Below are 111,233 nucleotides of genomic sequence, written 5' to 3' on the forward strand. Positions count from 1 at the left end.
ACCAGCACGATCGGCACGCCGGGCAGTGGCAGGCCCATCGAGCCGGGCTTGACCGGCATTCCGGGTACGTTTCCGACGGCGAGGGGTAGTTCTGTCTGTCCGTATCCGTCGCGGATGGTCAGGCCCCAGGCGGCCTCGACCTGGCCCATGACCTCCGGGTTGAGCGGTTCGCCCGCCGAGAGCAGTTCCCGCAGCGCGCCTTTCCCGCCGGACAGGTCGGCCTTGATCAGCATCCGCCACACCGTCGGCGGGGCGCAGAACGTGTTCACCCCGGCGCGGCGGATCTGTTCGAGCAAGGCCGCGGCGTCGAAGCGGGCGTAGTTGTACACGAAGATCGTGGCTTCGGCGATCCACGGCGCGAAGAAGCAGCTCCACGCGTGTTTGGCCCATCCTGGCGAGGAGATGTTGAGGTGCACGTCCCCGGGCTTGGCCGCCACCCAGAACGAGGTGGCGAGATGCCCCACGGGGTAGGAGACCTGGGTGTGCTCGACGAGCTTGGGCCGGCTCGTGGTGCCGGAGGTGAAGTAGAGCAGTTGCGGGTCCGACGGCGCGGTGCCCGGGTGCGGCGCCGGAGGGACCTGTTTGGCGTAGGCGTCCCGGAACGCCACCGAGCCCGGCTGCGCGTCGCCGATGACGAACCGGGTGCAGTTCCCGGCGATGCCGTCGAACTTGCCGGCGTCGGAGTGGTTGACGATGATGTGCCGCGCGCCGCCGCGCTCGATCCGGTCCACCAGTTCGGTGGGGCCCAGCGCGGTGGTGGTCGGCAGGATCACCCCGCCGAGTTTCATCACCGCGAGCATGGAGTCCCACAGTTCGACCTGGTTGTTCAGCATCAGCAGGACGCGGTCCCCGCGCTGCACGCCGTGCGCCGCCAGGTGCGCGGCCACCTGGTCGGATCGGCGGGCCATCTCGTCGAAGGAGTACTTCGCCTCGGAGCCGTCCTCCTCCACGATCCACAGCGCGGGCCGGTCCACGCCCCGGGCGATGGCGTCGAACCAGTCGACCGCCCAGTTGAAACGGTCGCCGAAGTCCGGCCATGTGAACTTCGCCACGGCAGTGCTGTAGTCATCGGAGAGGTCCTGCAGCAGGTCACGGGCCTCGCGGTAACGTTCGGTCGTGCTCGTCATTGTGCACTCCAACAGGGTCAGTGGTGCTGCCACGATGGCGGGTGCAGACCACGTCGAGGGTCGGTACAGCTCAGCCTCCCCGCATCCGGCCGCTGCTCACTACCCCCTTCTGGAGGTAGCGTGATTCCATCGTGAACGACGACAGCACGCCGACCCGCACGGTCGAACACCTCATCGGCCGGCGCCTGCGCCAGCTCCAGCAGGTGACCGGTCTGCCCGCCGTGTTCGGGGGTGCGGCAGCCGCCGCGCCGGACGGCCGGCGGGAACTGCGGATCTCGCATTTGCGCGGCACGCTCGGCAAGTCGTTGCTCGACCTACGGGTGGGGACGGGCCGCGGCCTTGGCGGGTCGGCGCTCGCGACGAGGGCGTTGCGGACCGTGCGCGACTACGCTTCGACCCCGGCGATCACCCATGACTTCGACGGGATCGTCGTACAGCAGGAACGGCTCAGCTCGATTTTCGCGCTACCGGTGAAAGCGGGCGGCGCCGTCGTCGGCGTCCTCTATGGCGCGGTGCGCGGGCCGCACCGTATCGGCGACGTCGTGCTGGAACGGGCGTCGGCGTTCGGAAGTACGATCGAGCGCGAGCTGGCGGTGTTGCTGGCGCCCGCTACCCCTCCTGCTCCCGCGGCCGGGCTCCGGCACGCCCGCGCGGCCGTCGCCGAGCTCGCCCAGCTGGCCGCGACCACGGACGACCTCGCCCTGCGCGGCAGGCTCGACCACCTGATCGCCGACCTGCGCGACGTCGTGGGCGCCGCTCCCGTCGCGGCGAACACCGCCCCCGCACCCCGGCTGGCTCCGCGCGAGGTCGAGGTCCTCGAACAGGTCGCCCTGGGCCTGCGGAACGCCCAGGTGGCCGAAGTCCTGGGCCTGAGCATCGAGACGGTCCGCGCCTACCTGCGCAGCGCCATGCGGAAACTCGGCACCGGCAACCGCACCGCCGCCGTCCACGCCGCCCGCACCCTGGGCCTGCTCTGAGCCTGCCCACCCGAGTGTCCACAATGGATTCGGGAGACCTGGATCACTCTTCTCCTTAACGACCGTTCAGTATTCTGTCCCGAACTGTCGGCGACGGAGAGGGACGTGAGCAATGGTGCGCACGCGGTTCTGTGACGTGTTCGGGGTCGAGCACCCGATCGTGCAAGGCGGGATGCAGTGGGTCGGCCGCGCCGGGCTCGTTTCCGCCGTGGCCAATGCGGGTGGGCTCGGTTTCATCACCGCGCTGACCCAGCCCACGCCCGAGGATCTCGCCAGGGAAATCGCGCGCTGCCGCGAGCTGACGGACAAGCCGTTCGGGGTGAACCTGACGATCCTGCCGTCGATCAATCCGCCGCCCTACACGGAATACCGCGATGTGATCGTGGATTCCGGGATCCCGGTGGTGGAGACGGCGGGGTTCAACCCGGCCGAGCATCTGCCGGCGTTCCGCGCGGGCGGGGTGAAGGTGCTGCACAAGTGCACCAGCGTGCGCCATGCGGTCAAGGCGCAAAGCCTTGGCGTGGACGGGATTTCCATCGACGGCTTCGAATGCGCGGGGCATCCGGGTGAGGATGACGTCCCCGGCCTGGTGCTCATTCCCGCGGCGGCGGAGAAGATCACGATCCCGATGGTCGCCTCGGGCGGTTTCGGGGACGCGCGCGGTCTGGTCGCGGCGCTGGCGCTGGGGGCGGACGGGATCAATATGGGCACCCGGTTCCTGGCCACGGTCGAAGCGCCGGTGCACGACATGGTCAAGCAGCGCCTCGTCGAAGCCACCGAGCGCGACACCGACCTCATCTTCCGGCCGTTGCGCAACACCGCGCGCGTGGCACGCAACTCGGTGTCCACGGAGGTCGTGTCCATTTTGGACAAAGGTGGCAAGTTCGAGGACGTGCGCGAGCTCGTCGCCGGAGCGCGCGGCCGCAAGGTCTTCGAGACCGGTGACCTCGATCTGGGTATCTGGACCGCCGGTCTGGTGCAGGGCCTCATCCACGACATCCCCACCGTGGCCGAGCTGATCGAGCGCATCGTGGGTGAAGCACGGGAACTCATCTCGGGCCGGCTGACCGGACTGCTCGACTGAGCGGAACGAACGCCGCCTGGGTGGAACGAGCGCCGCCTGGGTGGAACGAGCACGGCCTGGGTGGAACGAGCGCCGCCTGGGTGGAACGAGCACGGCCTGGGCGGAACGAGCGCCGCCTGGGTGGAACGAGCACGGCCTGGGCGGAAACGAACGCCGCCTGAGCCCCCGTGCGAGGTCCGGCCGTCCAGGTGGCCTATTGCAACGTGTGCAAACCCGCAGTACCGTTCTTGCGAACGATGGCAAAGTGGCCTGCGGTGAACACCACGAGCAACGACCTTCTTCGGTGCACGGCGGGAACGGCGGACGGCCCGGGTGCCGCCGCCGTGCTCGACCCTGCCTGATGCTGCTCGGACGGGCTCAGCGGGACGGCGATCGAGCCGTCCGCGGCTGCGGCGTCATCCCGTCCGAGGAGTGAGGTCCATGGCCCCTGATCCCCTGGCTTTCCACCACCATTCCGGCCCACGGCGGCGCGTCGCGGTGCTCGCCGCCGCGGTGCTGACCGCCGCCGTCGCGGCCGCGGTTCCGGCGGCAACTGCTACCGCGGCGACAACCTCGGGCGGGGTCCTCTACAGCCCGAGCACCGCGAGCGGGTCCACAGAGGACGCGAGCTACCCACGGGTGATCCGCCTCGAACACAGCGGCAGCGCGAACGGCACGGTGCTGTCCACGTTCTCCCATTCCGGTACAGGCGTGACGAAGGCGAACTTCCCGATCTACCGCTCCACCGACAACGGCGTCACGTGGACGTCCTCGCCGATCGGCACGGTGACCGACACCCAGCACGGCTGGGATCTCGACGGCCCGACGCTGTACGAACTCCCGCGCGCCGAAGGCTCACTGCCGGCAGGCACACTGCTCGCAGCCGGCACGGCATGGAACCACGGCGACTACACGCAGCAGGCCGTCGAGGTGTTCGTCTCAACCGACCAGGGCGCGCACTGGACCTACCGCAGCTCCTGCGCCGCCGAGTCCGGGATGGCCAACACGACCGGGCACGGCATCTGGGAACCGGAATTCACGACCACCGATCACGGGCTCATCTGCTACTACTCCGACGAACGCCCCTCGGTGAACAACTACGCCCAGGTTCTCGCGCACACCGTGTCCACCGACGGCGGCCTGACCTGGGGCAGCGAGGTCTACGACGTCGCCGTGCAGAACGGCGTCGAACGGCCCGGCATGACCACGGTCGTCGCGCTGCCCAACGGTACTTACGCGATGACGTACGAGGACTGCAAAGCAGGCTTCGACCCGGATCAGGCCTGCGACGTCTACCTCAAAACCTCGGCCGACGCCGAATCGTGGAACCCAGGGAGCCTCGGCACCCGCATCGAGACCGCCGACCACCGCTTCCTGCTGCACACTCCTTACCTGGCTTGGTCTTCCGCGGGTGGTGCCAACGGCACACTCATCGCCTCCGGGCAGCGGGTGGTCGCGGGCACCGACGGTTCGCTCGCGGTGCAGCCGGAGGATGGTCACGTGCTGTTCGTGAACCGGAGCCTCGGATCCGGTGCCTGGCAGGAGATCACCACGCCGGTCACCACGGCCCCGACAGGCGGCTACGACGCGGGGGAGACCTCCTGCGCCGGGTACAGCTCACCGCTGCTCGCGGCCGCTTCCGGCGGCACCTTCCTCATGCTCGCGGGCACGCACGTGTCCACCGGCAAATGCGCGACGACCTTCGGCACGGCCACGCTGCCGAACGCACAGGGTCAGATCACCGGCCCCGGCGACACCGGCAAATGCGTCGACGTGAACACCAACACGTCGGTCAACGGCAACGCGGTGCAGCTCTACACCTGCGGTATCGCGACGGGTCAGCAGTGGTCGCTCGAAACCGACGGCACGATCCGCGCCTACGACAAATGCCTGAACATCGTCAACAACGGCACCGCCAATTCGTCCAAAGTGGAGCTTCGTGACTGCCTGGGCACGGCCGCCCAGCAGTGGCAGGCCCGCGCCGACGGCTCGATCTACAACCCGCAGTCGGGCCGCTGCCTCGACGATCCGGCCGCGCAGACGACGGACGGTACGCAGCTGCAGATCTACGACTGCAACGGCCTGTTCACCCAGGTTTGGCACATCCCCGCCTGAGTCCCTATGACAAAAGGAAGGCCGGTCCACAGTGGACCGGCCTCCCTTCTTGCTTCGCTCAGGCGCGACCGCCGCGCCGGTTCGGCTCCTCCACCACCGCCGCGTCGACGAACGTCCGTGCCAGCACGTTGTCTTCGGCCACCAGCCACAGGTGCAGCCGCGCCGGCCCGCCGGGCGCCGGGACGGTCAGCGGGACACCGGCGCTGAGCCGGAACGGCTCTGCCTCGACCGAGCGGGAATCCGTTGCCGCGCTTGGAATGCTTCGTGATCCCGAAGCGCCCCACGCCGCGTGCAGGGTGCCGGTGACCGGCGCCCGGCCAGTGTGCGAGACGTGCACGTCGAGGGTCAGCGGGCCGTCCGGGACCGGGATGTCGGCGCCGGCATGCGCGGGCACGAGATCCACCACCAGCGTGGTCGGCGCGAACGCATCGGCCGGGTCCAGCCCGCCCCAGTCCTTGCGCCCGCGGCGCGCGTCCAGCAGGCCGGCCATCTCGTGCTCGACGTCGGTCAGTTCGGTGTAGATGTAGCCCGCGAAGCGGTCGTGCCGGCGGATTTCCTGTGTCTGCCAGCGCACGTGCCACGCCCGCTCCAGGCTGGTGAAGCCCGCGCCGAACTCACTGTTCAGCACCGGCACGCCGGAGCGCGGGAAGCCGGGTGAACCGTAGAACGACTTGTCGACGACGAAGTCCGGCGAGAGCTTGACCTCGAACGTCTCCTGCTCACCGGACGCCAGCTTCGCGAGATTTTCCACCCAGGCGCGCGGGTTTTCGTCGTAGTAGTGCCAGTCGACCAGGTCGGTCCGCACGTGCGCCCAGCCGGAGTTCTCCACGATCGGCCGGGTGTCGTCCAGCGAGCGCATCGCCTCGTACGCGTGCTCCGCGGCTGCAGCGCGCTCGGGGCTGCCCGGAATGTCCCAGTCCAGGCCCCATTCTTCGTTGTACAGCCCCCAGATCACGATCGACGGGTGGTTGCCGTCGCGGCGGACGAGGTCGGGCAGCTGCGCCTCGAACGCCGCCGCCCCGGCCGGGCTGAACCGGCTCGGGCAGGGCGGTTCGGCCCAGACCAGCATCCCCATCCGGTCGGCGTGGTCCAGCCAGCGCGGCTCCTCGAACTTGAGATGCTTGCGCACCAGGGAAAACCCGAGCTCACGCGCCAGTTCGAGGTCTCGCACCAGCGCTTCGTCGTCCGGTGCGGTGAGGCCGGTCTCCGGCCAGTATCCCTGATCCAGCACGCCACGCACGTAAAGCCGTTCGCCGTTGAGGTACAGCTCCTCGCCGCGGGTTTCGATCCGCCGCAACCCACCGGTCACGGTGAGGTGATCGGCTTGCTCTCCTTCGCCGACGCGCAGCGCGACGCGGTAGAGATGGGGCGACTCCGGGCTCCACAGCTTCGGTGATTCGACCTCCAGCCGGCCCTCGAACCGGCCGCCGGTCACCGGGAGCACGGTCTCCCGGCCGTCCAGCAGGGCCACGACAGCGCCGGTATCCGCAGTGTCTCCGGCGAGCACGCCGGTGATGTCGAACCCCGTGAGGGAATCCCCGCGCAGCGCGACTTCCTCGACGTAGGTGCCCCCGCGCGCCTCCAGCCACACGCTCTGCCAGATCCCCGACGTGGGCGTGAACGAGACGCCGTCGTAGTCGTCGCGGGGGATCGAGCGCTGTTTTCCGTGCGGGATCCCGCGTTTGTCCGCCGGCGCGTCCACCTCGACGGTCAGCTCCGCGGGGCGTCCCGGCTCGAGCACGCCGGTGACATCGAACTCGAACGAACTGTGCCCGCCGACGTGGGAGCCGACCGGCACGCCGTCGACCGAGACCGTCGCCCGGTGGTGTACGGCGCCGAAGCACAGCACCACCCGCCGGCCCGACCACTCGGGCGGCACGGTCACCGTACGTGCGTACACCGCGTGCTCCAGCCAGGTTCGCTGGACCCCGGAAGCCGTTGTCTCCCAAGCGAACGGGACGGTGATCGACCCGGGTGCCCCGTCGCCGGCGGTGAACTTCCAGCGCCCGTTGAGGTTCAGCCAGCGGGCCGAGCGGTCCCGGTCGGGCCGCGGGTATTCCGGCCGGGGCACCGCCTCCGCGACGAACGGTTCGACGGCGTTCTCGGCAATCGTCATGTGTTTCAGCCCTTTACGCTTCCGGCGAGGATGCCGTTGATGAAGTGCTTCTGCAGCACGATGAACAGGATCAGCAGGGGCAGCAGCGCGACCGTCGCGGCGGCGAGCAGCTCGCCGGTGATGGTCGCGTAGTCGGCCCCCACCCGGTTGCCCGAGATGTTCTGGGCGAGGGTCGTGAGGACCACCTGAAGGGTGGCCATCCGGCTCGAACTGGCCGCCACCACGGGCCAGACGACGTCGTTGTAGATGTTCATGATCGTGAGCACGCCGAGCCCGGCCAGTCCCGGCCGGATCGCGGGCACGACCACGCGCCAGAAGATGCCGAACTCGCCGCAGCCGTCGACGCGGGCGGCGTCGAGCAGCTCGTCCGGCACCGCCGCGATCACCTGGCGCATCCAGAAGATCGCGAAGGCGTCCACCGAGCCGGGCAGGATCAGCGCCTGGTAGGTGTTGACCCAGCCGAGCTCCTTCATCTCCAGCAGCAACGGGATGATCAGCACGATCGTCGGGAGCATCAGCGTGAGCAGCACGGTGCCGAAGATCAGGTTCTGGCCGCGGAAGCGGTACTTCGCGAACGCGTAGGCCGCCAGCGGGGCGAAGAACATCGTGATCGCGCCCTTGGCGAGCAGCACCACGCCGGTGTTGAGGAAACCGCTGCCGATCGGCACGTCCTGGAACATCCCGCGGAAGTTGGCGAGCGTGAAGTCCGCCGGGTCGAAACCGAGCGGGTCCCGGATGATCTCGCCGGCGGGCTTGAACGAGGACAGCACCGCCCACACCACCGGAGCGAGCAGCGCCACGGTCAGCACCAGCAGGAACAGGTGCGAACCGAGCAGTGGGCGGCCGCGCCGGCCGCGGAGGTCGAGGGTGGTCATGGTCAGTCCTCCGCTCGGAGCAGCCGGACGAACAGCAGCGAAACCGCCATCACGATGATCACCAGGAGGAACGAGTTCGCCGCCCCGGTGCCGAGATCCGCGCGGTTGATGTGGTCGAACAGGAAGAGCCCGGCCGTGGTGGTCGAGTTGTAGGGCCCGCCCTTGGTCACCACGTACGGTTCGGTGAAGATCTGGAACACGGCCAGCGTCTGCAGCACCACGCAGAACATCAGGGAACGGCGCAGCAACGGCACGGTGATGCTCCACAGCTGCCGCACCCGGCCGGCGCCGTCGAGCGACGCCGCCTCATACAGGTCGGGCTCCACCTGCTGGAGTCCGGAAAGGACGATCAGGACGACGAAACCCGTTGTCTTCCAGAGAAACAGCAACGCCAGCGTCGGCTTCGCCCAGGCGCTGGTGACGAGCCAGCCGACCGGGGGCAGCCCGACCGCGCCGAGCACGGCGTTCACCGCGCCGTAGTTCTGGTCGAACAGCACGATCCAGATCTGGGCGATCGCGACGAGCGGCATCACGAACGGTACGACGAACGCGACCCGGTAGAAGCCCCGCAGCCGTTTGATGGTGTTGAGCAGGACCGCGACGATCACCGACAGCACCAGCTGCACCGGCACGACCAGCAGCCACAGCACGGCGGAGTTGCCCAGCGACGACCAGAAGGCGCTGTTGGCCAGCAGGTAGCGGTAGTTCCCGAAGCCGATCCAATGCGCCGCGCCGGCCCCGTGCCAGTCGGTGAAGCTCAGGCGCAGCGTGAAGAACAGCGGGTAGATGCTGAAAGCCAGGAAGACCGCCACGAACGGCAGCACGAACGCGTAAGGAGCGAGACGGCGGCGCCAGGCGAACTTGCGCTTTCGTTGTGGCGCCGCCGTTTCCGCCGGGCGGTGCGCCGGGCCTCGTCGCCCTTCCCGGAACACCGTCGCCGCGGCGGGCCGGGTCATTTGCGGTCGATCAGGTTGGTCTGGATGTCCTTGCCCGCTTGGTCGATGACCTGCTGCGGGGTCATGCTGCCGTCCAGCATCTTCTGCAGGTCGGTGCCGAGGTAGTCGACCGCGCCGTCCCACCAGACCGGGATCGGCGCACCGCCGGGGATCTCCTGGCCCGCTTCGACCGCGGTCTGCCACAGGTCCTGGCCGCCCATCGCGTCGATCGGCTGGAACAGCGGCTTCGCGGGGTCCGCGGCAGGCTGGTAGGCGGGGATGGAGGTGTTCGTGCCGCCGGGGTAGACCTCGTTCGGGCCGTAGACGGCGGTGTAGCCGGCCTGGTCGAAGGTCAGGAACTGGTACAGCAGCCAGGACAGCTGCGGGTTCTTGGCGTCCTTGGGGATCACGAACGACGAGCCGCCCATCGCGCCGCTGCGCGCGCCGCCGTCGGACCAGGACGGCAGTGCCATCGCCCGCCAGTCGCCCTTCGTCGCGGTCAGCTGCTGCTGCGGCGCGTAGTCGAACCACATCGCCCACGGGTAGAAGACCTCGTCACCGGAGTCCAGCGCGCCGACGTCGCTGGGCTTGAGGTACTCCGCGCGGGTGCCGAGACCGTCCTTCCGCACGGTGTCGAGCCAGGTCAGGATCTGTTGGTACGGCGCGGAATCCAGCCGCAGCTGCCCGTCGGCGCCGGCGAGGCTGGTGCCGAACTGGCTTGCGTACATCTCCAGCTGGAGCTGGCTGTTGAACGCGTCCTGTTCCAGGTGGATGGGCTTGGCGCCGGGCTTGTACTGCTGGTACTTCTTCGCCGCCGCAAGGAGATCGTCGTAGGTCTTGATCCCGTTCGGGTCGATGCCGGCCGCGCTCAGCGCTTTCGCGTTGTAGAACAGCAGGCCGGGGTCGAGGTCGAACGGCACGCCGTAGATACCGCCGTTGACGGTGTTGACGTCGACCTTCTGCTTCGCGATGTCCTTGGTGTAGGGCGCGAGCACGTCCTTGAGGTTGTACAGGTGGTCGACGTAGCCGCCGACCTTCGCGTCGTCGAGGAAGACGCCGTCGGGCACGTCGGTGCCGGTGATCAGCGTGTTCTGCAGCTTGGAGTCGATGTCGACGGCTTCGTGGTGGACCGTGATCCCGGGATACTTCTCGGTGAACTTCTTGATCGCGGCGTCGAAGACCTTGAACAGGTCGCCGGAGCGGTCCCAGATGGTGATCTCGCCTTTCGGCGCGGTGTCCGCCGGGACTTCGAGTGTCGCGCCGCCGGCACCCGGACCGCTGTCCGAACCGATGTCCGGACCGCAGGCGCTCAGCCCGGCGGCGAGCGCGGCCGCGGCGGCGATGGCGGTGCCGCGACGGGCGAAGAAGCGGGCGCTCCGTCCGCTCCGGCCAAGAGTGGGATTCATGGCACTCCTTTGTGCGGGGACAGCGGCAGGACGGCGCGCGGGGAGGTCGGCACGCCGCCGATTTGCCAACGTGGGCAAACTGTACGACATGCTTGCACACGTTGCAAACGCTAGGATGGCGCTTCGGCCGAAGGGAGCGTGATGGCGGCGACGTTGCGGGACGTGGCGGATCGGGCGCAGGTCTCCGTGCGCACGGTTTCGAACGTCGTCAGCGGTTACGAGCACGTCAGCGAGAAGATGCGGCAGCGCGTGCTGCGGGCGATCGACGAGCTGGGCTACATCCCGAACCCGGTGGCGCGCACCCTGCGCACCGGGAAGACGGGCCTGCTTTCGCTGGTGGTGCCGGAGATCGACGTGCCGTACTTCAGCCAGCTCGCCCGCGAGGTCATCGACGCGGCCGGCCATCTCGGGTTCCAGGTCATGATCGACCAGACCGGCCACGACCACGAGCGGGAGCGGCAGCTGCTGCGCGGCGGCGGCCGGCGCAACCTGTTCGACGGCATGTTGTTCGCGCCACTGGCCACCCGCGAAGAGCTGCGCGACGTGAACCCGGCCAGGTCCTCGCCGCTGATCCTGTTGGGGGAGCACGTTTTCGACCACCGCTTCGACCACGTCGCGATCGACAACGTCGTCGCGGCCCACGACGCGACCTCGCACCTGCTCGACCGCGGCCGCACCCGGATCGCGGCGATCGGCGCGCAGCCGAAGGAGTCGTACGCGACGCCGCTGCAGCGCACGGAGGGGTTCCGGAAAGCGTTGCGGGAGCACGGTCTGGAACCGGTGAACGCCTTGCAGCGCACGGCCGCACACTACGGCCGCGCCGACGGCTACGCCGCCGCCGCGTCCCTGCTGCGCAAATCGCCACGGCCGGACGCGATGTTCTGCTATTCGGACCTGCTGGCGATGGGCGCGATCCGCGCGGTGTTCGACGCCGGCCTGCGCGTCCCGGAAGACGTGGCGATCATCGGCATCGACGACATCGAGGAGGGCCGGTACTCGCGGCCGTCACTGAGCACGGTTTCGCTGGACACTCCGTTCATCGCCCGCACCGCCGTTTCCCGCCTCGCCGCGCGCATCGAGGACCCGTCGCTGGTGGCGGAGGAGTTCATCGCCCCGCACACGCTGATCGCGCGGGAGAGCACGGAGAATCGCTGAAGGCGTCCACAAAGGACGGGTTCAGTCGGAGACGGCCGCCGGTCGGGCTGCTTCGGCTTCGGAGGTCTCGTAGAGGTTGCGGCGGAAACGTTCCTTGATGGTCACCACGGCGACGAAGGTGATGACCGCGGTGCCGACGATGTAGAGCGCGATCGACCAGGAACTGTGGGTGGCGGCGAGCAGGGCGGTCATGATGAACGGCGCAAGACCGCCGGCGAAGACCGAGGCGAACTGGTAACCCAGCGAGGCGCCCGAGTAACGGACATCGGCGGGGAACATTTCCGCGTACAGGGCGGCCTGCGGGCCGTACATCGTGGCGTGGATCGTGAACGCGATCAGCAGCCCGAGGAACACCAGCGGCACCGAACCGGTGTCCACCAGCCAGAACAGCGGGAAGGCGAACAGTCCCATCAGTACCGTGCCGGTCAGATAGAGCTTCCGCCGCGAGCCCAGCCGGTCGGTCAGCCCGCCGAAGAACGGCATGGTCACGACCTGGGTGAGCCCGGCGATCATCGCGCACCAGAGGATCGCGTTGCGCGACATTCCGACGTGCGACACGGCGTAGCTGAGCATTCCGCTGATCAGGATGTAGAAAACGGCGTTGACCACGAAGAACGCGCCGGTCGCCTGCAGGATCTGCCGCCAGTGGAGCCGGACGGCTTCCAGCAGCGGGGCTTTGCGCACGCCCGCGTCGCGTCGTGAGTCGGCGGATTTGCGCTGCAGCTCGCGGAAGACCGGGGTGTCCTCGACCTTCAGCTGGATGTAGCCACCGATCAGCACCAGGATGAACCCGGAAAGGAACGGGATGCGCCAGCCCCAGCTGGTGAACTGCGCGTCGCTGAGGAACGTGTTCAGCACGACGAAGAACAGGTTTCCGGCAACGGCCCCGAGAATCGCACCGGTCTGGACCAGGCTGCCGTAGAAGCCGCGCCGTTCGACAGGCGCGTGCTCGGTGAGCAGCAGCGCGGCCCCGCCCCATTGGGCGCCCACGCCGAGCCCCTGCACCATGCGGATCACCACCAGCAGGATCGGGGCCCAGGCGCCGATGGTGGCGTAGCCGGGCAGGATCCCGATGGCGAAGGTCGCCACGCCCATCAGGATCATGGCCGCCACCAGCGGTGGTTTGCGGCCCAGCCGGTCGCCGACGTGTCCGGCGATGATGCCGCCGAGCGGGCGCGCCACGAACCCGACCGCGAACGTCGCGAACGAGGCGAGCGTGCCGGCCATGGGGCTGGCGGAGGGAAAGAACTGGTGCCCGAACACCAGTGCCGCCGCGGTGGCGTAGATGAGGAAGTCGAACCACTCGAGCGTCGTGGAGAAGACCGCCGCCACGGCGAGCCTGCCCATTTTCGCTGGGGGAACGTGCTGGGTCATCGCGAGTCCACCTCCGGGCCGCTGCGGTGCGGCCGTGACGTGCCGGTAGCACGGTACGAACGATCGTTCGCAAACGTAGCCAGCGCGTCCTGGATTCGCAAGGGGGTTCTCGTCGGCGGGTCAGTGCGGGAGCGCGGTTTCGACGAGTGCCAGCGCGTATCGGGCGTACTGCTCGGCCAACTGGCCTCGGCTCAACGGCCCGTCCGGGCGGTACCACGCGGCGATCGCGCCGACCGCGCTCAGCACGGCTCGTGCCGCGTCGTTCGCGTAGGGGGTGCGGAAGCTGCCGTCCGCGGCGCCCTGCTCGACGATGCGCTCGAAGGTCGCTTGTGTGGCGTCGCGATCCGCGACCAATGCCGATCTGTCGTCCGGCGCGAGGTAGCGCACTTCGTTGGTGGCGACCAAGGTGGCGATCTGGTGGTCGACGACGAAACCCACGTGCGCGCGAACCGCCTCGCGCAACCGGGACGGCGCGTCGTCGCCGGCTTCCTGTACCGCCTTCGTCACTCGCCGCTGGAGTTCGTCGTTCGCGTGGCGCAGTGTCGCGGCGAGCAGCTTGGACTTGGAAGGGAAGTAGTTGTAGAGGTTCGACAGGCTGGTCTCGGCCCCCTTCGCGACCTCGCGCATCGAGGCACCGTTGAAGCCCTTCGTGCCGAAAGCGAGCAGAGCGGCGTTCAGGATCGCCGCTTCGTTCCGGCGGCCGGTGGCGGGAACGAGCTTCGCGGAACGAACGTTCATCTGCGCCACGATAGCCGACCGCCGGGCGGCCCCGGTCTTGACGACGCGCCACGACGGTGCCTACGTTGTCCTTGAGAGAACGTTCGTTCGTGTTGCTGCTCCGCGGCGGGCGAGCAGAGAGGATCATCGATGACGACCAGCGTCTCGCAGGACGCGCTTGATGCGAAGGCGCCGGGTCCGCCGCCCTCGCCGTATTTCGAGGACTTCGCGGTCGGTCAGGTGTTCACCGGTCCGGCCAGGGCCTTCCCGGCCGAGGTCGTCGCCCGGTTCGCCGAGGTCAGTGGCGACAGGGCGGCCCTGCACACCGACCCCGCCCAGTCCGCGGACGGCAGGCCGCTGGTGCACGGCCCGCTCGGGCTCGCCGGTTTCTTCGGCTGGCACCACGATCTCGGACTCTCGGGTCATGTCGAGGCGGCGCTCGACACGCACTGGGACTATGTGGCGCCGATCCGGGTGGGGGATTCGGTCACCTACGAGATGACCGTGACCCGCACCCGCCGGACTTCGGCCCTGCGCAACGGGATCGTCGGGCGGCATGTCGTGGTCCGCAACCAGCACGGCGCTACTGTCCAGATAGGGCAGACGGCCGCGCTGGTCACCGCCCGTGAGGGCGTCGACGACCGCGAGGCGCGCCGCGGCCAGGCTTTCCCCACGGTGGAATGGGCCAGGGCGCTCGCGGCCCGGCTCGCGGACTCGACGGCGTTCGCCCGCGCCACCGGCACCTGGGACGGGACCATCGGGCTGCGCTTCGGCGCGGACCCGGTGCTCTTCCGGGTCTATCGCGGGCGCGTGCTCGAGGCCGGAACCCGGACCCCGGACGGCCCGACGTTCGTCGTGGCTGCTCCCGATGTCGTCTGGGCGCGGCTGTTCACCGGGCCGGTCAACGACTTCACCAAGCGCACGATGCGCGACGAGTTCACGGTGGAGGGCAGCGCCTACGAGTACCTGCGCCTGACCGCGGCGATCGTCGCGCTGGTCGACGAGGCACGAGCATTCGCGGAGGGCCGATCATGAAAGCCGAGTACGTCGAGGTGGCCGGGACGCGCTCGTTCGTCTTGACAGAAGGCGCCGGGCAACCGGTGCTGTGCCTGCACACCGCGGGCCAGAACGGCGTGCAGTGGCGGGATGCCCAGTCGCGGCTGGCCGCGCTCGGGTACCGGGTCGTGGTGCCGGATCTGCCCGGACACGGACGTTCGGAGCCGGCCGTTGGCGGCCCGGTGCGCGACCTCGCGGTGTACGCGCAATGGTGCGAGGAGCTGATCGACCGGCTGGAACTGGTGCGGCCCTTCGTGGTCGGCTGCTCCATTGGGGGCGCGATCACGCTGCAGCTCGCCGTACGCCGTGGCGAACGGCTGGCGGGTGCCGTCGCGATGGCGGCGCACGGCGGAACGGATTCGGCCATGCTCACGGTGCGCGGGCTCGAACGGGAACTGGTCGATTCCGCGGCGCCGAGCCGGTCCGATCGCACCTACTTCGGCACCCTGGCCGTGGTCGGGTCGCGGGTGCCGGCGGAGCGGGCGGAGCTGATCGCCCGGATGCACCGCCGCGAGGATCCCGAGATCTCGAACAGTGACCTGATCGGCTGGGCGACGCACGACGTGCTCGCGAAACTCGACGGCGTGGCCTGCCCCGTCCATCTCGTCGTGGGGGAAGACGACCTGTGGGTGGATCCGGCGGACGTCCGGCGAGCGGCGGAACTGATCCCGGATTCCCGCTACACCCTGCTCGAAGGCGTCGGGCACTACCCGATGGAGGAGCTCGAAGGCTTCGCCGACACGTTGCACGGCTGGCTGTCCGAGCTCGACCGGAACCGGAGTGTGGCATGACCCTGATGGACCTGCTCGCCGACACCGTGGCCGCCGGCCCGTCTAGCGTCGCCGTGATCGACGGCGGCCCCGAGCCGATCCGCGTGACGCGGGCCGAGCTGGGCGCGCGCGTGCTCGCGATGCACGACGACCTGCGCGACCACGGCGTCGGAAAGGGCGACTGCGTGGGCGTGTGGCTGCCCAACTGGTCCGACGCGCTGGTCCTCCAGTTCGCGGCCGCCGCGCTCGGCGCGCACGTCATCGGGATCAACACCCGCTACGGCATCGCCGACGTCGCGCACGTGCTCGACCGTGCCCGCCCCAAGGTTGTGGCGATCGCCCACGACTTCCTCGGGTTGGATCTGCGCTCGCGGCTGCACGCCGCCGTCGCCGAGGCGAACGCTCCGGTGCCCGCGGTCGCGGTGGTGACCGGGCCCGGACGGCCGGCCGCTTCCCCGGAAGCCGCGGCGGCCTACGACGTCGGCGCCGGAGTCTGGATTCCCGCGCCGCACAAGGGAAACTCGGATCTCGACGCGCTGCGCGGCGTCCCGGACGCCATCGCGGTGGCCTTCACGACCTCCGGTTCGACGGGGATGCCGAAGCTCGCCGCGCACCTGGGCAGCGCCGTCGCGAAGCATGCCCGCAACGTGGCCGCCGCGGGTGGCTGGGACGAGTCGTCGGTGAGCCTCGTGGTGCTCCCGCTGTCCGGGGTGTTCGGGTTCGTGCCGGCGATGACGGCGATCGGCGCGGGCGGGGCGGCGCTGCTGGAGCCCACCTTCGACGACGACCTGGTCGTGCGGCACATGACCGAGTTCGGCGTGACCCACCTGGCCGGCGCCGACGACATCGCGGGTCGCCTGATGGACAGCGTGCGCGCCCGCGGCGGCAGCCTGCCGAGCTGGCAGCGGATGCTCATCGCGGACTTCTACGGCAAGTCCGTCCAGGTTGCCGAGTGGGCCGAGCAGGAAATGGGCACCACGACTTTGGGCGTCTACGGCTCGAGTGAACTGTTCGCCCTGACGTCCTTCTGGCGGGAGCACGACCCGGCCCCCGCGCGCTGGCGAGGGGGCGGCCGCCCGGTGTCCGACGACATCGAGGTGCGCGCCGCCGATCCGGTGACCGGTGGGCCACCGGCCGACGGGGAGCCGGGGGAGCTGCAGTTCCGCGGCTACCACGTGGTCGACGCCTACCTCGGTGACGACGACGGCGCCATCCGAGCCAGGTCGTTCACCGAGGACGGCTGGTTCCGTTCGGGAGATCTGGGCACCGTCCTGGCCGACGGCGGCTTCCAGTACGCGGGCCGGATGGGCGACTCGATCCGCCTGCGGGGGTTCCTCGTCGAACCCGCCGAGATCGAGATCCGGCTCGCCGAGCACCCGGGCGTCGCCCGCGCGAAGGTCGTCGGCTTGACCGTGGACGGTGACACCAGGGCGATCGCGTTCGTCGAACCGGTGGCGGAGACCAAGCCCGATCCCGTCGAGTTGCGGGCTTGGTGCGCGGAGACCCTGGCCAGGTTCAAGGTGCCAGACACCGTCCACGTGATCGATCGGATGCCGACCACCGTCGGCACCAACGGTGCCAAGATCAAGGCCGCGGCGCTGCGCGAACTCGCCAGGGAGCTGTCGGAGTGAACATGACAGCACCGGCCCCCTTCCTCACCGACGACCGCCTCGCGATCCAGGCGATGGCGCGCGAGTTCGCGATGAAGGAAGTACTGCCCGTCGCGAACGAACTCGACCCCGGCCACGGCGAAATCCCGATGGAACTGCGGGAAAAGATGGCCGGACTCGGTTTTTTCGGGATTCTCATCCCCGAGGAGTACGGCGGGCTGGGCCTCGGGCTCAGCGAGTACGCGATCATCGTGGAGGAGCTGGCGCGCGGCTGGATGAGCGTGGCCAGCCTGATCGCCCGCGGCCAGCAGTTCACCGCCGGTTTCGACGCGGAGCAGCGGAAGCGTTATCTGCCGGCGATGGCGCGCGGGGAGTTCCTCAGCGCGTTCGCGCTGTCCGAGGCCGAAGCGGGTTCCGACGTCGCCAACCTCCGCTGCCGCGCGACCCCGGATGGCGACGGCTGGCGCATCACCGGGCAGAAGATGTGGTGCACCTTCGCCGACGGGTCCGACTACCTGCAGGTCTTCGCGCGCACCGAGCCCGTCGACCCGGCACACCGCTCTCGCGGGGTGACCTGCTTCCTCATGCCCAAGGAGCGGGGCACCCTCCCCGAGGGCGTGACCGGGACTCCCGTCCGCAAAATCGGTTACCACGGCTGGAAAACCTGGGAGCTCGCCTTCGAGGACGCCTATGCCGAGGAGGTCGTCGGCGAGCCCGGCCAGGGATTCCGGATCGCGATGGGGGACCTCGACACCGCCCGCATCCACACCGCGGCGCGCGCGATCGGGCTCGCCCGCGGCGCGCTGGAGGACGCCGTCGCCTACGCCGGCGAGCGGGTCCAGTTCGGCCGCCCCATCGGCGCCAACCAGGGCCTTCGGTTCAAGATCGCCGGCATGGCGGCGCAGGTCGAGGCGGCTCGCGCCCTGATGTACCAGGTCTGCACGAACGTCGACGCCGGTCAGCGCAGCCCGGTGCAGGCGTCCATGGTCAAGCTGGTCGCCTCCGAGATGGCCGAGCGGGTCACCAGCGAGGGCCTGCAGATCCACGGCGGAGCCGGCTACACCACCGATTTCCCCGCCGAACGGTACTGGCGGGACGCCCGGCTGACCAAGATCTTCGAAGGGACGTCCGAGATCCAGCTGCGGATCATCTCCGACGCGTTGCTGGGCAGGGACGACCGTCGCTGAGAACCGGGCCGGAAAAGTCCGGCCGGGGTGTCGATCCCCGGAGTGGCCCGTTCGACCTTGGGGTGGAAGGGTCCGGCAGGGGCCCGCGACACAGGGAGACACGGCCATGAAGTACATGCTGATCATGCGCGCGACCGACGAGGCCTTCGCCGGGATGGCGGACATCGACTTCGACAAAATGCTGGAGACCGTCGGCCGGTACAACGACGAGCTGATCCGGGCCGGGGTGCTGATCGCGGCGGAGGGGCTGGCCGACCCGGCCGAAGGGGTGGTCGTGGACTACTCCGCCGAGACACCCGTGGTCACCGACGGGCCGTACGGGGAGACCAAGGAGCTGTTCAACGGCTTCTACATCCTCAACGTCGCCTCCAAGGAGGAGGCGATCGAATGGGCCAAGCGGCAGCCGCTCACCGGCCCGGGGTTCAAGACCGAGATCCGCCGGGTGCCAACGATCGACGAGTTCCCGCAGGACAACGAGTGGGTCGCCAAGGAGCGCGCGTGGCGCGAGGCCACCGGCCAGCTCTGAGCGATGGCCGACCCGACCGGGCGCGAGGCGGTGGCCGCCGTGTGGCGGATCGAGTCGGCGCGGATCGTCGGTGCGCTCGCGCGCTACACCGGCGACTTCGCGCTGGCTGAGGATCTTGCCCAGGAGGCGCTGGCCGAGGCATTGGTGACCTGGCCGCGTGCCGGGGTGCCGCGCAGCCCCGCGGGGTGGCTGCTCACCGTCGGCCGCCGCCGGGCGATCGATCTGTTCCGCCGGCGTTCGGCCCTCGGCGACAGGTACGCCGCTCTCGCGCGTCATCTCGGCGAGGGCGGCGTCGCCGCGGGTGGCGCGCCCGGAAACCCGGGGCAGGACACCGAGGAAGTGCTGTGGGACCCGGACCAGATCGACGACGACGTGCTCGCGTTGATGTTCGTTTCCTGCCATCCGGTGCTGTCCAGGGAGGCGAGGGTGGCGCTGACCTTGCGGGTGGTCGGCGGCCTGACCAGCGACGAGATCGCGAAGGCGTTTCTGGTCCCCACTGCCACCGTGCAGGCGCGGATCACCAGGGCGAAGAAGACCCTCGCCGAGGCCGGGGTGCCCTTCGCGGTGCCTCCGGCAGCGGAACGCGCCGCGCGGCTGGGCTCGGTGCTCAACGTCGTCTACGTGATCTTCACCGAAGGCTCCTCGGCCAGTTCCGGCCGCGAGCTGATCCGGCTGGACCTGGCCGGCGAGGCGCAGCGCCTGGCGCGGGTGCTGGCCCGGCTGGTGCCCGACGAGCCCGAGGCGCACGGCCTGCTGGCGTTGCTCGAACTGACCGCGGCGCGATTCCCCGCCCGCACCGGCCCGGACGGCGAACCGGTATTGCTGGAGCACCAGGACCGCCGCCGCTGGGACCGGGCCGCGATCGGCCGCGGCCGGGCCGCCCTGGCCCGTGCCGAACAGGCCGGGCGAGGCTTGGGCGCTTACGGCCTGCAGGCGGCGATCGCCGAGTGCCACGCCGTCGCGCCCTCGGTGGAAGCGACGGACTGGCACCGCATCGTGCTCCTCTACGAGGCATTGGGCCGGCTGGCGCCGTCGCCCGTGGTCGAGCTCAACCGGGCTGTCGCTGTCGCGATGGCCGAAGGACCGGCCGCCGCACTGTCCATTGTGGATGAACTGGCGGCCGGCGGCGCGCTGGTGAACTCCTACCTGCTGCCCAGTGTGCGCGGCGAGCTGCTGATCCGGCTGGGACGCGCCGCCGAGGCCCGTGCCGAGCTGGAGCGTGCCGTCGCCCTGTGCGGGAATGAGCGCGAACGTGCTGTCCTGGAAGGGAAACTCGCGAACCTCGGTGACTAGGAGCGCGCGTCGCCGTGGGAGACCTTGCGCACGAACGTGCCCGAGGAAGTCAGCGCGCGGCCGGTGGAGTCGACCACTTCGAGCCGCCGCAGCGGGCGTTCGTGCTCGGTGTCGAGCAGGACGGAATGGGGTTCCTGGTCCTCGAACAGGTACTCCTCGCCCCACTGCCTGATCGCGACGATGAGGCTGAACAGCTCGCGGCCCTTTTCGGTGAGCGTGTACTTGCGGTACGCGCTGCCCTCCGCCGCCGGTACGGCTTCGAGAATGCCCGCGGCGGTCAGATCGCGTAACCGGGACGCGAGGATGTTCTTGGCCAGCCCGAGGTTGCGCTGGAAGTCGCTGAACCGCGTGATCCCGTCGAAGGCGTCGCGCACGATCAGCAGCGACCAGCGGTCACCGATGACGTCGACAGCCCTTGCCACCGGGCATTCCGCCCGCTCGTGCGTCACGCCTCGCGCCATGTCCGACCCCCTTGTGTCCGGTCCAAGTTTCTCATAGCAACTGGTTGCAAGTCAAAACCAGTGGATGCTACGGTCCTCGCACCGGTTGCAAATTGAAACCAGATGGAGGCGTGAGCATGACGGAGCAGGTCGACCGCAGGGTCAGCCCGGTACGCGTGGCGGTGGTGCAGTTCGAACCCCGCGTCGGAGTGGAGAACCTGAAGTCCAACGAGATCGCGGTGGAGGAGCGGTTGACGGCCGCCGCGGACAACGGCGCGGGCCTCATCGTCCTTCCCGAACTGGCGACGACGGGCTACGTGTTCGAGACCCGCGAGGAGGCGTACGCGCACTCCGAGCCGGTGCCCAACGGTCGCAGCGTCGAGATGTTCGCCCGGATCGCGGCCGAGCGGGATCTCTACATCGTGGGCTGCGTCGTCGAGCAGGCGGATGGAAAGCTTTACGACACAGCGGTTCTGGCCGGGCCGGACGGGTACATCGGCCGCTACCGCAAGACGCACCTGTGGAACACCGAGAAGCTGTGGTTCACCCCCGGCGACGAAGGTTTCCGGGTGTTCGACACACGGATCGGCCGGATCGGGCTACTGGTCTGCTGGGACATCTGGTTCCCCGAGACCGCGCGGATCGTCACGCAGCTGGGCGCGGACATCATCTGCATCCCCACCGGCTGGGTGTGGACCCCGCCGCCGCTCTACGACGCGAGCGGCACCTGCATGGCCGCGCACCTCACCATCACGGCCGCGCACGCCAACAACGTCTTCATCGCCACCGCCGACCGGATCGGCCAGGAGCGCGGCGCCGGATTCATGGGCAACTCGCTGATCGCGGGCACCAACGGCTGGCCCATCGACCGGATCGCCGGCCCGGACGAGGACACCATCCTCTACGCCGACGTCGACCTGGTGCAGTCGCGCACCGCGCCGATCTGGAACCAGCTCAACGACCTGCACCGCGACCGCCGCACGGATCTCTACGACCAGCTCCTCGGCTACCGCGGTTCGCAACCGCTGCCGCGCTAGGACGGGCGACATGGGATCAGTGCGGATCACCAGTCGCGGCCGATGGCTCGCCGCATCCGGAGTCGTCATGGTGGCAGCAGTCATTGTGCTGCTGTCACAGCAAGTTCTGCGCACTTACGTGCCTTGGAACGGGAACCTCGCCGCGCTGACTTCGTTCGCGGCCTGGTTCCTCAGCGCCACCACCGAACCCAACTTCTACACCAGCGCGCCGGCGGGGCTAGGCATGCTGATCGGCGGCGCGTTCGCGCACCGGCACCGCAAGGGTTTCGTGCTCGCCTGTGGCTCCGGGCTGTGGCCCGCGGTCGTCACCAGCGCGCTGCTCGGGGTTCTGGTCAGCAACCTGGTGTGGGGCTGGACCCTCGCGGGCGGGACGTGGCAGCCGACGTTCGTCCCGTTCGTGTCGGTCTCGCCCGCGATCGTGCTCGTTTTCGGTCCGGGATGGCGGAACATCGTCACCGGCGCGGTGCTCGGCGGTGTCGTCACCACGCCGTTTTCCTTGCTGGGCACGGATTATGTGTGTGCGCCGCTCGGCCTGCCACCCGTCATCGGCGTGACGGGCGGGATGGCGGTGGGTGGACTGGTGGCCTTCGCCCTGTGTCGGTTCCTGCCCTGGCTGCACCCACAGGTGGCTGTCGACACCCCACCTCCGTCGAAGAGTCGAATGTGGACAGTTCGCCGTGTGCTCGCCGACTTCTCCGAGGCCCAGTTCTTCGGCAACGAGTGGGCCAGCGCGGGGCTGATCCTCGGAGCGGTCGTCGCGTACTTGCTCAACCCGACGTCGCCCGTGTACGGCAGCGGCCTGTTCCCGCAAGTGCTGCTGGCGCAGTTCGTCACCGCGGCCGTGGGGATGGCCTTGTGGCGCAACAGATGGCTGCCCTTCTATCCGACCTTCGTCCCGATCGTTTCCGTTGCGCCGGCGGCTGTCCTCGCCTACGGCGGAACGCTGCAGGCCATTCTCGTCGGTGGCGTGCTGGGTGCCGCGGTGGCGCCGCCGCTGGCCCATTTCCTCGCAAGACACTTGCCCGCTCACTTTCATCCCTTCATAGGCAACGTGGCATCGATGTCGCTGAGTACCGCACTGATCGTGCCCGCGTTGGGGCTGCTGCCCGGGTTCACCACGTGAATACATTGGCCAACGGCTATTTCGCGACGCACGACCTCGCCCGGCTCGGCCGGATGCTGCGCACGGGCGAGGTGACCGCGACGGAACTCGTCGAACAGTCGATCAAGACGATCGAGGAGATGAACCCGACGCTCAACGCGTTCGTCAGCATCGATGCCGAAGCGCGGCGCGCCGCTCAGCGCGCCCACGCCGAGCTGGCCGAAGGCGTCGATCGGGGGCCGCTGCACGGCATTCCGGTCGGGGTCAAGGATCTCGTCGACATCGAAGGACTGCCGACCACGGCCGGGTCCGCCTCCTCTTTCGGCGCCACCGCGACCGAAGATGCCGAAGTCGTCAGGCGGCTGCGCGAGGCCGGGGCCGTCATCGTCGGCAAGACCACACTGCACGAGTTCGCCTATGGCGCGACCGGCGACCGCTCCGTGCACGGTGCCTCCCGCAATCCCGCCGATCCCAGCCGGATGTCCGGAGGTAGCAGCGGCGGGAGCGCCGTCGCCGTTGCGGCGGGCATGGTGCCGCTGGCGATCGGGACCGACACCGCGGGCTCGGTCCGGGTGCCCGCGGCGCTGTGCGGAATCGTCGGCCTCAAGCCCACTTATGACGCGATTTCCAGCAAGGGCGTGTCTCCGCTGGCGCCCAGTCTCGATCACGTTGGCCTGTTCGCCACCACCGTGGCGGGTGTCCGAATCGGCTACGAGGCGCTGACCGAGCGGCCGATGGACGGGCGTGGGAGCGGGTTCGAGGTCGGATGGATTCCGCCAGGGGACATCGCGGTGACCGATCCGCGCATCGAAAGGCTGACTCGCGGTCTCCTCGACCGCTCCGGGCTCGCCGTCGAAGTGGTGCACGGGTTCTCGCGAACGCAGTCCTGGTTCGAGGTTTTCTCGGCGCTGCAAGGCTTTGAGGCTTTCCGCGTGCACGAGCACCACCTGGATCGCGATCGTGACGTCATCGATCCCGAGGTACTGGCGCGACTCGACGCCGGGCGGCAGGTCTCGGCCGCGCGTCACGCCGAAGCCGAAGAGGCTCGGCGGGAATTGCGCGCGATGGTCGGCGAACTGTTGCGGGTATACGACGTTCTGGTGCTTCCGACGGTGCCGATCGTCGCGCCGGCTGTGGGCGAGCGCAATGTGCGGGTCGCCGGCCACGATCTCGAAGTGCGGTCGGCGCTGCTTTCACTGACCAGCCCGTGGAACCTGACCGGGCTGCCGGCGGTGAGTGTGCCCGCGGGCCACGTCGACAACCTCCCCGTGGGGATCCAGCTTCTGGCAGCGAGCGAGCGCACGTTGTTCGCGGCCGCGATGGCATTGTGAAAGGAAAATCATGCCCTCCATCCAGATCGATCTGCCGATCACCGTCGACCGGGCCGCGAAACAGGCCCTCGCCCAGCGCGTCGGTGTCATCTACGGCGAAACCATGCAGGTGGCGATGGACCTGCTCACGGTGTCCGTGCACGACCTGGGAGAAGGGGGCGTGTGGCGGTGTCACGAATCCGGGCCGCCGACGCCATCGGCACTCATCATGTGCGACGTCCGCGAGGGGCGGCCGGTCGAGACCCGGGCGGAGCTGGCGCAGCGGCTGATCGACCTGTGCGTGGAAATGTTCGAGCTGGACCGGTTGTGGTTGAAGGTCGAGTTCACCCAGCACGCCGGGGACGAGATGTATCACCCGCACCTCAAGGGTTTCAACACCGACTGGCGTGGTGACGAGCGTTAGCCGCGGCCGAGCCCGGGCCGCGGCACGCCTTGCGGGTTGTACTCGCGTTCGGCCGTTGCGTCGCCGCGCGCCCAGTCGTCGCCGGTGAGCATCCGCCGTGCGGCAGCACACCATCGTCGTGACGGCTCCAGGGCGTGGACGTTGTCCGGCTGGACGCCGTGGCAGTGACCGAGAATCGGAGCCGAACCCGGCCGGCGTGCCGGGATCCTCCGACAACGCAGGGGAAGTGCCCTCTCCCTCGCACCCGCGAGCGAGAGGGCACCACCGGTCAGTCGACCGTCCAGGTGACCGGCAGCTCGTGCACCCCGTAGATGTTCATGTCCGTCCGGAGTTTCACCTCGGCGGCCGGGATGGCGAGTTCGAGCGTCGGGAAGCGGCGCAGCAGCCCCTCGAAACCCGCGCGCATTTCGATGCGGGCCAGTTGCTGGCCGAGGCACTGGTGCACCCCGTGGCCGAAGGACATGTGCCCGCGCGCCTTGCGGTGGATGTCGAGGGTGTCGGCGTTCTCGAAGCGCCCGGAGTCGTGGTTGGCCGCCAGCAGCGAGACGACGACGGTGGAGCCCTTGCCGATCGTCACCCCGCCCAGCTCGATGTCTTCCGTGGCATAGCGGTAAAAGACGTCGGCGACGGCCAGGTAGCGCAGCAGCTCCTCGACGGCGTCGGGCAGTAGATCCAGGTCGGCGCGCAGCTCGGCCAGCTGCCCGGGGTGTTCCAGTAGCGCGAAAGTGCCCAGTGCCAGCATGTTCGCGGTGGTCTCGTGCCCGGCGAGCAGCAGCAGGAAGGCGACGCCGGTCAGCTCCTCGATGCTGAGGTCGTCCTGGCGGGCCAGGTCGGACAGGATGTCCTCGCCCGGCTCGGCCCGTTTTTGCGTCACCAGCTCGGAAAGGTAGGTGTTCAGCGCGACGTAGGCGCCCATTTTCTGTTCAAGCGACTGGTCCTTGACCATGAACTGAGCCGAGTTGGCCTGAAACGACGCCCGGTCCGCGTAGGGGACGCCGAGCAGTTCGCAGATCACCAGCGAAGGCACCGGCAGCGCGAACTCCTTGACCAGGTCCACCGGCGGGGTCAGCCGGGCCAGTTCGTCGAGCTGCCGTTCGGCGATCTCGACGATGTGTTCCTCCAGCTGCTTCATCCGCTTGACGGTGAAGGCGCCGGTGAGCCGTTTCCGCAGCCGGGTGTGGTCCGGCGGGTCCATCGCGATGAACATGCCCGGCAGCTGCGGGGACGGCTCGGTGGCGAAGGGCATACCGGGCGTCTCGTAGGGCACGTGGACGACGTCGATGTCCAGCCGCGAGCTGAACCGGGTGTCGGCCATGAGCTGCCGGACCGCGTCGTAGCCGGTGACGAGCCAGCCTTCGTGGCCGTCGGGGAAGACCAGCGGGCTGACCGGCCGTGTCTCGCGCAGTCGCGTGATCTCACGGGGCGGGTCGAAGGGGCCGGCGTCGCGCTCCATCGGGAGGCCGTGCGGGATGTCGACCTTCTGGTTCATCGGATGTCCTTCCGTGGCTGGTGTGCTCACCACGATCGCCGAGGGTCCTGACACGCGACCGCCACGGCTCTGACACCACCCGTGTCAGAGCCGCGTCAGGAGCGTGGCGGCGGCGGCCTCGATGGTTGTCCCATGACAACTTCGGCGATCGCGGTCTCGGGACTGCGGAAGACATACGGGGACAAGGTCGTGCTCGGCGGCATCGATTTCGATGTGCCGGCGGGCTCGGTGTTCTCCCTGCTCGGCCCCAACGGGGCAGGCAAGACGACGACGGTGAACGTGCTGACCACGCTGCTACAGGCCGACGGCGGGACGGCACGGGTCGCCGGGCACGACATCACGACCGAGGCCAGGAAGGTGCGCTCGGCGATCGGGGTCACCGGCCAGTTCGCGGCAGTGGACGAGCTGCTGACCGGGCAAGAGAACCTCCAGCTGATGGTGGACCTGCAGGGCAAGGGCAAGCAGGTCGTGCCGGAGCTGCTGGAGCGGTTCGAGCTGGTGGAGTCGGCGCGCAAGCCGGTCTCGACCTACTCCGGCGGGATGCGCCGCAAGCTGGATCTGGCGATGACGCTGGTCGGCGGCCCGCGGATCATCTTCCTGGACGAGCCGACGACGGGCCTGGACCCGCGCAGCCGCCGCACCATGTGGACGATCGTCCGCGAGCTGGTCGCCGACGGGGTGACGATCTTCCTCACCACCCAGTATCTCGACGAGGCCGACCAGCTCGCCGACCGGATCGCGGTGCTCGACCAGGGCCGCCTGGTCGCCGAGGGCACCCCGGAAGACCTCAAACGCCGGCTGTCCGGCACGCACGTCCGGCTCCGGTTCACGACCGCCGCGGAACTCGACGCGGCCGGGCGCGTGTTCCCCGGCGCCACGCGGGACGACGACGCAATGGCGCTGCGGGTGCCCAGCGACGGCGGCACGAAATCGCTGCGGGCCGTGCTCGACATGCTCGACGAGTACTCCCTGGGCGCCGAGGAGTTTTCCGTGCACACACCCGATCTCGACGACGTTTTCCTCGCCCTGACGGGCCGTACGACGGAGGTGGCCGCGAAATGAGTGCCCAAGCCCATTCCCTCGTCATGCTGCGCCGCAACTTCAAGCATCTCGCGCGGAACCCGACCTCGGTATTCAACGCGGTCCTGATGCCGGTCGTGGTCATGCTGATGTTCGTGTACATGCTCGGCGACGCGTTCGATGTCGGCGTCAACTACGTCGACTACGCGACACCGGGTCTGATGCTCCTGGCCGTCTGTTACGGCCTCGGCGCCACCGCGACGGCGGTGAGCTCGGACATGACCAAGGGCATCATCAACCGGTTCAAGGTCATGGACGTCTCCCGCGGCGCGGTGCTGACCGGGCACGTCGTCGCGAGCCTGCTCACCAATCTGGTCGCCATCGCGGCGATCATCGGGGTGGCTTTCCTACTGGGCTTCGACCCGTCGGCCGGTTTCCTCGACTGGCTCGGCGTGCTCGGCATGGTCGTGCTGCTCGGGTTCGCGGCAGGCTGGCTGACCGTCGCGCTGGGACTGGCGGCGAAATCCGTGGAGACGGCGGGACTGGCCGCGGTGCCGCTGATCATGCTGCCGTTCTTCAGCAGCGCGATCGCCCCGGCGGAGAAGATGGGCCCCGGTCTCCGGCAGTTCGCGGAGTACCAGCCCTTCACGCCCGTCATCGAAACCCTGCGCGGACTGCTCGAAGGCGCGCCGTCGGCCGGTACCGCGATCATCGCCATCGCGTGGTGCGTCGGGATCGCGCTCGTCGGCTACCTGTGGGCGCGGTCCACGTTCAAGAAGCGAGCGTGACGGCGACCAGTTCGGTCCAGCTCGCTTCCGCACCTTCCCGCGCCGCCTCGGCGAACTCCCCTTCGCCGAGGCGGTTTCGCGCATCCTGCTCTATCCGCGCGATGTCCAGGTGCGACCGGTCCGGCAGCCCGCGCACCCCGGCGCTCGCGGCGAGCAGCCGCGCCGCCTGCGCGGGTTTGTCCTGTCGCAGCGCCAAATCCGCGACCCCGACGAGCACCTGCGCGATCACTGGCGCGTGCCCCGCCTCGACGGCCGCCTGGCAGGCCGCTTCGCGGTACTTACGGGCTTCGCTGAGGTCTTCGGCGAGGTAGCCGAGCTGGTCGAGGGTGCCGGCGCGGATGTTCGCCCGCTCCGCCTCCGCTCCCAGCATGGCCGTCGCGGTGTCGAGCTGACGGCGTGCTTCGCCGGCGTCGCCGCGCAGGCGGGCGAGCTGTGCCTTCGACAGCGCCAGCATCGCCAGCGCATCCGGCCAGGTGACCCGTTCCGCGTGCCGCTCCGCCTCCGCGATCGCGGCCGCGCTGGCGTCCTTGTCGCCGAGCAGCCAGTACAGCTGTGCCTGCCGTGCCTGCATCCGGATCACGTCCTCCACGGCACCGGCCTCGGTCACGACCGCGATGGCCTGTTCGTGGTACTCGCACGCTTCGGCGAACTCGCCACGCGTGGCGATCCGGTCCGCCAACTCGGTCAGGGCGAACGAAATCCCGAACCGCTCGCCGATCGCCCGGAACTCGGCGAGCGCGGTTTCGAGATAGGCGTCCGCGTCCCGGCCGCCCTGGCCGAGCACGATCCGCATCTTGCCCAGATGCAGCCGCGCCAGCGCGCAGACCCAGGGATCCGCGTCGTCCAGCAACGGTTCCCACGCGGACAGGAACTCGTTCGGCGCCTGCAGCATCCGTTCCAGGGGCACCACCAGCACCAGCGACGGGTGGTGGTGCCGGGCCTGCCTGCCGAATCGGTACGCCTTGTGGATCCACTCCGCCGCAGCGTGTTCGTCGGCCGGGCCGGAGTTGACGAACATCGACATCAAGGCGTAGACCACGGCCCGGATCTCGTCGGCCACCTCGCCGTGCGTGTCGGTGGCCGCGGTGATCAGCTCCATGCCTTCGGCCTTGTGCCCGCCGAGCCACCAGTACCAGCCGGCCGCCGCCGCGAGCCGCATCGCCGCGGCTCCGTCGCCGGCCGCGAGCGCGCCCCGCATCGCGGAATTGATGTTGTCGTGCTCGGCTTCGAGCGTGGCGAGCCAGACCAGTTGTTCGGCGCGGCGCAGCCGCGGCTCCGCCGTCTCGGCGAGTTCGGTGAAGTACGCGAGATGCGCCTGGCGCGCCAGGCCTGTTTCCCCCGCGTCCGCGAGACGATGCTCGGCGTACTCCTTGATCGTGCCGAGCATCCGGTAGCGCGGTGCGCTTTCGCCTTCGGCGACCAGCAACGATTTCTCGGCCAGCGCGGTGAGCAGTTCGAGCACCTCGTCCTGCTCGACCGCGTCTCCGGCGCAGACCCGCTCGGCCGCCTCCAGGCTCGCCCCGCCGGCGAACACCGAGAGTCTGCGCAGGACCGCGCGTTCGGCGTCGGTGAGCAGTTCCCAGCTCCAGTCGACCACCGCGCGCAGCGTCCGGTGCCGCGGTAACGCGGTGCGGCTGCCGCCGGTCAGCAGGCGGAACCGGTCGTCGAGCCGGTGGGCGAGCTGTTCCAGGGACATGGTGCGCAGCCTGGCGGCGGCCAGCTCGATCGCCAGCGGCATCCCGTCCAGCGCCCGGCAGACGCGTGCCATCGTCGACGTGCCGGCGTCGAGATCCTTGCGCACCGCGCTCGCCCTGTCCCGCAGCAACCGGACCGCGGGCGAAGACTCGATTTCCTCCGGGCCGGCGTGCTTGTCCGGTAACGCCAGCGGTACGACCTGCCACAGCGCCTCGCCGGTGATGCCCAGCGGTTCCCGGCTCGTCGCCAGAATCCGCAGCCGGCGGCATTCCCCGAGCACGCGATGCGCGAACGCCGCCGCCGACTCGATCACGTGCTCGCAGTTGTCCAGTACCAGCAACGTGTCCCGCTCGCGGATCGCGGCGATGAGCCGGTCGGCCGGCTCCCCGTTCGACGCCTCGCCGAGGAGCGCGTCGCGCAGGCCGAGCGCGGCGAGTGCCGCCTGGGCGACACTGTTCCCGCTGTCGTCACCGTCCGCGCCGATGGCCGCGAGCTCCACCAGCCAGCCACCGTCCGGCAGTTCGCCGAGCAGGGTGCGCGCGGTTTCGGTCGCCAGCCGCGTTTTCCCGCAGCCGCCCGGGCCGATCAGGGTGGTGAGCCGATGCCCGGCGACGAGTTCGCGGACCGCGGCGACATCGGCGTCCTTGCCGACGAAACTGGTCAGCTCTTCGCGCAGGTTGGTCCTGCGGGTTTCCTCACGGCGCCCGCCCAGCTCGCCCCGCAGCAGCGCGACGTGCAAGGCCGACAGCTCCGGCGAGGGATCGACACCCAGCGAGTCGGCCAGTGCTTCTCGCGTGCGCTGGTACACGAGCATCGCTTCGGTGTCGCGCCCCGTCGCGACGAGCGCGCGCATCAACGCGGCCACCAGCCGTTCCCGCACCGGGTGCGCGGCCACCAGATCGGTCAGTTCCGTGACGACCTCCGCGTCATGGCCGGCCTCCGCGTCGAACCGGTCCTCCAGTGCGGTCAGGCGCAGGGCCTCGAGCCGGGTGACCGCCGCGTCGAACGCCGCGCTCTCCTGGAGACCGATGTCCTGCATGGCGGCACCACGCCACAAGGCGAGCGCGTCACGCAGCAGCCGCGGGTCCTGCTGGTTGCGGGCCTGGCTGCTGAGACGCTCGAACCGCACCGCGTCGACCGCGTCGGGTCCGACCCGCAACCGGTACCCGTCCGGCTGCCCGTCGACGACCCCTTCCGGCAGCACCTTCCGGAGCCGGGAAACCAAGCGCTGCAAGGCATTCGTCGCGTCGGCCGGTGGCCGCTCACCCCAGATCCAGTCGACGAGCGCCGCCTTCGAGACGACGCGACCCGGCTGCAACGCGAGGGCGATCAGCAGCCCGCGCAACCGCGCGCCCGGCACGTCGGCGAGAGCGCCGTCGTCCGTGTGAACCTCGAATGGTCCCAGCACCCTGATCTGCACCGGGCCGATTTTGCCACGGGCGGGTCCCGTTCAGCCGAAGAAAAAGATCCGGCCGGGGCTGTCGAGTTATGGTCGAGTCGTTCGTCGTCCTCATTGACGAAACCACGCGGGTTGGAGGACACGTGCTGTACATGCTGCTGATCTACAACTGCGAACGCCCGGAGCCCGGGGATCCCGGGTTCCCCGAGGCGCTGGCCAGGGTGAACGCGTTCGCCGACGAGTGCCGCCGTCGTGGCGCGTTCGTCGCCGGGCATCCGCTGCAGGGCGAGCACACCGCGACCACCGTCAGCGTCCGTGAGGGACGGACGATGATCACCGACGGGCCGTTCCTGGAGACCCACGAACACCTCGGCGGCACGTACGTGCTCGACTGCCGTGATCTCGACGAAGCACTCGAACTGGCCGCGCTGTGCCCGATGGCCCAGCAGGGCACGATCGAGGTCCGCCCGATCGTCGTGGTGCCCGATCTCGATCACCGGACCACCACCGGCGCATGACAGCCGCGCCCGTCCTGCTGGAGGCCTACCGCGAGCACCGGGCCCGGATGCTGGCCGCGCTGATCCGGGTGCTGGGCGACTTCGAGCTGGCCGAGGAAGCGCTGCAGGACGCGTGCGCGCTCGCCCTGCGCAAGTGGGGGGACAGGGTGCCGGACGACCCGGTGGCGTGGCTGCTCACCGCGGCCCGCAACAGCGCCATCGACCGGCTCCGGCGGGCGCGGCGCGGGCAGGAGAAGCTCACGCTGCTGGGTGGCCGGGAGGAGGCGACGACGGTGGATTTCGGTGCGGACAGCCTGCTCGCCATCGGCGACGAGCGGCTCAGCCTCATCTTCACCTGCTGCCACCCCGCGCTGGCCGAGGAAGCCCGCGTCGCCCTGACGCTGCAGGCGGTGGCGGGCCTGACGGCCGCGCAGATCGCCCGCACGTTCCTCGTCAGCGAGGCCACCCTCGCGCAACGGCTGGTGCGGGCCAAACGCAAGATCCGCGACGCCGGAATCAGCCTCGAAGTGCCCGCCGATCACCTGCTGCCCGAGCGTCTTTCCGGGGTTCTGGCGGTGATCTACCTGATCTTCACCCAGGGCTACACCAGTGACGGAGACGGCGAGCTGCAGCAGGAGGCGATCCGGCTGGCGAAGCTCGTCGCGGCGCTCATGCCCGACGAACCGGAAGCGCTCGGCCTGCTCGCACTGCAGCTCCTGCACGACGCGCGAGCCGAGGCCCGCTACACCTCGTCCGGCGAAGTCGTCCTGTTGGCGGATCAGGACCGGAAACGGTGGAACCAAGCCGAAATCGCCGAGGCCGTCGGGCTGCTGGACCGGGCACTGCGCCTCGGTTCGCCGGGGCCGTACCAGTTGCAGGCCGCCATCGCCGTCCTGCACACCCAGGCGCCGACGGACTGGGCCGGCATCGTCGCGCTGTACGAACAGCTGCTCGTGGCGACGCCGTCTCCGGTGGTGGCGCTGAACCATGCCGTCGCCGTTGCCATGGCCACCGAACCGGCCGAAGGACTGGCGCTCATCGATCGGATCGAAGGTCTGGACCACTATCATCTGCTGCACGCCGCCCGGGCCGACCTGTTGTGCCGCCTCGGTCGCACGGACGAAGCAGCCGCCGCATACCGGCGCGCGCACGAGCTCGCCACCAACCCCGCGGACCGGCGTTTCCTCGCCGGACGCCTCGAAATCCCGGAGTCACGATGAGACTGTCCATACTCGACCATGGCCACCGCCGCCGTGCCAAGCTCTTCCTCGCGGCGACCTCGAAGACGTCACGGGTGCCGAGCCCGGACATCGTGAAGATGTTGTTGTACCGCCCCGGATTCCTCACCCGGCCGCTGCTGGATCTCACCGCCGGAACGATGCGCGGGCCCTCCTACTGGACGGCCGGGGAACGCGAGTACCTCGCCATGTCCACCGCGCAGCTGCACCAATGCCCGTTCTGCGTCGTGACCCATGCCGAGCTCACCCGCATCGCCGGGCACGGCGAGATCGACCCGGACGACCCCTCTTCGGCGCGCCCCGAACTGGCGGCCGTTCGCACGTTTCTCGTTGCTGTCACACAGGATCCCGAGCACGCGACCGCCCCGCCGGAGCTGCCGGAGCACGCTGTCGTCGAAGCGCTGCGGGTGAACCTGGTGTTCAACATCATCAACCGCCTGGCGAACGCGTTCGGCTTCGTCCTGCTCGACGGCCAGCTGCACAGCGGAACCCAAGCGCTGCACCGCTTCGGCTATCGCTTCCCCGCCTTCCTGCTCGCCGAAGGTCCCAAGTCCGACCTGCGGAACTCGGTGCTGACCGCGCCCGCGACGACGGACCCGGCGCTCCGCGCGGCCGCCGCGGACGGCGAAGGTCTCGCCGAGCCGCTGCAGTCCTATGTCGACAAAGTCCGCGAAGCGTCGTACCAGATCACGGACGCCGACATCGCCGGGCTCAAGTCGGCCGGGCACAGTGAGGACGAGATCTTCGAGCTCACCGTGGCCGCCGCGCTCGGTGCCGCCCTGCGCAGTTTCGAGGCAGGCCAACGGGTGCTCGCACACTGACCTTGTCCGGCGGGCCCGGGTGGCTGACGGTTCGGGCTGAGTTCGATCAGCGGGAATTCCGCGCGCGCCGGAGGCCGCCCGGCCTGCGGGATCCACGCCTCACCGGTGCTGCCCTTCTCGACCCACTCGACGCCTTCGGCGATCTCGGCGGGACGGGCGAGATCCCGCCGATGCTGGAGGTTGCCACGATGGCGCCACAGCCGCGCGCGGTCAGTGCGGGCACCGCCACGGGCGAAATGCCTGGCCATGGCGGCACCGATCCCGTTCACCAGCACCACTTTCGTCATTTCAGGTACTCCTGCCCGGATTCGGCTTCGACCGCCGCCGCCACGCTCTTGCGGCGGGCGAGCAGCCTCGTGGTCACTTCGAGGACGAGGTACACGCCCAGGTACTGCAGCCCGCTGATCAACGGCACCCGGCTGACGGGCAGGGCGTACGCCAGCAGCCCCCGGACCCCGGCGTCGAGGATGAGCACGACGCCCCACATCGTGGTGATGACCCGGATGACGTGGCGGTACGTGGGCGAATCGCGCCAGTTGATCTCCGCGCGTTCCCGCGCGGCCTTGGGCAGGAGCGTGCGCACGATCTGGAAGATGAACGGCGTCCGCGCGAGCGTGATCAGCATCCAGATCCCGGCCGCCGCGGTCAGCCAGCCGTCCTTGGCCAGCAGGAACCTCGGGCTGCCGGTGAGGAAGGACATCGCGACGCTGAGCACCAGGATGCTGAGCGTGAACACGGCGAGCGTGTCGATCCGCCGCCGCGTGACGATCGTCTGCACGGCGCGGATACCCGGGGGACGATCCCCAGCATCAGCGCGAGCCACTGGCTGATGTCCAGCGCGAGCAGGCCGTAGAACAGCGCGACCGGTGCGACCATGTTGACCCCGACGTTGATCGCCAGCTCGCGGCGCACCTGGGCCCGCGGACTGCGGTCCGGGCGGTAGGTCGTGGGCCCGACGAGTGCCCCGGCCTGCGTTTCGGTTTCCATTTCGCTCCCTTTTCCGTTGTCCGGCGTGGTTTTCACGCTAGGAAGCCGGCGGGTGCGGAGGTATCCGTCTGGACGTAGGGCTGGGTGGGGCTGGACCCACACCGGCGCGTGCTGCGCCAGGTTGCCGGTGCCGGCAGGGATACTGAGGGTATGGGTGAGCCGATCGCGTTGTTCCCGGTGCCGGAACTGGATCCAGCCGCCTTCGCCGCGGCACAGCACGAGGTCTTCCGCGGCCGCAAGCTGCGGATCGGCCGGTCCGGCACCGTGCACGCGGTGGGGGAGACCGAGTGGATCAACGGGCTGACCCTGCCCGCGCCCGCCTGTCACCAGGGCTGGTCGGGGCTCGGCGCCGCCGGGGATCTCGTGCCGACGGACCACGAGGCGACCTGCCGTAAGTGCCGTCGCCTGCGTGGCCTGCCGTCACTGGAGGAGGCGTCCGGGCAGGGCACCCTCTTCACGCTCGGCTGAGTCTCACGCGCTCCGGTTGAACATTTTCTTCGACCAGAGGTAGCCGCCGAGCGCGATGACCACGCACCAGCCGAGCGCCAGGTAGGCGTTGTCGCCGATCGGGGTGCCGAACAGCAGGCCGCGCATCGTCTCGATGATCGGCGTGAACGGCTGGTACTGGGCGAACCAGCGCAGCCCGGCGGGCATCGAGTCGGTGGGCACGAACCCGCTGCCGAGGAAAGGCAGCAGGATCAACGGCATCGGCAGGTTGCTGGCGGTCTCCACGCTCTTGCTGACCTGGCCCAGCGCCACCGCCAGCCACACCAGCGCGAACGTCACGAGGACCAGGAAGCCCGCGGTGGCAAGCCATTCGCCGAAACCGGCGGTGGGCCGGAAACCGACCAGCAGCGCCACGCCGATCACGATCGCGAGGGTGAACATCGCCTGGATGACGCTGCCGAGCACGTGGCCGGTGAGCACCGAAACCCGCGCGATGGCCATGGTGCGGAAGCGGGCGATGATGCCTTCGGTCAGGTCCGTGGCGACCGAGATCGCGGTGCCCTGCACGGTGGAGGCGATGGTCATCAGGATGATCGCGGGCGTCACGTAGTTGACGTAGGCCGCGCGGCCGCCCCCGCCGGGGCCGAGCCCGTTGCCGAGCGTGCCGCCGAAGACGTAGACGAACAGCAGCAGGAAGATGACCGGCATCCCGACGAGCAGCACGGTCATCGACGGATACCGCTGGACGTGTTTGAGGTTGCGGCGCAACATCGTCGCCGAGTCGCGCAGCGCGTAGGTCTGGGTGCTCATCTGGCGGCCGCCTTTTCCGTTTCGGTGAAGGTGAGGAAGACGTCGTCGAGATCCGGGGTGTGCACGGACAGGTCGCCGACCTCGATGGCGGCCTGGTCGAGCCGGTCGAGCAGCGCCTTGAGGGACCGGACGCTGCCGTCGCCGGGCACGCGCACGGTGAGCGTTTCGGGGTCCGGCGTCACCGGCCCGAGGACGCGGACGGCGGACTCGAAGCTGGGCACGTCGGGGAACCGCAGGCTGACGTGGCCGCCGGGGATCTGGCGTTTGAGCTCGTCCGGGGTGCCCTCGGCGACGAGCCGTCCGTGGTCGAGCACGGCGATCCGGTCGGCCAGTTCGTCGGCCTCGTCGAGGTACTGCGTGGTGAGCAGGATGGTGACGCCGCCGGCGACGAGATCGCGGACGATCTGCCACATGTCGCGGCGGCTGCGCGGGTCGAGCCCGGTGGTCGGCTCGTCGAGGAAGATCACTTTCGGGTCGCCGATGAGCGTCATCGCGAGGTCGAGGCGCCGCCGCATTCCGCCGGAATAGGTCGAGGCCGGTTTCGTGGCCGCCTCGGTCAGGCCGAACCGGTGGAGCAGTTCGGTGGCGCGCCGACGGCCGGTCGCGCGGTCGAGGTGGTGCAGATCGGCCATCAGCTTCAGGTTTTCCGCCCCGGTGAGCAGGTTGTCCACCGCGGAGAACTGGCCGGTGACGCCGATCGCGGCGCGCACCCCGTCGGGGTCGGCTGCCAGGTCGTGCCCGTCGACCAGCGCGGTACCCGCGTCGGGCCGGAGCAGGGTGGACAGGATGTTGACCGTCGTGGTCTTCCCGGCGCCGTTGGGGCCGAGCAGGGCGAAGATCGTGCCGCGGTCGACGGTCAGGTCGATGCCGTCGAGCACCACCTTGTCGCCGAAGGACTTGCGCAGCCCGGTTGCGGTGATCGTCATGTCGGTTTTCCCTTCAGGCCCGGCGGATCTGGATGTCGCCGAACGAGGTGTTGGCACGCACCTCGACCCGGTCGGCGGCCGGCTCCGGTTCGGTGGTCTTCTGTTCGAGCGTGTTCCGCAGGCGGCCGTAGGTGGTGTGCACGTCGAGCCAGGCGGCGGTGCCTTCGGCGATGCCGACCGTGATGTCGCCGTTGGCGGTCTTGAGCCCGACCGAGCCGCGGACGGCTTCGCGGATGGTGAGACTTCCGTTGGAGGTCTTGGCATCCACGTTCGCGACGGTCCGCTCGATGGTGATGTCCCCGTTGGCGCAGCGGGCCTTCGTGTCCCCGGCGACCGAGCCGAGGTCGGTGTTCCCGTTGGAGTTCTTGATGTCCGCGGTGCCGTGGATCTCGCCGACGCGGACTTTTCCGGTACCGGTGGAGATCTCGGCGTTGCCCGCCACCAGGCCGACGGTGACGTGCCCGGCGGCGGTGTGCAGCCGCGCCGGGCCGGTGCGGTCGAGCTGGACGTGCCCGGTGCTGGTCTTGAACGCGCACTCCGCGAGCTCACCCGTGACGTGCAGGTCGCCCATCTGGACGTTGCCGTCCAGCCGGGAACCTGCCGGCAGTTCGATCGACACGGTGGCCGACCGGGTCTTGCGGGAGAGCCCGAACGGCTTGATCCGCGGGCCGCTGACCAGCAGCACGCCGTTGCCGTACTCGACGCGGATCTGGTTGGCCGCCTTGACATCCGACTCGTCGGAGTCGTCGGTCGGGCGCACCTCCACGGCGGTGTCGGCGCGGTCGCTCGCGGTGATCCGGAGGTTGCCGACGCCGAGTTCGACGGTGACGGCGATCGGTTGCGGTGTTTGGAAAATGGGCATAGTGGTCCCCTGAAATCGGTTCGATGGAAAGTTCGGGCAGGTGGTGGCGGGTCAGCCCACCCAGCCAGTGAAACGCTGTCCGCCGGGCTTGCCGATGACGGGCTGCTCCCGTTCGCGTTGCTGCAGCGCCGTCGAGGCGAGGTGCACCAGCCAGGCGTTGACCGAACGGCCTTCCTTGGCCGCGGCGTCCTCGATCGCGGTCTTGAGCGACTCCGGCAGCCGGAAGTTGATTCGCGCCGTGGCGCTGTCTTCGCTGGCGGGCAAGGCTTCCGGCCGGTTCTCGGGCGGCGCGGCCCCGGTCTGCTCCGGCGGCGGAGGTGTGACGACGAAGTCCGGTTCACGCCCGCGCAGGCGGAGCTCGACCGAGCCGGGGGCGAGTTCGCGGGTGATCTCGTCCGCGGCGGCCGACAGTGCTTCCAGGAGCGTGAGGCGCATGGCCGATTCCAGTGACCCGGCGAGCCGCCCGATCTGCTCCTGGACCTCCGGGCCGCCGGTCTCGGCGAGCGCCGAGAACTCGCGGCCGAGACCATCCACAAACGTCGTCAGGTTCATGACGTCACTATGGCACCTTTATGGCGCCATCGCAAGCCAGAATGGCGCAGAGATGGCGTTTTTGCTGGTCGAGCGCGGTGCCAGGCGGTGCCACGCTGCGGCTGTTCTAAACTCCGGGTATGTCAGCGGTCACGCCCCGGCTCGAGTTCACGGTGCTCGGCCCGGTCCGGGGCAGCTACGGCGGCCGGCCGCTGAACCTCGGTCCGGTGCTGCGGCAGTCCGTGCTGATGGCGTTGCTGCTGCGGCCCGACGTGACGGTCGGCCGGCGGGACCTGGTCGAGCGGGTGTGGGGCGCGCATCCGCCGGACAGCGACGGCGTGCCCGGCTACGTCTACCAGCTGCGAAAATCGCTCAACGCCGCCGGGATCGACGCGAAATCGGTGGTACGCACCGATCCCGGCGGTTATCGCTTCGTCGGCGCCGGGGTCGAGGTGGATTCGCTACGGCTGGACGTGCTCGCCCGCCAGGCCGCCGAGGCCGGGCACCCGGCGGCCGCGGTCGAGGAGTACGACCGCGCGCTCGCCCTGTTCGAGGGCGAGCCGCTGGCCGGGCTGCCGGGGCCGTTCGCGGAACGTGAGCGGCGGCGGCTCGTCGAGCGCCGGATCGGTCTGGTGCAGGGCAGAGCGGACGCGTTGATCAGGCTCGGCCGGTACGACGGGGCGATCGAGGGGCTGTCCGCGTCGATCGCGGAGTTCCCGGCCAGCGAACCGCTCACGGGGCTGCTGATGCGGGCGTTGTACGGCGCGGGAAGGCAGCGCGACGCGCTGGACACCTGGCGCGAGTTCCGGGCCAGGCTGATCGAGGAGCTGGGCCTGGAACCCGGCGAAGAGCTGCGGCGCCTGCACGAATCGGTGCTGCGAGGCGACGACGGCGCGCTGGGCATCGCGCCGAGGCGCGCGCCGGCCCGCAGGATCAGGGACGAGCTGCCGAACGACATCGGCGAACTGGCCGGCCGCGAGAGCGAACTCGCCCTGCTCACCGCGCCGGTCACCACGGCAGGGGTCTCTGTGTCGGCCGTGGACGGGGTGCCGGGCGCTGGGAAGACGGCGCTCGTGGTGCGTGCGGCTCAGCTCCTGCGCGAGGAGTGCTCGGACGGCTGCCTGTTCGTGGATCTGCACGGGCATCGTGCGGGCCAGTCGGCGATGACGCCGGAGCGGGCGTTGCGCCGGTTGCTGCGCTCCGTCGGCGTGGACGACAAGAACCTGCCGGACGACCTCGACGAACTGTCCGCGAACTGGCGTGCCGCGACGGCCGGGCTGCGGCTGTCGCTGGTGCTCGACGACGCCACCAGCGCCGAGCAGGTGAGCCCGTTGCTGCCCGGCGGTGCGGGCAGCAGGGTGCTGGTCACGAGCAGGCGCAGGCTGACCGGACTGGACGTGGAGCGCCGGATTTCGTTGGGCCCCTTGGCATCCGACGCGGCGGCCGGTCTGCTGAGCCGGCTCGTCGGCCCGGCCCGGGCGCGCGGCGAGCAGGAGGCGGTGCGCGAGCTGGCGAGACTGTGCGGCCGGTTGCCCCTCGCGTTGCGCATCGCCGGCGCGCGGCTGCAGAACCGTCCGATGTGGACATTCCGCGACCTGGTCGACAGGCTCGCGGACGACGCGGACAGGCTCGGTGAGCTGACCGCGGAAACCCGGAGCGTGGAGGCCGCTTTCCGGCTCTCCTACGAACAGTTGCCGGCCGCGGAGCAGCGGGCGTTCCGCGCGCTCGGCCTGGCGCCGACGCCGGAGCTGGACAGGCTACTGCTCGCCGAGATGCTGGACTGCCGGCCGCGGGAAGCCGGACAGCTGCTGGAAAACCTGGTCGACGCGAACCTGGTGCAGGCGCCGTCGGCCGGTCGCTACCGGTTGCACGATCTGGTCGCCGTGTACGCCCGGCGGCTCGCGGAGCAGGAGCCGGGCGAGGTGATCACGGCGGGACTGCGCCTGTTCGTGACGGCCTGCCGGGCTGCGAGCGAGTGGAGCTACCCCGGTTGCGCGGCCGGGCCGGAGCCGGGGATGGTGCGGTTCAAGGGGATCGTGGACGCGTCCGCCTGGCTCGACGAGGCCGGTGACCTCTCGGAGGTGGTCGGGTACGCGCTCGCCGTCGGCCACCCGGAGTACGCGTGCTGGATAGCCGAGAGCGCGGTCGACTACCTGATGCGGCGCGGGCAATTCCACGAATGCCTGGTGGCACTGGAACTCGCACTGTCCCAAGTGGACGATGTGCCGGACAGGCGGATGGTCACCTCGGTGCGCTACGGGCTCGGCTGGATGCGGCTCGCGCTGGGCGACGGTGCGCGGGCACGGATGTGGATGGCCGACGGGCTGCGGATCAGCAGACAGACAGGGGACCGGCGGGAGGTGGCGCGGGGGCTGTGCGGGCTCGGCACGGTGGCGATGACCACCGGCCCCCACGACGAGGCGATGCGGCTGCTCGCCGAGGCGGCGGCGATGGCCGCGGAGGTGGAGGACGACTGGCTCGCCGAACGGGCGGTCTCGGCGATCGGTTATATCCACCACAGGCAGGGCAGGCATGAGCGGTCGCTGGAGTGCTTCGCGCAGTCCCGGATGCTCGCGGACAAGGTCGGCAGCCCGGCCATGCTGGGCCGCGCCCAGTGCTACATCGGCAGCGTCCGGCTGCACCTCGGCCAGTACGCCGAAGCGGCCGAAGCGCTGCGCGAGGCCGCCGAGCTGGGCGCCGAGGTCGACGACACGATGCTGAGCATCGGCTCCCTGACCAGGCTCGGCACGGCGGAACAGGAACTGGGCAACCTGGATGTGGCACTCGAACTCCAGCAGCGGGCGCTGGCCGAGCTGTCCGAGCAGACCGCCGGGCTGATGGAGGTCGAGGTGCGCAACCGGCTCGGCTTCTGCCTGCTCGCCCGCGGGCAGCACGAGCCGGCGCGGGAGGAGTTCGAGCGCGTGCTGGCGCTGGCCGAGGGCGGTGTGCTGCCGGAGGAACGCGCCCGCGCGCAAGACGGTGTGACGGCCGCCGGCAAGGCGTGATCCCGTTTCATCAGGAATTCATCGGCCGGGGCTACTGTCGGCAGCCGAGGCCGTTGCCCGGCGGAGCGTCGCCGCGCAGGGGGTGGTCGCGTTCCGCGGGTACCGGCATCGGCAGGTTCACGCGGCCGCCTTCGTCCAAAGTGGACGAAGCGGGTGCTATCCGAGTGCGGCCGCCAGCCGCCGCCACTCGTCGCGCGGGAAGGCCTGCGGGTCCGCGGTCAGCACCTGCACGCACACGTGATCGGCGCCCGCGGCCCGGTGCTCGTCCACCCGCTTCCGCACGGCTGCTTCGTCACCCCAGACGATCAGGGCGTCGAAGACCCGGTCGCTGATCGCGGCGACGTCACCTTCGCTGAAACCCAGGCGCAGCACGTTGTTGGCGTAGTTGGGCAGATCGAGATAGGACCGCAGCCAGGGCACGCCGATCGCCCTCGCCTCTTCGCGGTTCGCGGCCAGGATCGCCGTCTGCTCGGGCAGCACGAGCGGGCCGGCACCGACCGCTTCGCGGACCTGGTGGGTGTGCTCGGGCGGCACGAGGTACGGGTGTACGCCGCGGGTGCGGGTCGCCGCGGTCTCGACCATCTTGGGCCCGAGCGCGGCCAGCACGCGGCTGGCGGCCGGCAGCGGTGGCGTGGCCGCGTCGAGGCCGTCGAGGAAGGCGCGCATCGCCGCCAGCGGTTTCCGGTAGCGGCCCGGCTCCGAGGCGTCGATCAACGGCGCGTGGCTCACGCCGATGCCGAGCAGGAAACGGTCACCGTGCGCTTCGGTCAGCGACGCGTGGGCCGCGGCCGTGTCTTCGGGCGTGTGCATCCACAGGTTGAGGATTCCGGTGGCGATGACGATGTCCCCGGTGGCCGCGAGCAGCCGCTCGACGTCCTCGAAGACCGGGCCGCCCACGTCCGGGACCCACAGCGCGCGGAACCCGAGCTCCGCCAGCTCGGCCGCCGCGTCCCTGGCCTCCGCCGGGTCACCGAACCGCAACTGATGGCTCCACACGCCCACCCCGGAAAGCTCCATCACACCTCACCTTTCGCTGCCTTGCCGGTCGGCCCCCGACCCTGGTGGGGGCCCGGCGCCGGGGTGGCAGACCGTAGTAAACGTCCCTTGCTCCCGTCCGCTGATCGGGTCGATTTTCCGGCCGGCGGCTCCCGACGGCTAACCGGCGCCGAAGTCCGCCGCCGCTTCGCCGAACAGGTCCCGGGTCTGCGCCGGCGCCAGCGCCGTTTCCGTCGCCCTGGTCCACATCAGCTCGTACCGCAGCACGTTGTCGTCGGAGGTGAGCTCGTTGCCGGTCTTGGTGTAGGCGAAGTCGAGATGTGCCGGGAAGTTCCCGGGCACGGCCGGCGCCGCCAGGCGGAACAGCACGAAGCGCTCCAGAATGCCCTGCTCGGCGATCACCGTGGACGCGCCCGGCCGCGGCCGGAACGGCAGGACCTGAATGGTGATGTGCGGATATCGCGAAAGCGCCGATAAATGTGTCAACTGCTCGCGCATCACGAGTGCGTCGCCTTGTATCCGGCGAATACACGACTCGCTCAGCACACAATGGAACCGGGCCGGATTGTCCCGGAACAGCACGCTGCGTTGCCTACCCAGCGTGGCCGCCGTGGTGTTTTCGGCGACGCGATCGGCGCTGCCCGACCCGTGGGAGAACTCCGCGCGGGCGTAAGCCGGGCATTGCAGCAGCTCGGGGATGCGCTCGTTGGTCACGTAGCGGATCAGCTCGGCGTCCTCCTCCAGATCGATGAACGGCCGGTACACCTCGGGATGCACCGAACGGCAGCCCGGCCAGCGCCCGCGCTGGGAGGTGTCGGCCTGCAGCTGCAAAGCCAGGTCCACGACCAGTTCATCGTCGACCTCGTACACGTCGAGCAGCCGCCGCAGGCCGTCGCCGTCGATGCCGAGGTTGCCGCTTTCCAGCCGCGCGATCTTGTTCTGCCCGCTGGCCGCGCTGGCCTTCGGCCACACCGCGATGCCGGCGTCCTGCTGGGTCTGCCCGCTCTGTTCACGCAAATGCCGGAGCAGGGCGGCCAGTTGTTGCTTCCGGCCGGTCGGCGTGCGCGCCGCGGCGATAACGGTCACAGGCGGTCACTTCCGGTTCGCGTCGGGGATTCCGGATTTTTCCGGACAGCTTCGTCCCCGGCAACAACGATTACCAGGACACGACGTTTCGTGACTGACGAAAACAATCCACGTGCGAATTCACCACAGTTATCCGGTCTTCGGTTTGAGCAGCCCCCGGTTGAACGCTTCGGCTACCGCGGCCGCCCGGTCGTTGACTGCCAGTTTCGCGTAGATGTTGAGCAGATGGGTTTTCACGGTGGCTTCGGTGATGAACAGCGCGGCCGCCGCGTCCCGGTTCGTCCTGCCGCCTGCCACGAGCGCCAGCACTTCCAGCTCGCGGCGGCTCAGCGGGCCGCTGTCCGAGTGCCGGACCCGGCTCATCAGCACGGCCGCCACCGAGGGCGCGAGCACGGACTCACCCCGCGCCGCCGCGCGGACGGCGCGCAGCAGTTCGGTGCGCGGCGCGTCTTTCAGCAGATACCCGGTGGCGCCGGCCTCGATCGCGGGCAGCACGTGGCTGTCGGTGTCGTACGTCGTGAGCACCAGCACCCGGGAGGAGACACCGATCGCGGCGAGTTCGGTGATCGCGGCGACGCCGTCCATCCCCGGCATCCGCAGGTCCATCAGCACCACGTCGGGCCGCAGCTCCGTCGTCAGCCGGACCGCTTCCCGCCCGTCGGCGGCTTCGCCGAGCACCTCGAACTCCGGGTCGCGGGCGAACATCGCGCCCAGCCCGTCCCGCACCACGGGGTGGTCGTCGGCGATGAGCAGGGTGATCGGGCTGTTCACGGATGCGCCTCCACGGTCCGGGCCGGGACCCGCGCGGAGATGCCCGTGCCGCCGCCCGGTTCCGTTTCCACCTCCAGTGTTCCGGAGAGCGCCTCGATCCGCTGCCGCATCGCGATCAGCCCGAACCCGCCGCCGTCGCGCCGGTCCGGATCGAACCCCCGGCCGTCGTCCCGCACGTCCAGCGCGACTTCGCGTTCCAGATAGGACAGCGTGACACCCACCCGGTTCGCCCCGGCGTGCTTGGCCACGTTGGCCAGCGCCTCCTGCGCGATCCGTAGTAAAGCCACCTCGCTCTCCGGGCGCAGCGCGCGGGCGGTGCCGGTAGTGGTGACCTCTACGGGTAGCCCGTGCAGCGCCGACCAACGTCGCGCGACCCCGGCGACGGCTTCGCTCAACCGGGCCGTTTCCAGCGGTTCCGGGCGCAGCGCGTGCACCGATCGCCGTGCCTCGGACAGGCTCTCCCTGGCGAGGGTGGTCGCGGCGTCGAAATGCCGGCGCCACGCGGCCGGCTCAGCGCTCGCGTGCTCGGCCGCCTGCAGTTGCGTGATGATGCCGGTCAGCCCCTGCGCCAGCGTGTCGTGGATTTCGCGTGCCATCCGCTGCCGCTCATCGAGCACTCCCGCTTCCCTGGCCTGCGCGACGAGCCGGCGGTGCAGCTCCTCGTTCTCCGCCAGGCTCGCTTCCAGCCTGCGGTTGGCCTCGGTGATCTCGTGCAGTGCCCGTTCCCTTTCGTCGCCCCGGTTGTCCATCCGCCAGACGATCCAGGCGAACAGGCACATCGGCACGATGTTCACCAGCAGCACCGCGGCGAACGCGACCAGCCCGGTGACCGTGGTCTTGTCCAGATCGGCCGCCTGTGCCGTGCCCGCCACGATCGCCACCGCCGCGACCCCTGGCAGTCGCCACGGCCAGGGCAGCAGCCGGAACGCGAAAACGTAGAGGACCGGGGTGAAGCAGCCGAACCACGGGTCACGGACGACGAGCAGGGCGCTCAGCGCGAGCAGCCCGGCGAAGAACACCGCCATGATCTCCTGGCGTTCCCGCCAGGCCGGCCGCAGTGTGAACACCACGAGCATCCACACCGCCGCCACCGCGCACAGGATCAGGTCGACCAGCAGCGAGCCGGGGCGCTGGTGCTTCACCACCACGGTGCAAGCCACCAGGATCCCGAGTAGCACGTATGGCCCGACGATGAGCGGCGTCGGCCAGCGGCGTTCCATTTCCGACAATCTAGTTGCCGGACGCGAAGGACGAGCGCAACGCGCGGCCGTTGACGAGCAGGGCCACGGCGAGCAGCAGCCCCCCGCACACGCCCTGTTCGAGCTTCAGCCACAACGGGAACGTGCCCGGCAGCGCGAGGATGACCACGATCGCGATCGGCATGATCGCCGAGACGAGGCGCAGCCTCCGGTACGCCCGGCGGGACCCCCGTACGGTGCCGACGGTGAACCGGAAGGTCAACAGCGAGCTGAGCACGACGATGGTGGCGCGCACCCAGACGGCGTCGTTCACCATCGTGGAATCGTTGCGCAGCAACACGATCGCGACGAGCGTGAGCACGCTGAGGCCGACGTGGCAACCGACGAGGATCTTCGTGGTGCGCAGCACCGCCGTGGCAGGTGGTTCGTGGACCGTCGCAGGCGAGTTCATGCGTCGAGCCTCGCAACCGGGCCCCGCGTCGCGCATCGCCCGAACTCCTGAGCTTTCCGCCCGGCTCGTCGGTGGAGCCGATCCACCGATCGGTTGAGTCAGTCGCGCGGGACCAGCAGGCGCAGCAGTCTGGACATGATCTCCGGGAGTTCCTCGTCCGGGTGCGCGATCCAGTATTCGTGCGCGGCCACGGTGGCGGCGAGCACTGCGTGCCCGGCCGCGATCGCGAACAGGTCGTCCGCGTCCGTGTTACGCCGTGCCGCCACGAAACGGGTCGCGATCCGGCGCCATTCGGTGTGCCGGACGGCGGCCTTCTCCTGCACCGACGGCACGCTGAGCAGAAGTTGCGCGCGGTGCAGCGCCCACGTGCGCTGGTCCGCCGGATGGTGCAGCGCGGCGGGCGCGGCGCGGCACAACGCGTCGTCGTAGCGCTCCTCGGGTGGCGCGTCCGCCAGCAGTTCGCGGAAGCGGCCGATTTCGGCGGGGGATTCGACCCACAGCACGTCGGCCTTGGTCTGGAAATAGCGGAAGAACGTCCGCCGGCTCACCCCGGCCGCACGCGCGATGTCGTCGACCGTGGTCTGTTCGAATCCCTGCCCGAGGAACAGGTCCTGGGCCACTTCGGCGAGGTGGTGCGCGTTGGTCAGCGCGGGCCTGCCGCCGCGATCGGGCTCGGGGCGGGGTTCCTCCGGGGTACTGGGCACCGGGGAATCGTCGCACGCCGTACCGGAACGAGTGCCCTTCGCGTTCCCGCTCGACTTTTGGCACACCGTGCCATAACCTGGGGACGAAATCGGCGTCACTCCGTCAGTGCGGACAGGAGCAGGCATGGGCAAAATCGACGGCAAGGTCGCGTTCATCACCGGCGCGGCCAGGGGGCAGGGCCGCAGTCACGCGGTGCGGCTCGCCCGCGAAGGGGCCGACATCATCGCGGTGGACACTACGGCGAAGGTGGACAGCGTCCCGTATTCGCTTGCCACCGCTGAAGATCTGGCCGAAACCGTGCGTCAGGTGGAGGAGACCGGACGGCGGATCGTGGCGCGCGAGGCCGACGTCCGCGACTCGGCCGCGCTCGCCGACGCGGTCGCCGAAGGGGTCGGGAAGCTCGGCAGGCTGGACATCGTGCTGGCCAACGCGGGCATTTCCAGCCCGGCGCCCACGCTCGAGATGAGTGACGAGACCTGGCAGGACATGATCGACATCAACCTGACCGGGGTGTGGAAATCACTCAAGGCCTCGGTGCCGCACGTGATCAAGGGCGGTCGCGGCGGCGCGGTCGTGATCACCAGTTCGCTCGCCGCGATCTACGCCAACCCGAACACCGCGCACTACAGCGCGGCCAAGGCCGGTCTGGTGATGCTGATGAAGGTGCTGGCGAAAGAGCTTGCGCCGCACAGCATCCGGGTCAACACCGTGCACCCGACCACGGTGGCCACCGACATGATTCTCAACGACGCCACCTACCGGCTGTTCCGGCCGGATCTGGAATCGCCCACCCGCGCGGAGTTCGAGGAGGCGGCCCGGACCCTCAACCGGCTCCCGGTCGCCGTGCTCGAGCCCGCGGACATCACCAACGCCATCCTCTACCTCGTCTCGGACGACGCCAAGTACGTCACGGGCACTACACAGGTCATCGACGCCGGAGGTTCGATCTGAAATGGGTTTGCTGGACGGGAAAGTCGCCTTCATCACCGGTGGTTCGCGCGGGCAGGGGCGCGCGCACGCGGTCACCTGTGCCCGCGAGGGCGCGGACGTGATCATCTTCGACATCGCGAAACCGGTGGTGGAAACGGCATACAAGCTGGCCACGCCGGAGGACCACGCCGAGACGGTGCGCCAGGTCGAAGCGCTCGGTAGGCGCGTACTGGCCGTCGAGGGCGATGTGCGGGACCAGTCGGCGCTGGACGCGGCCGTGGCGCGTGGCGTGGAAGCGTTCGGGCACATCGACATCCTCATCGCCAACGCCGGGATCTGGACCCAGAACGCGTTCTGGGAACTGACCGAGCAGCAGTGGGAGGAGATGATCGGGGTCAACCTGACCGGGGTGTGGAAGTCGGCGAAAGCCGTGACCCCGCACATGATCGAGCGCAAGAGCGGGTCGATCGTGATCACGTCGTCGGTGAACGGGCTCGAACCCGGGATGAACTTCGCGCACTACGTGTCGGCCAAGCACGGCGTGATCGGGCTGATGAAGAACATCGCGCTCGAACTCGCGCCGTACGGGGTGCGGTGCAACTCGATCAACCCGGGCGCGATCCGCACCCCGATGACCGATCACCAGGCGGCGTGGGACATGTTCGCCGGGCACGAGGGCGGCACCGAGGCGGAGATGGTCGAGGGCGGTTATCACTATGCCGCGCTGCGCAACACTTCCTGGCTCGATCCGCAGGCGATCGCCGACACCGCGCTGTACCTGAACTCGCACCTGGCCGCGAACGTCACCGGCGTGACGATCCCGGTCGACGCCGGCCATCTGCTGATCACCGGCGTCAACGCCAACCCCGTCAAGGATTAGCGGGGCGGGCCCGGCTCACCCGGTGCGCCGGGCCCGTTTCCCGGTGTGGTTGAACAACAGGTTCAGTCCGAACGCGACGATCGTGGCGCTGGTGATCGCGCTGCCCGCGATGATCTGCGCCCACGCCGGGAACCGGTGGTAGATCTCGGGCGCGACCACCGGCAGCATGCCGATCCCGATGGCGATCGCCACGATCAGCAGGTTGCTGGTGCCCTCGAATTCCACCTTGCGCAGGGTGTTGATGCCCACCGCCGTCACGGTGGCGAACATGACCAGCCCGGCCGCGCCGATCACCGGCCCTGGCAGTGCAGCGACCACCTCGCCCAGCTTCGGGACCAGCCCGAGCAGCACGAGGAAACCGCCCGCGACGGCGGTGACGTAGCGGCTGCGGACCCTGGTCACCTCGACCAGCCCGACGTTCTGCGCGAAAATGGTGTCCACAAAGGCGTTCATCAGCCCGCCGAGGATGCCGCTGAGCCCGTCGCCGGCCAGGCCGCGGGCGAGATCGCCGTTGCTGAGCGGTTTTCCGGTGAGCTGGCTGACGGCGAGCATGTCCGCCGTGGACTCGGTGAACGTCACCAGCATCACCACGCACATCGAGATCACCGCGGCGATCGGGAAATGCGGCGCGCCGAAATGCAGCGGCGCCGTGACACCGAACCAGCTCGCGCCACCGACGGACGAGAAATCGGTCAACCCCAGCGGAATCGCGACGACAGTGCCCACGATCAGGCCCAGCAGCACCGCGATCTGCGCGATGAACCCGCGTGCCCACCGGTTGAGCGCGATGATCAACACCACGATCCCGGCCGCGAGGGCGAGATGCGCGGGCGCGGCGTAGCCGGGTGCGCTGCTGTCCTGCCCGGCGACGAGCCCGGCGGCGACGCTGATCAGCGACAGTCCGACTACGGTGATCACCACGCCGCTGACCAGCGGCGGGAAGAACCGGATCGCCTTGGCGAACGGCACCGCCACCAGCAGCCCGAACACCCCGGCGGCGATCATCGAGCCGTACACGGCCTGGAGCCCGTACTGCGAGGCGATCAGGATCATCGGGGTGACGGCGGTGAACGTCGCGCCGGCCACCACCGGCAGCCGCACCCCGAGGACCTTGCCGACCCCCAGCGACTGGACCACCGTGATCAGCCCCGCGATCAGCAGGTCGGCGCTGATCAGCAGCCCGATCGTGCTGGTCGGCAACCCCGCGGCGGCGCCGAACACGAGCGGCACGGTGACGCAGCCGGTGTACATCACGAGCACGTGCTGCAGGCCGAGTACCACCATGCGCCCGGCCCCGATGGGACTGTCGACGGGGTGGCGCTCGCGGGTCGCCGCCGTTCTGGTCATCCGTTCACTCCTGATCTCTTTCGGCGATCTTTGCTGGAGGGATGGGCGTCGGCCGGGTGGGACACGCGTGGGACGTGAACATCTTGTTTCGGCGGCGGTGCGCGCGGGTGGCCGGTCGTCCTGGAGCCTGTGCTCCGGCGAGGCAGTTTTCTTGCGCTTCAACGAGTTGCGCTGCGCTGCGACCGTAAGGGCGGCTTGGGACCGGTGTGGGGGTGGGGCTGGCCGTGGGGTGGTTCGCCGTCGCGCCGCCAGGGTCGCGCTGTCCAGCACGCTTCGCTTCCGGCGAACGGGGGCACGCCCACAGCGAACAGAGGCCCCGGCGTAGATCTTGACCCCATACCTTGCAGAAGACGGAGAACACGGAAGGCGAGGTTCGGCATGACAGTGGAGCTGACCACCGAAATGCGTAGCGGGCAGTCGATCGACGATTCGGTTTTCGAGCAGTTGCTGCGCGACCGGATCGTGTTCCTCGGCTCGGAGGTGACCGACGAGGTAGCCAACCGGATCACCGCGCAACTGCTGCTACTGGCCGCCGACGACGCGGACCGGGAGATCACCTTCTACATCAACTCCCCGGGCGGTTCGGTCACGGCGGGCATGGCGATCTACGACACGATGCAGCTCGTCAAGCCGGACGTTTCCACGTGGGGGCTGGGTTTCGTGGCTTCGATGGGCCAGTTCCTGTTGTCCTCCGGCGCCCCTGGCAAGCGCTACCTGCTGCCGAACACGCGGATCGTGATGCACCAGCCCTCGGCGGGGATCGGCGGCGCGGCGGCGGACGTGGCGATCCAGGCCGAGGTGTTCGGCAAGATGAAGCGGCGCATCGCGGAGATCACCGCGCGGCAGACGGGCCAGTCGATGGAACGCATCACCGCCGACGCCGATCGCGACCGCTGGTTCGACGCCGACGAGGCGCTGCGGTACGGGTTCGTCGACCACATCGTCGGCGCGGGCGTCGCGGGCTGAGCCGCCCCGGGCTACGGCATCCTGATCCGGTGAACGACATCGAGATCCGCCCGGCCGAAGACCGCGACCTCACCGCCGTCGCCGGGCTGCGTTGGCGCTGGGTGGCGGAAAAACAGGTCCCGGACACCGGTCGCGAGGAGTTCGTGCGGCATTTCACAGCCTGGGCCCAGGAGCGCAAGCACACCCACCGGTGCCTGGTCGTCGCGCGCGGCGCGGAGGTGATCGGCATGGCGTTCCTGGCGGCGGTCGAGCGCGTGCCCACCCCGCGCGCGCTCTGCCGCCGATCAGGTGACGTGCAGTGTGTCTACGTCGTGCCGGAAGAGCGTGATTCCGGAGTCGGCGGGCGCTTGCTGGACGCGGTCCTCGAACTCGGCCGCGAGCTCGGGTACGAGCGGGTCACCGTGCATTCGAGCGATCGGGCGATCCCCGCGTACCGGCGGCACGGATTCGGTGACTCACCACGACTTCTACAGAGTGTTTTGTCCAGTTGAGCGGGAAAATCCGGAAAATCACCGGATAGGCTCGGTCCGTGAGAGTTCTCGAACTGGTGCGGGAGCGCGCGAGGCAGGGGAGCGTACCGGGCGCGCGAAACGATTCCTACCGGCTGGCGCTGGCGATAGAGGGCGGCGGCAGCCGCGGGACGTACTCCAGCGGGATGGCCGTCGAACTGGAGCGGCGCGGGCTGAGCCAGGTCTTCGACGACGTGTACGGCTCGTCGATGGGCGCGATCACCGCCGCCTGGCTGCTTTCCGGTAAGGCCGAGCACGGCTCGTCCTACTGGTGGTACCCCGACACGATGCCCAACGTCATCCGCCCGCGCGCCGTGCTGCGGCGCAAACCCGTGGTGGACCTGGAGTTCCTGATGAACCAGGTGTACCAGGACTGGGCGGGTCTCGACTTCGACGCCATATTGGACAATCCGGTGCGCCTGCACCCGATCGCGACCGACGCCGACCGCGGTGACGCGCTGGATCTTCTGCCCTACCTGGACAACGGCGAGGCCCTCAAGCTCGCCCTGCGCGGTTCGGCGGGGCTGCCGCTGCTGTCCGGGCCGCTGATCCGCCTCGGCGGGCGCAGGCTGCTCGACGGCGGGCTGACCGAGTCGATCCCGTTCCGGTCCGCGGTGCGCGACGGCGCCACCCACGTGCTCGTCCTGCGCACCCGGCGCGCGGACGAGCCCGCCAAGCCGCCCCCACGGGTGGAAGACCTTGCGGTGACAGCGTTTCTGCGGCGCACGGCTCCGGCGACACTGACCGCATGGCGGACCAGGCCAGCGCGTCGCCTCGCGGACGACGAGGAGTTGCGCGGGGCCGAGAACCTCACGCAGGTCCTGGTGCCCGCGCATGCACCGGAGGTGTCGCGGCTGGCTGTCGATCCGGTGCTGCTGCATCGCGCGTTCGACCTGGGCGCCGAGGCGATGGCGAACGCGTTGACGGAAGCCACGGCGACAGCATGACGGCGGTCGGCGCCGGCCACACGGCTCACGAGCCCTGGAAGTACAGATCCAGCGCCACGGTGCTGGTGGCTGCCCTGCCGAAGGACTAGCGGGACTGCCGGCGTTCCACGGCAACCCGGATGGCTTCCTCGCCCTCGACGGCGTGGCCGCCGGAGGCGCCGATCCACGATGGCGGGTGGCAGTTCGTTCTGGCCCGGGGACTTCAGCGACAGCAGTGCGGCGCGCGCCTTGGCCACCGCGATCCGGCTGGTCATCGGCATCCCACCGTCGCTGCGGCGCAGGGTGATCACTTCGCCCGCGACGTCGATGACGGCCACCGCCGGTGGTGGGAAGCCGCGCTCGGTTCCCACCGCCGGCGCGGTTTCCACCAGCCGATCGGCGTCGGCCGACGTGAGCCCCGGCAAGCGCGGCGACTTGATCATGAACCCGAGGCTATTCCCGCCGCCCGCGTGCCAGCAGCTCCGCCAGGTGCGTGCCCTGCCGGCGCGCGAGCTGGTCGAGTTGCGTGCGGCAGGAGAACCCGTCGGTCAGCACGGTCGCTGCCCCGTCGGCGCGGACGGCGGGGAGCAGGTCGTTCTCCGCCACCGCGACGCTCACGTCGTAGTGCCCGCGCTCGGCGCCGAAGTTGCCTGCCAGGCCACAACAACCGTCGAGCACGTTCATCTCGACGCCCGCCTTCTCCAGCAGCGCGCGGTCGGGGGAGAAGCCGAGCACCGCCCGCTGGTGACAATGCGGCTGCACCACGGCGGTTTCCCCGGACAGGTCCGGCGGCGTCCAGCCCTCGGCGGTGGCGAGCACCTCCGCCAGCGTGCGCACCCGGCCGGCGACTTCCGAGACTTCCCTTGTGGGGCCGAGAAGTTCGGCCGCGTCACTGCGGAAAACGGCGGTGCACGAAGGCTCGAGCCCGACGATCGGCAGGTCGCTGCCGGCCAGCGCCGTCACACTGCGCCGCAGGATCCGGCGCGCCGTGTCGAGCTGGCCGGTGGAGACCCAGGTCAGCCCGCAGCACAGCTTCCGGTCCGGAATGGACACCGAGAAACCGGCCTCTTCCAACACTTTCACCGCGGCGATGCCCACCTGCGGGGTGAAGTGGTCGGTGAAGGTGTCCACCCACAACAGCACCGGAGAGCCGGCCGCCCGCGTATGTCCGGCGAACCACTGCCGGAACGTCTGGTCCGCGAACGTGGGCAGTTCGCGGCGATGATCCACCCCGGCCAGGCGCTTTCCGAACTTCGCCAGCGGCCCGGACATGGCCCGGTTGACCAGTTTCGGCATCCGCGACGCGAGCCGTGCCCAGCGCGGCAGCCAGCCGAGCGAGTAGTGCGCGGCCGGGCGCGGCCTGCGCCGGTAGCGCTGGTGCAGGGCTTCGGCCTTGTACGTGGCCATGTCCACCCCGGTCGGGCATTCGGACGAACAAGCCTTGCAGGACAGGCAGAGATCGAGCACCTCGTGCACCGCGTCGTCACGCCAGCCGGTGACGAAGGAGCCGTTCGCCAGCTCCTGCAGGACCCGCGAGCGGCCGCGGGTGGAGTCCTTCTCGTCGCGGGTGGCGCGATAGGACGGGCACATCGTGCCGCCCGGCGCGGTGACCCGGCATTTCCCGACACCGGTGCAGCGGTGCACGGCCGCGCTGAAATCCCCGCCGTCCTGGTGGAAGGTGAAACCGAGATCCCTGGTGAGCGGCCGGGCGGAGACTTCGCGCAGATCCTCGTCCGCCGGCCGCGGCCGGACGATCACCCCGGGGTTCAGGATGTCCGCCGGGTCGAAGACGTTCTTCACCGCGGCGAACGCGTCCATCGCGTCGGGCGAGTACATCAGCGGCAGCAGTTCGCCCCTGGCCCGGCCGTCGCCGTGCTCCCCGGACATCGAGCCGCCGTAGCCCGCGACCAGTTTCGCCGCGTCCACCAGGAATTCGCGGAACACCCGGCGGCCTCGTGGCACACCGAGCGGGAAGTCGATCCGGATGTGCACGCAGCCGTCACCGAAGTGTCCATAAGGGACACCCGAAAGCCCGCGATCGGCCAGCAGTGCCTCGAATTCGCGGAGGTACGCGCCCAGGTGTTCCGGCGGCACCGCCGCGTCCTCCCAGCCCGCGTGCCCGGGGCGCGCGGGATCGACGCGTGCCGCCAGCCCCGCGCCGTCCTCGCGGATCTTCCACAGCGCGGCGGCCTCCGCGCCCGAAACGATCCGGCTGTCCAGCGCACCCGCCGCGGCGAGCACGCCTTCGACGCGGCCCGCGATCTCGGCCGGGTCCTCCCCGCCCAGCTCGACGAACAGCCAGCCGGTGCCGCGCGGGAGATCGGGCACCGAACCGCCGCGGCCGCGGCGCACGACGTCCACGATCCGGGCGTCGAGGCCCTCCACCGCGACGGGGTTGAACGGCAGCAGGGCGGGCACTGCGTCGGCGGCGCTCGGCATGTCGGGATAACCCAGCACCACCAGCGAAGTCCGCGCCGGGGCCGAGACGAGCCGCACCCGCGCCCGCCGCAGGACGCCGAGCGTGCCCTCCGTGCCGACCAGTGCCTTCGCCACGTCGAACCCGCGCTCGGGCAAGAGGTGCTCCAGCGAGTAGCCGGAAACCTGGCGCCCGAAGCGGCCGAACTCGGTGCGGATCACGCCCAGCCGGGCCTGTACCACCTCGCGCAAAGCGGTGAGCGCCGCGGCCGAGGTGTCGGTGGTGCGCAACAGCTCCCCGGTGCCTGCCACCAGATCCAGATCGACCACGTTGTCCGCCGTACGGCCGTAACCCAGCGCGCGCGAGCCGCACGCGTTGTTGCCGATCATCCCGCCGATCGTGCACCGGCTGTGCGTGGACGGGTCGGGGCCGAACCGCAGCCCGTGCGGCGCGGCCGCGCGCTGCAGATCGTCCAGCACCACCCCGGGGTCGACCAGCGCCGTCGCCGATTCCCGGTCGATCTCGTGCACCTTGTTCAGGTGGCGGGAGAAGTCCAGCACCACCCCGGCGCCGACGGCGTTGCCGGCGATGGAGGTGCCCGCGCCGCGCGCGGTCACCGGGGTGCCGAGCGAGCGGCAGGTGTCCACCACGGCGGCGATCTCGTCGGCGTGGTGCGGGAACACCACCGCGGCCGGGACCATCCGGTAGAGCGAGGCGTCGCCGGAGTACTCCGCGCGGCGGCGGTGGGAATCGTCGAGTTCGGTGACCCCGGCGCGCCGCAGAGCTGCGACGACCGCGGTGCTGGCGTCGGTCGAGGTAGTCATCGCGACCCATTGTCACCCGGGGCCGCGCGCGGCGCGGATCAGACCGTGAACAGGTCCGGATCGGCCGCGCGCCAGTCGTCCTCCCAGCCGGTCCGCGGCCCGTCCAGCAACTGGCCGGGTTCGAGCCATTCGTACAGCTCGGCGTAGGTGCGCACGGTGGTCGCGTCGAGCCGTTTGCGCAGCATGTGCGGGCGCAGCAGGGCGGGATCCGACACGCCCATGGCGGCCATGATCTGCTGGGCGGAGCGGACGGTCGCGCGCTGGAACCGGTACACCCGCTCGGTTTTGCCCTCGACGTCGAGCGCGCGGGCCCGGCGCGGATCCTGGGTGGCCACGCCGACGGGGCAGTGGTTGGTGTGGCAGCGCTGGGACTGGATGCACCCGACGGCGAACATCATCGCCCGCGCGGCGTTGGTGTAGTCGGCGCCCTGGATCAGCCGCTTCACGATGTCCGCGCCGGTGGCGACCTTGCCGGCCGCGCCGAGCCGGATGCGGTCCCGCAGGCCGGTGCCGACCAGCGCGTTGTGCACGGTCATCAGGCCGTCGGTGAGCGGGACGCCGATGTGGTCGGAGAACTCCAGCGGGGCGGCGCCGGTGCCGCCCTCCGCGCCGTCGACGAGGATGAAGTCCGGGGTGACGTCCTCGGCGAGCATCGCCTTGCACACGGCGAGGAACTGGGTCCGGGAGCCGACGCACAGCTTGACGCCGGCCGGCTTGCCCTGCGCCAGTTCGCGCATCTTCGCCACGAAGAGCACGAGCTCACGCGGGGTGGAGAACGTGCGGTGGTACGGCGGGGAGATCACCGTCTCGCCTTGGGGCACCTCGCGTACCTTCGCGATCTCGGCGTTCACCTTGCTGCCAGGCAGCACCCCGCCGATCCCGGGCTTCGCGCCCTGGGAAAGCTTGAGGGACACGCATTTCACACTGTCCGAAGCGGACTTGCGGGCGAACTCCGCCTCGTCGAACCCGCCGTCACGCGTGCGGCAGCCGAAGTACCCGGTGCCGATCTCCCACACGAGGTCGCCGCCGGGGCGCAGGTGGTAGTCCGAAAGCCCGCCCTCGCCGGTGTCGTGGGCGAAACCGCCCTTCGCCGCGCCGCCGTTCAGTGCGAGAATCGCGTTGGCGGACAAGGAACCGAAGCTCATCGCCGACACGTTGAGCAGCGCCATGTCGTACGGCTTCGCGCAGCCCGGGCCGCCGACTCGGACACGCGGCGGCTCGTCCGCGGTCTTCACCGGGGCCATCGAGTGCACGAACGACTCGTACCCGTCCTCGTACACCTCCCGTTCGGTGCCGAACGGCGATTCGTCCTCGGTCGCCTTCGCCCGCTCGTAGACGATGCTGCGCACGTCCCGGTCGAACGGCCTGCCGTCGAAGTTCCGCTCGATGAAGTACTGCTGCATCTCGGGCCGGATGGCTTCGAGCAGGAAGCGCAGATGCCCGAGCACGGGGTAGTTGCGCAGCACCGAATGCCTGCGCTGCAAGAGGTCGTACCAGCCCACGGCGGCGGCCGCGACCAGTGGCGCCGCCGCGAAGGCCCACCACGGTGAAACGGCCACGGCCAGGAACACCGTCCCGGCGGCGATCACGGTCAGCACCGCGATGATCGCGAAGCGCATCAGGCCAGCGCCCACTGCGCCAAGATCACCCGGAGCGCCGTGACGAGCGGGAGCGGCTGGTCGAGCATCGGATGGTGCCCGGCATCGGGCAGTTCGGCCAGCAGCGCGCGATGGTCGAGCAGCTTGCGGATCTCCTCGAACATCGCGGGCGGCACCAGCCCGAATTCGGAACGCAGGAACGCCGTCCGGCAGTCGAGCCGTGGCAGCAACTCCCGCAGCGGCTCGCGGCTGCCGTACAGCATCGGGTCGAACTTCCAGGTCCAGCCGCCGTCCACGCGGCGGATCGACTCCTCCGCTATGTGCTCACGCACGTACGGCAGCAGCACGTCCTGCGCCGGCACGGTCCGGAAGCGGCCGAGGATCTCGGCGCGGTCGGCGTAGATCCTGGTGGGGCGACGGCGCTCACGAAGCCGTTCCTCCTCCGGCGGCCGGTCGTTGAGCGGCGAGTCGATGATCGCCACCCCGTGCACCCGGTCGCCGTGCCGCGCCCCCGCCGTCGCGGCGACCCAGCCGCCCATGCTGTGCCCGACCACGCAGAACGGGCCGTCGATCCCGCCGGCGTCGGCCGCGGCGACCACCTCGCGCCCCCAGTGGGCGAGGTCGTAGGGCTTGCGCCACGAGCTGTCACCGTGCCCGGACAGATCGGGCGCGACCACCCGGTGCGAGCCGGCGAAGAACGGGGCGATGTGATCCCACCAGCCGGAGTTCGCCGAGCCGCCGTGCACCAGGACCAGGCCCGGGCTGCCGGGAGCACCCCAGCAGCGCAGGTGCACCCGGGTTTCCCCGACAGCGGTCTCCCGGTGCTCGGGCGGGTGGGCCAGCGCGTCGGTGAACCAGCGCGGTGTCATGTCGTCCTCCCTCGAGCCTGCGGATGATGTTAATCGTTGGCCAGGATGCCCGTGGTCACCTCTCCAGGCACCCCGAACACCGAGCCTGGTACGGGCAGGCGTTCATGCTGGTATAACCGGCACCACGCTGGACGGGGCGGAGGCGGGTTCGATGGTGGACATGGTGCAGCGCAAGGAACTCGCGGCCTTCCTCCGGTCACGGCGGGAGGCCACCGACCCGATGAGCTTCGGCCTCACGCCCGGCCCGCGGCGGCGCACCCCCGGCCTGCGGCGGGAGGAGCTGGCGCAGCTGTCCGGCGTCAGCGTCACCTGGTACACGTGGCTCGAACAGGCTCGTGACATCAGCGTGAGCAGGCAGGTGATCGACAGCCTGGCCCGCACGCTGCGGATGCCACCGCCCGAGCGCGCGTACCTGTTCGATCTCGCCGGGCTCGCGCTGCCCGCCGAGAACCCCGGCCGCCCGCAGGTCGACGACATGCTGCGCCGGCTGGTCGAGACGCTGCGGCCGAACCCGGCGTATGTGGTGAACCCCTGGTGGGACGTGCTCTGCTACAACGAGACCTACGGCGCGCTGCTCGGCTTGGACGGCCGCCCGGTCACCGAGCGCAACAGCCTCTGGCTGATGTTCACCGACACCCACGCCGCTTCGGTCCTGGTCGACTGGGCCTCCGAAGTGGCGCAGCTCGTCGGCCAGTTGCGCGCGCACCTGGCGCGTTACCCCAAGGACCCGCGCGGGCCCGAACTCGTCGAGGCGCTGCGAAAGGCCAGCGCCCGCTTCGGCGAGTTGTGGGATGAGCACGACGTGCGCCCGTTCCGTGTCGCGCGCAAACGTTTCCGGCATCCGGCCGCCGGGCGCCTCGACCTGGACTACGTCAAGCTCGCGGCAGCCGACGATGATCAGCAACAGCTGATCGTGTTCCTCCCCGCGACCGAGCAGGACGCGGCGAAACTCACCGACCTCCACTGATCCCGGTCGCGGAGCGTGTCACAGTATCGTGGCGGCATGAGCGAAGACGGGGACCGGGCGGACAGTCTCAAACTGCATCTGGACAAGGCCAGCTCCGCGCGTATCTACGACTACATGCTCGGCGGGCGTGGTCCCAACAACTACGCCATCGACCGGGTGTTCGGGGACGTCCAGGGCAAGGTGCTGCCCACCATGCAGCCCGCGATGCGGGAGAACCGCCGGTTCATCGGCCGGGCCGTGGAAGCGGCGCTGGAGCTGGGTGTCCGGCAGTTCATCGACATCGGCTCGGGGCTGCCCAGCCTCGGCCAGACGCACGAGGTCGCCGACCGGGTCGCGCCCGAGGCGAAGGCGCATGTCGTCTACGTGGACAACGAGCTGATCGCCAACGCGCATTCGGAAATCCTGCTCGGTGAGGAGGCCGAACCCGAGCGGCACCAGGCCGTACTGGCGGATTACTTCGCGTACGGCCAGCTGTGGCGCAAGGTCCTCGCCACCGGGCTGATCGACCCCAAACAGCCGGTGTGCCTCATGGTCACCGCCGTGCTGCACTTCATGCTGCCGGAGGACCGGCCGGACATCCCGCTCGACTACTACCGCCGCAAGCTGCCTTCGGGCAGTCTCCTGGTGCTCACCCACGCGCTCGACGATCCCGAAGACGAGGGCCTGCAGCAGGTCGCCCGCGCCTACGAGAACACCACGAGCCCGGCCCATCTCCGCACCAACGAGGAGATCCGGTCGTTCTTCGGCGACTGGGAGCTGCTGGAGCCGGGGCTGACGTGGACAGGGCTGTGGCGGCCGAAGGAAGACCGCTCGGTGGAGCCATGGTGGGAGGACGACACCCGTGACCTGCCGCCGGGGGAGACCTGGTGGGGGAACAACGAAGCGGCCATGATCTACCGCGCCGGCGTCGCCCGTAAGCCTTGAGTCCACTGTGGACTCGAGAAGAACCGTGATCTTGTAAGGGAAGTTCGTCACGCACCGTGTCCATGGTCGCGGACGGTGACCTGGACTGGACCTTTTCGCGGATACGCCTTTTGGCCCCTTCCATCCCGCCACGTCGTGGAATATGTTGTGATCCGCAACATAGCTCCGCCGGGTGGGAGGGAGTCTCGAAGATGAGTACCCCGGACGCGCCGGTCGGCACGTCGCCGTAACCGGCGGATCTCGGTAATCGCGTACCAAAGCCGCACCAACCCCGACGCGGCTGTTGTCGTCATGCGCGAAATGCGATCAAGGAGGATCGTGTGAGAAGAAACCGACTCCGGCGCGCCGTCGTGCTCGCCGCCGCCGCGCTGGCAGTGACCACCTCGGTACCGCTGGCGGCCGGCGCCGCCACCGACAGCCGGACTCCTGCCTACCTCAACCCCAGGCTGCCTGTGGCACAACGGGTTTCCGATTTGCTGAGCCGGATGACCCTGGCCGAGAAGATCGGCCAGATGACCCAGGCCGAGCGCGGTGCGATCGACGCCGACCAGAGCCAGATCACCAGCCTCGGGCTGGGTTCGGTGCTCTCCGGCGGCGGTTCGACGCCCGCCGAGAACGTCCCCGAGGCCTGGGCGGACATGGTCGACGGCTACCAGAAAGCCGCGCTGAACACGCGGCTGCACATCCCGATCCTGTACGGAATCGACTCCGTGCACGGGGACGGGAACATGGTCGGTGCGACGATCTTCCCGCACAACGTCGCGCTCGGCGCCACCCGTGACCCGCAGCTGGTCGCGGACGTCGAGCACATCACCGCGACCGAGACCCGGGCCACCGGGCCGCAGTGGGTGTTCGCGCCCTGCGTCTGCGTGACCCGCGACGAACGCTGGGGCCGCACCTACGAAAGCTTCGGCGAGGACCCGAAACTGGTGCAGCAGATGGAAACCGCGCTCGACGGGTTCCAGGGCAACGGCAGCTCGGACCTGGCGAAGCCGGACCACGTGCTGGCCACCGCGAAGCACTACGCCGGCGACGGTGACACCACCTACGGCACGTCGACCAGTGGCACGTACACCATCGACCAGGGCGTGACGATCACCGACTGGCAGCACTTCCAGCAGGTCGACCTCGCGCCCTACGTCACCGCGGTGCAGAAGCACGACGTCGGCAGCATCATGCCGTCGTTCTCCAGCGTGCAGTGGACCGACCGCGCGGGCAGCACGCCGGTGAAGATGAGCGCGAACAAGGAACTGCTCACCGACGTGCTCAAGCAGAAGATCGGGTTCGACGGGTTCCTGATCAGTGACTGGGAGGCCATCCACCAGCTGCCGGGCGACTACGCGACGCAGGTGCGCACGGCGGTGAACGCGGGCATCGACATGTTCATGGAGCCCAACTCCGCGCCGCAGTTCGAGCAGGCACTGCTCGCCGAAGTGCAGGCGGGCCGCGTCTCGATGGCCCGGATCGACGACGCGGTGAGCCGTATCCTCAAGTCGAAGTTCGAGCTGGGCCTGTTCGAGCACCCCTACACCGACCGGACCAACATCGGCACCGTCGGCTCGGCGGCGCACCGTTCCGTTGCGCGGCAAGCGGTCGCGGAGTCGCAGGTGCTGCTGAAGAACTCCGGCAACGCCCTGCCGCTGAAGCCATCGCAGAAGATCTACGTGGCCGGGGTGAACGCGAACGACATCGGCAACCAGGCCGGCGGCTGGACGGTCTCCTGGCAGGGCCAGTCCGGGAACGTCATCCCGGGAACCACCATCCTGCAAGGGATCCAGCAGGTGGCCAGGAACGTGACCTACAGTGCCGACGCGTCCGCGCCGACCAAGGGCTCGGACGTCGGCGTCGTGGTGATCGGCGAAACGCCTTACGCGGAAGGTGTCGGTGACGTCGGGAACGGGCACACGTTGAACATCTCCGACGCCGACCGCGCCAACATCGACAAGGTGTGCGGTGCGATCAAGACCTGCGTCGTGCTGGATGTGGCCGGGCGCACGCAGATCGTGACCGACGAACTGTCCAAGATGGACGCTTTCGTGATGTCATGGCTGCCCGGCAGCGAGGGCGCGGGAGTGGCGGACGTGCTGTTCGGCAAGAAGCCGTTCACCGGGAAGCTCTCGGTGACGTGGCCGCGCAGCGAGTCCCAGGAGCCGATCAACGTCGGCGACCCGAACTACAACCCGCTCTTCCCCTACGGTTACGGCCTCACCACCCGCCGATAGTCACCTGCCACCCGCCCCGGTGCCTGCTCACGGGCGCCGGGGCGGGGTCGTGCCCAACGTGGTCGTACGGGCCACTTCCGTCGACGGGTAGCAGGTCGCGCTTGCACTGGCCGAGACCGGCCCGGAGTCCGGCGGCTGCGCTGCGCTGCTCGCCACCCACTACAACGGCCTGTCGCTGGAAAGTCCCACGCTCGTGCTGCCCGGCGACAGCCGCGGAGCCGTTACGTCCGTTCGCCGGCCCGTCTGCACCTGCGCAACCTCGCGCCCTCCTGATGTCCGGGTCAGTCGAAGGTGGCGGCGGCCAGCATCTGGTCGACCTGGGCGTCCAGTGGCGAGCCGGAGTTGTACTCCACCACCAGGATCTTGCTCATCGGCAGCCACCACATGCGGAGCCGGCCGTTCTGGCTGGTGTCCTGGCATGTGACCTGCCACTGCGAGTAGTCGGCCTTCTTCGAACCGATCGGCGCCAGGCCGGCTTTCAGCAGGCTGCTGCCGGTCGCCGTCGAGCCCGGCACCAGTGTCCTGGTCACGCACAGTGGCGCGTCGGCCCCGGTGTACCAGCCGTATGGGCGGCTCGTGTTCGGCGCGTTGTACGGACCGCCCGGGGTGCGCAGGTCGAGTAGGCGCACCACGCACGCGGTGGTGTCCGTCGCGAGGCAGCCGTCGAAGGTGCCGTTCGGAGTGCTTGGGGTGTAACGGGTTCCGTTCGGCGGGGTGACGTGCATGGTGGCCACCGTGATCGGCGCGGCCGGTTTCGGCGCCCCCGTGGCCGCGACGGCCTCGCCTGCCGTCGATCTCGCGCACGAGGTGCCCGTCAACGCCACCAGTCCGGCCAGCACCCAGCACCACACGACCCGCATGAAAGCCCTTTCTCGCCACCGGTCCCGGAGAGTTCGACGCACGGCACCGGGCTCCGGTTGCGTGTTCGGGCGAGAAGTTCGATCATGTTCCGCACCTTGTCGAGATGTCGACCCCGCTGCCAGGATTGCCGGACGAGACCGAGATCCACGTCCACAGTGGACGCAAGGAGGAGCGATGCCCGAGTACCGGGTCCTGGCTTTCGACATCTTCGGCACCACGGTGGACTGGCGGACCGGGGTCGCCGACCAGGTCGCGGCGATCGCCGCGCGGCAGGGGATTTCGCTGGACGCCGAGGCCTTCGCCGACGACTGGCGCGGCCGTTACCTGCCGTCGATGCGAAGCGTGAACGACGGCGAGCGCGAGTGGGCCTACCTCGACACCCTGCACCGTGAGTCGCTGGACGAGATGCTCACCGAGCGTGGCCTGGACCTCGCCGAGGACGTGCGCCGGGAGCTCGTCCGCACCTGGCACCGGCTGCCGGCGTGGGAAGACTCGGTGGCGGGGCTGGCCCGGTTACGCGAAAGGTATGTGGTGGCCGCGCTGTCGAACGGCGGGTTCGCCTTGCTCACCAACCTGATCAAGGCCGCGGGGTTGCCGTTCGACTGTGTGCTGTCGGCGGAGCTGGCGCGCAAGTACAAACCGGCGCCGGAGCCGTACCTGACCGCGGCCGCGCTGCTCGACGTCCGGCCGGAGGAGGTGCTGATGGTCGCCTGTCACCACTGGGATCTCGACGGCGCTCGCGCGGCCGGCCTCGGCACTGCCTTCGTCGAACGCCCGCTGGAGAAGGGACCGCACGGCGCCGACCGCCCCGATCCCGCCAGGGCGGACCTCACCGCACGCGACTTCCCCGGCCTGGCGGATCTGCTCCGGCATTCATGATGAGGCGATCCCACAGCGAGGGGCCGCTCCGTGCACCGCCACGCAGATCACTCCCTAGCCGCCCAGGTCGTAACCGTGGCGGATGGCCAGCGCCACGGCGTGCGCCCGGTTGCGGGCGCCGAGCCGGGTGCTCGCGGAATCCAGCAGCGAGCCCGCCAGCCGCGCGGGAACGTCCAGCGCGGAAGCCGTCTGCTCGATGGACAGCCCGGCGGCGGCGCACGCCAGCACGTCGATCTCGTCCTGGGTCAGGCGCGGCAGCAGCGGCGCGACTCCCTTGCTGGCCATCAGAATCCGAGGAGAAGCGTCGCAGCGGAGTACACCTTGGACAGTGCCGCGCAGCGCCGCCCAGTCCTCCGGTGCGATCTCGTCTTCCCGGCAGGCCAGCAGGAAGATCGCGGCGCCGGGCTGCCGCGTGCGGATCGCCCGGCAGCGGGGCACCAGGCCCTCGCAGGCGCCGTCGATCAGCACGAGATCGTCGCTTCCGGGTTTCGCGAGCTGCTCGGCGAACTGCTCGTGGTGGGCTCGGTCCCCGACATAGTTCACCGTCTGCACCAGAAGGACCCTACGGCGGCCGGAGCACGCCGACGATCATGAAGGGCCCGTCCGGGTGACGCTCGAAGGGGTTGCAGTGCCTGCGGCCGGGCTGCAGGCACTGCAACCCCCGGAGGTCAAGCGCCGACCAGCGGCGGCACCCGGAAGTCCACGTATCGCGCCGTACCGCCCGCCGCCGCGTTCAGCCGGTCCGGGTCCGCCACGTCGTCCCACCGTCCCGTTTGGACGCGGTGCTCCAGGGCCGAAAGCGCGGCAAGGGTTTCCGACGTGGTGAACGCGCAGTGCCCGGTCGCCCGCACGTACGCCTGGCGCAGCCGGGAAGCGCTTCCCGAAACTGCCACCCGTTGTCCATACCAGTTCTCCTGCCCGACCGGGACGAGCTGGTCGGCAACCGTGTGGATGTCCAGTTCGGGTACCGCGAGCCTGCCGGTCGGCTGGGAGGTCCGGGCGAGGTGCGCGCCCGCCACCGGGTTCCCGTGGATGTCCGCGTCCCGGGTCAGCTTCGCCAGGTCGGCGTCGAGGTCCAGACCAGCTTCGCGGTAGAGCGCGCGCACCTGGCCGGCGTTGCGGCTGCGGTCGAGCAGGGCCCGGTAGTTCACGCCGGCTGTGCCGGAGCTGTTGCCCCCGGCGGCCAGTTCGATCTGGTAGCGGCCGGTCATCACGAAACCGAGCACGTACGACGTGAGCTCCTGTGCCTGCTGGGCTTCCTGCTCGCGGAAGCCGGCCGGCGGGGTGGCGCCGGTGAACCAGGTGGGCTCGTTCATCAGCGCCGCGCCGAGTGCGGTCCTGGCCTGGCCCTGCGGGCTCGCCTGGGCACCGCTGACCACGCCGGTCAGCGTCGCGGCGGCCGCTGCCGCGTCCACGGTGTCCTGGTAGTTCACGAGTTTGACGGGCACGTCGGGCGCGAGCAGATGGGACAGCGCGTACTCGCCGTTGAGCTGATAGTCGTTCATGTTCACCGCGCCCGCGACGAGCCCGCAGGTGGTGAGCGTGCCGTCGATCCGGTGGCCGCCGTCCTCGGATTCAAGTGCGCTGATCAGCCCGCCCATCGACGTGCCCCACGCGAGTGTGCGCCGTGGCCTGCCGATGAGGTTTTCGACCGCCTGCAGCGAGTCGAACTGGTCACGCACGGCCGATTCCAGTGCCCACCACGACGGCCCGGAGTACGAAGAGCCGACGAGCGCGTAGCCGCGGTCGAGCAGTGCCTGGCGGGTGGCGTCGTCCGGGGCGTCGTGTGCGGTGAGCGGGCCGAATCCGTGGCTGTACAGGATGATCGTGCCGGTCCAGTTGTCCGGCACGTCCGCCACCCAGTTCGCGCCGTCGGGCAGCCCGCCGCTGTACTGCCGATCCGCCGCCTGCGCCGGCAGCGCGCCGCCGCACAGCAAGGCCGCGACAGCCGCCACGACACCGATTCGCTTCCGCCACATGGCTGTTCCCCTTCCGCCACACCGCATGAGAGGTACGGCGCGCAGCGTGCCACGGAAGGCCCCGCTTGTACAGGTTTCCTGTATTTCTGGTCAGTGCGGGGGACGGTCCGACAGTGCCGCATGGCACAACACGACGTAGTGCCGGAACTCGTCGGACTCGGCAGGGCCGAGTCCGGAGACGAGCTGTTCCTCGATCGCCGCAACGGGTTCGCGGAACCGGGCCAGCACCCGGCGGCCCGCCGCGGTCAGCCGGATCACGCGGCGCCGCCGGTCCTGCGCGTCGTTCTCGCGCACGATGAACCCGCGCTCCTCCAGCGCGGTGACCATGCCGGCCATCGTCTGGTCGGTGACGAAGGAGTTGCGGGCCAGTTCCGCGGTGGTCAGGTTCGACCGCCGTTCCAGCACGGTCAGTGCCGTGTACTGCAAGGAGGTCAGCGCGGCAGGCCGCAGTGTCTCGTCGAGGCGGGCGCGCACGGCGAGCTCCAGCTGTTTGATCAGGTACAGCAGGCTCGGCGGCGAGGGCTTGGTCGGCACCTGTCCATGGTGACCCACCGCGGTCCCGGCCCGGCGGAACCCCGGAAATGCGGACATTCCCGGCACATGCGGTCACGGATCGGTTTCGGCCGGTGAGAGATTGGACAGGATTCCTGTATGTTTCGCGGCCTGAAGCTCACCGTGGAGGTTTCATGAGCACGACGACCGGTTCTGGCCGTAAGGCGGTCCACACCCGGCAGCTCACGCCGGGCACCCAGATCGCCACCGCGATCGCGGTCTGCGTCGCGCAGGTCGGGCTCGCCATCCCGGCCGTGCTCAACGGCCTGTTCCAGCAGGATCTGGGCACCACTTCGGCCCAGCTCACCTGGATTTCGGACGCCTTCCTGGTGCCCGTCACGCTGCTGGAACTGACCTTCGGCGTGCTCGGGGATCTCTTCGGCCGCAAGCGTTTGCTCATCGGCGGCAGCCTGTTGCTCGCGATCGGCGAGATCGTCAGCGTGCTCACCCCGGGCGCCGGGGTGAGCACCGACGCACGGGTGGCCGTGCTGTGGATCGGCCAGGCGCTCGCCGGGATCGGTGCCGCCGTGCTCTTCCCGACCACGCTCGCGATGGTCGCGGCCGGCACGCACACCGCGCGGAGCCGGGCGCGCGGGATCGCGATCTGGGCCGCCGCCCTGTCGTCCGGCGGGTTCATCTCACCGCTGCTCGGCGGCCTGATGACGAAGCTCAGCTGGGGTGACGACCCGAACGCGTCGTGGCGGTGGGCGTTCGTCGCGGTCTGTGTGCTGGCCTTGGTGAGCACCGCGGTCGCGTTCACCGCGCGGAACTCCTCGGCGCCGGAAGGACGATCGCTGGACTGGCCGGGGCAGATCACCATCGCGGTCTCGTTGTTCGCCCTGCTGTTCGCGGTGATCCAGGGTTCGACGAGCGGCTGGTCCGATGCCTGGGTGATCAGCGGGTTCGTGGTGGCGGTGATCTTCTTCGCGCTGTTCATCCTCGCCGAGCGCCGGTCGCCTGCTCCGTTGCTGCGGCTGGACCTGTTCCGCAACCGCGCCTTCGCGACGAACTCCGTGGTGACCGTGTTCGGCATGTTCGCCTTCCTCGGCACGGCGTACTCGACGAGCATCCGGCTTTCGGCGATCCAGGAGTTCTCGCCCCTGAAGACCGCGATCGCTTTCGTGCTGCTGCAAGGGTTCGCGCTCGCACTGATGCCGCTGACCGCGCGGGTGATCCACAACTACAACCCGCGCTGGGCGCTCGGTGCCGGGTTCCTGCTGATCGGCGCCGGAGACATCTGGATCGCCACGCATTCGGTCGCGGACCTGGCGTTGCTGCCGATCATCGCGCCGCTGGTGCTGATCGGCGTCGGGTTCGCTTTCGCGCTGTCCGGGGTCACCGCGGTCGCCGTGAACACGGTGCCGAACCACCTGGCCGGGATGGCGTCGGGGACGACGAGTCAGTTGCGGGACTTCGGTTTCACGCTCGGGCCCGCGGTGGTCGGCGCGATCGCGCTGAGCAACGCGGCTTCGGCCATCCAGGCGAAGATCGCCGGAAGTCCGTCGCTGCAGTCGGCGATGGCCGCGTTCAACGCCGCGCCGGCGAAGGCGCCCGAGGCCGAACGCGCGACCGTCGAGGCGGCGGTGGGCGCGGTGAACTCGGGCCCGCTGGGCGCGAACGCGGTCCCCGCGTCGGTGAACCCGCTCAAGGACGTCGCCTTCGAAGCGCTCGGCCACGCCTATTCGATCGGGTACGTGGTGTGCGGGGTGGCCGCGCTGGTGGCGGCTTTCCTTGCCGCGGTGGTACTTCGCGGCGGCGCGGACCGGCCGATGGTCACCGAGGAGTCCTTGCACGACTGAGGATCACCGCGGTGGCGACGATCGAGCAGGTCGAGCAGGCGCTGCGCAAGTCGGTGCGCGCCGTGCACCCCGAGCCGGGCTGCAGGACGGGGACGAGGATCGCGGCGCGCTCTAGCGTTCCGGATACTCCGGCAGCTCGATCTCGTTGGCGAACTTGTCCGTCATCTTCAGCAGGAGGCCGAGCAGGAACCGGGACTTGAACGTCCAGTCGCGTAGCTTGATCCGCAGGCGGGTCGGCGGGGCGAGGAACGGGCCGGCGTTGCCGCGCTCGGACACCTTCGCGTACGTCCGGAACACGTCCTCGTACCGCTGGAACGCCACGCGGTGGTCGCCGTGTGCGGCGTGGAGTTCGCCGGCCAGCACGTAGGCGCCGACGACGGCCAGGCCGGTGCCGAAGCCGCCTAGCGTGTTGCCGTAGGCGGCGTCGCCGAGCAGCACCACGCGGCCGCGGCTGTAGTGGTCGACGGCCGACCGGCTGATCGAGTCCAGGTACAGCTCCTTCGCGGCCGGGATCTTGTCGACCAGCTCCGGCAGCCGCCAGCCGCCGTTCTGGTAGGCGTCGACGACCAGCTTCTTCTGCTGCTCGGTGTCGTACCGGTCGTAGTCGAGCTGGGGCGAGGCGAACACGAAGAAAGCGCGCGCCTTCGGGCCGCCGACGGCCGCCATCCGGCCGGGCTCGTTGTACATCTTGGCTTCGGCGCCGGTTTCGCCGAGATCGGCGAGGCAGTAGTAGTAGCCGAGGTGCGTGACGTAGTCCGGCTCCGGGCCGAAGGCGAGCCGCCGGACGTTGGAGTGGATCCCGTCCGCGCCCACGACCAGGTCGAACGTTTCCGCCGGCGAGTTGGCGAACGTGACGTGCACGCCGTTCGCGGTCTCGGTCAGCGACGTGATGGAGTCGCCGAAGCGGTAGTCGCAGCTGCCCTTCGTGCGCTCGTAGAGCAGTTCGGACAGGTCGCCGCGGCCGATCTCGATCTCGCCGCCGGTGAACTCGCCGGGGATCACGGCGAGCGGTTTGTCGTCGGCGTCGACGATCGTCTGGTCGCGGCCGCCGGTCTGCCGCCGCAGCACGTCGTCGAGGATGCCCATCTTCGTGAGCACGGTGCGGTGCGTGGCGCCCTTGAAGTCCACTGCCTGGCCGCCGAGCCGCAGCTCGGGGGTCTTTTCGACGACGGTGACGGAGTAGCCGTAGCGGTCGAGCCAGTAGGCGAGCGCGGGGCCGGCGATGCTGGCGCCGGAGATCAGAATGTTCATGTCCGTCACGTTCGCCGGCGCCGCTGACCATGCGCTGACTGCCGGCTGACCGGTTACGCCGGCGCCCCCGGTGCCGATATCACCGACGTGATCACCAGGGTCGTGCTCGTCGTCGTGGCGGAGGTGGAGCTCGACGCGGTGCCGGATCGCGCGTGGGCGCCCGGGCCGGTGGTGATGCGCTGGCGGGTCGGCACGCCGAAGGAGGTCGCGTCCACGGCCACGGAACGCCTGTACTACCTCAACGAAGGCCTGGAAGCCTGCCTCTACCGGCGCGAACACACCCCGGTCCGGTGGCATCGGACGCTGTCCGGCGTGCCGTTTCCGGGCCGGCCGCAGGCGCGGTTCGACGCGGTCGAGGTGTTGCGGCTGCCCGGTCTGGCGGGTGTCGGTGACCGGGGCCTGTGTGCGGTGCACGTGTCGGCCGGGGAGGCCAGCGTGGACGAGGCCGAAGCCCTGATCTACGCCGCCAGCAACCTCAACATCCGGCACGGCGCGCCGCTGCGTACGGAGCTGGATCGGCTGCTCGCCGGCGTGGGCAGGCTGGCCCAGCAGAGCAGACGGGCGCATACGGTCGGCTTCGTCGTGCCGCGGAGCCGATTGTCCAAGCCGTTCAAGGGCGCGAGTACGCCTGCGGAGCAGTGGCTGTATCTGCTGGCCAATCAGGCGCGAATCCCACCTTCGGCGGAGGTGCTGACCGAAGCGGCGAAGTCGGATATCGCGGTCTCGGAGGATTACCGTGCGCGCGTCACGACGTTCGGCATTTCGTTGGTAGCGCTGAAACCCGCAACGGAGCAGAAGAACGTGGCAGTGCACGAAGCCGTCGAGTTCTTCGCGCGCGGCCTGTACACGGATCTGTTGCTGTTCGGGGTGAGCCGCACGGTGTTGCTGCGCCTGCTGTCCACACGCACCACCACGGCGCTGATGGACACGGCGAACGCGGGCGCGGTGGAGCAGATGCGCTCGGCGCTGTTGTGGTTCCGGCGCCTGTACGTGCGTTCGGACTTCGCGCCGCAACCGCCGTACGACCAGATGCTGCGCCAGTTCTCAGCGGCCAGCGAGCTGGACAACGCGCTGGAGCGGGTGCAGAAGGACGTCGACGACCTGGCCACCCGCCTGCAGGCCCGGCTGAGCGCGCAGACGAACGCGCTGCTCGGGTTGATCGCGGTGATCGGGCTGCCCTTCTCACTGTCGGTGGCGATCTGGGCCGATCTGCAACCGAGCAAACTGCTCTGGCTGCTCGTCGCGTTCGGTGCCGCCACCGCCGTTTCGCTCGTGCTGTTGTTCACCACGAAGGCGCGCAACCTCGTGCGGGACCTGCGTCCGATGCGGAAGCGCCGTGACTGACCGGCGAACGCGGATCCGGCTGGACGCATTGCGCCGCGTGCTGCACGTGCTGGCCGAACGCCTTGCCGGGACGCCGATCCTGGTGCAGGGCAGCGCTTCGCTGGCGCTGCGGGACGAGCGTTTTCCCCGCACGCCACAGGATCTCGACCTCGCCGTAGCGTCGCCGGACGCGTTCGAGTTGTTCGACTTCAGCGCGGGCGGGATCACCCTGCGCGCGGCAGGCCGGGTGCCTTTCCAGCCGGGCCGGGAGGTGCGGCCGGTCGCTTCGGCGCTCGCGATCGTGGGCGACGAGGACCGGTTCCTGGTGGAGGTCACGGCGGACGAGCGCCGGGTCCGCTGCGGTGGCGAGGGCGCGGTGCGCTGGCAGCCGGTCGAGTACGCGCTGGCCGACCGCTATCAGTCGTACCTGCGGATCCGGAAACGGCTGAACATGCGCTGGCAGGATCTCGCCGATTCGGTCCACCTGCTGCGCCACGCCGGAATTCCGTTGCGTGCGAACGAAGTCCGCCGCGCTCGCGATGAAGTACTGAGCTGGGATCGCGCCAGCGCGATGTATTCCGAACCGCCGGAACCGCCGAGTGAGTGGCTGGCCGCCTGGCGTAAAACGCGGCTGGTCGATTTCCCGGAACTGTGCGAACCGGCCGAAGCGCGGCGGTTGTTCCGCGATTTCTGGCAGCTGCCGGACAAAGACGCGAGATGGCGGGGAAACCGGTGGGAAAATCTCAGCCCATGAGCGCGTTCAGCGCCGCCGTGCTCCGCAAGAGGCAATTCCGCACCGTTGCCGTATCCGGCCGCTCGGCCCGCCCCGGATCGACCGGCGCGGAACCGGCACGATAGACCGTGGACGCCGCCGCGCGGGGCGGCCCCGTGTGCACCAGCGTGCTCGTCATCGGCACCTCCGCCCGCACCCGGTGGATGCGCGTGGCCGGTTCGGCGGCCATCGCGCCGGGCCGCAGGACGCGCGCTTCGCCCTGCCGCAACCACGCGGGAATGCCGGTGCTGAATGAAAAAGTGCCCTTCTCGTGATCGCTTCGGTACCGCAGGGCGGTCACCGGGCGTGCGGCCGGATCATCCGGGGTGCTCAGCCGGTACTCGCGCTCCCGCAGCGCGCCGGTGAGGGTGAGCGAGGCATACGGCCAGCGGTGGTCGTGCGCGTCCGCGTCCGCGCTTTCGGCCGTGGTGAACCATGTGTGCACGCGCAGCCCTGGCACCACGACCACTTTCAGGAAGCCGTTCGGGTGCGCGGAACTGCGCGCCGCGATGCGCGCGATCGTGTCCTCGTCCGAGGCGGCGGAGAACAGCAGCCGGCACAATTCCGGAAAATCCGGTGAAGCGGCCACGGGATCCGTGCCCTCGGTGTCGAAGAGTTCCGGCCAGATCGCGAGGGACATTTCCGGCTCCTCCCGGTGGACACCATTTTATAACGGCGGGCTAGCCTTTCCGGAACAGCATTCGAGCGTGGGGAGCGCCGTGACGCGAAAGCTGCTGGCCTGTGACCTCGACGGCACCCTGCTCGACCGCGACAACGTGGTCGATCCGCGGATAGTCGCGGTTTTCGCCGCGGGGGTGGACATCGTGCTGGTCACCGGGCGGCCCCCGCGCTGGCTGTGGCCCGCGGCGGCGGCGCTGGGGCATCACGGTATCGCGATAGCGGCGAACGGCGCGGTGGTCGCCGCCTGCGGGAAGCGGGAGATCCTGAGCACGGAGGCACCGGATCTGGCTCTGTTGAGCCGGATCCGGACCACGGTCCGGCGGCACTGGCCCGAGGCCGCGTTCGCCGTCGAAACCCCGGAGCAGCTCTACGCCGACGACACCGCCGAACTCGGCGCGGACGCGCTGCCCTTGGAGTGGAGTGCGGATCTGGTGGTGTGCAAGGTGATCTGCCGGCCCGGCCGCCCTGCCGCGCGGGCCCTGCCGCTGCGGAGACTGCTCGCCGGGCTGGTCGACGTGCATCCGATGTCGGCGAAGCCGCCGACCTACGACCTGCGTGCACCCGGCGTGTCCAAGGAGCGGGCGCTGGACGCGCTGTGCAAGACACGGGGGATCGACTGGGCGGACGTGGTCGCCATCGGTGACGAGCGCAGCGACGTGCCGATGCTGCGCCGCGCGGGGCTGGGCATCGCGATGGGCGACGGGCATCCGGCCGCGGTGGCGGCGGCCGACGTGATCGCGCCGCCGTTCGCCGGGGAGGGGGCGGCAACGGTGCTGGCGCGGGCGCTCGGGATCGCGCTGGAGGACGGGTAGTGCCGGAGCTGGCCGGGGTGCTGCTGCCGATCGCGGCCGCGCCGGGGGAGAGTTCGGTCGAGGCGGTCCTGCGCCTGAACGAGTTGCGAGGACGCCTCGTGTTCTTGCTGGGCTGGGGCGAGGTCACGGTTTTCGGCCGCTCGTTGCTCGTCGCCGGTGCCGATGCCGCCGAACGGCTGCGGGCCGCCTGCAACGCCGTGGGCCTGGACGTGCCGGTCACTTGGCTCCCGCTGGAGTCCGAAGTGGATCGCGGCCTGGCCGGGTACACGGTCGCGGCGGCGGCCAGGGCGCTGTGGGCCGAGCCCGCCGAGGTGGCGCGGGCGGACGCTGTGCTGGCGCGCGAGTTCGACACGGCCAGGCTGGTCAAGGCGTACTCGGTGCCGCCGCCGATGTCGGCTCCCGCCGCGACGGGCCCGGTGTTCGATCCGGCCGCGCTGTCCGTCTCCCGGCTTGTCGTCACCGACGTGCACCGGTTCAACAACGGGGTCACCGTGCCCGTCGGCACCGGCGCGGTGCGGTTGACGCCGGGCCTTCGTGAGATAGGCGAACTGGTCGGTACGGGCGCGGGCATCGAGCGGCTGTATCGGGCGAGGCTGGCCCAAAATGCGGATTTCCTCGACTACCTCGCCGAAGCGGCCGAACTCGTCGGGGCGCTGGGCGGGATTTGCTACGACTGGCGCGGCGGTGACGGTCTGTTGTGCACACTCCCCGAACGAGATGCCGTGTCCGCGCTCGCCTGGGCAATGCAGCGAACGGATCGTGGTTATCTCAGCTCGGTCGCTTCCGTCCGGCTCGCCGATGTGCCGCGGAAATCTCTTTTCGCCGCGCTCGATCTCGCCCAGCAGCTACTCAAGAACTGTGCCGGCGGACCGCTGGAGTGGGGCGTGCACTACGAATATCCCGATCCGGTTTCGCCGGCGAGGGCCGGGTACGCGGACGCACGGGTGGCCGCGGAGCCGAACCTGAAAAATCTTTCCGGCCCGCTGTGGCAACGGGTTTCGCCCAGGCTGGATGCGAAACCCGAAGAGTACTCGGGGAAGACGCCTTCGATGTCACCCGATCTTGTTGTGTGACGCGGAGATCGAGCGGGCGTTCGTGAGGTGACGGCGCCTTGCGCGCTCTCGCGATTCCGCTCTGCTTCGGTGCGGCCGGGGTCGCGTTCGCCGACACCGGTCCGGCCGGCGAGGGGCAGTGGGTCTGGCCCGGGGTGAGAACCGGGCCGGACCCACTGTCATGCCCGCACCAGTTCCCGGCTGGTTTCCCAGAGCTCCGCGGACTTGGCGCGGTCATAGGAATCCTTCGATGACGGGACTTCGCGGAAGCCCGAGAAGTACCTGCCGCTCACCCCGGCGAGTTCCGGCGCGAGCACCAGCCGCGCCAGCGCCTTGGCCGAGCGGCCCACGGAATGCGCGTTGACGCCGGGCACCACGATGAGCGCGGGCAGCAGATAGCGCGAGACCAGCGACAGAACTCCGGGGTACTCGCGCGCGAGGCCGGTGCTCGGCATAAGGCCCGGGTCGAACGCGTTGACCGTGATTCCCGCCGGGGCGTGGCGCGCGAACTCATAGGCAGCCATGACATTGCACAGTTTCGAGGTGGTGTAACGGCGCCGCCCGTTGCCGTCGTCGTCGCCCTTCGCGAGAGACCGGGCGTCGGTGTACTCGGGCGAGGGCATACCCGTGCGGTTACGCGGGTCGTGCGTGTCGCTGGCGACGAAGATCACCCGCGCGTCCGTCAGCTTCGGCAGAAGTTCTTGCACCAGCAGGAAATGCGCGAGGTGGTTCACGGCGAAGGTCTGCTCGAACCCGTCCTCGGTGAGTTTCGTGCCGAAGGGGGTCTGGGTGCCGGCGTTGCAGACCACGGCGCCGAGTTCCGGCTGGTCCCGGGCGAACTCGCGGACCGCGCGCAGCGAACCGAGGTCGAGGCTCTTGGCGACCAGGCCGGCCCCGGTGGCCTCGGCCAGCGCCGCCGGGTTCCGGCCGGTGACGATGACCGACCAGCCGGCGTCGGCCAGTGCCCGGGCCGTGCGCCCGCCGAGTCCGCCGGTGCCCCCGGTGATCAGCGCGGTTTTCCGGGTCATTTCTTGCCTTCCTTGGCGGCGAGCGCTCGCAGGGCGACGAAGAGATCGGTGTACATGCGGTGCAGGTCCGCGGTGTCGGGTTCGAGCTGGGTGGCGAAGAAGCAGCCGTCGGAATAGGCGACGGCGAACGGGGTCAGGCGGACGGCGAGGTCACGCGCGATTTTCGGCTCGTGCTCCTGTTCGAGCACGATGGTGATGACTTCTTGGAAGTAGTCGTGGGCCTGGCGGCGGACACGCTGCACCAGCTTGGCCGCGATCTCGTCCTCCTTGGCTTCGAGCGCGAGCAGGTAGGCCAGGCGCAGGAAGAGCGGGTCCGCGGCCACGGCCTTCGCGCCCTGCTCCAGGATGACGGCGGCGTCACCGCGGGGGAGCGCGGCGAACCAGCGTTCCGCGCCGCGCTCCATCACCGACGCGAGCAAACCTTCCTTGCTGCCGAAATGCCAGTACAGCGAGGTCACCGACACCCCGGCGGCCTTGCAGATCGCCGAGACCGGCGTGCCGGCATAGCCGTTCTCGCTCATCAGCCGCTCGGCCACGTCGAGGATCAGCTCGCGGGAGGGCGTGTCCTTCTTCGGCATGGCGTTACTGTAGCGAGCGCTACATACAGTCGCAAGTGGTCTTGACCGGGCAGGCATCCTGAACCGATGGACTACGGGAAGATGTTCAGCCTCGACGGCCGCCGCGCGCTCGTGATCGGCGCGGGCGGGATCGGGCAGGAGGCCGCGGCGGCGCTGGCCGCGCACGGCGCCGAGGTGATCTCCGCGGACAAGGACCCGGCGGCGGGCGCACGACAGCTCGACATCACCGACGGCGAGGCCGTGGAGCGCCTCGCGGAGGAGCTCGGCGCGGTCGACGTGCTGGTGCTCACCGCGGCGATCAACGTGCGCAAGCGGATCCTCGACTACACGCCGGACGAGTTCGACCGCGTGGTTTCCTTGAACCTCAAGGGAACCTTCACGGTGTTGCGGGCGTTCGGCGCCCGGATGGTGGATCGCGGCCAGGGCAGCATCGTGGTGTTCTCGTCCATCCGCGGGCAGACCGTCGAGCCGGGCCAGTCCGTCTACGCGGCGACGAAGGCGGGGATCGTGCAGCTGGTCCGCACGGCCGCGGCGGAGTTCGGGCCGGCCGGGGTGCGGGTCAACGCCATCGCGCCCGGGGTGGTGGAGACCCCGCTGACCGCGCCGATCAAATCCAATGTGGACTGGTACGACGCCTATGCGGCCAAGAGCGCGCTGGGCCGCTGGTCCCGGCCGGAGGAGCTGGCCGGCGCCGTGGTGTACCTGGCTTCGGACGCGGCCAGTTTCGTCACCGGCTCGGTGCTGGCGGTGGACGGCGGCTGGACGGCGATCGACGGGCGGTTCACCCCGCCGGCCTGATCACGGGGATTTCGGGCTGTACGCGGCGAAGAACCGGTCGCGGAAGTCGCTCATCGGCCAGACCGGGGCCTGCGGCCCGGGATGCAGGCCGGGCTGCCAGTTCCAGCCGGAGATCGCCTGCAGCACAGCCGGATCCTTGGCCACGATGCTGATCGGCACATCCCGTCCCGCGCCCTCGCCGCCGGTGACCGCGGTGTTCGGCTGGTGGTCGCCGAGGAAGAGCAGCACGGTGTTGTCGTCGCCGTAGGTCCGCAGGTACGAGATGAGCGTGTCGAGCGAGTAGACGATCGAATCCCCATACGCCGCGCGGACTTTCGCCGGGTCCGACCAGACTTCGCCGGTGGTCTTGCCCTGCGCGGGCATCGGCCCGAAGATCGAGCCGTCGCCGAGCTCGTTCCAGCCGACCATGCGCGGCAGCGGCGCCCATGGCCAGTGGCTGGACACCAGGTCTATCTCGCCCATCACCGGCGGATGCCCGGGCTTGGCGAGCTCGGCCTGCTGGAACTGGGCCATCGCGAACTGGTCGGGCATGCTGGCGTACCCGAATCCGGGGCCCTTGTACCCGATCGAGCGGAAGTCGTAGCGCTGGCTGTAGTCGTAGAACTCGCCCTCCGGCCAGTCGGCGAAGTTGGCGGGCTGGTCGTTCACCGTGCGCCAGCCCGCGTGCCGGAAGGCGCTCGCCATCGTCAGGCGGTCGCTGGAAGTGACTGTGGTGTAACGCTTCTGGTTGTTGATCCAGAGTCCGGTTTCCAAAGTGGAGTGTGCCAGCCAGCTGCCGCCGCCGGTGGTGGACGAGGTGAGGAAGCCGCTGCGGGCGTCGAACCCGGCCGCGCGCAGGCTCGCCGTCCCCGAGTCGAGCACGGCGTCCACCTTCGGTGCGATGTCCGAGTCCTGCACCGCCACGCGCCCGTAGCTCTCCACGAAAACCAGTAGGACGTTCTTGCCGTGCAGGGCGGTCAGGAGCTGGTCGGGCGCGGTGTTGCGGTAAGCGTCCACACTGGACTCCTGCGCGAAGGCCTTCTCGTCTTTGATCTCCTGGCCCACCTGGACCGCGTCGTGGTAGGCCAGCGAGGCGGTGGTGCGGGCGGCGAGCGGCTGGTTTTCGGCGAACTGGAGCCCGAAAACCGCGCAGACGAGCCAGATCACCGAAAGCACCGCGAGGGTACGGAAAGCCGTGGTGCGATGCCCGGCGGCGAGCTTCGTCAGCCGTAGCGAGGCGAAGACCAGCGCGACCGCGAACCCGACGGCGAGCACCGCGATCCCGATCACCGCGGCGACCGCGCCCGCGTGCCCGGCGGAGTCTTCGAGCAGGCCGAAGGCCGGGCCGAAGAAGCTCCAGTCGGTGACCAGGTCGAAGGGTCGCTCGAAGGCGACGATGAACCCCATGTCGGTGATCTTGATGATGGTGAGCAGGGCGAGCAGGATCCCGGCGATGACGGCGACCACGCGGCGGGCCCTGGCGGGGAGCAGGAGCACCAGTCCGAAACCGACGAGGGCTTCGACCGGGATGCGCGGGAACGCCCATGGGGTGAGCAGGTTGAGATCGTTCGGCACCACGAGCGCGGCCACGATGAGCAAACCGCCGAGCACGGTGAGCACCTGGACGGCGATGCGGCGCGCCTGGCCGCGGGGCGGCGGCGCTGCTGGAGTGGACAAGCCACAGGTCCTTCCGTGTGGAGCCGGTGTCGACTGTGTACACGGGCTCCGACTGCGGGCGGTTCAGGTGCGGAAGGCGGGCGCGAGGGCCAGCGGCACCTCGCCCCAGCGATTCGTGAGGGTTGTCCGGACACGGGCGGCCAGAGTGGACAGTTCGGGCAGGCCCGGGAGCTTCGCGGCGACGGCGAGGCGGTGCAGGAGCATCGCCCGGCGGGCCGGGGCGACGACGCGTGGGTCGGCGGGCGGCGGGTCGTCGGCGAGCGCGCGGGCGAGAGTGAAACTGCAGGAGATGAACGCCCAGCCCGCGGTCGCGAGATGCAGATCGTGGTCGAACGCGCTGGTGCGGACGTAGGGGATGGCTTCGCCGGCGATTTCGCGGTAGCGCTCGACGGCGTGTGCCACGACGTTCTCCGGCAGCCGCCACGAGCACCAGCACGAGGGCCACGGGACGGTCAGGTCCGCCACGTCCCAGGCGATGTGCCGCCACTCCGCGCCCTCGAAGTCGACCAGCCAGAACCGGCCGTCGCGGCGGACGTTGTTGTCCGGGCAGGCGTCGGCGGGGGAGAGGGCTTCGGGGCCGGTGAGGTCTTCGAGCGCGTCGAGGCGGGCGCCGGGTTCGAGCTCGGCGATGACCCGGGTGGTGTCGGCGATCAGCTCCGGCATCGTGTTGAGCGCCACCGGGAAGTCGCCCGCGTACTCGTCGAGCGCGGTCTCGAAGGCGACGCGTTCGGTCAGCGTCGTCGCGTGCAGCCTGGCGATGGCCTCGGCCCAGCCCGTGACCGCTTCGGCCGCTGCTTCGGGGTTGTCGCCGAGCAGGAGGTCCGCGACGCTGGGCCCGGTGCCGAGGTCTTCGCAGACGATCGCCGGCGGGGTCGCGTCGATGAGTCCGGCCGTGTGCCGCCCGGCGAGCAGCCGCAGCCCGGCCGCCTCGCGCGCCCAGCCCTCTCCGGCGCTGGTGAACGTCTTCACGATCACGGTGCTGTCGCCGCGCCGCACCCGCTGCACCACCGCGCGCCGGCCGCCGCGCAGCGTCTCCACCACGTCCGTCACGCCCGGCTCACGGCACGACGGTCACCGGCCAGAGGCCGGCCTTCACGAGGCGGGTGGCGACGGAGCCGACGAGCCGGTGACCGGCGCTTTCGGACGCGCCGACGACGACCAGGTCGGCTTGGTGGGCGATGGCGGCGCGCTTGAGCTCGGTGTACGCGTCGCCGCGCTGGACGACGAACGTGATCGGCAGGCCGGTTTCGTCGGCCATCCGTTTGATCGGCTCCCGCAGCTCGGAGATCATCGCCTCGTACGTCTCCTCCTGCGCGCCCGCGAGCAGGCCCGGCGACATCCCCGTCCACGCCGAAGGCGCGAGCACGAACACCACCACCAGCCGCGACCGTTGCCGGCGCGCGAGCCCGGCGGCGTACGCGCCCGCGCGCATCGCCGTGGGGGAGCCGTCGACCCCGGCCAGGACGAGGTGCGGCCCATCGCGCCCGCGCTCGAACGGGCCTGGTGACCACTTGGGCCCGTACGTCTCGATCCGCTGGGCGGAGCCGGCCGCCTCGTCACTCACAGGTTTCATTATCGGACAGCCCGGAACAGCGCTGAGCGCGGGCGCGTTCAGCGGACCATGGACTTCAACACGCAGATCATCGACGAGTTCCGTGCCAACGAGGGCCGGGTCGGCGGCCCGTTCGAGGGTGCCCCGTTGCTGTTGCTGCACACCACCGGCGCCCGCACCGGCAACAAGTACATCAGCCCGGTGATGTACCTGGCCGACCAGGGCCGCTACCTCGTGTTCGCCTCCAAGGCCGGCGCCGACACGAACCCCGCCTGGTACCACAACCTCAAGGCCCACCCCGAGACGAACATCGAGGTCGGCGCGCGGACGGTCAAGGTTCGCGCCGAGGAGCTGCACGGCGAAGAGCGCGACACGTTCTACGACCAGCAGGCCACGTTGTACCCGGGCTTCCGCGAATACGAGCAGAAGACCAGCCGGGTCATCCCGGTGGTCGCGCTCATCCCGGTGGACTGAGCCTCCGCGCGGCTCATCTGCGTTAGAGAAAATATGAGTTACGTAGTACTGTGGGTGCCATGACAGAGCAAGCGCAGAGCTACCGCCGGAAAGTCAACAACATCAACAAGTTCATCACGCTGCTGAACAGGGCCGGGATCTCGTTCGGGCCGATGCAGCTGCTCACCGTCGCCGGCCGGCGCAGCGGCGAGCCGCGGACCTTCCCGATCGCCGTGCTCGACCTGAGCAGCGGGCACTACATCGTGCAGGCCTTCCCGAAGGCCGCCTGGGTGGCCAACGTGCGCGCCGCGAAAACGGCGCAGCTCAAGAAGGGCTTCCGGAAGAGGACCGTACGCCTGGTGGAACTGCCGGTCGCCGAACGCCCGCCGGTGCTGCGCGAGGTCGTCGAGAGCAACGGGCCGAGCGTCGGAAAGCGTTATGTGACAACAGGTTTGGCTTCGTCACCGACCCCGGACGGGGTGGCAGCCGCGGCCGCGCGCATCGCGGTGTTCCGGGTGGAGGACGTATAGCCGGCAACCATACGTGAAAGCGCTTACTTCCGGGTACCCCAAGGCTGCCACCCGCCGGAGGTCGAACCGGGTACGTTCCGCGTGCTCGCGACCGTGCCTGAGAGGGAACCCGCCTCATGAAGCTCTACGCCGACACACCCGTCCGCCGGAACGTGCAGATAGGCGGTGACCTGTTCGCGCTCCTGGTGATCGTGCTGACGATCTGGCTCGGGATCACCTTGCACGAGCAGGTCATGGAACTGCGAGCGCCCGGCGACGGGCTGGTGACCGCGGGCACCGGGCTGCGCACCACGTTCGACTCGGCCGCGGACAACGCCGACGACGTGCCGCTGGTCGGCGGGGCGCTCGCGCGGGCGCTGCACACCGGTTCCGGCGCCGGGGCGCGGCTCGCCGATGCCGGCCAGTGGCAGATCGACGCCGTGATCCACCTGGCGTGGTGGCTCACGGCCATCCTGATCACGCTGCCGCTCGGGCTGCTCTTGCTCACCTGGCTGCCGATGCGGTGGCGGTTCGTCCGGCGGGCCACGGCGGGGGTGCGGCTGCGCGCCATGGGCGAGGCGGGGACGGATCTGTTGGCACTGCGCGCTTTGACGTCGCAGCGGCTGCCAAGGCTCGCGTCGGCCGGCGACGTGGCGGTTGGCTGGCGGGATCGTGACCCGGAGGTGCTGGCGGTGCTGGCCCGCTGGGAACTGGAACGGATCGGGCTGCACGCGCACTGAATCGTGAGCAGGGCGCCAATTCCGGTTCTTGTCGTTTCCCTGCGATTTCCGGGACCCCTTTTCGCGCGCCGGAACGGATTCTTTCCGTTGCCCTTGTCCGCTTCGCCGACTCGCGGATAGCTTGCCGTCGCTTCCCTTTCCGGCGTCGGTCGACGAGGTGGTCCTTGTGCAACGAAAAGCGCGCATGGTGGCGGCGGGCGGCGTCGCGGTGGTCGTCGCGGCGCTGCCGGCCGGCGCCGGCACCAGTGACGCCGACCCGGTTTCCCGCTCGTCGGCAACCAGCGGATCCAGGTCGTCGTCAACTCCGACATCCCGAAGACGACCGCGGTGGGGGAGGCGACGCCGGAGTTCCGGATCACCGCGATCTCCACCGTGCCCGCGCTCGTGACACAGGGCCTGACGCTCGTCGGCGGCACCACGATCGAGGGGACCGCGGACGCACAGTCCACAGTGGAGGCTCCGGAGGGACCTTGCCGGTGACGGTGCCGACCACGATCCCGACCACGCCGATTCCGGCGCCGGGGCCGTTCGACGCGACCGCGACCGGGAGCGCCCCCGCGCTGAGCTTCAGCCCGCCCGGTCAGGGCACGATCCGGGTCGGTGACATCTCGCTCACCATGACCCCGCACAAGGCCGGCGGGACCGAGACGGGCCCCGGTACCTTCACCTCCGTGTGCTCCCAGGACGCCGGGCAGAACGACATGCTGGCCACGTTCGAGATCACCGGCGGCGGCGAGACGACCACCATCTCGTCCTCCAGCGGCATGACCACGTCCTCGGCCGGCGAACCCAGCTCGACCACGTCGTCGCGCAAGCCCAGCTCCGGCAAAAGCTCTTCGCCGTCTTCCTCGTCCGCTCGGAGCGTTCACCGGCCGGGGCCACGACGAGCACCGGCACCGAGGCGGGCGGCGTGGTGCCGAGCGGCTCCGATACCGGCGGTGGTTCGAGTGATTCGGACTACGGAAACCTTGCCTACACCGGGGTTCCGGCGATCGGTGTGCTGCTGCTCGGCGCGGGCGCCGGAATTCTGCTGTACCGCAGGCGCCCGAACGTCAGGCGGATTTCTCCAGCCAGGCCACGATTTCGCCGGTGACCGGATGGGCAAGGTCCGCGAACTCGGGGTGCTTGGTCAGGAACTTGGCGACGAGCGGGCACACCGGGACGACGTGCTTGCCCGAGGCGCGCACGTCCTCGAGGGCCCCGGTGACCAGGACGTTGCTCAGCCCGCGTCCGCCGAACGTTTTGTCGATCTCCGTGTGGTACATGACCCGCTCGTCCCCGCGGTCGGCGAAAGCGGCGAAGCCTGCCACCTGCCCGTCCACGGTGATCTCGTAACGGTCGTCCATCCGCCGGACGTCGATTCGTTCGGTGCTGCTCATCTTTCCACCGTAGTCGCGGCCGCGGCCGGTGGGCACAATGATCAGCCGAACCGTTGAAAGGGGCAGTATGCGCGTCCTGGCCGCGATCATGGCAGCACTGGCGTTCGTCGCCGTCGCACCCGCCGCGGAGGCGTCACCCGGGCGCGGCCTGCGCATCGCCACCTACAACATCCACGCCGGCGCGGGGGAGGACAACGTCTTCGACCTGGACCGCACGGCCTCGGCGATCGGTTCGCTGCACGCCGACGTGATCGGGCTGGAAGAGGTCGACGTGCACTGGGGCGAACGCAGTCAGTTCGTCGACGAGGCGGGGCAGCTCGCGCGGAAGCTCGGCATGTACGTGTTCTTCGCGCCGATCTACGACCTCCCGCCGGATCACCGGCAGTTCGGGGTGGCGGTGCTGAGCCGGTACCCGATCCTGTCGGCGGAGAACCACGAAATCACCCGGCTGTCCACGCAAACCCCGGACCCGGTGCCCGCGCCCGCTCCCGGCTTCGCCGAGGTGACGGTGAATGTGCGCGGCGCGTTCGTGCACGTGTACGCCACGCACCTGGACTACCGGCCCGACCCGTCGGTGCGGCAGGCTCAAGTGGCCGACATGCTGGGCATCCTCGCCGCGGACGGGGGTCCGAAGGTGCTCGTCGGGGACTTCAACGCCGAGCCGTCGGCGCCGGAACTGGCCGCGCTGTGGACGCCGCTGCGGGACGCCGCGCCGAACGCCGGGCCGACCTACCCGGCCGCCGAGCCGGTGAGCCGGATCGACCTGATCACCGTGTCGCCGGACGTGGCGGTGGTCGGCGCGCAAGCCGTCGCGACGGTGGCGTCGGATCATCGGCCCGTGGTCGCGGATCTATTGGTGCGCCGCTGATCCAGGCCGTGGGCTGGACGGACAGAGTCAGCTCCGCGTCGCCGCCGCGCGAAGGTCCTCGAGCGCGGCCAGCGTATGGGGCGCGAGCCCGGTCGAATCAGCGCGATCACCTTCGGACCCCATGGCGTAGCCCCGCTTGAACGCGAGGACTCCCATCTCGGCCGCGAGGTGTGCGACCGGGTCGGGCACGCCACTGGCAACGAGCGCGGCTGTCATGGCGGCCGCGAGACCGAGGTTCTTGAGGGCGTCTGGCTCCTGCAGTTCGGTGCTGGCCGCCACGGCTGCTTTCAACCGGGGCCATTCGAGATCCAGGATCGGCGGCAGTTTCTCCGTTTTCGCGTTCGGCTGCACGATCCACTGCCGCGCGCCCTGCTCGCCAGGGGTGATGCGGACCAGTTTCGCGCGCGCCATCTGCGCCGCCGCCAGATCGCGGATCGAGCACGGCCTTCGATGGCGAGCGTGCGCACGCTCGGCGTGAACCGGGTACGGAACCCCGGCAGGCCGAGATCGGCGGACACCTCGGCGACGTCGCCGTCGAGCAGTAACGTAACAGCGCTGCTGTATCTACGGGGGGTGCGATGAACGAGGGAATGCTCGACGTCGGCGATGGGAACCGCGTGCACTGGTCGGTGGCGGGAAACCCGGACGGCAAACCGGCGGTGGTCGTGCACGGCGGGCCGGGGAGCGGTTCCTCGCCCCGGACGCTGAGCTACTTCGACCTCGATCGCTACCGCGTGGTGCTGTTCGATCAGCGCGGCTGCGGGCAGAGCACGCCTCACGCCAGCGACCCGGCCACGGACCTGAGCGTGAACACCACCGAGCACCTGATCGCCGACATGGAGCTGCTTCGCGCGCACCTCGGCATCGAGAACTGGTTGCTGTTCGGCGGTTCCTGGGGTTCGACGCTCCTGCTCGCGTACGCGGAACGGTATCCCGAGCGGGTCACCGAAATCGTGATCACCGGCGTCACCACCACGCGCCGCTCGGAGATCGACTGGCTCTACCGTGGGGTCGCGCGCTTTTTCCCCGCCGAATGGGAAAGATTCCGTTCCCTCGTACCAGGGGGAGACCTGTTCGCGGGCTATTCGCGGTTGCTGGAAAGCCCGGACCCCGAGGTGCGTTTCCACGCCGCCCGTGAGTGGACCGCGTGGGAGGACGCGGTGATTTCCCATGAGAGCAACGGAAAACCGGACGCGTACAGCGATCGCCCGCCGGACGCCCTGGTCGCGTTCGTCCGCATCTGCGCGCACTACTTCTCCAACGGCGCGTTCCTGGAGGAGGGCGTGCTGCTGCGCGAGGCGCACCGGCTGGCCGGCATCCCGGGCGTGCTCGTACACGGCAAGCTCGACCTCGGCGGCCCCGTACAGACGGCGTGGGAGCTGACCAAGGCGTGGCCCGACGCCGAGCTGGTGATCATCCCGGACTCCGGGCACACGGGCAGCGAGGCGATGAGCGCCCGCCTCAGTGCCGCCATCGGAGCGTTCGCGGCGTAGCCGTGTCACATTTTCGCCTGCTGTGGTGTCGATGAGGTGTAACCCGAAACCACGACAGAGGAGTGGCTCCGATGGAAGCCCGTGTGAACATCTTCGGCAACGAGTCCGCGCTGAAGTTCATCAAGCACCTGAACTCGGCGGGGCGCGCGTTCGACAACGCGTCGCTGCCGGAAGGCGTGACGAATCTGGTGCTGCTGCGCGCGAGTCAGATCAACGGCTGTGGCTTCTGCACCGACATGCACTACAAGGACGCCGTGCACGAGGGCGAGGAGCCGACGCGGCTCAACCTCGTGGCGGCCTGGCGGGAGGCCACCGTCTTCACCGAGGCCGAGCGCGCCGCGCTGGAGCTGGCCGAGGAGGGCACCCGCATCGCCGACGCGGCCGGTGGCGTCAGCGACGAGGTCTGGGCCAACGCCGCCAAGCACTACAACGAGGAGCAGCTCATCGCGTTGATCGCCGCCATCGCCGTGATCAACGCCTACAACCGGCTGAACGTGATCGCGCAGCAGCCGGCCGGGAGCTACCAGCCGGGCCAGTTCGGCTGATCAGGCCAGGCCTTCCCCGCGGGCGAGCGTGCCGAGCGCCCGGTGCCGGGGCGTTCGGCCGTGAACTTCTCGTCGAGCCGCTCCGCGATGCGGGTGCACTTGGCGAGCAGTTCGCGGCCCGTCCTGGTCAGGACCAGGTTCTGCCGGCGGTGATCGGCGAGGGTGACCATCAGGCTCGGCGCCACCCGCATCAGCGAGGCCAGGTCCTGTTGTGACAGACCGGTATTGGCGTTGAGCGCCCGAACCCCACCGCGCTGATCGAGGGTGAGGTCACCCCGGTCGCCGACTTCTCCGCGGACGCCTACCTCGCCCGGCAGCTCCCGGTCAGTGCCGTGCTCATCGGCCTGCTCAGCCGTCGGCGCGGTCGTCCACCTCGGTTCCGCGCTCAGCCTTCGTAGGCGGCCGTCAACTCCTTGAGGTCGAGCTTCCGCATACCGAGCATGCACCGAGTGACGCGCACGGACTTCTCCTGATCCGGGTCGCCCAGCATTTCCAGCAGCCGCTTCGGCACGATCTGCCAGGACAGGCCGTACTTGTCCTTCAGCCAGCCGCACTGGCTTTCCGCGCCGCCGTTTTCGGTCAGCGTCGCCCACAGCCGGTCGACCTCGTCCTGCGAATCGCAGAGCACCTGCAGCGAGACGGCCTCGGTGAAGGTGAACACCGGGCCGCCGTTGAGCGCGGTGAACGAGCGCCCGTCCAGCTCGAAGACCACGGTGACCACGCTGCCGGGCTCACCCGGCCCGGCCTCGTTGTAGCGGTTCACCTCGACGATCTTGGAGTTCGCGAATACCGAGACGTAGAACTCGGCGGCTTCTTCCGCCTGGTCGTCGAACCACAAGCACGGGCTGATCGTGTCCATGAGTTTCTCCTTTTCGGGTCACCGGAACAGACTCCGGGGACCGGGAAAACTCATCGGAGCTACCAGGGGTTGTTGTCCTCGTCGTCGGCTTCGCCCTGCGCGGCAGGCGGCTCGGGCTCGCCGGGGGACTCCGGCTCGTCCTCGTCCGGGTCCGGGAAGCGGCTGCGCAGGTTGTCCACCATCAGCGACCTGGTCTCCGGGTCCTCGTCGCCGATCTCCTCGGTCATCACCTCGGCGACCTGGTCGGCGATACCGGCCTGCGCCCGGTGCATGGTGGCGAGGATCTGCGCGGACAGCTCCTCCAGCGGCATGCTGCTGGCGCGGCCGGACAGTTCCAGCCCGGTGACCGAACCGTCCGCGCGCACCGTCACGCGCACCGAGTTGTCGGAGTTCGCCGCGCTGAGCCGGATCTCCTCGGTGCGCTCCTGCGCGGCGCGGTACCGGTCGGCCTTGTCGGCCAGCCCCTGCGCCCAGGCGTCGATGTCGGCCGCCGCCTGCTCCGGGTTCCGCATCAGCCCGCCGGGGCCGGTCATGCCTGCACCGTGCCTTCGCGCAGTTGCGCCGTGAACGGGGTGGCGGCCGTCTGGTCCTGCTCGTCGTAGCCCGAGGCGGCCGTGCGGACGTTGTCCGCGGTGGTGGTCATGCCCTCGACGGCCGCGTCGAGGGCATCGGTCGCGTCGTCCTGCGTGGTGGCGTTGACGATCGGCGGCAGGAACGAGCACAGCAGCCCGTACGCCTCGTCGTCCATCGTCACCGTCTTCGCGGCGGACACGGCCGTGGCCAGCCTGTCCACCAGCCCGTCCAGATGGCTCGCGTGTGTGCGGAGCTCATCCGGTACGACTTCGAACGACATGCCGGCCCCTACTTCTTCTTGTCGCCCTTGTTCTTCTTCCAGTCACCGATCACCGGCGGCGCGATCACCTGCTCGCTCTCGAACAGCTCCGGGTCGCCCTCGAGGTAGTCGGCGGCCTTGTGTTCCTTGTCGCCTTCGCCCTTCTTCGCGCCCCCGTGCGGCATTCCGCCGGACATCCCGCTCTTGCCCGCCGCGCCACTCGCCCCCGCGGCGCCACGGGCTGCCGCGGCTTCCTCGGCCGCCGCGGCCCCGGAGGCCGCGCCCGCGGAGAGCCTGCTCGCGGCGCCACCGGTGCCGGATCCGCCGCCACCCTTGAGCCCGGAGCTGCCGATCCCGCCGATACCACCGGCGCCGCTGCCGCTGCCCGCACCGGACGAGCCGCCGACGCCACCGATCCCACCGATGCCCCCGATCTCGCCGGCCGGGAAGCTGCCGGTGCCGCCGAACGGGTTGAGCCTGCTGCCGATGTCGCCGTTGGTCCCGCCGGTGTAGCCGATGCCGCCGATGCCGCCGATGCCCGGGTTCGTGCTGGTCGGGCTGGTGATCGAGGACGGGCTGGTGTACGACGACGGGCTCGTGCCCGCCACCGGGATGTCGCTGCCGGTGTAGCTCGAACCGGGGCTCGACCAGTTCGGACTGTCCACACCGGACACACCGGGGTTGCTCCCGCTTGTGCTGCTGTACGGGGAACTTCCGGCGCCCTGCCCGGTGGCGTCGCCCGGGATCGACGAGGAGTACGGGCTCACCGGCAGCGTGCCGGAGGTGGACGGGATCCCGTTCGCCCCGGTGGGGTCGCCGTTGGTACTGGCGGCCGGCAGCCGGGCGTCGGCCGGACTGCCGCTCTGTGCCGGGATCCTCGACCCGGCGGTGGTCGCGCCGGGCGCGGAGCCGGCCAGCCTCGGGGTCAGGGTGCCGTTGCCCGCGTTCGACGGGAGCGTCCCGCCGGTGGAGGCGTTCACGCCCTGCCCGAGCTTCGGCGGCGCGGCGAACTCCGGGGTGGCGATCGCGCCGCCGACCGTGTCGTCGTACTGGGTCATGATCCGGGCCGCCTGCTGACGGGAAGCCTGCTGCTGCGCCAACGTGGCCATGTCCTGCGAAGCCTGCTGCGCGAACTGCACCGGGTCGGTGATCGTCTGCAGCCTGGCGTTGGCGTCCTGCGCCGAGAACTGCACCGGCGGGTTGGCCGCCATCTGCTTCTGCGTCTCGTTCAGCGCCTGCGAGTGGATCTCCTGCTGGCGGCCGGTGAGGCTGGAACCTTGCGCGGTGTTGCCGAGCCACTTGCCGACCGAAGCCAGGTGCTCGCGCGCCGCGTCGCCGCCGGAGCCCTGCCAGTCGGACATGCTGTCGTTGATCGCGTCGGCCAGGTTCTGCTGGTGCTCGGTGAGCTCGTTGCCGAGCGAGACCCATTCCTCCGAGGTGACCGCGACCGCGGCGGAGTCCGCGTTGTCGGTGATGGTCTGCTGCATCTGCTCGTGGGTGGCGTTGTCCCACATCGTCGTCGGCGGGGCGCCCGGGTTGCGCAGCTGGATGTCCTGGTCGAGGCTCTGGCGCGCCTTGGCGATCTGCTCCTCGTAGCGCTTCTGGATCTCCGCGTCCCTGGCCTGTGAGGTGACCGCGTCACCGAGCCAGCCCTTCGCGATGTCGTCGTCGACCTCGGTGGTCACCTCGGCGCGGATCTCGTCACCGGAGGCGTGGTCGCCGTGGATCGGGCCGATGTAGTACTGCGAGTGGGGATCCGCGGTGACGTCGTACGCCGCCGAGCCCGGCTGGTCGAACTGCACAGCCATCTCCTCAGGCCTCCGCGTGGTAGGTGTTCAGCGTGGTGCCGGTCTGCTCGTCCTGGGACCGGTAGTTCCGCTGCGCGAGCTTGATCGCCTCGATGTAGGTGGGCAGCTCCGACTTGGCCTGCTGCAGCTGGGTGAGCAGCCCCTTCTCGTCGGTGGCGGTCCGGACCATGTGGGCAGAGACGAACTGCGCCGTGGCGCCGGTGCTCAGCGGCGGCGACTGGCCGAAGCCCTGCAGCTTGGCCCAGCGCGCTTCGAGGCTGTCGATGATTCCTTGCAGCGCCTGGATCATCTTCTCGCCGGTGTTCTCGTCGACCGCGAAACCGCCGTTCGTGGCGAGCGTTCTGAGCTCCACCCCGCTCAGCATCCGGCGGCTCGCCGTCATCATGGGCTCACGCTCCTGGGTGCCCTGCTGCTCGTCGCTCATCCGCTTAGCCCCTTCAGTAGACGGCCGAGATCATGTCCTGGATCGCGCGGGCCACGTCGGCGCTGCCGGCCGGAACATACCGCGCGGTCAGCGTTCCGTCCTGCCCCGTGGTGGTCTGTACCAGGTACCGGCCGTCCTCGGTGTCCAGCCAGCTGGTCGGTGGCGTGCCGCGCCGCTCGCCGTGCCTGCCCAGCCCTGTGACGACGATATAACCGCCGCCGATCCGCGGGCGGGCGAAAATCTCTTCGAGTAGTTCGTAGTCGGAGTCGCGCTCGACGCCGGCACCGGGGCGGGCGCGTAAAACGGTGCCCACCTGGAGGTTGCCGAAGGCCTCGGTCTCCTCCTCGTCGAACTCGGCTTCGGCCTGCCTGCGCGCGGCCATCGCCGAGCGGGGCTGCTCCTCGCGATGCCGGATGACCAGCTCTTCGCCGGGGGCCGCGGGCGTGGTCGGCAGCGCGTCCGCCAGCTGTTTGACCAGGTCCTCGTCCTCGAACAGGGAGAACCGGAGGTCGTCGGTGCCACCGGGCTGGCTGATCAGCAGTGCCTGCGCGCCGTCGGTGGCGGCGAGCACGGCGAGTTCGCCGAACTCCACATCGGTGCCGGTGATCGCGATCGTGACGCGGCCTTCGGCGAGCAGTTCGAACGCGAGCCGGACGCCCCGGTGCAACTCACCGGCGGCGGAAAGTTTTCGCTCTTGCAAATCGTCGTGCACGCGGCGCGCCAGTTTGGCGTAGCGCGCCGGCAGCACGGTCGTATTGCTGATGCGCAAGGGAAACCGGCGGATGTCCACACCCGTCGCGTGGCCGATGACGACGGCCTCCACGCTTCCCACCGTGAAGTCGAACCGGTACACCATCGACGAAAACGTCACCTTTCCGGGAAAAGCGGACTGAGCCGTTCCGTTACTTTCCGGTCGTCACGTCCGAAAGCACGTCCGACTGTCCCAAGTGGACGGATCGGGCGCCGCCGGAGTCGTTGAGCACTGAACCAAGATACCCGTTGATCGACTCGGCCGGGGGCGATGGTCCATGAACAAACGCTTACAGCTCGTATCTCCGGCAAACTGATTAATAGATGTACTACCTTGGCGTCGAGTCTCGCGATAAGGTGCTCGCCATGACTGCGGACGGTGACGACGAGCGGGCGGAGCTGGACTTCTGGTCCTTCGTCGAGCTCGCGAACAGCAGGCTGGCCGGCGAATTCGGCTTCCGGCACCAGCTGGCCACCGAGGTGCTGCTGACGCTGAACCGGGCCTCCAACATCGTCACCTACGACCTGGAGGCCAGCGTGCACCGGCCGCGCGGGCGGTCGTGGTCGGCGTTCCGGTTGCTCTTCGTCACCTGGCTCGCGGGCCCGATGGAGGCGAAGAAGGCGGCCGAGCTGACCGGGATGAGCCGTGCCGCCGTCTCCAACCTGTCGAAAAGCCTGGTGGCGGACGGTTTGCTGGACCGGGCGCCGGGCGCGCACGACGGGCGCTCGGTGCTGCTTTCGCTCACCGAAGCCGGCCGGGCCGAGATGGTCGAGACCTTCCGGGAGCAGAACGAGCGCGAGTACGAGTGGACGAGCGTGCTGACCGAGGCCGAGCAGCGGATTCTGGTGATGCTGCTGGACAAGCTGATCACCAACCGGGACCAGTTCGACGTGCGCGGGCGGAACTGACGCTTGCGTCCCGGCGATGTAGTACATACATTAACTACATCGACCCGAGCAAGGAGGCGAGGTCATGGCGTACTACCGGCAGGTCGGCTCCGTTCCGCCCAAACGGCACACTCAGCACCGCACCCCGGACGGTGGCCTGTACTACGAGGAGCTGATGGGGGAGGAGGGCTTCTCCAGCGACTCTTCGCTGCTCTACCACCGGTACATCCCGTCGGCGATCGTCGACTCCATGCCGTGGCAGCTGCCCGAACTCTCGACCGAGCCCAACTATCCGCTCAAGCCGCGGCACCTCAAGCCGCACGAGCTGTTCCCCGGTGAGGAGTGGAAGCGCCACGACGTCGTCACCGGCCGCCGGCTCGTGCTCGGCAACACCGACGTCCGCATCTCCTACGTCGCCGCAGGCGAGGCGTCCCCGCTCTATCGCAACTCCATCGGCGACGAGTGTGTGTACATCGAGTCCGGCGAGGGTGTCGTCGAGACGGTGTTCGGCGCGCTGCCGTTCCGCGAGGGCGACTACGTGCTGCTTCCGCGCGCGACCACGCACCGCTGGGTGCCGGACGGTCTCGTCCGCGCCTACGCCATCGAGGCCAACTCGCACATCACCCCGGCCCGGCGCTACCTGTCCAAGTTCGGCCAGTTGCTGGAGCACTCGCCCTTCTGCGAGCGCGACCTGCACGGGCCCGGCGAACCACTGCTCGCCGAGGGCGAGGACGTGGAAGTGCTCGTCAAGCATCGCGGCAGCACCGGCATCGTGGGCACCAGGTTCGTGTATCCGCGGCACCCGTTCGACGTGATCGGCTGGGACGGCTGCCTCTACCCCTACACGTTCAACGTCGGCGACTTCGAGCCGATCACCGGCCGCGTGCACCAGCCGCCGCCCGCGCACCAGGTGTTCGAGGGCGACAACTTCGTCATCTGCAACTTCGTGCCGCGCAAGGTGGACTACCATCCGCTGGCCATCCCGGTGCCGTACTACCACTCCAATGTGGACTCCGACGAGGTGATGTTCTACTGCGGCGGGGACTACGAGGCGCGCAAGGGTTCCGGGATCGGCCAGGGCTCGATCTCGCTGCACCCCGGCGGTCATTCGCACGGCCCCCAGCCCGGCGCCTACGAGCGCAGCATCGGCGCCCAGTTCTTCGACGAGCTAGCCGTCATGGTCGACACGTTCCGTCCGCTGGAGCTGGGCGAGGGCGGTGCGGCCGCCGAGGACGACGGTTACGCCTGGACCTGGGCGGGCCGGGGGCCACGGTGATTCCCTCGCTGTTCAAGGGATTGCTCGACGATGCCGCGGTTTTCCCGCCGGGGCTCATGCCATTGGCCGATGCGGTCCCGGCGCACGTCCGGCATCGCGCCGCGCCGTACCGGGAGATCGTCGGTCCACTGGTGCTGGCCGCGCCGGACCTGGCCGGTCTCGGCGACACCGAACTGGAACTGGCGATCACCGCGCCGGGTGGTCCCGCGCAGCTGCCGGAAGTGTTCGCACGCGCCGCCGAGCTGCCGGTGCGGCCGGCCGCGCTGGAGGTCGCCGTCCCGGCCGGGATGAGCCCCGCGGAGTTCTTCGGCGCGCTGCCGGAGAGCGAGGTGCCGGTGTTCGTCGAGGTCCCGCGCGATGAGCGCCGGGCCGAGGTGATCGCCCGCTGTGCGGAAACGGGCCGTCAGGCCAAGTTCCGCACCGGCGGGGTGCAGGCCGAGCTGTACCCGGACGAAACCGAGCTGGCCGCCGGGATCCGTGCGGTCGTCGACGCGGGCGTGCCGTTCAAGGCGACGGCCGGGCTGCACCACGCCGTCCGCAACACCGACCCGGTCACGGGTTTCGAGCAGCACGGTTACCTCAATATTCTCGTCGCCACCGCGGATGCGTTGGCGGGTAAGGAAGTTCAGCGGCTGACGGGTGTGCTGGCCGAACGGGACGGCCGGACGCTCGCCGAGCGTCTGTCTACAGTGGATACCGAAGTGCGGCGTGCCTTCCGGTCGTTCGGCACCTGCAGCATCATCGAACCGCTGACCGAGCTGGTGGAGCTGGGTCTGGTCGACGAAGGAGTCATCGCGTGAGGATCGAGATCGCCGAGGGTTCGCTGTTCGGGCCCGCCAACCTGCCCTACGGGGTGTTCTCCTCCCCCGGCACCGCGCCCAGGGTGGGCGTGCGCGTCGGTGACTCGGTGCTGGACCTCGCGGTGGCGCTGGGCGACGAGGTCTTCGCCGCGGCGAGCCTGAACCCGTTCATGGCGCAGGGCTACGACCGCTGGGTCGAGGTGCGGCGGCGGGTCAGCGAGCTGGTCGGCGGGGAGGTGCCGGACAACGCGGTGCACAGCCTCGCGGACGTGACGCTGAAGCTGCCCATCGAGGTCGCCGACTACGTCGACTTCTACACCTCGGAGCACCACGCGAGCAATCTCGGCCGCTTGTTCCGGCCGGATGCCGCCCCGCTCATGCCGAACTGGAAGCACCTGCCCGTCGGGTATCACGGCCGTGCGGGCACGGTTGTGCTTTCGGGTACCGACATCGTGCGCCCGTGCGGGCAGCGCAAGGCGCCGGACGAGCCTGCGCCCACCTTCGGCGAGTGCCGTCGGCTGGACATCGAGGCGGAGCTGGGCTTCGTCGTCGGCGTTGGCTCGCCGCTGGGCAAGGCGGTGTCCATTGAGGACTTCCCTCGCCGGGTCTTCGGTGCGGTGCTGGTGAACGACTGGTCGGCGCGGGACATCCAGGCCTGGGAGTACGTGCCGCTGGGCCCGTTCCTCGGCAAGAGCTTCGCGACTTCCGTCTCGGCGTGGGTGGTTCCGTTGCTGGCGCTGGAAGAGGCGCGCGTGCCGACCCCGGTGCAGGACCCGGAGCCGTTGCCGTACCTGCGGGAATCGCGTCCGTGGGGGCTCGACATCGATCTTTCGGTGAGCTGGAACGGGCACGAGGTCTCGCGCCCGCCGTACCGCGAGATGTACTGGTCGCCCGCGCAGATGCTGGCGCAGATGACCGTGAACGGCGCGTCCAGCCGCACCGGCGACCTCTACGCCTCGGGCACGATTTCCGGCGCGGACAAGGAACAGCGTGGCGCGTTCATCGAGTTGACCTGGGGCGGTAAGGAACCTGTTCAGGTCGGCGGTGAGGAGCGGTCGTTCCTGCTGGACGGGGACGAGGTCGCGATCACCGCCACCGCGCCGGGCGCCGGTGGCGGCCGGATCGGTTTCGGCGAGGTGCGGGGCCGGATCCTGCCCGCCACGGAGGCGAAGCAGTGAGCAAGGTGGTCGCGTCCGCGGCGAAGGCCGTTGCGGACATCGGGTCCGGGGCGAAGCTCGCCGTCGGCGGGTTCGGCCTGGTCGGCGTCCCGAACGCCTTGATCGCCGCGATCGCCGACGGGGGTGCTTCCGGGTTCGAGGTGTTCTCCAACAACTGCGGCGTCGACGGGCACGGGCTCGGTGTCCTGCTCTCGGCCGGCCGCATCGCCCGGGTGACAGCGTCGTATGTCGGCGAGAACAAGGAGTTCGCGCGGCAGTACCTTGCCGGCGAGCTGGAGGTCGAACTCACTCCACAAGGGACACTCGCGGAACGCCTGCGCGCAGGAGGTGTCGGCGTGCCGGCCTTCTACACCCCGGCAGGTGTCGGCACGCCGATCGGTGACGGTGGTTTGCCCTGGCGGTACAACGCTGACGGCACCGTCGCGATCGCGTCGCCGCCGAAGGAGGTGCGCGTGTTCAACGGCCGCCGGTACCTTCTGGAGGAGGCCATCAACGCCGATTTCGCTCTGGTGCACGCCGAAATCGGGGACACGCAAGGAAACCTGGTGTTCAGCAAGACGGCGATGAACTTCAACCCGCTCGCCGCGATGGCGGGCCGCATCACGGTCGCCGAGGTGGAGCGCCTCGTCGAGCCGGGCGAGATCGACCCCGCCCGGGTGCACCTGCCGGGCGTGTTCGTGCAGCGCGTCGTCCACACGGGGCCGCAGGAGAAACTCGTGGAGAAGCGCACCGTCCGGGAGGAGGCACGATGAGCTGGTCGCGTCCGGAAATGGCCGCCCGTGCCGCGAGGGAGTTGCGGACGGGGGAGTACGTCAACCTCGGGATCGGGCTGCCGACGCTGATCCCCGACTATCTGCCGGAAGGCGTTGATGTGGTGCTGCACAGCGAAAACGGCATCCTCGGCACCGGCCCGTACCCCACGCCCGACGAGCTGGACCCGGACCTGATCAACGCGGGCAAGGAAACCGTGACCGTGCGCCCGGGCGCGTCGTACTTCGATTCGGCCCTGTCGTTCGGCATGATCCGTGGTGGGCACATCGACACGGCCGTGCTCGGCGGGATGCAGGTCTCGGCCACCGGTGACCTGGCGAACTGGATGGTGCCGGGGAAAATGGTCAAGGGCATGGGCGGCGCGATGGACCTCGTGCATGGCGCCCGTCGCGTGCTCGTGCTGATGGAACACACCACGCGCGACGGCAGCCCGAAAATCCTCGAACGCTGCACCCTGCCGCTCACCGGCGCCGGTGTGGTGCACCGGATCATCACCGACCTGGCGGTGATCGATGTCGGCGATGGCTTGGTGCTGAAGGAAACCGCCCCAGGGGTGACAGCGGACGAGGTCGCCAACGCCACCGGCGCACCCCTGACCCGCTGACACCGCACACCACCCACCAAACCGCCGCCCGGTGGTGGGACATGACCCTTGACTCGTGTCGCCGCTCTGCCACTTCGGTAGCCGCCGCCCGGTGGCGGGACATGACCCTTCACCCGCGCCCATACCCCGCCGCCGAACTGATCCCCCAGCGCCCTCAGCGTTCGTCACGGTGCGGCGACGGTTGAACACTGCGCGGATTGGGGCGGGGGTGGGGTGCCTTAGTGCGCTCCGCGCGTCCGTTGCTTTTCGCAGCGCAACCGTGGAGATGGCTGCGGCGGTGGTCATCCCGTCGCCTACTCCCAGGAGTATCACTTCGACCCAGGCCAGCACGCTTTTGTGTTCTCGGCCGCCGGAACCAGCGCAGGGTGCGGGTCCGCACGCAGCGATTTCGGGGTCGCAGGCGACGGGATGACCACCCAACTCCGTGAGCTGCTCGCGCGCTAGGACCCCTGCCCAGCCCCCACAGTCTCCACCCGCGAAGGCGCCGGCTGCTCCCCGGGCGGCGGCGCCAGCAGCACCGCACAGACCGGCACCGCGAGAGCCAGTGCGGCGAGGACGAAAACCGGGAACAGGAAAGAGAAAACCTCGCTGCCGGACGGGTCCGCGGCCGACATGTCCAGATGCACCCGGACGGCCGCCATGCCGGTGTAGTGCATCCCGGTCACGGCCGCGCCCATCACCAGCCCGGCGGCCAGGCGCGGCAGCAGCCGGTCCAGGCCGACGGTGAACCACAGTGCCGCCGTCGCCGCGACGACGGCGATGAAGACCGAGAGGATCACGAGGCCGGCGTTGTAGCTGAAGGATCCCTTGATCTCCAGCGCCCACATGCCGGTGTAGTGCATCAGGTTCACCGCGAGCCCGGTGACCACCCCGGCCAGGATCAGCCGCCACCAGGCGAACCGCGCGCGGACACCGAAGACGAGCAAACCGCAGAAGACCGCCGCGACGGCCAGAACCGCGGACAGCACCGTGCGGCCGACGTCGTACCGCACCGGCAGTCCGGGGGTGGCGAAGCCGAGCATCGCGATGAAATGCATCATCCAGATCCCGACGCCACCGATGGACAGCGCGGCGAGGGCGAGCCAGGTGAGCCGGGTGCGTGCGCTGTGGGCGAACCGCGCCTGCAGGGTGCAGGCCAGCCCGAGTGCGCAGCCCGCGACGGAGGTGACGTAGGCGAGGACCAGCAACCACTGGCCCATCGCGAAATGCTGGACGTTGCTCATGTCCATGACGGCAAAGGCTCCTCAGCGGGCAGCGGATTTCAGGCGCGACATGGCGTGCTCGGTCGCGGCGATGAGGGCGTGCTTGGTCGAATCGGCCGAACGCGCGTCACACGTGATGATCGGGACCTGCGCGGGGATGGACAGCGCTTCCCGGACCTCGGCGAGCCCGTGCTGGTGCGTGGCCTCGAACTGGTTGATGGCGATCAGGAACGGCAGCCCGCGCGACTCGAAGAAGTCGATCGCCGAAAAGCAGTCCGCGAGGCGCCGCGTGTCCACCAGCACCACCGCGCCGATCGCGCCCTTGACCAGGTCGTCCCACATGAACCAGAACCGGTGCTGGCCCGGCGTGCCGAACAGGTACAGCACGAGGTCCTCGGCCAGGGTGATCCGGCCGAAGTCCATCGCGACCGTGGTGGTGACCTTGCCCGGCACGGCATCCACGTCGTCGACGCCGACGCCCGCCGCGGTCATCATGGCCTCGGTGCGCAACGGGATGATCTCCGACAGCGCGCCGACGAAGGTCGTCTTACCGGAACCGAACCCGCCGGCGATGACGATCTTCGCCGACGTGATCGACGGCTGCCGCTCATAGTGTGCGTAGTCCACTGAGGACCCTTTCCAGCAGGTCGTGCCGTTCGTCCCAGGTGGCGTTGTCGCCCAGGGTTTCGCGCACGATCACGATTCCGGCGCCGAGCAGGTCGCCGACAAGCACCCTGGCCACTTGCAGGGGTACTGCCAGATACGCCGCGATCTCCGCCACCGAACGCGGTCGCAGGCACAGCTGGGTGACCGCCGACAACGGGCTCGCCCGGTTGTAGGGGATCGACCGCGCCTCGGGGGTGGTCTGTACCAGTGCTTCGAGTGCGAGATGGACCGTCGGCCTGGTACGGCCTTCGGTCCAGGCGTACGGGCGCGCCAGTGAAGGCCCGGCGCGCGTTTCCTCGCGCCCGGCGTCCCACTGGTCCCGCTCGTTCACGGCCTCGCCTTGCTCCCGCGGCGCAGCGGGGTGTCGACCATCTTGCCGACCCGGTCGACCAGCAGCGTCATCTCGTAGCCCACAAGCCCGATGTCGCAACCGGGGCTGGCGAGCACGACGAGGTTCGAGCCGTCGCCGACGCTCATCAGCAGCAGGAAACCGTCCTCCATCTCGATCACCGACTGCACGACCCGGCCGGCGGTGAACAGTTCGGCCGTGCCCAGCGCGAGGCTGGACAGGCCCGAGGCGATCGCGGACAGCTGGTCGGCGCGATCCCGGGGCAGGCCCTGCGAAGCCGCCACGAGCAGTCCGTCGGCGGAAACCAGGGCGGCATGCGCGACTCCCGCGACCTCCTCGGTGAACGCCGACACCAGCCAGGCCGGTGACGGCGCGGTCGGTGATTGGGTCACGATCCCTCCTCGTGGGCGGTGCGCTGCCGGGCCGCCCGCATCCCGTTGTAGTGCCTTGACAGGTTGTTCCGGACCGCCGCGGCGTCCCGGAAATCGGTGGAGGTCTGCTTGCCGCTGCGGTCGCGGGGCAGTGCGGCGCCCGGTGCGAGCTGGGCGCCCGGTTTGCGGGTCGGCAGGCCGGCCTCGCTGATCGTGGCCGGTGCCGACATCCGGACCGCGGCCTCGGCCGCCCGGCGCGCGTCGTCCGCAGCCGTGAGCCAGTTCTGGGACCGCTGCGCCGGTTCCGGCGCGTCCGGGATGTGCTCGGTGAACCAGTTCGACACGACGTTCTCGAAGATCGGTGTCCGCGCGGGTGGCGGAACCGGTTGTGGCCCATGGGAAACACCGTTGGTCAGCATCGTCGGCCCGTCGTTGACGGGCAGCACACCGTGGGTGGCGCCGTTGAGCGTGGAGAACGCGTCCAGCGAAATGCCGTTGAGGGTGGGGAACGCGTCGGGCGAGATCCCGTTGAGCACCGGCTGCCGCGACGTGCTGTCCGCGATGATCAGCTCGCCCGGCACGTGCACGCTCGCGGTGATCCCGGTCTGCCCGGTGCGGCTGCCGGTCGGCCGCAGCCGCACCGTGACCCCGTGCAGGGTGGCCAGCCGTCCGACCACGAAAAGCCCCATCCGGCGCGCGGTTTCCGGGCTGACGATGTCACCGGCGGCGAGCCGGTGGTTGGCCGTCTCCAGGTCTTCCGGGGTCATCCCGAGCCCGCGGTCGACGACCTCGACGAGCAGCCCGCCGTCGGAACCGCGGTCCGCGGTGAGCACGACCTTCGCCTCCGGCGGGGAAAAACGGGTCGCGTTCTCCAGCAGCTCGGCCAGTATGTGCACGATGTCGGCGGCGGCCTGCGAGCGGACCGAGCCGTTGGGCACGTTGGCGAGCGTGACGCGCCGGTAGTCCTTGACCTCCGAGGTGGCGCCCCGCATCAGTTCCACCATCGAGATCGGGCCGTGGTCGCGCCGGGCCGGGCTGCCGCCGGCGAGCACCTGCAGGTTTTCGCCGTTGCGGCGCAGCCGGGTGGCCAGGTGGTCGAGCCGGAACAGCTCGTCGAGGCGCTGCGGATCGTGCTCGTCGGCCTCCAGATCCTCCAGCACGGTCAGCTGCAGCTCCACCATCGACTGGCTGCGCCGGGCCAGCGTCATGAACATTTCGCTGACCTGCTTGCGCAGTTCGGCCTGTTCGCCGGCGAGGCGGACGGCCTGCCGGTGCATCTCCTCGAACGCGCGCGCCAGCTGGCCGATCTCCTCGCCGGTCTCCACCCCGACCGGTTCCACCGACTCCCACGAGATTTCCTCGCCGTTGCGCACCCGCTCGATCGTCTCCGGCAGCTGTTCGTGCGCGGCGGCCAGCGCGGCGGTGTGCAGGCGGCGCACCGGCGACAGCAGCGAGCGCGCCATCATCAGCGCGATGGCCAGCGCGGAAAGCAGCGCGCCGATCACCAATGCAGCGTCGCGCAAGGTCTTCGACCGGATGTCGTTGGTCGCGTCGGTGACCGTGGTGGACAGCGACGAGGAAATCCCGGTGATCAGGTCGGCGAGCGAAGCACTTTCGGTCGCGATCGGCAGCAACAGCCCGCTCAGCTCCGGGCTCCGGTCGACGACGAGCGCCGACTGCAACATCGCCTGCCGGTCGGTCGAGGACTCCACGGCATTGTTCAGGCGCGGCGCGAGCTCGGGGCTGATGTCGCGGGCGACCTGGCTGTGGATCGCGGATTCCTCGGACGCGGCCTGCACCGCCGCGGCCAGCGCGGCCTGGTTCGCGGCGCCCGAGCGCACGGACCGCAACAGGGTTTCCTGTACTGCCAACGCGGATCGCAGCTGGATCAGCGACCGCAGGGTGTATGCGGGGCCGTTCAGGTCGGCGCTGCCCGCAGCGGCGATCACGCTGGGCGGGATGTTGCTCAGCTGGGTCACGACATCGTGGTAGCCGGCACTGCTGCCGACCGGGTTTCCGGAAGCGCCCGAGGCGCGCAGTCCGCTGAGCCTGCCGAGCGTGGTGTTCAGCTGCCGCCCGGTGTCCGCCGGCAGCCGCGCGAAATCGGCATCCTGTTGGATCGCGGCCACCTTGGCGTCCACGGCGTCCCGTTGCGCGGTCGGCGCCGGGTTCGTCGCCGATACGACCATCTCCTGGTCGAGCAGGTCGGCCAGTTCGATGGTGTCGCGCACGACCGAGATCTGGTCGCGGACCGTGCTGAGCCGGTTCGCCTGGTCCAGTTCGCTGTTGATCCTGATCCCCGCCAGCGTCAGCGCGACGACCACCGGTAGCAACAGGACTGCGGAGATCTTGGTGCGAAGGGTCCAGGCGGCCGGCGGCCAAATGAGGCCACCGCCCCGTCGGGATGCCGGCGCGGATTCTTCCATTTCGGGGCCGCTCGTTTCGTGACTGCTGTCCGGAAAAGGGCGCGGGCAACCCCCATGGCAAATAGTGGTCCCCGCCCGTGAAGTCAGGCGGGTAGGAGACAACAACAGTCGCAGTGTCCTTGTCAAGGCCACCTTCGGGGCGTTCACGGTCATGGCTGATGCCCCTGCGTGACCGATGATCGACTGCTTGTACGTTGTTCGCCGCAAGGATCCGGATACCGGTACAGAAAGCGCTTTCACCAGCACGGAGGGTGGCCTTTTCCGGCTTCAGGAGGGGCGCCGAAGTTGCCCGAAAATTAATCGGCGGAACGCCCGCGCGGCGGCATTTCTACCGGCACGTGCACGGGACTATTTACCGAGCTACCGGTATTAGTCGTTTATTTCCGCTCAGCGGACCCGGCGCGCCGCGCGCGAGGCAGCGTCACCCGGTTCTCGTGCAGACCTTCGAACAAATCTCCCTGCGCGGCAACGCGTTCGAGTACGTCAGCGCTGGTGAAGGTCAGGTCCGACACCTTGCCACAGGCCGAGACCTCCGCCCACGAAACGGGCGTGGAAACCGTCGGCTGTTCGCGCCCACGGAGCGAATACGTCGCGACAGTCGTTTTCGACGGGTTGTTCTGGCTCCAGTCGATGAACACCTTCCCGGGCCGGACGGCCTTCGTCATCTGGGCGGTGATCAGCTTCGGATGCTCGGCGGCGAGCTGTACGGCGAGCGACTTCGCGTATTCGCCGGTGGCTTCGGGTCGCCGGGTGCGCACCGGGCAGTAGAGCTGAAGTCCTTTGGAGCCACTGGTTTTCGCATAGACGTCGAACCCGTCGGCTTCGAGCAGGGGGCGCAGCAGCACGGCCACCTCGCAGCATTCGACGACGGTCGCCGGAGCGCCCGGGTCGAGGTCGAACACCAGCAGGTCCGGGTTGCGTTTCGTGTCGCGCGGGCCCACGGTCCACTGCGGCACGTGCAGCTCCAGCGCCGCCAGGTTCGCCGCCCAGACCAGCGTGGGCACGTCGTTCAGCAGCGGGTACGAGTTCGTGCCGCTTCCGCCGTGGTCCAGCTTCGCGGTGCGTACCCACTCCGGCGCGTGGCGGGCGACGTCCTTCTCGTAGAACGGCTGGCGGTCCACGCCCTCGGGAAAGCGGCGGAACGTGGTGGGCCTGGCGTGCACGTGCGGCAGGAGCACCGGGGCGATCCGCGCGTAGTAGTCGATCACGTCGCGCTTGGTGAAGCCGGCGGCGGGGTAAAGCACCTTGTCCAGATTGGACAATGTCAGCCTGCGATCCGCCACTTGCACGGTGATGCGTTCGGCCATGGCACAACAATGCCTCAGCCTGGTGGGGAGCGCAGACACGGAGTGACCCCGGCGGGGCAGGGGGGAGCCCGCCGGGGCCATCCGGCGCCGCAGCGCCCCGAGGGGGAGGTGGACGCTGGGCGAGGGGGGCGGAGGAACGCTGTCCTCGCTCGTTCCGGTGTAGGACCCAAGGCGGCAACCGAACAGTGATGCACAGTCCGCACACCGGGAAATTCACCCGCAGCGGGGCTGTGACCAGGATGGACTCACCCATCACAAGCTTCTTGTCATCACCCTGGGTTCATATCTCCTCACTGTTGGTGAAGCAGACCGTCCACAGTGGAATCGGGTCCACCGCCGGGTTTCACCGGCGGCGGGCCGGCTATCCCGGGATCGACACCGACAGCGGGGTGAGCGCGATGCTGAGTCAGTTCGAACGGCGTGAGCTGGAACGTATCGAAGCCTGGTTTCGCCAGGCGGACCCCCGCTTCGCCAGAGCGCTCGCGCAGGGCACCCCGCCCGCGGGCAGCCTCCGCGGCCGGGCGGGCAGGGCGGTCGCCGACGGGCTGACGACCACCCTGCTCCTGCTCGGCCTCGCCACGGCAAACGTTTTCCTCCTGCTGGCCGGGACGGCCGGCCTGGCGTTCGCGGCGTGGCTGCACCAGCGTTGATCAGCGGTTCGCGGCCACCAGTTCCTTCGCCTCTTCCACGGACTCCACGATCGGCGCCGAACCGCTGAGCGGTTTGTTCGCCGTCTCGCGGGTCAGCAGGATCGAGATCGCCCCGATCACCCCGGCCGCCATCAGGTAGTAGGCCGGCCAGTTGAGGTCCCCGGTGCCGGCGACCAGCGCGCTCATCACCGTGGACGTGGTGCCGCCGAAGAGCGACACCGAGATGTTGAACGCGATCGACAGGCCGCCGGCGCGGATGTGTGTCGGGAACATCGCGGGCAGCGTCGAGGGCAGCACCGCGGAGAAGCAGATCAGGGTCAGTCCCATGATCAACAGGCCGATCAGCGTCCGCGCGTCGCCACCGGCGCGCAGCAGCAGCACCGACGGGAACGACAGCACGACGAGCGCGAAACAGCCCGCGAGCACCACCTTCCGGCGGCCGATCCGGTCGGACAGCCTGCCCAGGAAGGTGATCACCACCATCAGTACGACCAGCGTGACGATCTGCAGCACCTCGGACGCGGTCTCGCCGGTGCCGGAATGGCCGTGCTCGGGCAGGGTCTCGGTGAGGTAGGTCGGCAGGTAGCTGGTGAGCATGTAGTTGGTCACGTTCCAGGCCAGCACCAGGCCCGCGCACACCAGCATCACGCGCCAGTGGTCCACGAACACCGACCTGAACTCCGACTTCGGCGCCGGCTTCTCCTCCTGCTGCCGTGCCACCATGTGCGCGAACGCGGGGCTCTCCTCCAGCCGCAACCGCAGGTAGAGGCCGACGGCGCCGAGCGGCAGCGCGATCAGGAACGGAATCCGCCAGCCCCAGCTGACCAGCTGGTCGGGTGTGAGCACCGCGGTGAGCACGGTGGCGACGGTGGCGCCGAACGCGTAGCCGGTCAGCGTGCCGAACTCCAGCCAGCTGCCGAGGAAGCCACGGCGTTTGTCCGGGGCGTACTCGGCGATGAAGGTCATCGCGTTGCCGTACTCACCGCCTGTCGACACGCCTTGCAACAGCCGCGCGAGCAGCACGAGTACCGGCGCGGCCACGCCGATCTGCGCGTAGCTCGGCACGATGCCGATCACGAACGTGCCCGCCGCCATCAGGATGACGGTGATCGAAAGCACCCGTTTGCGCCCGATCCGGTCGCCGAGTGGGCCGAAGAAGAGGCTGCCGAACGGGCGGATCAGGAAGGAGACCGCGAACACGCCGAACGTGGCGATCGTGCCCATGGCGGGCGAGAGGCCGGAGAAGAAGACCTTGGTGATCGTCGTGGCCAGATAGCCGTAGACGCCGAAGTCGTACCACTCGGTGATGTTGCCTACCGCGGCCGCGCCCACCGCGCGGCGGACGCTGGCCGGGTCGGCGACCGAGACGTCCTCCAGCTTCAGCTTCTTCCTTTTCGATTTGGGTGTTTCGGGCACTACCACCACTCCTGTTTTGACACGGACGTTCCGGAGTGCCCCGACCGTAGTCCGTCCAAACTCGGGCGGATACCCTGAACCCCTTATGGCTAACCGGATTCCTGTTGTCCTTCTCACGGGTTTTCTCGGCGCAGGCAAGACAACGCTGCTCAACCACCTCCTGCGCGGCAACCGCGGAGTGCGGATCGGCGTGGTGGTGAACGACTTCGGCGCGGTCAACATCGACGCGATGACCGTGGCGGGCCAGGTCGATTCGATGGTGTCGCTGGGCAACGGCTGTCTGTGCTGCGCGGTGGACGCGGCTGGTCTGGACAAGATGCTCGAGCGGCTGGTCGAGGCCGAGCTGGACCTGCTGGTGATCGAGGCGAGCGGCCTGGCCGAACCGCGTGACCTGGTGCGCCTGCTGCTGGCGAGTGAGCACGAGGGCATCGAGTACGGCGGGCTGGTCGAGGTGGTCGACGCGGTCGAGTTCGAGGCGAGCCGTGCCCGGCATCCCGAGCTGGACCAGCATGTGGCCTTCGCCGACCTGGTGGTGTTGAACAAAGTGGACCGGTTGGCGCCGGACGATCTTGCGCGGGTGACGAAGCTGGTCACCGGCCTGGCGGGCGGGCGGCCGGTGCTGCCGACCACGCACGGGCAGGTCGACCTGGAAATGCTGCTGGAGCCCGGCGCGGTCTCGGTCAACCCGCAGATGTCGTTCGACGAGCTGTTGCACGACGAGCACGAACACGTGCACGTCGGGTACCAGAGCGTGGAGTTCTCCGGTGGGGCGCTGAACCCGCGGCGGCTGATGCGCTTCCTCGACGAGCGCCCGGCCGGGTTGTACCGGGCGAAGGGGAGTGTCTACTTCGGACTTCCGGGCTACGAAGAACGCTTTGAGCTGCACACTGTCGGCCGGTACCTTCGTTTCACCCGCTCGCCGTGGGGCCCCGCCGTCCCGGCCACGACGCTGGTCCTCATCGGAACCGGACTCGACCCGGTGGCGCTCCGTGCGTCGCTGGCGGCCTGCGCCGAGCCCGATCCGGCGGCCGTCGACGAAAACGCCATCCTCCGTGTTCTGCGCCACGCCACGTGACCGCGGTGGCGAGCCTTACCGGAGACCGGAATGGTCACGATCCCATTCGGCGAAATCCGTCCATGCCCGCAGGCGCAGTGCGCTTTCGAATCGCCGGTGTCGTCCGGTGAGCGGGTCGGTGAACTCGAGAGTCTTCGCCAGCAGTTGCAGCGGACGGCTGAAGTCGTGCAGCGGGGTCTCCACGACCTCCGGGTAGAACCGGTCGCCGAGGATCGGGACGCCCAGCCTGTTCATGTGGACCCGCAGCTGGTGCGTACGACCCGTCGCCGGGCGCAACCGGTACCGGCCGCGGCCCTCCGCGTGCCCCACCAGCTCGACGCGCGTCTCGGCGTTCGGCTCGCCCGGAACCTCTTGCGCGGTAACGATTCCCCGTTCCTTCACGATCCGGCTCAGCACCGTCGCCGGCAGCTCCAGGCCAGGGTCGTACCGCGCGATCGCCTCGTATTCCTTGCGCACCTTGCGATCCCGGAACAACGTCTGGTATGCCCCGCGATCTTCGCGGCGCACCACGAACATCAGCAACCCCGCCGTCACCCTGTCCAGCCGGTGCGCGGGGCTCAGCTCGGGCAGCTCGAGATCCCGGCGCAGCCGCACCAGCGCGGTCTCCATGATGTGCCTGCCACGCGGGATCGTCGCGAGAAAATGCGGTTTGTCCACCACCACAAGGGTTTCGTCGTGATGGACGACGCCGATCTCGAACGGCACCGGGGTTTCCTCCGGCAGATCCCGGTGGAACCAGACCGCCCCGCCCGCCTGGAACGGGGTTTCGCGCGTGAGCGGCCCGTCGGCCCCGAAGATCCGGTCCTCGGCGAACATCTCGTCGATCCGCTCCGGCGTCAGGCGCGGGATCCGCTCCACCAGATGGTCCCGGACCGTCGCCCACGGCCCCTCCGCCGGCAACCGCATCCGGGCGGGATCGAGCCCGTTGCGCGGCGGGATGGGGGCCTTGAGCTTGCGTCTCACGCCACCGACTGTACGGCGCCGTTCGTCGCCGACAGCACGTCGGCCGCGGCCACCACCCGCTTGCGGACATGGTCCGCAAGTGTACGGTCCGACCGTGACCACCTCCGCCGAACGACGGCCATGGGGCAGCCTCGAGCTCGGGCAGATCGTCGAGGCCGCGATCGAACTGGCCCGTGCCGAAGGGCTCGACGCGCTCACCATCCGTCGCCTCGCCGCCGCCGTGGGCGCGTCGAGAATGGCGCTGTACCGGCACGTTCCGGACAAGGATGCGCTGCTGACGTTACTGGCCAACGAGATCGCGGAACGGCACGTCGTGCCCGCCGACGCGCTCGCCGGCGACTGGCCGGACCGGCTGTGCGCGCTCGCGTACGGAATGCGCCGTGAGCTGCGGGCGTATCCTGGGTTTGCCGAGCTCATCATGACCCGCGGCAACCACGGGCCCGGTGGGCTTCGCGTCGCGGAGACGATCGCGGACATCCTCGCGGCGGCCGGCCTCGGCGAACCCGCGGCCGCGCGGTACTACCTGGTCTTCATCGATCTGGTGCTCGGCCGCGCGCACCGCGAGGAACACGGCGACCCGACGGCCCCGCGGCGGAACGCACCGCTGTTCACGGCCGCCGAAGACGGCGCCCGTGCGCCGCGGTTCGGCGCGCTCGTCCCGCTGTTGCGGGAGTTCGACCCGGACACCGTGTTCGCCGCGGAACTGGACATGCTGGTCGGCGCGATCGGCGCCACGGAGCGATAAACGCCGGAGTTGTCAGTGGGGTCGGATACCCTGTCCTACCGTGGGTCGCCGGTTCGGCACCACCCCACACGCCACGACCTGGGAGACAGACCCTGTGACAGCTTCTGCTGAGCCTCTCTACGGGGCCGACGACCTCACCCACCTCGAGGGACTGGAAGCCGTCCGCAAACGACCCGGGATGTACATCGGGTCCACCGACAGCCGCGGGATCAACCACCTGTTCAGCGAGATCGTGGACAACTCGACCGACGAGGGTGTCGCCGGTCACGCGAACCGCGTGGTGGTGACGCTGCACGCCGACGGCAGTGTCCAGGTCGACGACAACGGCCGGGGCATCCCGACGGACAAGCACGCGAAATCCGGCCTGTCCGGCGTCGAACTGGTGCTCACCAAGCTGCACGCGGGCGGAAAGTTCGGCGGTTCCGGGTACAAGACTTCGGGCGGTCTGCACGGTGTCGGCGCCTCGGCGGTGAACGCGCTGTCGCACAGGTTCGACGTGATCGTGAAGAACGCGGGCAAGGTGCACGAGATGTCGTTCGCGCACGGCGTGCCCGGGGTGTTCGACGGTCCCGGTCCGAAGGCCAAGTTCTCGCCGCAGAGCGGGCTTCGCGTCACGGGCAGGATGAAGCGCGGCGAGCGCACCGGCACGTCGATCCGCTACTGGTACGACAGCCGCTATTTCGAGACAGGCGCGAAACTCGACACCGAGAACGTGCGCACGAAGCTGCGCAACACGGCGTTCCTGGTGCCGGGTGTCACGTATGTGCTGCGCGACGCCACCGAAGGTGCGATCGCCGAGGAGACCTTCCACTTCCCCAACGGCCTGCGCGACATGGTGGATTTCCTGTCCCCAGGCGGGGAAAAGCCGGTCTCGGGGATGCTGATGATCACCGGCGAGGGCACGTACAAGGAGAACGCGGCCGACGCCAACGGCGTGATGAAGTCCAATGTGGAGCGTCACGCCGAGGTGGAGGTGGCGCTGCGCTGGGGCACCGGCTACGAGCGCACGGTGGAGTCCTTCTCCAACACCATCCGCAACGTGCACGGCGGCACGCATCGCAAGGGTTTCGACCGCGGCGCGACGAAAGCCTTGCAGGAAGCCATTTCCAAGACCCGCGGGCTGCTCAAGCCGAAGGAGGACCTGCCGACGCTGGAGGACGTGCTGGAGGGGATGACCGCGGTCATCCACGTGCGCGTCCCGGAGCCGCAGTTCACCTCGCAGACCAAGGACGAGCTGTCCACGGCCGGGGTCACCAAGGTGGTCCAGGGCATCGTGGAGAAGCAGCTCAAGGCCTGGACCGAGGACAGGAAGACCAAGTCCGAGGCCAAGCTCGTGCTGCAGAAGATCGTCGACGCCGCGCGGGTGCGGCTGGCGCAGAAGCAGCAGAAGGACGCCGCCCGGCGCAAGACGGCGCTGGAGGGCGCGGCGATGCCGCCGAAGCTGGTGGACTGCCGCACCACCGGCGTCGCGCGCAGCGAGCTGTTCCTCGTCGAGGGTGACAGCGCGCTCGGGTCGGCGCGGATGGCCCGGGTCTCGGAGTACCAGGCGCTGCTTCCCTTGCGCGGCAAGATCTTGAACGTGCAGAAGGCGAGCCTCGGCGACACGCTGAAGAACGCCGAGATCGCGTCCATCGTGCAGGTGCTCGGCGCGGGCAGCGGCCGCACGTTCGACCTGTCCACGATGCGCTACGGCCGGGTCATCCTGATGGCCGACGCCGATGTGGACGGTTCGCACATCCGCACCCTGCTGATCACGCTGTTCGCCCGGTACATGCGGCCGGTGATCGAGGACGGCAGGCTGTATTCCGCGATGCCGCCCCTGCACAAGATCATCACGAAGGGCCGCAACCCGGAGACCATCTTCACCTTCACCCAGCGCGAGATGGAGAACAAGGTCACCGAGCTGGAGGAGTCGGGCAGGCAGATCGTCAAACCCGTGCCGCGGTTCAAGGGTCTCGGCGAGATGGACGCCGACGAGCTGTGGGAGACCACGATGAACCCGGCCACCCGCTCGGTCCGCCGCATCACGATGGACGACGCCGAGGCCGCGGAGTCCGCGCTGGAACTGCTGATGGGCGAGAAGGTCGAACCCCGGCGCAACTGGCTCGTCGAATCCTCCGCGCGGGTGGACCGCGAAGCGATCGACGTCTGAGGATCTTTTCGAGGAGACATACAGTCATGGCACGCCGCAAGAACCCGGTCACCCGGGTCGATCCCGCCGCCTTCGACCAGGCGGGTGCGCAGGTCTTCGAGAACCCGGTCAAGACCGAGATCGAGGATTCCTACCTCGAGTACGCGTATTCGGTCATCCACTCCCGCGCGCTGCCCGACGCGCGGGACGGGCTGAAGCCGGTACACCGCCGGATCCTGTTCTCCATGAACGAGGCCGGCTACCGTCCGACGCACGCGTACGTGAAGTCGTCGCGTGTGGTCGGTGACGTGATGGGCCGCTACCATCCGCACGGCGACGTGGCGATCTACGACGCGATGGTCCGGCTGGCGCAGGACTTCTCGATGAACGCACCGCTGGTCGACGGGCACGGAAACTTCGGCAGCCCGGACGACGGACCGGCCGCGAGCCGTTACTGCGTCGTGGGCGACACGCGGATCCGCCTGGCCGACGGGTCGAGCCCGCGGATCGCCGATGTCGTGAACCTGCCCGCGGACAGCGAGGCGGACGCCGACTTCGAGGTGCTCGACAAGGACGGCAAGGCAGTCCGCGTCAGCAAGGTGTTCAACTCCGGCGTCCACCCGACGGTCCGGATGCGCACGAAGTCCGGGTTCTCCTTGCGGGGCAGTGAGAACCATCTGGTCCTGTGCCTGGAAGCGCCGATGGGCGTGCCGATTTTCCAGTGGCGGCGCCTGGACGAGCTCCAGCCGGGTGCGACGGTGTGCGTAGCCCGCAACGCATGGATGCGGGTCGTTCCCACGGCTCGGGAGTACATGCTGGGTGTGCTGGGCGGCGCCTGGGCATCGGCGTCTGCCGAAGAGATCGGCGAGGAGTTCTTCGAGGACGCCTTGGCGGCGGCAGACCTTCATGCTTCCGATGCGGAATTGGCCGATCTGCGAGGCGGTCCCCTCTCCGAGCTGATCGGTCACCAGGCCAGGGACAAGTTCGTGCCCGAGTTCGTGTGGAACGCCGGTTGGGGCGTGAAGCGGGCCTTCCTGATGGCGCTCTTCGAGGGCGACGGCGGCCCCCGCGTCGCTACAGATGGCTTCACGGTGCAATACAGCAGCTCCAGCGAGCGCCTTACCAGTGAGGTCCAGGAGTTGCTCGCCGAGTTCGGCGTGATCGCCCGGCATCGCCGGTACGCCCCGGCGAGTGGCGCCGTCGAACACCGGCTCGTGATCTCCGGACTGCGCGATGTCCGGGCCTTCGTCGAGCGCGTCGGTTTCCTCAAGACCAAGCAGGCGAAAGTGACCGAGCTGCTCCGGCGTCCGGTCCTGCCCGCACCTCGGCTCAGCCAGGACAAGGTGCCGTTCGTGGCCGACTACGTGCGCGACGCACTCGACTTCGACCGGCGGGGCAGCGGCCGAAAATGGCTGACCCGGCACAACTTCGATCGGGTCGAACGTTGGGAGACCGAGCGACTCCGGATCATCGACCGGATCGGGGACACCGAGATCCTTCGGACGATCCTGCCGGTCATGGACTCGGGTTACCGGTTCGAGGAGGTCACCGAGGTCTTCGCCGCGGAGGCGGCCGAGGTCTACTCGGTGCGGGTCGACTCCGCAGACCACTCGTTCCTCGCGGGCGGGTTCGTCAACCACAACACCGAAGCAAGAATGTCGCCCGAGGCGATGCTGCTCGTCGGCGAGCTCGGCGAGGACACGGTCGACTTCCGGCCCAACTACGACGGTTCCCTGCAGGAGCCGTCGGTGCTGCCCGCGGCCTATCCGAACCTGCTCGTCAACGGTACGTCCGGGATCGCGGTCGGCATGGCCACCAACATGATCCCGCACAACATGGGCGAGGTGATCGGCGCCGCGCGGTGGCTGATCAACCACCCGGGCGCCACGCTGGACAAGCTGATGGAGTTCGTGCCCGGCCCCGATCTGCCCACCGGCGGGATGCTGCTGGGGCTGGACGAGGTGCGCAAGGCGTACGAGACCGGCCGCGGCGTGGTGCGGATGCGCGCGAAGGTGGAAACGGGGCCGCTGGAGGGAAGCCGCGGCAGGCAGGCCATCACGGTCACCGAACTGCCGTACGGCGTCGGCCCGGAGAAGGTGATCGAGAAGATCACCGACGAGGTCAACAAGTCCAAGCGGCTCACCGGGATCGCCGACGTCAAGGACCTCACCGACCGTGAGAACGGCACCCGGCTGGTGATCGAGTGCAAGGTCGGGGTCAACCCACAGCCGCTGCTGGCCGATCTGTACCGGCTCACCCCGCTGGAACAATCCTTCGGTATCAACAATCTCGTGCTCGTGGACGGGCAGCCGCAGACCCTCGGGCTCAAGCAGCTGCTCGAAGTGTTCCTGCAGCACCGCTACGAGGTCGTCACCCGCCGCACCCGTTACCGGCGGCGCAAGCGCGAGGAACGGCTGCACCTGGTCGAGGGCCTGCTGATCGCGCTGCTGGACATCGACAAGGTGA

General features: G+C 69.5%; 107 protein-coding genes and 2 pseudogenes (2 of these 109 running past the window's edge). 54 read left to right on the plus strand and 55 right to left on the minus strand.

Translation table 11 applies throughout. The features are described from left to right. Window positions 1-1,127: the 5' portion of an AMP-binding protein gene (locus VHD82_RS04045; RefSeq protein ID WP_325697095.1), read on the minus strand. It extends 571 nt beyond the left edge of the window; only the first 1,127 of its 1,698 coding nucleotides appear in the window; it begins with the start codon at window positions 1,125-1,127; its stop codon lies off the left edge, out of view. A 131-nt stretch (window positions 1,128-1,258) separates the two neighbouring features. On the opposite strand from VHD82_RS04045, the gene VHD82_RS04050 reads away from it, so the two are divergent. The 3 genes from VHD82_RS04050 (at window position 1,259) to VHD82_RS04060 (ending at window position 5,282) form a co-directional block, all read left to right on the plus strand. Further along, a complete protein-coding gene (locus tag VHD82_RS04050) occupies window positions 1,259-2,104 on the plus strand; it encodes a helix-turn-helix transcriptional regulator (RefSeq protein ID WP_325697097.1) in 846 nt (281 codons plus the stop codon). A gap of 112 nt (window positions 2,105-2,216) precedes the next feature. Beyond that, window positions 2,217-3,188, plus strand: coding sequence for a nitronate monooxygenase family protein (locus VHD82_RS04055; RefSeq protein ID WP_325697099.1), 972 nt, complete (start codon window positions 2,217-2,219; stop codon window positions 3,186-3,188). 420 nt (window positions 3,189-3,608) lie between these two features. After that, window positions 3,609-5,282 (plus strand): ricin-type beta-trefoil lectin domain protein, encoded by a 1,674-nt coding sequence (locus tag VHD82_RS04060; protein WP_325697101.1) that lies wholly within the window; start codon window positions 3,609-3,611, stop codon window positions 5,280-5,282. Between the two features lie 58 nt (window positions 5,283-5,340). Here the strand turns inward: VHD82_RS04060 and VHD82_RS04065 are convergent, their stop codons facing one another. Genes VHD82_RS04065 through VHD82_RS04080 form a run of 4 tightly spaced genes read right to left on the minus strand, consistent with a single transcriptional unit; the run spans window position 5,341 to window position 10,614 of the window. Continuing rightward, a complete protein-coding gene (locus VHD82_RS04065) occupies window positions 5,341-7,398 on the minus strand; it encodes a glycoside hydrolase family 2 protein (protein WP_325697103.1) in 2,058 nt (685 codons plus the stop codon). A 5-nt stretch (window positions 7,399-7,403) separates the two neighbouring features. Beyond that, complete coding sequence (locus tag VHD82_RS04070) at window positions 7,404-8,273, minus strand: carbohydrate ABC transporter permease (RefSeq protein WP_325697105.1); 870 nt, start codon at window positions 8,271-8,273, stop codon at window positions 7,404-7,406. 2 nt (window positions 8,274-8,275) lie between these two features. Then, window positions 8,276-9,229 carry a sugar ABC transporter permease gene (locus VHD82_RS04075; protein WP_325697107.1) on the minus strand — a complete coding sequence of 318 codons (954 nt, stop codon included), beginning with the start codon at window positions 9,227-9,229 and terminating at the stop codon, window positions 8,276-8,278. Beyond that, window positions 9,226-10,614, minus strand: coding sequence for a sugar ABC transporter substrate-binding protein (locus VHD82_RS04080; RefSeq protein WP_325697109.1), 1,389 nt, complete (start codon window positions 10,612-10,614; stop codon window positions 9,226-9,228). The genes VHD82_RS04075 and VHD82_RS04080 overlap by 4 nt, the downstream gene beginning before the upstream one ends. A gap of 141 nt (window positions 10,615-10,755) precedes the next feature. Between VHD82_RS04080 and VHD82_RS04085 the strand changes: the two genes are divergently transcribed. Next, entirely contained in the window at window positions 10,756-11,769 is a 1,014-nt protein-coding gene (locus VHD82_RS04085) for a LacI family DNA-binding transcriptional regulator (protein WP_325697111.1), read from the plus strand. A 21-nt stretch (window positions 11,770-11,790) separates the two neighbouring features. Here VHD82_RS04085 and VHD82_RS04090 read toward each other — a convergent pair whose 3' ends face one another. Further along, window positions 11,791-13,143: an MFS transporter gene (locus VHD82_RS04090; RefSeq protein WP_325697114.1), complete on the minus strand. Its 1,353-nt coding sequence runs from the start codon at window positions 13,141-13,143 to the stop codon at window positions 11,791-11,793. A gap of 120 nt (window positions 13,144-13,263) precedes the next feature. After that, window positions 13,264-13,881 (minus strand): TetR/AcrR family transcriptional regulator, encoded by a 618-nt coding sequence (locus tag VHD82_RS04095; RefSeq protein ID WP_325697115.1) that lies wholly within the window; start codon window positions 13,879-13,881, stop codon window positions 13,264-13,266. Window positions 13,882-14,010: 129 nt separating this feature from the next. Between VHD82_RS04095 and VHD82_RS04100 the strand changes: the two genes are divergently transcribed. The 6 genes from VHD82_RS04100 (at window position 14,011) to VHD82_RS04125 (ending at window position 20,302) form a co-directional block, all read left to right on the plus strand. Continuing rightward, the gene (locus VHD82_RS04100; RefSeq protein ID WP_325697117.1) at window positions 14,011-14,895 is read left to right on the plus strand and encodes a MaoC family dehydratase; all 885 of its coding nucleotides are present in this window, start codon (window positions 14,011-14,013) and stop codon (window positions 14,893-14,895) included. After that, window positions 14,892-15,707 (plus strand): alpha/beta hydrolase, encoded by an 816-nt coding sequence (locus VHD82_RS04105; RefSeq protein ID WP_325697119.1) that lies wholly within the window; start codon window positions 14,892-14,894, stop codon window positions 15,705-15,707. The genes VHD82_RS04100 and VHD82_RS04105 overlap by 4 nt, the downstream gene beginning before the upstream one ends. After that, a complete protein-coding gene (locus VHD82_RS04110; protein WP_325697120.1) occupies window positions 15,704-17,317 on the plus strand; it encodes an AMP-binding protein in 1,614 nt (537 codons plus the stop codon). The genes VHD82_RS04105 and VHD82_RS04110 overlap by 4 nt, the downstream gene beginning before the upstream one ends. A 2-nt stretch (window positions 17,318-17,319) precedes the next feature. Next, complete coding sequence (locus VHD82_RS04115) at window positions 17,320-18,483, plus strand: acyl-CoA dehydrogenase family protein (protein WP_325697121.1); 1,164 nt, start codon at window positions 17,320-17,322, stop codon at window positions 18,481-18,483. 106 nt (window positions 18,484-18,589) lie between these two features. Further along, window positions 18,590-19,009, plus strand: coding sequence for a YciI family protein (locus tag VHD82_RS04120; RefSeq protein WP_325697123.1), 420 nt, complete (start codon window positions 18,590-18,592; stop codon window positions 19,007-19,009). Window positions 19,010-19,012: 3 nt separating this feature from the next. Continuing rightward, window positions 19,013-20,302: an RNA polymerase sigma factor gene (locus VHD82_RS04125; RefSeq protein WP_325697124.1), complete on the plus strand. Its 1,290-nt coding sequence runs from the start codon at window positions 19,013-19,015 to the stop codon at window positions 20,300-20,302. On the opposite strand, the gene VHD82_RS04130 is transcribed toward VHD82_RS04125, so the two are convergent. Further along, complete coding sequence (locus VHD82_RS04130; RefSeq protein ID WP_325697126.1) at window positions 20,299-20,763, minus strand: helix-turn-helix domain-containing protein; 465 nt, start codon at window positions 20,761-20,763, stop codon at window positions 20,299-20,301. The two genes, VHD82_RS04125 and VHD82_RS04130, sit on opposite strands and share 4 nt — an antisense overlap. Window positions 20,764-20,879: 116 nt before the next feature. Between VHD82_RS04130 and VHD82_RS04135 the strand changes: the two genes are divergently transcribed. From VHD82_RS04135 to VHD82_RS04150, 4 genes are all read left to right on the plus strand, one after another. After that, on the plus strand, window positions 20,880-21,779 hold the full coding sequence (locus tag VHD82_RS04135; protein ID WP_325697128.1) for a nitrilase family protein: 900 nt from the start codon (window positions 20,880-20,882) through the stop codon (window positions 21,777-21,779). Between the two features lie 67 nt (window positions 21,780-21,846). Beyond that, complete coding sequence (locus VHD82_RS04140; RefSeq protein ID WP_325697130.1) at window positions 21,847-22,902, plus strand: hypothetical protein; 1,056 nt, start codon at window positions 21,847-21,849, stop codon at window positions 22,900-22,902. Continuing rightward, window positions 22,899-24,212 (plus strand): amidase, encoded by a 1,314-nt coding sequence (locus tag VHD82_RS04145; protein ID WP_325697133.1) that lies wholly within the window; start codon window positions 22,899-22,901, stop codon window positions 24,210-24,212. The genes VHD82_RS04140 and VHD82_RS04145 overlap by 4 nt, the downstream gene beginning before the upstream one ends. A 10-nt stretch (window positions 24,213-24,222) precedes the next feature. After that, entirely contained in the window at window positions 24,223-24,615 is a 393-nt protein-coding gene (locus VHD82_RS04150; protein WP_325697134.1) for a hypothetical protein, read from the plus strand. Between the two features lie 268 nt (window positions 24,616-24,883). Here the strand turns inward: VHD82_RS04150 and VHD82_RS04155 are convergent, their stop codons facing one another. After that, window positions 24,884-26,104 (minus strand): cytochrome P450, encoded by a 1,221-nt coding sequence (locus VHD82_RS04155; protein WP_325697136.1) that lies wholly within the window; start codon window positions 26,102-26,104, stop codon window positions 24,884-24,886. Between the two features lie 132 nt (window positions 26,105-26,236). Between VHD82_RS04155 and VHD82_RS04160 the strand changes: the two genes are divergently transcribed. Next, window positions 26,237-27,166 carry an ATP-binding cassette domain-containing protein gene (locus tag VHD82_RS04160; protein WP_325697138.1) on the plus strand — a complete coding sequence of 310 codons (930 nt, stop codon included), beginning with the start codon at window positions 26,237-26,239 and terminating at the stop codon, window positions 27,164-27,166. Continuing rightward, a complete protein-coding gene (locus VHD82_RS04165; RefSeq protein WP_325697140.1) occupies window positions 27,163-27,912 on the plus strand; it encodes an ABC transporter permease in 750 nt (249 codons plus the stop codon). Before VHD82_RS04160 ends, VHD82_RS04165 begins: the two co-directional genes overlap by 4 nt. Here the strand turns inward: VHD82_RS04165 and VHD82_RS04170 are convergent. Then, window positions 27,896-31,027, minus strand: coding sequence for a BTAD domain-containing putative transcriptional regulator (locus VHD82_RS04170; RefSeq protein ID WP_325697142.1), 3,132 nt, complete (start codon window positions 31,025-31,027; stop codon window positions 27,896-27,898). The genes VHD82_RS04165 and VHD82_RS04170 overlap by 17 nt on opposite strands. A gap of 122 nt (window positions 31,028-31,149) precedes the next feature. On the opposite strand from VHD82_RS04170, the gene VHD82_RS04175 reads away from it, so the two are divergent. Genes VHD82_RS04175 through VHD82_RS04185 form a run of 3 tightly spaced genes read left to right on the plus strand, consistent with a single transcriptional unit; the run spans window position 31,150 to window position 33,562 of the window. Next, on the plus strand, window positions 31,150-31,524 hold the full coding sequence (locus VHD82_RS04175) for a YciI family protein (protein WP_325697144.1): 375 nt from the start codon (window positions 31,150-31,152) through the stop codon (window positions 31,522-31,524). Next, window positions 31,521-32,723, plus strand: a complete 1,203-nt coding sequence (locus VHD82_RS04180; RefSeq protein WP_325697147.1) for an RNA polymerase sigma factor — start codon at window positions 31,521-31,523, stop codon at window positions 32,721-32,723. Before VHD82_RS04175 ends, VHD82_RS04180 begins: the two co-directional genes overlap by 4 nt. Then, window positions 32,720-33,562 (plus strand): hypothetical protein, encoded by an 843-nt coding sequence (locus VHD82_RS04185; RefSeq protein WP_325697148.1) that lies wholly within the window; start codon window positions 32,720-32,722, stop codon window positions 33,560-33,562. The genes VHD82_RS04180 and VHD82_RS04185 overlap by 4 nt, the downstream gene beginning before the upstream one ends. A 283-nt stretch (window positions 33,563-33,845) precedes the next feature. Here VHD82_RS04185 and VHD82_RS04190 read toward each other — a convergent pair whose 3' ends face one another. After that, window positions 33,846-34,385 (minus strand): VC0807 family protein, encoded by a 540-nt coding sequence (locus tag VHD82_RS04190; protein WP_325697150.1) that lies wholly within the window; start codon window positions 34,383-34,385, stop codon window positions 33,846-33,848. A gap of 314 nt (window positions 34,386-34,699) precedes the next feature. On the opposite strand from VHD82_RS04190, the gene VHD82_RS04195 reads away from it, so the two are divergent. Beyond that, a complete protein-coding gene (locus tag VHD82_RS04195) occupies window positions 34,700-35,017 on the plus strand; it encodes a hypothetical protein (protein WP_325697152.1) in 318 nt (105 codons plus the stop codon). 3 nt (window positions 35,018-35,020) lie between these two features. On the opposite strand, the gene VHD82_RS04200 is transcribed toward VHD82_RS04195, so the two are convergent. From VHD82_RS04200 to VHD82_RS04215, 4 genes are read right to left on the minus strand one after another with little or no spacing between them, the layout of a single operon-like run. After that, on the minus strand, window positions 35,021-35,806 hold the full coding sequence (locus VHD82_RS04200) for an ABC transporter permease (protein ID WP_325697154.1): 786 nt from the start codon (window positions 35,804-35,806) through the stop codon (window positions 35,021-35,023). Next, a complete protein-coding gene (locus VHD82_RS04205) occupies window positions 35,803-36,732 on the minus strand; it encodes an ATP-binding cassette domain-containing protein (protein WP_325697156.1) in 930 nt (309 codons plus the stop codon). The genes VHD82_RS04200 and VHD82_RS04205 overlap by 4 nt, the downstream gene beginning before the upstream one ends. Window positions 36,733-36,745: 13 nt before the next feature. Continuing rightward, window positions 36,746-37,594 (minus strand): DUF4097 family beta strand repeat-containing protein, encoded by an 849-nt coding sequence (locus VHD82_RS04210; RefSeq protein WP_325697158.1) that lies wholly within the window; start codon window positions 37,592-37,594, stop codon window positions 36,746-36,748. Between the two features lie 51 nt (window positions 37,595-37,645). Continuing rightward, window positions 37,646-38,146, minus strand: coding sequence for a hypothetical protein (locus tag VHD82_RS04215; protein WP_325697160.1), 501 nt, complete (start codon window positions 38,144-38,146; stop codon window positions 37,646-37,648). A gap of 119 nt (window positions 38,147-38,265) precedes the next feature. Here VHD82_RS04215 and VHD82_RS04220 point away from each other — a divergent pair, with 119 nt between their 5' ends. Next, on the plus strand, window positions 38,266-41,130 hold the full coding sequence (locus VHD82_RS04220) for an AfsR/SARP family transcriptional regulator (RefSeq protein WP_325697161.1): 2,865 nt from the start codon (window positions 38,266-38,268) through the stop codon (window positions 41,128-41,130). Between the two features lie 156 nt (window positions 41,131-41,286). On the opposite strand, the gene VHD82_RS04225 is transcribed toward VHD82_RS04220, so the two are convergent. The 6 genes from VHD82_RS04225 to VHD82_RS04250 all read right to left on the minus strand — a co-directional run bounded on the left by VHD82_RS04225 (window position 41,287) and on the right by VHD82_RS04250 (window position 46,337). Further along, a complete protein-coding gene (locus tag VHD82_RS04225) occupies window positions 41,287-42,147 on the minus strand; it encodes an LLM class F420-dependent oxidoreductase (protein ID WP_325697163.1) in 861 nt (286 codons plus the stop codon). A gap of 138 nt (window positions 42,148-42,285) precedes the next feature. Then, window positions 42,286-43,212, minus strand: coding sequence for a helix-turn-helix transcriptional regulator (locus tag VHD82_RS04230; protein ID WP_325697165.1), 927 nt, complete (start codon window positions 43,210-43,212; stop codon window positions 42,286-42,288). A gap of 129 nt (window positions 43,213-43,341) precedes the next feature. Then, entirely contained in the window at window positions 43,342-43,983 is a 642-nt protein-coding gene (locus tag VHD82_RS04235) for a response regulator transcription factor (RefSeq protein ID WP_325697167.1), read from the minus strand. Next, entirely contained in the window at window positions 43,980-45,203 is a 1,224-nt protein-coding gene (locus tag VHD82_RS04240) for a sensor histidine kinase (RefSeq protein ID WP_325697169.1), read from the minus strand. Before VHD82_RS04240 ends, VHD82_RS04235 begins: the two co-directional genes overlap by 4 nt. Before the next feature lie 10 nt (window positions 45,204-45,213). Next, window positions 45,214-45,633, minus strand: a complete 420-nt coding sequence (locus tag VHD82_RS04245; RefSeq protein ID WP_325697171.1) for a hypothetical protein — start codon at window positions 45,631-45,633, stop codon at window positions 45,214-45,216. Window positions 45,634-45,731: 98 nt separating this feature from the next. Further along, the gene (locus VHD82_RS04250) at window positions 45,732-46,337 is read right to left on the minus strand and encodes a TetR family transcriptional regulator (RefSeq protein WP_325697173.1); all 606 of its coding nucleotides are present in this window, start codon (window positions 46,335-46,337) and stop codon (window positions 45,732-45,734) included. 124 nt (window positions 46,338-46,461) lie between these two features. Between VHD82_RS04250 and VHD82_RS04255 the strand changes: the two genes are divergently transcribed. Further along, entirely contained in the window at window positions 46,462-47,289 is an 828-nt protein-coding gene (locus VHD82_RS04255; protein WP_325697175.1) for a mycofactocin-coupled SDR family oxidoreductase, read from the plus strand. Between the two features lies 1 nt (window position 47,290). Continuing rightward, the gene (locus VHD82_RS04260) at window positions 47,291-48,148 is read left to right on the plus strand and encodes a mycofactocin-coupled SDR family oxidoreductase (RefSeq protein ID WP_325697177.1); all 858 of its coding nucleotides are present in this window, start codon (window positions 47,291-47,293) and stop codon (window positions 48,146-48,148) included. A 15-nt stretch (window positions 48,149-48,163) separates the two neighbouring features. Here the strand turns inward: VHD82_RS04260 and VHD82_RS04265 are convergent, their stop codons facing one another. Next, a complete protein-coding gene (locus VHD82_RS04265; RefSeq protein WP_325697179.1) occupies window positions 48,164-49,495 on the minus strand; it encodes a nucleobase:cation symporter-2 family protein in 1,332 nt (443 codons plus the stop codon). Between the two features lie 378 nt (window positions 49,496-49,873). Here VHD82_RS04265 and VHD82_RS04270 point away from each other — a divergent pair, with 378 nt between their 5' ends. From VHD82_RS04270 to VHD82_RS04280, 3 genes are read left to right on the plus strand one after another with little or no spacing between them, the layout of a single operon-like run. Then, window positions 49,874-50,461 carry an ATP-dependent Clp protease proteolytic subunit gene (locus tag VHD82_RS04270; RefSeq protein ID WP_325697181.1) on the plus strand — a complete coding sequence of 196 codons (588 nt, stop codon included), beginning with the start codon at window positions 49,874-49,876 and terminating at the stop codon, window positions 50,459-50,461. A 29-nt stretch (window positions 50,462-50,490) separates the two neighbouring features. Next, a complete protein-coding gene (locus VHD82_RS04275; RefSeq protein ID WP_325697183.1) occupies window positions 50,491-50,952 on the plus strand; it encodes a GNAT family N-acetyltransferase in 462 nt (153 codons plus the stop codon). Between the two features lie 38 nt (window positions 50,953-50,990). Further along, window positions 50,991-51,917, plus strand: coding sequence for a patatin family protein (locus VHD82_RS04280; RefSeq protein ID WP_325697185.1), 927 nt, complete (start codon window positions 50,991-50,993; stop codon window positions 51,915-51,917). 269 nt (window positions 51,918-52,186) lie between these two features. Here VHD82_RS04280 and VHD82_RS04285 read toward each other — a convergent pair. From VHD82_RS04285 to VHD82_RS04300, 4 genes and pseudogenes are all read right to left on the minus strand, one after another. Continuing rightward, window positions 52,187-52,339: pseudogene (locus tag VHD82_RS04285) on the minus strand (heme-binding protein); the annotation flags it as partial. Between the two features lie 10 nt (window positions 52,340-52,349). Continuing rightward, window positions 52,350-55,136 (minus strand): FAD-binding and (Fe-S)-binding domain-containing protein, encoded by a 2,787-nt coding sequence (locus tag VHD82_RS04290; protein ID WP_325697187.1) that lies wholly within the window; start codon window positions 55,134-55,136, stop codon window positions 52,350-52,352. A 38-nt stretch (window positions 55,137-55,174) separates the two neighbouring features. Continuing rightward, on the minus strand, window positions 55,175-56,770 hold the full coding sequence (locus VHD82_RS04295) for an FMN-binding glutamate synthase family protein (protein WP_325697189.1): 1,596 nt from the start codon (window positions 56,768-56,770) through the stop codon (window positions 55,175-55,177). Beyond that, window positions 56,755-57,603, minus strand: coding sequence for an alpha/beta hydrolase (locus VHD82_RS04300; RefSeq protein WP_325697191.1), 849 nt, complete (start codon window positions 57,601-57,603; stop codon window positions 56,755-56,757). Before VHD82_RS04300 ends, VHD82_RS04295 begins: the two co-directional genes overlap by 16 nt. A gap of 151 nt (window positions 57,604-57,754) precedes the next feature. Here VHD82_RS04300 and VHD82_RS04305 point away from each other — a divergent pair, with 151 nt between their 5' ends. From VHD82_RS04305 to VHD82_RS04315, 3 genes are all read left to right on the plus strand, one after another. Continuing rightward, window positions 57,755-58,570 (plus strand): helix-turn-helix transcriptional regulator, encoded by an 816-nt coding sequence (locus VHD82_RS04305; RefSeq protein WP_325697193.1) that lies wholly within the window; start codon window positions 57,755-57,757, stop codon window positions 58,568-58,570. 36 nt (window positions 58,571-58,606) lie between these two features. Further along, the gene (locus VHD82_RS04310) at window positions 58,607-59,494 is read left to right on the plus strand and encodes an SAM-dependent methyltransferase (RefSeq protein WP_325697194.1); all 888 of its coding nucleotides are present in this window, start codon (window positions 58,607-58,609) and stop codon (window positions 59,492-59,494) included. Window positions 59,495-59,814: 320 nt separating this feature from the next. Then, window positions 59,815-61,716 carry a glycoside hydrolase family 3 protein gene (locus VHD82_RS04315; RefSeq protein WP_325697195.1) on the plus strand — a complete coding sequence of 634 codons (1,902 nt, stop codon included), beginning with the start codon at window positions 59,815-59,817 and terminating at the stop codon, window positions 61,714-61,716. 281 nt (window positions 61,717-61,997) lie between these two features. Here VHD82_RS04315 and VHD82_RS04320 read toward each other — a convergent pair whose 3' ends face one another. Beyond that, window positions 61,998-62,576, minus strand: coding sequence for a hypothetical protein (locus tag VHD82_RS04320; protein ID WP_325697196.1), 579 nt, complete (start codon window positions 62,574-62,576; stop codon window positions 61,998-62,000). Between the two features lie 175 nt (window positions 62,577-62,751). Between VHD82_RS04320 and VHD82_RS04325 the strand changes: the two genes are divergently transcribed. Further along, entirely contained in the window at window positions 62,752-63,456 is a 705-nt protein-coding gene (locus VHD82_RS04325; protein ID WP_325697197.1) for a haloacid dehalogenase type II, read from the plus strand. A gap of 54 nt (window positions 63,457-63,510) precedes the next feature. Here the strand turns inward: VHD82_RS04325 and VHD82_RS04330 are convergent, their stop codons facing one another. The 3 genes from VHD82_RS04330 to VHD82_RS04340 all read right to left on the minus strand — a co-directional run bounded on the left by VHD82_RS04330 (window position 63,511) and on the right by VHD82_RS04340 (window position 65,969). Continuing rightward, a complete protein-coding gene (locus VHD82_RS04330) occupies window positions 63,511-64,008 on the minus strand; it encodes a hypothetical protein (RefSeq protein ID WP_325697198.1) in 498 nt (165 codons plus the stop codon). Window positions 64,009-64,124: 116 nt separating this feature from the next. Continuing rightward, complete coding sequence (locus tag VHD82_RS04335; RefSeq protein ID WP_325697200.1) at window positions 64,125-65,435, minus strand: alpha/beta hydrolase; 1,311 nt, start codon at window positions 65,433-65,435, stop codon at window positions 64,125-64,127. A 90-nt stretch (window positions 65,436-65,525) separates the two neighbouring features. Further along, window positions 65,526-65,969 carry a MarR family winged helix-turn-helix transcriptional regulator gene (locus VHD82_RS04340; RefSeq protein ID WP_325697202.1) on the minus strand — a complete coding sequence of 148 codons (444 nt, stop codon included), beginning with the start codon at window positions 65,967-65,969 and terminating at the stop codon, window positions 65,526-65,528. Window positions 65,970-66,121: 152 nt separating this feature from the next. Between VHD82_RS04340 and VHD82_RS04345 the strand changes: the two genes are divergently transcribed. Further along, window positions 66,122-67,786, plus strand: coding sequence for an MFS transporter (locus VHD82_RS04345; protein WP_325697204.1), 1,665 nt, complete (start codon window positions 66,122-66,124; stop codon window positions 67,784-67,786). Window positions 67,787-67,897: 111 nt separating this feature from the next. On the opposite strand, the gene VHD82_RS04350 is transcribed toward VHD82_RS04345, so the two are convergent. After that, window positions 67,898-69,037, minus strand: coding sequence for an FAD-dependent monooxygenase (locus VHD82_RS04350; RefSeq protein WP_414637436.1), 1,140 nt, complete (start codon window positions 69,035-69,037; stop codon window positions 67,898-67,900). 87 nt (window positions 69,038-69,124) lie between these two features. Between VHD82_RS04350 and VHD82_RS04355 the strand changes: the two genes are divergently transcribed. Together VHD82_RS04355 and VHD82_RS04360 are read left to right on the plus strand one after the other, a co-directional pair. Beyond that, the gene (locus tag VHD82_RS04355; protein WP_325697208.1) at window positions 69,125-70,381 is read left to right on the plus strand and encodes a hypothetical protein; all 1,257 of its coding nucleotides are present in this window, start codon (window positions 69,125-69,127) and stop codon (window positions 70,379-70,381) included. Beyond that, window positions 70,374-71,114, plus strand: a complete 741-nt coding sequence (locus VHD82_RS04360) for a hypothetical protein (protein ID WP_325697210.1) — start codon at window positions 70,374-70,376, stop codon at window positions 71,112-71,114. The genes VHD82_RS04355 and VHD82_RS04360 overlap by 8 nt, the downstream gene beginning before the upstream one ends. Here VHD82_RS04360 and VHD82_RS04365 read toward each other — a convergent pair. Then, window positions 71,104-71,772: a hypothetical protein gene (locus VHD82_RS04365; protein ID WP_325697212.1), complete on the minus strand. Its 669-nt coding sequence runs from the start codon at window positions 71,770-71,772 to the stop codon at window positions 71,104-71,106. The genes VHD82_RS04360 and VHD82_RS04365 overlap by 11 nt on opposite strands. A 79-nt stretch (window positions 71,773-71,851) precedes the next feature. Between VHD82_RS04365 and VHD82_RS04370 the strand changes: the two genes are divergently transcribed. Together VHD82_RS04370 and VHD82_RS04375 are read left to right on the plus strand one after the other, a co-directional pair. After that, window positions 71,852-72,625 carry an HAD family hydrolase gene (locus VHD82_RS04370; protein WP_325697214.1) on the plus strand — a complete coding sequence of 258 codons (774 nt, stop codon included), beginning with the start codon at window positions 71,852-71,854 and terminating at the stop codon, window positions 72,623-72,625. Then, a complete protein-coding gene (locus tag VHD82_RS04375) occupies window positions 72,625-73,698 on the plus strand; it encodes a hypothetical protein (protein ID WP_325697216.1) in 1,074 nt (357 codons plus the stop codon). The genes VHD82_RS04370 and VHD82_RS04375 overlap by 1 nt, the downstream gene beginning before the upstream one ends. Before the next feature lie 158 nt (window positions 73,699-73,856). On the opposite strand, the gene VHD82_RS04380 is transcribed toward VHD82_RS04375, so the two are convergent. Beyond that, entirely contained in the window at window positions 73,857-74,705 is an 849-nt protein-coding gene (locus VHD82_RS04380) for an SDR family NAD(P)-dependent oxidoreductase (protein ID WP_325697218.1), read from the minus strand. Beyond that, window positions 74,702-75,283, minus strand: coding sequence for a TetR/AcrR family transcriptional regulator (locus VHD82_RS04385; protein WP_325697220.1), 582 nt, complete (start codon window positions 75,281-75,283; stop codon window positions 74,702-74,704). Before VHD82_RS04385 ends, VHD82_RS04380 begins: the two co-directional genes overlap by 4 nt. 66 nt (window positions 75,284-75,349) lie before the next feature. Here VHD82_RS04385 and VHD82_RS04390 point away from each other — a divergent pair, with 66 nt between their 5' ends. Continuing rightward, window positions 75,350-76,081: an SDR family NAD(P)-dependent oxidoreductase gene (locus tag VHD82_RS04390; protein ID WP_325697222.1), complete on the plus strand. Its 732-nt coding sequence runs from the start codon at window positions 75,350-75,352 to the stop codon at window positions 76,079-76,081. On the opposite strand, the gene VHD82_RS04395 is transcribed toward VHD82_RS04390, so the two are convergent. The 3 genes from VHD82_RS04395 to VHD82_RS04405 form a co-directional block, all read right to left on the minus strand. Next, a complete protein-coding gene (locus VHD82_RS04395; RefSeq protein WP_325697224.1) occupies window positions 76,082-77,737 on the minus strand; it encodes a sulfatase in 1,656 nt (551 codons plus the stop codon). It lies immediately after the preceding gene. A gap of 63 nt (window positions 77,738-77,800) precedes the next feature. Continuing rightward, complete coding sequence (locus tag VHD82_RS04400; protein ID WP_325697226.1) at window positions 77,801-78,787, minus strand: hypothetical protein; 987 nt, start codon at window positions 78,785-78,787, stop codon at window positions 77,801-77,803. A gap of 7 nt (window positions 78,788-78,794) precedes the next feature. Next, on the minus strand, window positions 78,795-79,268 hold the full coding sequence (locus VHD82_RS04405) for a universal stress protein (protein WP_414637449.1): 474 nt from the start codon (window positions 79,266-79,268) through the stop codon (window positions 78,795-78,797). Between the two features lie 90 nt (window positions 79,269-79,358). Here VHD82_RS04405 and VHD82_RS04410 point away from each other — a divergent pair, with 90 nt between their 5' ends. The 4 genes and pseudogenes from VHD82_RS04410 to VHD82_RS36730 form a co-directional block, all read left to right on the plus strand. Continuing rightward, complete coding sequence (locus tag VHD82_RS04410) at window positions 79,359-79,763, plus strand: nitroreductase family deazaflavin-dependent oxidoreductase (RefSeq protein ID WP_325697230.1); 405 nt, start codon at window positions 79,359-79,361, stop codon at window positions 79,761-79,763. 59 nt (window positions 79,764-79,822) lie between these two features. Continuing rightward, the gene (locus VHD82_RS04415; RefSeq protein ID WP_325697232.1) at window positions 79,823-80,272 is read left to right on the plus strand and encodes a nitroreductase/quinone reductase family protein; all 450 of its coding nucleotides are present in this window, start codon (window positions 79,823-79,825) and stop codon (window positions 80,270-80,272) included. Window positions 80,273-80,388: 116 nt separating this feature from the next. Continuing rightward, a complete protein-coding gene (locus tag VHD82_RS04420; RefSeq protein WP_325697234.1) occupies window positions 80,389-80,991 on the plus strand; it encodes a hypothetical protein in 603 nt (200 codons plus the stop codon). A 309-nt stretch (window positions 80,992-81,300) separates the two neighbouring features. Beyond that, window positions 81,301-81,641, plus strand: a pseudogene (locus tag VHD82_RS36730) (DUF6801 domain-containing protein); the annotation flags it as partial. Here VHD82_RS36730 and VHD82_RS04430 read toward each other — a convergent pair. After that, window positions 81,572-81,805, minus strand: coding sequence for a hypothetical protein (locus VHD82_RS04430; protein ID WP_325697238.1), 234 nt, complete (start codon window positions 81,803-81,805; stop codon window positions 81,572-81,574). The pseudogene VHD82_RS36730 and the gene VHD82_RS04430 overlap by 70 nt on opposite strands. Before the next feature lie 238 nt (window positions 81,806-82,043). After that, window positions 82,044-82,370, minus strand: a complete 327-nt coding sequence (locus tag VHD82_RS04435) for a GNAT family N-acetyltransferase (RefSeq protein WP_325697240.1) — start codon at window positions 82,368-82,370, stop codon at window positions 82,044-82,046. A gap of 67 nt (window positions 82,371-82,437) precedes the next feature. On the opposite strand from VHD82_RS04435, the gene VHD82_RS04440 reads away from it, so the two are divergent. Beyond that, a complete protein-coding gene (locus VHD82_RS04440) occupies window positions 82,438-83,238 on the plus strand; it encodes an endonuclease/exonuclease/phosphatase family protein (RefSeq protein ID WP_325697242.1) in 801 nt (266 codons plus the stop codon). Window positions 83,239-83,265: 27 nt separating this feature from the next. Here the strand turns inward: VHD82_RS04440 and VHD82_RS04445 are convergent, their stop codons facing one another. Next, window positions 83,266-83,649 (minus strand): hypothetical protein, encoded by a 384-nt coding sequence (locus VHD82_RS04445; protein ID WP_325697244.1) that lies wholly within the window; start codon window positions 83,647-83,649, stop codon window positions 83,266-83,268. 167 nt (window positions 83,650-83,816) lie between these two features. Here VHD82_RS04445 and pip point away from each other — a divergent pair, with 167 nt between their 5' ends. Together pip and VHD82_RS04455 are read left to right on the plus strand one after the other, a co-directional pair. Beyond that, entirely contained in the window at window positions 83,817-84,731 is a 915-nt protein-coding gene (pip, locus tag VHD82_RS04450) for a prolyl aminopeptidase (RefSeq protein ID WP_325697246.1), read from the plus strand. Window positions 84,732-84,802: 71 nt separating this feature from the next. Then, a complete protein-coding gene (locus VHD82_RS04455) occupies window positions 84,803-85,276 on the plus strand; it encodes a carboxymuconolactone decarboxylase family protein (protein ID WP_325697248.1) in 474 nt (157 codons plus the stop codon). On the opposite strand, the gene VHD82_RS04460 is transcribed toward VHD82_RS04455, so the two are convergent. The 7 genes from VHD82_RS04460 to VHD82_RS04490 form a co-directional block, all read right to left on the minus strand. Beyond that, on the minus strand, window positions 85,252-85,467 hold the full coding sequence (locus VHD82_RS04460; RefSeq protein WP_325697249.1) for a hypothetical protein: 216 nt from the start codon (window positions 85,465-85,467) through the stop codon (window positions 85,252-85,254). The genes VHD82_RS04455 and VHD82_RS04460 overlap by 25 nt on opposite strands. 194 nt (window positions 85,468-85,661) lie before the next feature. Continuing rightward, the gene (locus VHD82_RS04465) at window positions 85,662-86,135 is read right to left on the minus strand and encodes a VOC family protein (RefSeq protein ID WP_325697251.1); all 474 of its coding nucleotides are present in this window, start codon (window positions 86,133-86,135) and stop codon (window positions 85,662-85,664) included. 59 nt (window positions 86,136-86,194) lie between these two features. Beyond that, window positions 86,195-86,668 carry a YbaB/EbfC family nucleoid-associated protein gene (locus tag VHD82_RS04470; RefSeq protein WP_325697252.1) on the minus strand — a complete coding sequence of 158 codons (474 nt, stop codon included), beginning with the start codon at window positions 86,666-86,668 and terminating at the stop codon, window positions 86,195-86,197. Then, on the minus strand, window positions 86,665-86,988 hold the full coding sequence (locus tag VHD82_RS04475) for a type VII secretion target (RefSeq protein WP_325697253.1): 324 nt from the start codon (window positions 86,986-86,988) through the stop codon (window positions 86,665-86,667). Before VHD82_RS04475 ends, VHD82_RS04470 begins: the two co-directional genes overlap by 4 nt. 8 nt (window positions 86,989-86,996) lie before the next feature. Continuing rightward, window positions 86,997-88,769 (minus strand): PPE domain-containing protein, encoded by a 1,773-nt coding sequence (locus VHD82_RS04480; protein ID WP_414637439.1) that lies wholly within the window; start codon window positions 88,767-88,769, stop codon window positions 86,997-86,999. Window positions 88,770-88,779: 10 nt separating this feature from the next. After that, entirely contained in the window at window positions 88,780-89,199 is a 420-nt protein-coding gene (locus tag VHD82_RS04485) for a hypothetical protein (protein ID WP_325697256.1), read from the minus strand. A gap of 13 nt (window positions 89,200-89,212) precedes the next feature. Next, the gene (locus VHD82_RS04490; protein WP_325697258.1) at window positions 89,213-90,055 is read right to left on the minus strand and encodes an ESX secretion-associated protein EspG; all 843 of its coding nucleotides are present in this window, start codon (window positions 90,053-90,055) and stop codon (window positions 89,213-89,215) included. A 260-nt stretch (window positions 90,056-90,315) separates the two neighbouring features. On the opposite strand from VHD82_RS04490, the gene VHD82_RS04495 reads away from it, so the two are divergent. The 6 genes from VHD82_RS04495 to VHD82_RS04520 all read left to right on the plus strand — a co-directional run bounded on the left by VHD82_RS04495 (window position 90,316) and on the right by VHD82_RS04520 (window position 95,466). Further along, window positions 90,316-90,858, plus strand: coding sequence for a MarR family winged helix-turn-helix transcriptional regulator (locus tag VHD82_RS04495; RefSeq protein ID WP_325697260.1), 543 nt, complete (start codon window positions 90,316-90,318; stop codon window positions 90,856-90,858). 64 nt (window positions 90,859-90,922) lie between these two features. Next, on the plus strand, window positions 90,923-92,113 hold the full coding sequence (locus tag VHD82_RS04500; protein ID WP_325697262.1) for a homogentisate 1,2-dioxygenase: 1,191 nt from the start codon (window positions 90,923-90,925) through the stop codon (window positions 92,111-92,113). Then, window positions 92,083-92,913 carry a hypothetical protein gene (locus tag VHD82_RS04505; protein ID WP_325697512.1) on the plus strand — a complete coding sequence of 277 codons (831 nt, stop codon included), beginning with the start codon at window positions 92,083-92,085 and terminating at the stop codon, window positions 92,911-92,913. Before VHD82_RS04500 ends, VHD82_RS04505 begins: the two co-directional genes overlap by 31 nt. Beyond that, window positions 92,910-94,091: a fumarylacetoacetase gene (fahA, locus tag VHD82_RS04510; protein ID WP_325697264.1), complete on the plus strand. Its 1,182-nt coding sequence runs from the start codon at window positions 92,910-92,912 to the stop codon at window positions 94,089-94,091. The genes VHD82_RS04505 and fahA overlap by 4 nt, the downstream gene beginning before the upstream one ends. After that, complete coding sequence (locus tag VHD82_RS04515; protein ID WP_325697266.1) at window positions 94,088-94,843, plus strand: CoA transferase subunit A; 756 nt, start codon at window positions 94,088-94,090, stop codon at window positions 94,841-94,843. Before fahA ends, VHD82_RS04515 begins: the two co-directional genes overlap by 4 nt. Continuing rightward, complete coding sequence (locus VHD82_RS04520; RefSeq protein WP_325697268.1) at window positions 94,840-95,466, plus strand: CoA transferase subunit B; 627 nt, start codon at window positions 94,840-94,842, stop codon at window positions 95,464-95,466. Before VHD82_RS04515 ends, VHD82_RS04520 begins: the two co-directional genes overlap by 4 nt. A gap of 440 nt (window positions 95,467-95,906) precedes the next feature. On the opposite strand, the gene VHD82_RS04525 is transcribed toward VHD82_RS04520, so the two are convergent. The 6 genes from VHD82_RS04525 to ligD all read right to left on the minus strand — a co-directional run bounded on the left by VHD82_RS04525 (window position 95,907) and on the right by ligD (window position 101,787). Continuing rightward, entirely contained in the window at window positions 95,907-96,689 is a 783-nt protein-coding gene (locus VHD82_RS04525; protein WP_325697270.1) for an MHYT domain-containing protein, read from the minus strand. Between the two features lie 21 nt (window positions 96,690-96,710). Continuing rightward, a complete protein-coding gene (locus VHD82_RS04530; RefSeq protein ID WP_325697272.1) occupies window positions 96,711-97,295 on the minus strand; it encodes an ATP/GTP-binding protein in 585 nt (194 codons plus the stop codon). Next, the gene (locus tag VHD82_RS04535; protein ID WP_325697274.1) at window positions 97,276-97,665 is read right to left on the minus strand and encodes a DUF742 domain-containing protein; all 390 of its coding nucleotides are present in this window, start codon (window positions 97,663-97,665) and stop codon (window positions 97,276-97,278) included. The genes VHD82_RS04530 and VHD82_RS04535 overlap by 20 nt, the downstream gene beginning before the upstream one ends. Further along, complete coding sequence (locus tag VHD82_RS04540) at window positions 97,662-98,075, minus strand: roadblock/LC7 domain-containing protein (RefSeq protein WP_325697276.1); 414 nt, start codon at window positions 98,073-98,075, stop codon at window positions 97,662-97,664. Before VHD82_RS04540 ends, VHD82_RS04535 begins: the two co-directional genes overlap by 4 nt. After that, window positions 98,072-100,378, minus strand: a complete 2,307-nt coding sequence (locus tag VHD82_RS04545) for an ATP-binding protein (RefSeq protein ID WP_325697278.1) — start codon at window positions 100,376-100,378, stop codon at window positions 98,072-98,074. Before VHD82_RS04545 ends, VHD82_RS04540 begins: the two co-directional genes overlap by 4 nt. Before the next feature lie 479 nt (window positions 100,379-100,857). Further along, window positions 100,858-101,787 carry a non-homologous end-joining DNA ligase gene (gene ligD, locus VHD82_RS04550; RefSeq protein WP_325697280.1) on the minus strand — a complete coding sequence of 310 codons (930 nt, stop codon included), beginning with the start codon at window positions 101,785-101,787 and terminating at the stop codon, window positions 100,858-100,860. A 299-nt stretch (window positions 101,788-102,086) separates the two neighbouring features. On the opposite strand from ligD, the gene VHD82_RS04555 reads away from it, so the two are divergent. Continuing rightward, a complete protein-coding gene (locus tag VHD82_RS04555; RefSeq protein ID WP_325697282.1) occupies window positions 102,087-102,437 on the plus strand; it encodes a DUF3040 domain-containing protein in 351 nt (116 codons plus the stop codon). Here VHD82_RS04555 and VHD82_RS04560 read toward each other — a convergent pair whose 3' ends face one another. Further along, on the minus strand, window positions 102,438-103,853 hold the full coding sequence (locus VHD82_RS04560) for an MFS transporter (RefSeq protein ID WP_325697284.1): 1,416 nt from the start codon (window positions 103,851-103,853) through the stop codon (window positions 102,438-102,440). Between the two features lie 85 nt (window positions 103,854-103,938). Between VHD82_RS04560 and VHD82_RS04565 the strand changes: the two genes are divergently transcribed. Continuing rightward, window positions 103,939-104,928 carry a CobW family GTP-binding protein gene (locus tag VHD82_RS04565; protein WP_325697286.1) on the plus strand — a complete coding sequence of 330 codons (990 nt, stop codon included), beginning with the start codon at window positions 103,939-103,941 and terminating at the stop codon, window positions 104,926-104,928. A gap of 15 nt (window positions 104,929-104,943) precedes the next feature. On the opposite strand, the gene VHD82_RS04570 is transcribed toward VHD82_RS04565, so the two are convergent. Beyond that, on the minus strand, window positions 104,944-105,891 hold the full coding sequence (locus VHD82_RS04570) for an RluA family pseudouridine synthase (protein ID WP_325697288.1): 948 nt from the start codon (window positions 105,889-105,891) through the stop codon (window positions 104,944-104,946). 94 nt (window positions 105,892-105,985) lie between these two features. Here VHD82_RS04570 and VHD82_RS04575 point away from each other — a divergent pair, with 94 nt between their 5' ends. The 3 genes from VHD82_RS04575 to VHD82_RS04585 form a co-directional block, all read left to right on the plus strand. Continuing rightward, complete coding sequence (locus tag VHD82_RS04575; RefSeq protein WP_325697290.1) at window positions 105,986-106,636, plus strand: TetR/AcrR family transcriptional regulator; 651 nt, start codon at window positions 105,986-105,988, stop codon at window positions 106,634-106,636. A gap of 94 nt (window positions 106,637-106,730) precedes the next feature. Continuing rightward, window positions 106,731-108,788, plus strand: coding sequence for a DNA topoisomerase IV subunit B (locus tag VHD82_RS04580; RefSeq protein ID WP_325697292.1), 2,058 nt, complete (start codon window positions 106,731-106,733; stop codon window positions 108,786-108,788). A 26-nt stretch (window positions 108,789-108,814) separates the two neighbouring features. Continuing rightward, window positions 108,815-111,233 carry the 5' portion of a DNA gyrase subunit A gene (locus VHD82_RS04585; RefSeq protein ID WP_414637440.1) on the plus strand. Its footprint extends 1,262 nt past the window's final position, so 2,419 of the gene's 3,681 nt are visible here — the first part of the coding sequence; it begins with the start codon at window positions 108,815-108,817; the stop codon falls past the right edge of the window.

This window comes from Amycolatopsis sp. (genome assembly GCF_035546795.1).
Classification (GTDB): Bacteria; Actinomycetota; Actinomycetes; order Mycobacteriales; family Pseudonocardiaceae; genus Amycolatopsis_E.

Excerpts from the sequence above, each read along its gene's own strand:
- VHD82_RS04225 (WP_325697163.1), bottom strand. The coding sequence starts at position 42,147 with ATGGAGCTTTCCGGGGTGGGCGTGTGGAGCCATCAGTTGCGGTTCGGT.
- VHD82_RS04440 (WP_325697242.1), top strand. The coding sequence starts at position 82,438 with ATGCGCGTCCTGGCCGCGATCATGGCAGCACTGGCGTTCGTCGCCGTC.
- VHD82_RS04350 (WP_414637436.1), bottom strand. The coding sequence starts at position 69,037 with ATGAACATTCTGATCTCCGGCGCCAGCATCGCCGGCCCCGCGCTCGCC.
- VHD82_RS04110 (WP_325697120.1), top strand. The coding sequence starts at position 15,704 with ATGACCCTGATGGACCTGCTCGCCGACACCGTGGCCGCCGGCCCGTCT.
- VHD82_RS04490 (WP_325697258.1), bottom strand. The coding sequence starts at position 90,055 with ATGGTGTACCGGTTCGACTTCACGGTGGGAAGCGTGGAGGCCGTCGTC.
- ligD (WP_325697280.1), bottom strand. The coding sequence starts at position 101,787 with ATGGCCGAACGCATCACCGTGCAAGTGGCGGATCGCAGGCTGACATTG.
- VHD82_RS04455 (WP_325697248.1), top strand. The coding sequence starts at position 84,803 with ATGGAAGCCCGTGTGAACATCTTCGGCAACGAGTCCGCGCTGAAGTTC.
- VHD82_RS04080 (WP_325697109.1), bottom strand. The coding sequence starts at position 10,614 with ATGAATCCCACTCTTGGCCGGAGCGGACGGAGCGCCCGCTTCTTCGCC.
- VHD82_RS04485 (WP_325697256.1), bottom strand. The coding sequence starts at position 89,199 with ATGAGCGACGAGCAGCAGGGCACCCAGGAGCGTGAGCCCATGATGACG.
- VHD82_RS04410 (WP_325697230.1), top strand. The coding sequence starts at position 79,359 with ATGGACTTCAACACGCAGATCATCGACGAGTTCCGTGCCAACGAGGGC.
- VHD82_RS04120 (WP_325697123.1), top strand. The coding sequence starts at position 18,590 with ATGAAGTACATGCTGATCATGCGCGCGACCGACGAGGCCTTCGCCGGG.
- VHD82_RS04300 (WP_325697191.1), bottom strand. The coding sequence starts at position 57,603 with ATGACACCGCGCTGGTTCACCGACGCGCTGGCCCACCCGCCCGAGCAC.
- VHD82_RS04265 (WP_325697179.1), bottom strand. The coding sequence starts at position 49,495 with ATGACCAGAACGGCGGCGACCCGCGAGCGCCACCCCGTCGACAGTCCC.
- VHD82_RS04255 (WP_325697175.1), top strand. The coding sequence starts at position 46,462 with ATGGGCAAAATCGACGGCAAGGTCGCGTTCATCACCGGCGCGGCCAGG.
- VHD82_RS04100 (WP_325697117.1), top strand. The coding sequence starts at position 14,011 with ATGACGACCAGCGTCTCGCAGGACGCGCTTGATGCGAAGGCGCCGGGT.
- VHD82_RS04220 (WP_325697161.1), top strand. The coding sequence starts at position 38,266 with ATGTCAGCGGTCACGCCCCGGCTCGAGTTCACGGTGCTCGGCCCGGTC.
- VHD82_RS04240 (WP_325697169.1), bottom strand. The coding sequence starts at position 45,203 with ATGGAACGCCGCTGGCCGACGCCGCTCATCGTCGGGCCATACGTGCTA.
- VHD82_RS04150 (WP_325697134.1), top strand. The coding sequence starts at position 24,223 with ATGCCCTCCATCCAGATCGATCTGCCGATCACCGTCGACCGGGCCGCG.
- VHD82_RS04245 (WP_325697171.1), bottom strand. The coding sequence starts at position 45,633 with ATGAACTCGCCTGCGACGGTCCACGAACCACCTGCCACGGCGGTGCTG.
- VHD82_RS04125 (WP_325697124.1), top strand. The coding sequence starts at position 19,013 with ATGGCCGACCCGACCGGGCGCGAGGCGGTGGCCGCCGTGTGGCGGATC.
- VHD82_RS04070 (WP_325697105.1), bottom strand. The coding sequence starts at position 8,273 with ATGACCACCCTCGACCTCCGCGGCCGGCGCGGCCGCCCACTGCTCGGT.
- VHD82_RS04310 (WP_325697194.1), top strand. The coding sequence starts at position 58,607 with ATGAGCGAAGACGGGGACCGGGCGGACAGTCTCAAACTGCATCTGGAC.
- VHD82_RS04475 (WP_325697253.1), bottom strand. The coding sequence starts at position 86,988 with ATGTCGTTCGAAGTCGTACCGGATGAGCTCCGCACACACGCGAGCCAT.
- VHD82_RS04385 (WP_325697220.1), bottom strand. The coding sequence starts at position 75,283 with ATGCCGAAGAAGGACACGCCCTCCCGCGAGCTGATCCTCGACGTGGCC.
- VHD82_RS04140 (WP_325697130.1), top strand. The coding sequence starts at position 21,847 with ATGGTGGCAGCAGTCATTGTGCTGCTGTCACAGCAAGTTCTGCGCACT.
- VHD82_RS04565 (WP_325697286.1), top strand. The coding sequence starts at position 103,939 with ATGGCTAACCGGATTCCTGTTGTCCTTCTCACGGGTTTTCTCGGCGCA.
- VHD82_RS04085 (WP_325697111.1), top strand. The coding sequence starts at position 10,756 with ATGGCGGCGACGTTGCGGGACGTGGCGGATCGGGCGCAGGTCTCCGTG.
- VHD82_RS04160 (WP_325697138.1), top strand. The coding sequence starts at position 26,237 with ATGACAACTTCGGCGATCGCGGTCTCGGGACTGCGGAAGACATACGGG.
- VHD82_RS04180 (WP_325697147.1), top strand. The coding sequence starts at position 31,521 with ATGACAGCCGCGCCCGTCCTGCTGGAGGCCTACCGCGAGCACCGGGCC.
- VHD82_RS04380 (WP_325697218.1), bottom strand. The coding sequence starts at position 74,705 with ATGACCCGGAAAACCGCGCTGATCACCGGGGGCACCGGCGGACTCGGC.
- VHD82_RS04095 (WP_325697115.1), bottom strand. The coding sequence starts at position 13,881 with ATGAACGTTCGTTCCGCGAAGCTCGTTCCCGCCACCGGCCGCCGGAAC.
- VHD82_RS04470 (WP_325697252.1), bottom strand. The coding sequence starts at position 86,668 with ATGACCGGCCCCGGCGGGCTGATGCGGAACCCGGAGCAGGCGGCGGCC.
- VHD82_RS04130 (WP_325697126.1), bottom strand. The coding sequence starts at position 20,763 with ATGGCGCGAGGCGTGACGCACGAGCGGGCGGAATGCCCGGTGGCAAGG.
- VHD82_RS04260 (WP_325697177.1), top strand. The coding sequence starts at position 47,291 with ATGGGTTTGCTGGACGGGAAAGTCGCCTTCATCACCGGTGGTTCGCGC.
- VHD82_RS04185 (WP_325697148.1), top strand. The coding sequence starts at position 32,720 with ATGAGACTGTCCATACTCGACCATGGCCACCGCCGCCGTGCCAAGCTC.
- VHD82_RS04165 (WP_325697140.1), top strand. The coding sequence starts at position 27,163 with ATGAGTGCCCAAGCCCATTCCCTCGTCATGCTGCGCCGCAACTTCAAG.
- VHD82_RS04435 (WP_325697240.1), bottom strand. The coding sequence starts at position 82,370 with ATGAGCAGCACCGAACGAATCGACGTCCGGCGGATGGACGACCGTTAC.
- VHD82_RS04270 (WP_325697181.1), top strand. The coding sequence starts at position 49,874 with ATGACAGTGGAGCTGACCACCGAAATGCGTAGCGGGCAGTCGATCGAC.
- VHD82_RS04155 (WP_325697136.1), bottom strand. The coding sequence starts at position 26,104 with ATGAACCAGAAGGTCGACATCCCGCACGGCCTCCCGATGGAGCGCGAC.
- VHD82_RS04075 (WP_325697107.1), bottom strand. The coding sequence starts at position 9,229 with ATGACCCGGCCCGCCGCGGCGACGGTGTTCCGGGAAGGGCGACGAGGC.
- VHD82_RS04465 (WP_325697251.1), bottom strand. The coding sequence starts at position 86,135 with ATGGACACGATCAGCCCGTGCTTGTGGTTCGACGACCAGGCGGAAGAA.
- VHD82_RS04200 (WP_325697154.1), bottom strand. The coding sequence starts at position 35,806 with ATGAGCACCCAGACCTACGCGCTGCGCGACTCGGCGACGATGTTGCGC.
- VHD82_RS04060 (WP_325697101.1), top strand. The coding sequence starts at position 3,609 with ATGGCCCCTGATCCCCTGGCTTTCCACCACCATTCCGGCCCACGGCGG.
- VHD82_RS04335 (WP_325697200.1), bottom strand. The coding sequence starts at position 65,435 with ATGTGGCGGAAGCGAATCGGTGTCGTGGCGGCTGTCGCGGCCTTGCTG.
- VHD82_RS04495 (WP_325697260.1), top strand. The coding sequence starts at position 90,316 with ATGACTGCGGACGGTGACGACGAGCGGGCGGAGCTGGACTTCTGGTCC.
- VHD82_RS04420 (WP_325697234.1), top strand. The coding sequence starts at position 80,389 with ATGAAGCTCTACGCCGACACACCCGTCCGCCGGAACGTGCAGATAGGC.
- VHD82_RS04415 (WP_325697232.1), top strand. The coding sequence starts at position 79,823 with ATGACAGAGCAAGCGCAGAGCTACCGCCGGAAAGTCAACAACATCAAC.
- VHD82_RS04065 (WP_325697103.1), bottom strand. The coding sequence starts at position 7,398 with ATGACGATTGCCGAGAACGCCGTCGAACCGTTCGTCGCGGAGGCGGTG.
- VHD82_RS04055 (WP_325697099.1), top strand. The coding sequence starts at position 2,217 with ATGGTGCGCACGCGGTTCTGTGACGTGTTCGGGGTCGAGCACCCGATC.
- VHD82_RS04500 (WP_325697262.1), top strand. The coding sequence starts at position 90,923 with ATGGCGTACTACCGGCAGGTCGGCTCCGTTCCGCCCAAACGGCACACT.
- VHD82_RS04325 (WP_325697197.1), top strand. The coding sequence starts at position 62,752 with ATGCCCGAGTACCGGGTCCTGGCTTTCGACATCTTCGGCACCACGGTG.
- VHD82_RS04195 (WP_325697152.1), top strand. The coding sequence starts at position 34,700 with ATGGGTGAGCCGATCGCGTTGTTCCCGGTGCCGGAACTGGATCCAGCC.
- VHD82_RS04320 (WP_325697196.1), bottom strand. The coding sequence starts at position 62,576 with ATGCGGGTCGTGTGGTGCTGGGTGCTGGCCGGACTGGTGGCGTTGACG.
- VHD82_RS04205 (WP_325697156.1), bottom strand. The coding sequence starts at position 36,732 with ATGACGATCACCGCAACCGGGCTGCGCAAGTCCTTCGGCGACAAGGTG.
- VHD82_RS04345 (WP_325697204.1), top strand. The coding sequence starts at position 66,122 with ATGAGCACGACGACCGGTTCTGGCCGTAAGGCGGTCCACACCCGGCAG.
- VHD82_RS04290 (WP_325697187.1), bottom strand. The coding sequence starts at position 55,136 with ATGACTACCTCGACCGACGCCAGCACCGCGGTCGTCGCAGCTCTGCGG.
- VHD82_RS04105 (WP_325697119.1), top strand. The coding sequence starts at position 14,892 with ATGAAAGCCGAGTACGTCGAGGTGGCCGGGACGCGCTCGTTCGTCTTG.
- VHD82_RS04445 (WP_325697244.1), bottom strand. The coding sequence starts at position 83,649 with ATGGCGCGCGCGAAACTGGTCCGCATCACCCCTGGCGAGCAGGGCGCG.
- VHD82_RS04365 (WP_325697212.1), bottom strand. The coding sequence starts at position 71,772 with ATGTCCCTCGCGATCTGGCCGGAACTCTTCGACACCGAGGGCACGGAT.
- VHD82_RS04115 (WP_325697121.1), top strand. The coding sequence starts at position 17,320 with ATGACAGCACCGGCCCCCTTCCTCACCGACGACCGCCTCGCGATCCAG.
- VHD82_RS04135 (WP_325697128.1), top strand. The coding sequence starts at position 20,880 with ATGACGGAGCAGGTCGACCGCAGGGTCAGCCCGGTACGCGTGGCGGTG.
- VHD82_RS04090 (WP_325697114.1), bottom strand. The coding sequence starts at position 13,143 with ATGACCCAGCACGTTCCCCCAGCGAAAATGGGCAGGCTCGCCGTGGCG.
- VHD82_RS04390 (WP_325697222.1), top strand. The coding sequence starts at position 75,350 with ATGGACTACGGGAAGATGTTCAGCCTCGACGGCCGCCGCGCGCTCGTG.
- VHD82_RS04215 (WP_325697160.1), bottom strand. The coding sequence starts at position 38,146 with ATGAACCTGACGACGTTTGTGGATGGTCTCGGCCGCGAGTTCTCGGCG.
- VHD82_RS04460 (WP_325697249.1), bottom strand. The coding sequence starts at position 85,467 with ATGCGGGTGGCGCCGAGCCTGATGGTCACCCTCGCCGATCACCGCCGG.
- pip (WP_325697246.1), top strand. The coding sequence starts at position 83,817 with ATGAACGAGGGAATGCTCGACGTCGGCGATGGGAACCGCGTGCACTGG.
- VHD82_RS04305 (WP_325697193.1), top strand. The coding sequence starts at position 57,755 with ATGGTGGACATGGTGCAGCGCAAGGAACTCGCGGCCTTCCTCCGGTCA.
- VHD82_RS04525 (WP_325697270.1), bottom strand. The coding sequence starts at position 96,689 with ATGAGCAACGTCCAGCATTTCGCGATGGGCCAGTGGTTGCTGGTCCTC.
- VHD82_RS04210 (WP_325697158.1), bottom strand. The coding sequence starts at position 37,594 with ATGCCCATTTTCCAAACACCGCAACCGATCGCCGTCACCGTCGAACTC.
- VHD82_RS04520 (WP_325697268.1), top strand. The coding sequence starts at position 94,840 with ATGAGCTGGTCGCGTCCGGAAATGGCCGCCCGTGCCGCGAGGGAGTTG.